This is a genomic window from Flagellimonas sp. L-11 (assembly GCF_056857735.1).
In genome coordinates this window covers 1-95638 of the sequence record NZ_JBSXNR010000036.1, presented here as the reverse complement: position 1 = coordinate 95638, position 95638 = coordinate 1, and the positions used below count along the sequence as shown (strand labels likewise).

Below are 95638 nucleotides of genomic sequence, written 5' to 3'. Positions count from 1 at the left end.
TTGGCCCACTGGTATAAGGATGTAGAACAAACAGGGTTTAAAGCCTTCAACACCATAGCAAATACAATAACCCTTAACTATAGATCCATCTTGAATTATTTTATCAATAGAAGTACAAATGCTTCAGCAGAGTCCTTCAATGCAAAAATAAAAGCCTTTAGGGCTCAGTTTAGAGGTGTCAAAAATGTAGAGTTCTTCCTATTTAGATTAACAACAATTTTTGCATAAACACAACAATTGGTCTTGATCCCAAAAGAAGACTTAGTGTGTACATTTTTTTCATGATAGCGTGTTTTTACTCCTGAAAGATGATGCTTTTGTGGAATTGTTACAGTTTGAAACAAAAAAACTATTTGCAACCCTGGAATTTAACCAAAGCCACAAATAGTTCTTCGACAATCCTGATTAAAAAAGTGATTGCCCGCAATCAATTAAAAAATCAAGCTAGGCGTTGATGATTTTTTCTTGGTGGTTAATAGATTCCTGATGGATCGCTTTGAACATCTTCAAAATAAATTCCTCGCTCAATCCGCGTTGTTCACCTTCCAAGATCATGTTGCCCAAAATGGCGTTCCAACGATTGCTTTGGAGCACGGCTACGTTCTTTTGCTTTTTCAGTTCGCCAATGCCATCGGAAACTTTCATTCTTTTCCCCAAAAGGTCGATCAATTGATTGTCCAATACATCAATCTGGGCTCTTAGGTTACTCAAACTGTTCTTGTATTCCGCTTCCTCGTCGGTTTCTTTCCTGATACGCAAATCTTTCATGATCTGAACCAATTTTTGGGGGGTTACCTGTTGTGCGGCATCGCTCCATGCATTGTCCGGGTCATAGTGTGTTTCAATCATTAAACCATCAAAGTTCAAGTCCAAAGCCGTTTGTGATACATCAAAGATCATATCACGCTTTCCTGTAATATGGCTTGGGTCGTTTATAATGGGTAGATCAGGGAATTTGGTCTGTAGCTCAATGGCCAACTGCCATTCCGGAATATTACGGTACTTGGTTTTTTCGTAGGTCGAGAATCCTCTGTGGATTACCCCCAATTTTTCAATATTGGCGGAGTGCAAACGCTCCACAGCACCCAACCAAAGGGATAAATCTGGATTTACAGGATTTTTCACCAAAACAATTTTATCGGTTCCTTCCAGGGCATCGGCAATTTCTTGAACGATGAACGGACTTACGGTAGAACGCGCTCCGATCCACAACAAATCCACATCGTGCTCCAAGGCAAGGTCAACGTGTGCCCTATTGGCAACTTCCGTAGCGGTTTTCAAACCGGTTTCCTCCTTTACTTTTTGCAACCACTTTAATCCAATGGCCCCGACTCCTTCAAAATTTCCCGGACGAGTTCTTGGTTTCCAGATTCCAGCACGGTAGTAGCTCACATCGGTATCTTTAAGATCGTGTGCAATTTTTAGCACTTGGTCTTCGGTTTCCGCACTGCACGGACCTGCAACTACCAAGGGATGACCCAAATTCATGTCATCCAACCATTTCCTCATTTCCTTTTTGTTTTCCATAATACGCTCTATTTTTTTGTAAGTGGTATTCCTTTTAGTATTTGTTTTATTTTATTGGTATTACTCATTTCTAGGTGGACATTTTCAAAATCGTTGTCCAATATCAGTTGTTTGAACGTGGTCAGGTTCTGAATGTACTCTTCCAGCGTTTCCACAACATTGTCTTTATTCTGTTCAAAAATCGGTGCCCACATATCGGGCGAACTTTTTGCCAAGCGAACGGTGCTCTCAAAACCACTCCCCGCCATGTCAAAAATATCACGCTCATTTTTTTCTTTCTCAATAACTGTCTTTCCCAACATAAAAGAGCTAATGTGTGATAAATGGGATACGTAGGCGATATGTTTGTCATGTGCTTCGGGGTTCATGTATCGAATCCGCATGCCGATGTCCTGAAAAATGGCCAACGCTTTTTCCTGAAGCTTGAAGGCTGTTTTTTCCACTTCGCAAATAATCATGGTCTTGCCTGTGTACAATCCTTCAAATGCCGCTGCCGGACCCGAAAATTCGGTACCCGCAATAGGGTGGCAGGCCATAAAATTCCTTCGTTTGGGATGGTTTTCAACCTGCTCGCATATCAAACGTTTGGTGGACCCTGCATCCATCACCACGGTTTCTTCTCCGGATGCATCCAGTATTTTGGGCAATTCGGTGACCAAAACGTTCACCGGAATACCCACGTAGACCATATCGGCCGTTTCCAGATCAGAGTAATCCCCTTTTCTGTCTATAATTTGAAGTTCCAGGGCTTCGTCCAGATGAACATCGCTTTTGTCCACACCAATAATCTCCACTTCGGGATGTAATTTTTTCACATCTTTGGCAAAGGAACCCCCAATCAATCCAACTCCTATGATGACTGTTTTCATAATCTAAAATCTTTCAATGGCTTCTTTTATTTTTTCTTCATTTACACAAAGGGAAAAACGAATGTAGCCTTCTCCATTGCTTCCAAAAATGGTTCCCGGGGCAATAAAAATATCTTTATCGTACAATACCTCATCTATAAATTCTTCGGATGGCCCAGCTCCTTCGGGCAATTTGCACCAAACAAACATCCCAACTGCATTTTTATCGTAAGTACATCCCAATTTGTCAGCCAACTTAAACATCGATTCACGTCTTTTGGTGTACACCTCGCCCAATGCTTCAAACCATTCTGGACCACTTTGCAAAGCTGCAATCGCCCCTTTTTGGATTCCGTAGAACATCCCGGAGTCCATATTGCTCTTCACTTTCAACACAGCATTGATGTGTTCCGAACTTCCAAGAACCATCCCCACACGCCAACCTGCCATATTAAAAGTCTTGCTCAAACTGTTCAGCTCCAAGGTGCAAATTTTTGCCCCAGCTATGGATAAGATACTGGTTGGATTGCTGGACAATACAAAACTGTAGGGGTTGTCATTCACCAAAAGAATCCCGTTGGCTTTTGCAAAATTGACCAATGACTCCAGTTGTTCCTTAGTCGCAGTCGCACCCGTGGGCATGTGCGGATAACTGATCCACATGAGTTTCACCTTGGACAAATCCTTTTTGGAGAGCTCCTCCAAATCGGGGAACCAACCGTTTTCTGCTTTTAAGTCGTAATTGACCGCTTTTCCACCCACCAAATTGGTGACCGATGCATAGGTGGGATAGCCCGGGTTCGGCAACAGCACTTCATCTCCTTCATTTAAAAAGGCCATACTAATGTGCATAATTCCTTCCTTGGAACCCATCAAGGGCAAAATTTCGGTGCTGGGGTCCACCGATACAGCAAACTTTTGCTGATAGAAATCCGCAATGGCCTCCCTTAATTGTGGCAATCCTTGGTAGCTTTGGTATTGATGCGCTCCCGCCTCGATAATGGAATCCCGAAGGGTTTCCAATACCTGTGGTGACGGTGCCAAATCCGGACTACCAATCCCCATATTTATGATGGGTTTGCCCTGGGCAATCAACCCCCTTACCTCTCTTAATTTTTTGGAAAAGTAGTATTCCTGTACGCTATTTAGCCTATCTGCTGTTACCATTACAACAATGCATTTTTATATTCCCCCAAAACCTTGAAATCTTCGGCCATGATCTGCATCAAAGACTTGGTCTTGGCAAAGTGCTCATATTTATCAAAAGTTACATCCACAAAAAACGCATACTTCCATGGGGTCTCGATTACGGGCAAGGACTGGATTTTGGTAAGGTTCATATTGCAATCGCTCATCACGTTCAACACAGTTGCCAAACTGCCCCTTTTGTGATCGGTTATAAATCGCAACGATGCCTTGTTGATTTCCTCCTCTGGAAGTACTTTGTTTTGCTTTTTAAGAATGATGAACCGCGTGGAATTATTCACGATGGTCTGTATGTTGTCCGCAATTATGTCCAGATCGTACAGATCGGCAGCCATTTTTGGGGCTATCGCCCCGATGTGTTCCAAGTTTTCATCTTTGATTCTTTTGGCCGTCTCCGCTGTATCCACACTTTCCACCAATTTAATTTGGGGATGCGCCTTAAAAAACTCCTTGCACTGCAACAGCGCCATAGGGTGCGAATGCACTTCTTGGACATCATCAAAAGATTTTCCCTTCATCACCATTAGGTTATGGTGGATGTTTAGATAATGCTCCCCGATTACATGAATGTTGTTGTGATACACCAAGTTGTAATTGGGTATAATCGAACCGGCGATGGAGTTTTCAATGGCCATTATACCTTTATCGGCGGTACCGATCAACAAATTGTCCACGACTGCATCAAAAGAGTTGCACTCTAGCAACTCAATATCATCTCCAAAAAAATCCGTGGCAACCTGATGGTGGTTGGATCCCTTTATTCCTTGTATGGCGACTTTTATTAATTCCATTGCAAAAAAAAAAGCCCCGATTGTATCGGGACTTTATAAATTGGTTATACTTTAAACGTATCTACAATAGTCCCGTTCCTCTTTGAAAAAAGAAGTAAAAATAAAAACGGTTCCAGAAATACGTGTTTGTCATCTCGTTGTTAATTGTCGGCTAATTTAGGTATTCAATTTGAAACACACAGACATTCCCAAATTTTTTTTGATTTTTTTCAAAAAAGAGATTTTCACTGCACATTATTTGACAGAAACCATGCTTTTTTAAGAATTCCTATTTCCGCGATTACCCCTGAGCATTTCCAAACCACATTTCCTAGATTTTGAAACCCAAGGATTAAACCATCTAAAAGTGTATTTTTGATTCGACTCTAAGGCTTCACAATGAAAAATGGAAGGTATACTTTAAGAGAAAAGCCAAAATTTGAAATTGATTTGTCCGATAATTCCATTAAAATAATTGATAAAAGCAAGGTTCAGTCAAACTCATCATTTATACTTGATAAGATTGAAACCTTTGAAACAAAAGAAAGAGGAACCAATTGGTTGATTACCATCCTTAGTTTTGTTGTGGAAATCTTTTCGGGTATTTCCGTTCCCGGAAAATATTCAGAAGGTTCACAATTGCTTATGGAATATCAAGGAAGTACATTTAAGTATTATCTGAATGATTGTGACCTGAATCTTTTGAGTGAAATTCAAGACAAACTACAAAACATAACCCAATAAATGTCCATCACCGTACAGAACATAACAAAAACCTTTGGTTCGCAAAAAGCATTGAACAATGTTTCGTTTACCATAAACAAGGGAGAAGTCGTAGGTTTTTTAGGCCCAAACGGTGCCGGAAAATCCACCATGATGCGAATTTTGACCACTTTTTATAAAGCGGACAATGGTAAAGCAGCTGTAAATGGTTTTGATGTGTTGGAGGCTGAAAAAGACGTTCAAAAAAGTATTGGGTACCTGCCAGAGCACAATCCGCTGTACTTGGAAATGTATGTAAAAGAGTATTTGGCCTTTAATGCGGATGTCCACAAGGTGGACAAATCCAAAATAAATGAGGTGATAGCGCAAACAGGACTCTCTCCTGAAGCCCACAAAAAAATCGGACAGCTATCCAAAGGATACCGCCAGCGTGTTGGGCTTGCCGCTGCGTTACTGCACGATCCCGAAGTTTTGATCTTGGATGAACCCACCACGGGACTCGACCCTAACCAATTGATCGAGATCCGAAAACTGATCCGGGAGATCGGCAAAGAGAAAACCATTTTACTTTCCACACATATTATGAAAGAGGTCGAAGCTGTTTGCGACCGGGTGATCATCATCAACAAAGGGGAACTGGTGGCCGACAAAAAACTGGAGGAACTTCGCGAAGCCGAGGAACAGATCATTGAAGTGGAGTTTGATTATCGTGTGGAAGAACAATTGCTACAGCAAATGCCGAATGTTTCCAAAGTGAAAAATACCGGTGGTTTCGTTTATGAAATTACCTTCAACACTTCAAAAGACATGCGACCCGTAGTGTTCGATTTTGCCCACGACAATACATTAAAAACACTACAACTCAGCAGAAAGAACAAAAATTTGGAGAGCTTGTTTACCGAACTTACTTCTTAACCTTTTCCGGTTCTGCTTGATTTGACCAAGGTTTGAAATTGTCGAAAAACCGTTGAAAATATGGTACTTTTGCGGTTCAGAAGAAAAAGGACCTATGAAGAAGAACAACGCCAAATTGGAACTTTCCAAAGAAGAAATGAAAAACTATGGCTATCAGATTGTGGATGCCATTGTGGAACATCACGCTACACAAGATCAAAAATTGCCCGTAGCCCTTGGCTCACGTGAAGAAATGGATTCTTTGTTCCTCGAAGAGGCTCCCGAAAAAGGTTCCGAACCATCTCAGGTGCTTAATTTTGTCCTGGAAAAAGTAATGACCAATAGTGCCAATATGGCGCACCCAAGGTCTTTTTCATTTGTTCCCGGCCCAAGTAATTATGTAAGCGTTATGGCCGATGCACTTGCAACGGGCTACAACATCTTCTCTGGAGGATGGGCCGCCAGTCCTGCAGCAGCTGAGCTGGAAATTGTTACCATTCAATGGTTATTGAAGATTTTTGGTTTTCCAAAGAAAAAGGGAGGCGGTATTTTTACCAGCGGCGGTTCTATGGCCAACCTTACCGCGGTGGTCACAGCTCGAAGAATAAAGTGTGGTGATGATTTCTCCAAAGCCGTGATTTATCTTTCCGACCAGGCACACTCATCCAATATTAAGGCCATTCGGGTGTTGGGCTTCAAAAAAGAACAGATCAGGGTAATTCCTACGGATAATGAATTGAAATTTTCCGTAAACAAATTGAAGAACTGTATTGCCAAAGACAGACTGGAAGGCCTTTATCCCTTCTGTTTGATAGCCACCGCGGGAACTACCAACACGGGAACGGTTGACCCATTGGTGGAATTGGGGAAAATATGCAAAAAAGAGGATATTTGGTTCCATATTGATGGTGCCTATGGCGGTGCGGCTATCTTGTCCAAAAAGGGCAAACAGGCTATGAAAGGTATCGAGAAAGCCGATTCCTTGACCGTGGACCCCCACAAATGGTTCTTCCAGCCTTATGAAATGGGCTGCCTTTTGGTTCGGAACCACAAAAACCTGAGCCATACCTTCACCGAAAAACCAGAATATTTAAGGGATATTGAAGGGAATACTTCTGAAATCAATTTTTATGACCACGGCATTCAATTGACCCGTAGGTTCAGGGCCCTAAAATTTTATATGTCCCTAAAAACCTTTGGTTTAAAGGAATTCCGAGATGCCATCACCTATAATATTGATTTGGCTGAAGAAGTGGAAACGATGTTACGGGGCAGCAAAAGTTGGGAAGTGGTTTTCCCGGCAACCTTGGCCGTCATCAACTTTAGGTACAACCCCATAAGCAAGAATTATTCAGAGAAGGAATTGGACAAAATCAACCAGTACATTTCTGAAAAAGTAGTGGAGTCACGCAAAGCATTGCTGGTCACCACTATTTTGAATGGACAAATTGTACTTCGGATGTGTCTCATCAACCCAAGAACCACCATGAAGGATGTGACCGATACGTTTGACCTCTGCAAAAAGTATGCTTTGGACATTGAGGCGAAATTGGCAAGTAAGGTTTAGACCGTACCATCAAAAATAGCATCAATGGCCAGGTCCAATTCTTTTTGCACCTTTGGATCGGTACAATTAATCAAAATGGAAACCACTTTTTGATCATTGGGATACACAAAAAGATTGGTATAAGTGCCAACACTGTTTCCCACATGACCATAAAAAGGCCTCCCCTTTGCATCTTGACTCACTTGAAATCCAAGACCGTAGTAGGTGGGTTTGCCATCTATAATTTGAGATGCCAATAATTCATCATAGATTGCTGCCTTTAGCAATTTTCGCTCTAAAATGGCTTGTCCTAGTTGTGCCACATCGTCACAGGTGGACAAATATCCGCCACCAGCCAGTTTGTATGTGTTATTTACCTCAACGGCCTCTTTAAACCCCAATGCTTTTTTGGTATAGAATTGTGCTATGTTCTCGACTGTACTCGAACTGACATCTTTTTGGGGAGGGAATGTAGTTTCCAATCCCAAAGGCATCAAAATAGTATCCTTTATATATTGTTGAAATGATATTCCGCTCGCTTCTTGCATAGCCAAGGACAGCAATACAAAATCGAAACTGTTGTATAGATAACTGGTTCCAGGCTCAAAAAACAAGGGGTCGTTTTTAAAGATTTCCATACCGTCTTTGATGGAGTAATTTTGGTTCAAAGCGTATTCCTTGCCCCGATACCCACGAATCCCTGCAGTATGACTCGCCAATTGCCGCAACGTAAAATCGTATTTCTTTTTGGGGTAATAGGGTACGTAGGTGTAAAAAGATTCATCCAAATCCACAATCCCATCCTCTACCATTTTGCCCAAGGCCAATCCAGTGATACATTTAGAAATACTAGCGATGCGAAAAACCGTACGTTTAGGATCTACCTTATCCCTGTTTTCCAAATCGGCAAATCCATATCCTTTTTGAAGTACCTTCCCACCATTATCCATAATGGTAATAGCCAAACCCGGCACTTTTTTGTCAGTGATCAAATTGTGGAGAATTATATCCACTTGCTCTAAACCTTTACCTCCGTTCATAAAACCGATCTTTAAAAATGACGAAAAGATATATTAACATCTGCAGGGTTTCCCAAGGATTTGGTTTAAATATCGAAAATAAAGAGAAATATAAAAGTTTCTGAAAACCAACTTCATTGTTAGAAGCTACATCAATCTTGGAAAATCAACTTCCCATTGTAGAGTTCCTCCACTTCTACTTCTGGTGGACGGTTAACGCTTATCACATCTCCTGTCCCTCGAATAACACCGCCTAACCGTTGTTGAGGGTTAACATAGACATCATTGGAGCCCCTGTGGCTGATACCAATTTTATCGGCGATCAAACCCTCCGCTTCAATCCTTGAATCCCCTGCGGCCACGGTAACATTAAAATTTTCGGTATTTCCTCTAAGCTTAAAGTAAGCTATGCCATTCACCACAATTCTTACCGTGGTCGAATTAAGGCTCAAATCAAAAGAGCCATCCGTTGTTCCGGTTTCAGGATTGCTAAAACTCTCGGAAATCAAGGACAAGTTGGGATAATCCAAAATACCATCACTGGAAATTAACAGGCCTGTACTACTTCGGACTTCCGTGATGTTTGGCGATGTAACATAAACGGTGGTCAGTCCATAATCGCGTATATAGTTGCAACTGTTCTCGTTTCGAAGGACAAGGCGACCATCCTCAACAACTGCTGAAACATCATTCATGAGATATTCCCCGGTCTGGATCTCTACCTGTTGTTCCTCGCCCTGTTTCAATACCACATTTAAGTTTTCAAAAACAGTAATGGCACTAAATTCAGGAACATCTACCGTGTGGCGTGCCAAATCGCCTGCATTTTGGAAACAGTCCGGCACATTATCGCCGTTGCAGGAGGCAAACAAAAAAGAAACCAGCATCAAAAACACCCCAAAAGTCCCCTCAAGGGGACGCTTTTCATTTTGAATGTTGTACTTCCTCATTTTCATAACCTGATTCCTATTCCAAATTCGATCGCCTCTGCTTTGGCCCCATGTGATTTTAATGTGATGGCACCAAAGACTTTGTCTCCAAAATACCGTTTCATCCCAATCCGGTTGTACATCCTTCCCTCAAAATCAAAAGGGTAATATACATAATATCCCAACTGGGCCACAACGCTCATTTTGTTTACGAAGAGTTCATGGCCAAGAAAAAGTCCCACTCTTTTATAGTCGGTATCCGCATCAACGTCCAACTCTGGGAATGCAATGGACTGATACCTGATCAACTCCTTTATAAAGTTGGAAAAGAAAATATCCGTTCCCAATTGAACAGCGTTTCGCTTGCCCAAACGTTTATCGGCGTAAGCAGATATAGTGGCAAAGCCATAACGCCCCATATTGATTACATCACTTTCGTTGGCTCCGCCGCGTAGCACCAGGTTATAACGGACAGGCTCAGTTATTGTCCCTTTTGGTTCGGTTGCCATGTATTCATAATTGGTTTCCTCATCAAGATTATAGGTCAATCCAAAATTTATGGCAAATGTATTGGTCGATGTATTGGGCGCTTTAAAGTTTGCATTGGAATAATGAATGAACGAAAGTCCGGCATTGACCCCCAATCCTGCAAAAAGATTTTCCCTATGATAGTTCAGCATTAATAAAGTACTGCTCAAAATATGGCTTCCGTAGGCATTGTTCCTAAAATTATCGTCTTTGTCATAAGGGTTGTTGGTGTATGCCAACCCTTGTGCCACCCGTAACTGAACGTTTCTTTTAAAGAAATAGAAATTATAGTGCCCGTACACCCCAAAATGTTCCCCAAGAGTTGGATTATTGGTGTTTTGATAGACAAATGTGTACCCTGTATCCGGATATCCAAAATCGGCCTCCCACTCTTTGTGCCCATAAGTTTTTCTGCTGATACCCAAAATCACCCCTCCAGGATGATTGGTGATCAAATGTGAAATATCTGGATTGTGCAGAAGAATGGAACCATAGAATTGGTTCACATCCAATACAAAATCCTTTGGGGCATCATCGGTTTGGCAAAACCCAAAAAATGAAGTCAAAAATACGAATAGGCTAAGTAGGCACCTCATGGGACGCTAATGTAGGAAAATTAAAAAACACCTGTATTCATAAGAAAAGAAAAGAAAGAAAAAACAAGCCTTACTTTACAGATCGGATTGTTCCGCTCCCCCGGACCCTTAACATCAACTTTTAAAAAAGTTCCTTGGCTATGGCCTCGATATTATCCGATTTTCCCATGGAGTAGTAATGCAGTACAGGAACCCCAGCTTCCCTCAATTCTTTGGATTGCTGAATGGCCCATTCCACTCCAACTTTACGCACTTCTTTATTGTTGTTGCAAGCTTCAACGGCATCAATCAGGTCTTGTGGCAGGTCTATACTGAATACTTGTGGCAATAACTGAAGGTGTCTTTTAACGGCAATGGGTTTTATTCCCGGTATAATCGGAACATCGATGCCCATTTCACGAGCGGCCTTTACAAAAGCGAAAAACTTTTGGTTATCAAAAAACATTTGTGTCACCACATAATCGGCTCCCAAATCCACCTTTTGTTTCAACCGCTTCAAATCGGACTGTAAGGATGGGGCTTCCATGTGCTTTTCGGGGTAGCCCGCCACACCAATGCAAAAGCTGTTCAGGTCAGTTGATTCAATCGAATCATGCAAATAATTGCCCTCATTAATATTTTGGATCTGTTCAACCAAATCCGTGGCATATTGGTGTCCACCTTTGGTGGGTGTAAAATATTTTTCCTCTTTTCGGGCATCGCCCCGCAACGCCATTACATTTTCTATCTCCAAATACTGGCAGTCCACTAAAAGGTACTCCGTTTCTTCTTTCGTGAAACCACCACAAAGTACATGGGGAACGGTATCCACATTGTACTTATGCTTTAATGAGGCACAAATGCCCAAAGTTCCCGGGCGTGTACGGGTCAATTTTTTGTCCAGCAACCCATCTTTCTCCTTATAAATGTACTCTTCCCTAGAGGTGGTCACATCAATAAAAGGAGGCTTAAACTCCATTAAGGGGTCGATATTCCTGTAGAGCTCTTGAATGCTTTTTCCTTTTACGGGTGGCACAATCTCAAAACTGAAAAGTGTCTCGCCGTTCGCCTTTTGTATATGGTCGGTGATTTTCATTGGTTATTGATCAACAATATTGGGAGCCAGCCATTTTTGGGCCTCCTCCAGTTTTATATCTTTTCGCTCAGCAAAATCCTTAACTTGGTCTTGCTTTATTTTTCCCAATCCAAAATATTTGGCCTGGGGATGTCCAAAATAATACCCACTGACACTTGCAGCGGGCCACATGGCCAGACTATCGGTAAGTTTCACACCTATTTTTTCTTCCACGTCCATCATCTCCCAAATGGTAAGTTTCTCCAAGTGGTCGGGACAGGCAGGGTAACCGGGTGCGGGTCGGATACCTCGATATTTTTCTTTGATCAGCTCCGTATTGTCGAGGTTTTCATCCACTGCATAGCCCCAATATTTGGTTCGGACTTCTTTGTGAAGATATTCTGCAAAAGCCTCTGCGAACCTGTCCGCCAAAGCTTTGATCATAATGGAATTGTAATCATCGTGATTTTTTTCAAACTCAGCGGCCAATTCTTGGGTACCAAAACCTGCACTCACGCAAAAACAACCTATGTAATCTTGAATTCCTGAATCCTTGGGGGCGATAAAATCAGCCAATGCGATATTGGGAACCCCTTCGCGTTTCTTCAATTGTTGACGAAGGGTTCTAAAAATGAAGGTTTCATCATCATTTTCAACTTCTATATCATCTTCATTGATTTGACTGGCAGGAAACAACCCGAAAATGGCCTTGGCCTTCAATAGTTTTTCATCCAACACTTGGTTCAAAAGCTCTTTGGCATCTTTAAAGAGTTCTTTAGCCTGTTCTCCAACAACCTCATCGGTCAAAATATCGGGGTATTTTCCGTGCAGGTCCCAGCTTCGAAAGAATGGGGACCAATCAATAAACTCTTCCAATTTGGTCAAATCAAAATCTTCCCAGACCTCAATGCCCAACTGGTTTGGTTTTTTAATGTCGGATGGATCCCACTCGATTTGAAGTTTGTTCTTCCTTGCTTGCTCCACGGTCAAATATTCCTTCTGCTTGCCACGTTTCAAAAACTTGTCCCTGAAGCTTTCATAATCCAGCTTGATGGCTTTTTTATAACCCGCAGAAGTCTCATCCTGAAGCAAATCGCCCACTACTGTCACGGCTCTTGAGGCATCGTTCACATGTACCACAGCTTGACTGTATTGAGGGTCGATCTTCACTGCCGTATGGGCTTTGCTCGTGGTAGCACCGCCAATCAACAGCGGAACCTCAAAGTTTTGGCGCTCCATTTCTTTGGCCAAAAATACCATTTCATCCAAGGATGGGGTAATCAACCCGCTCAAACCGATAATATCGACCTGTTTTTCCTTGGCCGCGTTTATAATTTTTTCCGGTGGCACCATCACTCCAAGATCCACGATTTCGTAGTTGTTGCAGGCAAGCACTACGCTCACTATATTTTTTCCAATATCGTGCACATCGCCCTTAACGGTGGCCATCAGTATTTTTCCGGCCGCCTTGGCATTTTTGTCTTTGGATGCTTCAATATATGGCGTCAAATAGGCAACAGCCTTCTTCATCACCCTAGCGGACTTTACCACCTGTGGCAGAAACATTTTCCCGCTTCCAAAGAGATCGCCCACCACGTTCATTCCGGTCATCAAATTGCCTTCTATAACATGTAAAGGTTTGGCAGCCTGCTGGCGGGCCTCTTCCACATCTTCAATAATATATTGGTCTATTCCCTTGACCAAGGCACGGGTAATACGGTCTTGTAGCGGTTCTTCCCTCCACGAAAGGTCTACTTTGCTTTCCTTTGTGGTTCCCACAACGGTTTCCGCAAATTCCAATAGGCGTTCGGTGGCATCGTCCCGCCTATCCAATAGTACATCTTCTACATGTTCGAGCAGGTCTTTGGGTATGTCATCATAGACCTCCAACATGGTAGGGTTTACGATCCCGATATTCATCCCGGCCTTAATGGCATGGAACAAAAAGGCTGAATTTATGGCCTCCCGCACTGGATTGTTTCCCCTAAAGGAGAACGAAACATTGCTCACTCCCCCACTGACGCTGCAATAGGGAAGGTTTGCCTTTACCCAACGGGTTGCTTCTATAAAATCTACGGCATTACGCCTGTGCTCCTCCATTCCCGTGGCCACAGGAAAAATGTTCAGGTCGAAAATGATGTCCTCTGGAGGGAATTTTACCTTATTGACCAGCACATCATAAGATCGTTTGGCAATTTCAATACGACGTTCCAAGTTATCGGCTTGCCCAACTTCATCAAAGGCCATAACAATAACTGCGGCACCATATCGCTTGATCAATTTGGCATGGCGGATAAATTCTTCTTCCCCTTCCTTGAGACTGATGGAATTCACCACACATTTACCTTGTACTACCTGAAGTCCGGCTTCGATGATTTCCCATTTGGAACTATCGATCATGATGGGCACTCGGGCAATATCGGGTTCGGAAACGATCAAGTTCAAAAACTTGACCATGGCTTTTTCACCATCTATCAGGCCATCATCCATGTTCACATCAATGATCTGGGCACCACCCTCCACTTGATCGCGGGCAATATCCAGGGCCTCATCAAACTTTTCTTCTTTAATGAGCCTTAAAAACCGTTTGGAACCCGCCACATTGGTGCGTTCCCCTACGTTAATGAAATTGCTTTCCGGGGTAATAATCAAGGGTTCGAGTCCGCTCAGCTTCAAATATCGTTGTTCGTTGTTCGTTGCCATAACTATGCTGGAGTCAGAAGTTTTCTCGGTTCATAATCCTTTACCACATTGGCAATGGCCTTTATATGCTCTGGAGTGGTTCCACAACATCCGCCAACTATGTTGACCAATCCTTTGTCCACATATTCTTTGACCTGTGCTGCCATTTGTTCGGGTGTTTCGTCGTATTCGCCAAAGGCATTGGGCAATCCTGCATTGGGGTGGGCGGAGGTAGCAAATTCCGATTTTGCCGAAATCACCTCCAAATGGGGCACCAATTGTTTGGCTCCCAAGGCACAATTGAATCCAATGGACAAAATGGGAATATGGGAAACCGAAATCAAAAAGGCCTCGGCCGTTTGCCCAGATAAGGTTCTTCCCGATGCATCGGTGATGGTGCCGCTGACCATCACGGGCACTTCTATATTGCGTTCGTCCTTTACTTCTTCAATGGCAAAAAGGGCTGCTTTGGCGTTGAGGGTATCAAAAATAGTCTCCACCAACAATATATCGGAACCACCATCCAGCAGGGCTTCTACTTGTTGTTTGTAGGCTATTCGGAGTTCATCAAAAGAGACGGCACGATAGCCCGGGTCGTTCACATCTGGGGACATACTGGCCGTTTTATTGGTCGGACCTATGCTTCCTGCCACAAATCGGGGTTTGTCCGGGTCCTTTTTGGTAAATTCCTCCGCTACTTGCTTTGCAAGCTTCGCGGATTCATAATTCAGTTCATACACCAATTCTTCCATACCGTAATCGGCCATGGCTATGGTTGTACCCGAAAATGTATTGGTTTCAATAATGTCCGCACCTGCTTCCAAAAACATTCGATGGATATCTTTGACGGCCTCTGGTCGGGTCAAGGACAACAAATCGTTGTTTCCCTGCAAATCACTGGGCCAATCCTTGAACCGTTCTCCCCTAAAATCTTCCTCCTTGAATTTATAGCGCTGCAACATGGTGCCCATGGCCCCATCCAACACCAAAATCCGTTTCTTCAATATATCTTCAATTTTTTCCATAATACATTATTCCTTCAAAAAGGGCTGTAATGGTATCAAGAAAAGTGCGGTAAATACTTTGATCATGTATTTTTTCGTTATCCTTCCCCAATGGCAGGATGTTGCTCCGTACTTTCCCGAGAATCGTTCAGGACAAGGGTAGAATGTAGCACCTTCTCGAAGTCGAGGGTTGCTAAGGTTTCAACGGGTCCAATCCCTCCACCTTTCTTGATAACACTTTCAACTTATAAATGAACTGAACTGCAAAGAAACGGTACTCCCCAGTGAAAAGCAAAAAATGTCCATGAATTTTTAGAAAACTAACAATAAGAGCTCGTCTTGAGTTCTAAAAAAACGGATTGATCGCTCAACCCGTTTTTATCAAAGTCAACTACCTTGGGACAAACCCACAAGGTATTCAAAAGAAAAAAGATTAATTTATTTCGATGTAGAACATCAGGGAGCAAAACCCTCAATGAGGGATTTATGTGATGTTTTTTAGACCATCATTCCGCCCGAGACCTCAATGCGCTGCGCATTGATCCATTTCGCGTCATCCGTACACAAGAAAGCCACCACTCCGCCTATGTCACTTGGGATTCCAACACGGCCCAAGGCTGTAAAATTGGATATAGCGGCCCTTTTGGCTTCATCATTTTTATTGGTTCCGCCACCAAAATCGGTCTCAATGGCCCCAGGGGCAACCACATTTGACCTTATTTGACGCGCTCCCAATTCCTTTGCCTGATATCGGGTCAATGCCTCGATGGCCGCTTTCATGGACCCATAGACCGAATAACCGGGAAAGGAGAACCGTGCCAATCCGCTGGAAACATTCACGATACCTCCACCATCAGCAAGGATGGGCAACAGTTTTTGGGTCAAGAAAAATGCTCCCTTGAAATGAATGTTCACGAGAGCATCGAACTGTTCTTCTGTGGTTTCACTGATCGGGGCATTGATTCCTATCCCGGCATTGTTGATCAAGAAATCAATCCCTGATGCCCCAAAATGGGAATCAACCCCTTTTTTGACCTCATCCGCGAAGGCATCAAAACTTTGGTTATCGGCAACATCCAATTGAAGCGCGTAGGCTTTTCGACCAATTTTTTCAACTTCGTTCACCGTTTTGTCCGCCTGATCCTTGTTACTGTGGTAGGTCAACAAAACATGCAATCCCTTCTTTGCCAAATTGATGGCCATATCCTCGCCTAGTCCACGGCTACCACCGGTTACCAATGCAATTTTTTCTTTGCTCATTTTATTTGATTTTTGATTTTAAAACAAAATTAGCCGGGCATGTCCCTGTGGGGTTGCGAGCATCAATCTGTTTTTTGTAAAAATCAAACTTTGACGGAGGACCTAAATTTTAAAGGGGATAGCTGCGCATGTTTTTTAAAGAAATTGGAAAAATGGGCCACTTCCTCAAAACCCAAACTGAACGCGATTTCGGAAATGTTCCAATCTGTGTTGTTGAGCAGTATTTTGGCTTCCTCGAATATTCTTGCATGGATTATCGCAGTTGTTGTGCTGCCCGTAGTCTCTTTGAGTACTTTATTGAGGTGATTGGCATGTACGGCCAAACGCTCGGCAAAGTCGTTGGCGGTTTTCAACAGCAATCTTTGGGCCGGGGTGTTTATAGGAAATTGCCGTTCCAATAGCTCCACAAACATATCGGTGATGCGGATGGCGGCATTTTTTCCGTTTTCCAGGGGTTGGACCGGATGTAGTTTTTGTCCCATGTGCAGCAATTCAATCACATAGGCCCGTATCAAATCAAATTTGAATGGGTAGTCGGAAGAAAGCTCCCCATCTATTTTTTTAAAGAGGTTTTCCAGTTCCGCATAATGTTCCTCCGAGATGTTGAGTATGGGATAACCTCCTGGTTGAAATAGGGGCAGTTTTTCCAAAATGATTCCACTTTTATCTTTAGATAAAAAGTTTTCGGTAAAAACGCAGAAATACCCTGATTGGTCTTCATCCTGTGGCACATAATTATAGGGAATCCGGGGCGAGGCAAACAAAAGGGCCTTGTCCTCAATATGAATCACCTTGTCGGCATACTCCGCACGGTTTTTTCCATTGATAAGGCTGATCTTGAAATAGGAACGCCTATCATACCGCATTTCACCTTTGCTCAACCTTGTACGGTACTCGGCGATATTAAAAACATTGAAATGGCCGATATCCTTCCCAATATTTTCGGGAATGGGCAAATGTAGCTTACCATAGAAATCGTGCAATGTAAAAAGACTGTCCATTCCCTGTAAAATTCAAATATACTTTAAAAACAAAAACACCCCCCAGAATTACTTCTGGGAGGCGTCCTCTCTTCTAAAACAAATAATTAATTAATGCTCTGTACTACTTCTTTTTTGGCCTCTTTTTTGGATCCGTCAAATCCTTGCACACCGCCAACGGTGGTATATTTCATTACAAATCGCTTATCCGGGTTGATGATTTGGTAAGCGTATTGACACATCACGGCCGCCTCGTGGAATCCGGATAGGATCAACTTCAGTTTCCCTGGATAGGTGTTGACATCGCCAATGGCAAATACCCCTGGAAGATTGGTCTGATAATCCTTCGCATTGTTCACTTTGATGGCATTTTTCTCAATTTCCAAGCCCCAGTTGCCCAAAGGACCCAATTTTGGGGACAATCCGAACAATGGGATAAAGAAATCTGTTTCCACATAGGTGGATTCCTTATCTTCATCGTTGTACTTGATCACTACGGCATGCAAATCCTCCTTGCCATGGATTTCCTTTACCTCGGCCTTGGTGAACAATTGTATTTTGCCCAATTTGGCAAGTTCCCGTGCTTTTTCCACAGAATCGAGCGCACCACGGAATTCGTTTCTACGGTGTACCAAGGAAACTTCGGAAGCCACATCGGCCAAAAAGATGGCCCAATCCAATGCAGAGTCCCCTCCACCGGAAATCACCACTTTCTTATCACGGAACTGCTCTGGATCCTTTACCATATATTCCACTCCCTTGCTTTCAAAGAGGCCAATATTTGGAATCATGGGTTTTCTGGGTTCAAAAGACCCTAATCCGCCAGCGATTACAACAACCGGGGCATGATGCTGCGTTCCCTTGTTGGTGGTAACGATATAGGAACCGTCTTCTTGCTTATCCAAGGTTTCTGCACGCTCTCCCAAGGTAAAACCTGGTTCAAATGGTTTGATTTGCTCCATAAGGTTATCTACCAAGGTTCCTGCCAAAATCTCTGGATAGGCAGGGATGTCGTAAATGGGTTTCTTGGGATAGATTTCCGAACATTGCCCTCCTGGTTGTGCCAATGCATCGATTAAATGACATTTTAGTTTGAGCAATCCTGCTTCAAATACGGTAAACAATCCTGTTGGCCCTGCTCCGATTATAACAATATCTGTTTTGATCATAATTCTCCTTTTAAATGCTCTTGAAGTCCCTTTCGGCTACGCTCAGGGTGACATACTTCGAGCTGACACTTGATTTAAATTTTCTCTAGCAATTTTTTTCCCTGATGTTCATATTTATTTTGAATATCCAATATTTTTTGACGGTGGTTGACCACTTCGCCAATAACTATAATGGCAGGATTGGACAGCTGCTGCTCCTTTGCCTTGTGCTCAATGGAAGCAACAGTGCCAATACCTATTTTTTCGTTTTCCATGGTTCCATTTTGAATGATGGCCACTGGGGTTTCCTTTTTCCCTTCTTCTTTGAAGCATTGCATGATTTCCCCCAGTTTGGACATTCCCATAAGGATAATTACCGTTGCATTGGATTTTGCCGCCAAGCTTACATCGCTGGACAACTTGTGTTCCTTGGTAGTTCCGGTTATCACCCAAAAACTTTCGGCAGCACCCCTTTTGGTCACGGGAATGTGTTGTGATGCCGGCACGGATACCGAGGACGAAATTCCCGGCACTACGGCCACTTCTATCCCAGATGCTGATGCGTGTTCCATTTCTTCGGCTCCCCTGCCAAACACAAAGGGGTCTCCTCCTTTCAATCGTACTACGTGCAATCCCTGGGTTGCCCGTTCCACAATCAAATCGTTGATTTGTTTTTGTTGATAGGCATAGCAACCTTTGCGCTTGCCCACAAATATTTTCTCCGCATGTGGGGCGTGCTCCAATAATCTGGAATCGACCAAGGCATCGTACAGCACCACATCTGCACCTTGCAGGGCCTTAACTCCCTTTAGGGTGATCAATTCCACATCTCCCGGGCCTGCGCCCACTACTGTCAACTTTCCGCTATGCATGTTCCAACTCTAATTTTCTGAACGTCTCCAATCTGTTCAAAACAGTTTTGGCATCTTCCAAATAACTTTTCGCAAAGGCTTCGGATGGTTTGTTCTTGTTTAATTGAAGGGCTATTTTATCAAACCCGCCCTCGAAGGCTATTTTCCCTTCTTCCACATACAGTTTATCAAAATCCCTGATAATGCTGGCATGGGTATTGACCTTGACTTTCTCTGCTGTCAACAATGCTTTTGCAGAGTTCACAATGGATTGATAGGAATAATAGATACTTGCCGCCCATTTTCCGTCATTGATGGCCTCTTCGGCATTTTCTATTTTTTCTTGGCTCTCAAAGAACAGTGTTGCCACTAGATCTACGATGACTCCGGCACACTCCCCGATTCCTATTTCCTTTTTATATTTTTCTTCATTGCCCCAATCGATAAAATCTTCTTGGGTAAGATTGTCCACATCCGTTAAAGGCTTAAGGAAATCATAGAAATAATGTTGTCCTTTTTCCTCGTAATAATCGGTAAACGATGCCCCGTTTCCATTGGCCTCAAAATCATCCAAGATAAGACGTAATGCCTGTGGCCCTCGTTTACTTGGAATCTTGGCCACTTTATCGGCAAATCTTGCATTGCCATCGCCAAAATTTCCTCCTCCCAACAAAACCTGAAGGGCAGGTGCCACCAATTTATCCTTGGTACGCACGGACATTCCCTGAAACCCGATGTGGGCCATATTGTGCTGTCCGCATGCGTTCATGCATCCACTGATCTTGATAACGACATCCGGATTTTTGATGTACTGTGGGTATTCTGCCTTGATTACACGTTCCAGCTCATCGGCAATACCGGTGCTACTGGCAATTCCAAGGTTACAAGTGTCTGTCCCAGGACAAGCTGTGATGTCCAAAGCTTTATTATAACCTGCTTCGGCAAAGCCCAATTTCTTCAGCTCTTGGTAAAAGAAAGGAAGCAATTCCTCTTTTACGTAGGGAATCAATATGTTTTGTCTGAGGGATAATCGAATCTCCCCAGCAGCATAGTCCTCTACCAATTTTGCCAGTTCACGGGCCTTATCGGTATAGAAGTCGCCCAAAAGCACTTTTATACCTATGGCCACATAGCCTTCTTGTTTTTGAGGTACCAAGTTGGTGGATTTCCAAGCTTCAAAAGCTCCTTGATCCTCAATGGTAACTTCCGGAGTTTCGACCTCAGCAACGTTTACTTTGGGGTAATCTTCAAAGTTAATGGGATAGGTTTTGTGCGGGATGGCCAATTGTTCTTCATCGAGCAATTTCCTGAAACCATCCAGACCAATATCCTTCAACAAGAATTTCATACGGGCTTTTGCCCTACTCTTACGTTCTCCGTATCTATCAAATACACGGATTACGCCTTCCATCAAAGGAATGATTTTATCCGTAGGCAAAAAGCTGTACAATTCATCGGCGTGGCGTGGTTGTGACCCCAATCCACCGGCCAACATGACTTTAAAGCCTCTTTCCCCATTTTTTTCTTTGGCGATAAAACCCAGGTCGTGCATGTAGGACAAGCCGGTATCTTCATCGCTGGCGGAAAAGGAAACTTTGAATTTTCTTCCCATTTCCTGACCTATTGGGTTTCTTAGGAAATACTCGAACACGGCATGGGCATAAGGCGAAACATCAAAAGGTTCGTTCACATCGATACCTGCCGTTTCACTTGCCGTAACGTTACGGACAGTATTCCCACAGGCTTCGCGAATGGTTACTTCGTCCCTTTCCAATTGGGCCCAAAGCTCTGGGGTCCGTTCCAAATCCACGTAGTGGATCTGGATATCTTGACGGGTGGTGATATGCAATCGCCCCCTAGAATATTCATCGGAAACATCGGAAATTCGAAGCAATTGATTGGAAGTGACCTTGCCGTAAGGTAATTTTATCCTAACCATTTGCACCCCTGGTTGGCGCTGTCCATAAACACCACGGGCCAAACGAAGACTTCGGAATTTTTCCTCATCTACATTCCCACCTTTGAACTCTTGAATCTTTTTCTCCAATTCAATGATGTCCTTTTGTACAACTGGGTTTTCTATTTCTGTTCTAAAGCTTTGCATAATCTATTTTTCCTATCTATTTTATAGAGTTATTTCGAAAAATCCCCCTTATCTTCCACTTAATGGAAGAAATTATTCAATAAATCCTACGCCTGCGGTGTTGTTTGTCCGACTATCGATAATGATAAAGGAACCATTTGTACGATGGTCCTTGAACCTATCATAAAAAATAGGCTTGTTCAATTTTAAGCGCACTTTGGCGATGTCGTTCATTTGAAGTGAAGTTACATTCTCTTCAATTCCTGAATAATCCGGATGGATTTTATGCTCAATGGCATCGACCTTGGCGAGTACTTTATTCACCCCATGCTGAAGCACATACTTTCCTCCCGGGGTAAAGTCGTCACTGTCCATCCAAGATACGGTAGCGGTCAATTGTTTGTCCACCGTGGGCAAATCACCGGCTTTTACCAACATATCCCCTCGACTTACATTCACCTCATCTTCCAAAGTAATGGTAACCGAGGATCGTCTTGGTGCTGTTTGGTATTCCTTATCATAAAAATAAATGGCCTTTATTTTGGATCGGGTCATGGATGGCAATACCACTACCTCGTCGCCTACGCTTAGCTCCCCACCATACACTTTCCCTGCGAATCCGCGAAAATCATGGAAGTCTTCGGTTTTTGGTCGAATTACATACTGTACTGGAAAACGAGGTGTTCCCGCATTGTAGATGTCTTTTTGATCAAGTTCTTCCAAGTGTTCCAATAAGGTTTGCCCTTGGTACCAAGGTGTATGCTCGGAACGGTTCACTACGTTATCACCTTTTAAGGCACTAACGGGTATGAAGGTTATATTTTGATCTTGGTAATCCCTTTTTCCCATCAATTCTGAAAAATCGGCCTTGATTTTGTTATAGGTTTCTTCCGAAAAATCCACCAAGTCCATTTTGTTGATGGCCACGATAACATCTTTCACCCGCAACAGGTTGTTGATGAAAAAGTGGCGGTGGGTCTGTTCGATCACTCCTTTTCGGGCATCGATCAAAATAATGGATGCCTGCGATGTGGAGGCTCCCGTAACCATGTTTCGAGTATACTCCACATGGCCTGGGGTATCGGCAATGATGTAACTTTTGGATGGGGTTGAAAAGTAGATATGGGCCACATCAATGGTGATTCCCTGCTCTCTTTCGGCTACCAATCCATCGGTTGCCAACGAAAAATCGAGATAATCGTATCCTTTTTGTTTACTGGTCCTTTCAATGGCCTCCAATTTATCGTCGGTCATTGATTTTGTATCGTACAGCAATCTTCCGATCAAGGTACTTTTACCGTCATCTACACTTCCTGCTGTTGCTATTTTTAATACTTCCAATGCTTTATCTTTTTAGATTTCCACCTTCGTGGAAATGACTTTTGTTTTTTTTTAGAAATAACCTTGTTGTTTCCTTTTTTCCATGGCGGCTTCGGAGCGTTTGTCATCAATCCGCGCACCTCTTTCCGAAATTCTGGAATCCCTGATTTCGGCCACTACCTTATCTATGGTATCGGCATGGGATTCAACCGCTGCGGTACAGCTCATATCCCCCACGGTTCTAAAGCGCACCATTCGTTCTTCCACTTGCTCATCGTCTGCCCTAAAAACCACATCATCTTCCGCGGACCAAATCAAGCCATCCCGTAGAAAGGTATTTCTTTTGTGTGCAAAATAGATGGATGGAATTTCTATGTTTTCTTTTTGGATATAGCTCCAAACATCCAATTCTGTCCAGTTACTTATGGGGAACACCCGCACATTTTGCCCTATTTCGATTTCACCGTTGAGCATATCGAACAATTCGGGGCGTTGGTTCTTTTCGTCCCATTGTCCAAAATCGTCACGCACTGAAAAAATACGCTCTTTGGCCCTTGCCTTTTCCTCATCTCTTCGAGCCCCTCCAATACAGGCGTCGAATTTAAATTCTTCGATGGCATCCAACAGGGTTGTGGTCTGCAACATATTCCTACTGGCATATTTACCGGTCTCTTCAACCACTTTTCCCTCATCAATGGAGTCCTGAACGTTGCGCACGATCAGTTCCACTCCCAGCTCTTCGACCAATCTGTCCCTAAACTCGATGGTTTCGGGGAAGTTGTGGCCTGTATCAATATGCATTAAGGGAAAAGGTATTTTGGCGGGCCAAAATGCTTTTTGGGCCAAACGTACCAATGTGATGGAATCTTTTCCTCCGGAAAACAACAGTACAGGTTTTTCAAACTGTGCCGCTACTTCGCGCATAATATAAATTGCCTCATGTTCCAGAGCATTTGCGTTTGGCCTTTCCAAGCCGTTCAAGGTCTCTGGTCTATTTATTTCTTCTGTAAGTGTACTCAAAGTTCAATTTTGTTTTTACCTCTCGCTTATGCTCAAGGGGACAATTACTATTTTATTAGGTATGCAAACCACATTCGCGGTTGGCCAATACTTTGGTCGGATCAAAATATTTGTGCTCGTTCGGCAATCCCTGTGCTTTTAAATAAGCATCCAATTGGGTGTCGCTCCAATGGTAAAACGGGCTCACTTTAAGTACGCCGTCTTTGCTCAAACTCAAAACATCCAAGGAATCTCTGTGCGCGGTCTGCCCTTTGCGCAGGTTGGTGAACCAAACATCTGGTTTGTGCTCGGCCATTGCCCTACGGAAAGGCTCCAACTTCACCTGCTCGGTAAACTTTTTGTGCAGGGGGTCATCTATTTGTGGAATCCCCATAACTGCATCGCGATGGGAACTTGTCTGTTTTGGCACATATAATTTTATGTTGAGTCCCAATCTGGAAATCAACTCTTCGGCATGTTTATAGGTTTGGGGTGTATTATAGCCCGTATCGCACCAAATTACCGGAATGCTTTTGTCCACTTCGGTAACTGCATGCAGGATGGCCACCTCATAAGGTCTAAAATTAGTGGTGACCACGGATTTTTTACCGTGACCTATTGCCCATGATATGATTTCCTCTGGCGGAATGCCCTTAAACTGGCGGTTCAAATTATGTATTTCTTCTTGCGTCAATGCCATTGCCATTAGTTTTATTTACCCCATTTGATGGAGTTCCATATTCTCTCGTGAAAAAAATAAAGCACCATTTTGGTGACCAGTTCCACCAATCCAATTGAAAAAGCCATACTTAAGGTCCCTGTTACAACCCAAGATATCAATATAGTATCCAGGGTGCCCACAATTCTCCAACTTATGGATTTTACGATACTTCTTTTAGGGCTTTCCGAAGTGCTGTCCTTTGTATAAGTACTTTGCTCCTTATTACGTTTTATTATCAATTGATCAGTAATCATTTTATCAACTTTAATTACCCTATCGGATTAGTAGGGATTTCAAAAGTAAAATTATTTTTTGGAAGTAAAAGTAAAATCAACCATAAATTTACTTTTAACCTATAGTTTTAGTAGATTATCTAAAAAAAGCACTATAATTTGACAAATCAAATTGGATAAATACTGTTTTTTGAGGCTTTTACAGCAAATCGGCAAGCGTATTGTTGCGGTACACATCTAAGGCACTGTCTCTTACTTGAAGCATTAATTTATGAACGGAGCATTCCACCTCATCCGGACAGTCATCACATTTTTCGTAGAAATTTAAGCTCACACAGGGAACCATTGCAATTGGTCCTTCCAAAACCCGCATTACGGTGGTCATGAGTATGTCTTCTGGATCCTTAATTAGATAGTATCCCCCACCCTTACCTTTTTTGGAGCCCAAAAGTCCATTTCTGCGGAGCGTGAGCAAAATACTTTCCAAAAACTTTTGGGAAATATTCTCTTGCTTGGCTATTTCGGCGATTTGAACAGGTTCCCGTCCCTCGACTTTTGCAAGATAGGTAAGTGCTTTGAGTCCGTATTTTGTCTTCTTGGAGAGCATCGCACGAATATAGGGAAAATTAACAATCTACCTCTAAAACCGATTTTCGGAAGGGTTATCCTAAAGCCTGCTCAATGTCAGCAATAATATCATCGATATGCTCTAGGCCCACGGAGACCCGAACCATTCCATCGGAGATTCCCACGGCCTCACGTTCTTCTGTGGAGAGCTTACTGTGGGTGGTAGATGCGGGGTGGGTAACAATGCTTCGGGCATCACCCAAATTGGCAGATAAGGATAATAGTTCAATACCATTAAAGAATTCCCTGCCTGCGTCCAGACCTCCTTTCACCTCAAAAGCAACAACACAACCACCAGCTTTCATTTGTTTTTTGGCGATTTCATGTTTTGGATGGGATTTTAAAAATGGATATTTCACCCATTCAATTTGATTATGATCTTCCAAATAGGTGGCCAGTTTCAAGGCGTTTTCACAATGCCTATCTACCCGGACAGCCAAGGTTTCCAAACTGCGGGACAATACCCACGCGTTGAACGGTGACAATGCAGGGCCAGTGATACGGGAAAAACGATATACTTTATCCATCAACTCGCCGCTACCTACGGTGATTCCTGCCAGTACCCTTCCTTGACCGTCCATTAACTTGGTTCCGGAGTGAATCACTAAATCGGCACCAAATTTTATAGGTTGTTGTAAGTATGGGGTCGCAAAGCAGTTGTCGATAATAAATATGAGCCCGTGTTTTTTGGCAATCTTGGCCAACTCTTCCAAATCCAACACATCTACCCCCGGGTTGGTAGGTGTTTCAGCATAAAGAATCTTGGTATTGGGTTTGATCAATCCCTCAATCTCCGATAAATCATTGGCATCAAAATAACTGGTGCCAACATTCCACTTTGGAAAAAACTGAGTGAACAGGGTATGTGTGGAACCAAAAATACTCTTGGATGATATTACATGATCACCGGCATCCAGCAAGGCCGCCAAGGTGGAAAAAACTGCCGACATGCCCGAAGCATAGGCAAAACCACTCTCGGCACCTTCCATCTTGCATACTTTTTCGATGAGTTCGTTCGAATTTGGGTTGGAATATCTGGAATAAATATTCCGGGCCTTTTCCTCCGCAAAGGATGCGCGCATATCTTCCGCATCCTCAAAAACAAAGCTCGATGTCATGTAAATTGGACTGGAATGTTCCAAATTTTGACTGCGCTCCATTTGCGTTCTTATCGCTTCCGTTTCGAATTGCTTGCCTTTATTGCTCATATCTTCTCTGCTATTCTTAATATGTCACCAAATACGCCTCTTGCCGTTACGGCCGCTCCAGCTCCAGCTCCTTGAATCACCAAGGGGTGTTCCCCATAGGACTCCGTATAAATCTCAATAATGGAATCGGAACCTTTTACCTGCCCCAAGGCACTTTCTTTGGGTGCGGAAATCAATTTTACCTCCAAAACACCCTTATCTTGTTGCAAATCGCCATGTAAATCACCTACATAGCGCAACACATGTCCTTGGTCTTGGCTCTCTTTAATTTTCTTGTACATATTATCCATCTCCCCGATGCGTTCCATGAATTTTTCAAAATCCAAGGTTTGGAGCTCTTCGGGAATCAGGTTTTGCACATCAATATCGGAAAACTCATTTTGAAGATCTAGCTCCCTGGCCAGAATCAACAGCTTCCGTCCTACATCGTTCCCGGACAAATCTTCCCTTGGGTCGGGTTCGGTGAACCCACTTTCCATAGCTTCCCTTACAATTTCCGAAAAGGAAACATCTTTCTCCGAAAAAGTATTGAAAATATAACTCAACGACCCAGAGAACACCCCTTTGATCCGCGTAATGTTCTCTCCGGAAAGGTGTAACAATTTAATGGTATCAATTAGGGGCAATCCTGCCCCTACATTGGTCTCGTAGAGATATTGTTTTTGATTTTTATCCAAACACTTCCTAATGGATTTATATTTCTCAAAACCCAGCGTATTTGCTATTTTGTTTGATGAAACCAAATCGAAGCCGTGTGCTATTAAGGGTTCGTACTGCTCCACAAACGTTTTGCTCGCCGTATTGTCAACCGCTATCAGGTTCTCTAAATGATGCTGTTTGGCAAAGGCCATTATATCACCAATCTGATAGGGTTGCCCCTCTTTTTCCAAACGTTCTTTCCAATCGGCACCAACCCCTGAAGCATCCAAAAGCACTTTTTTGGAATTTGCTACGGCAAACACTTTTAAGTCAATGCTTTTTCTTTCCTCAATACTGTTTTTGGAATCCAAAATCTGACTGATCAGCGTGCCCCCTACATTGCCATGTCCAAACAATGCCAGATTGATTTTCTTGGCAATCCCGAAGATTTGCCCATGAATCACATTGATGGCCTTGTTCAAATCGGATTTCCTCACCACCATACTCACATTCTTCCCGGTAACCGTATTGTTGAAAAGCAAGGGCGTGATTTGGTTTTTGGCCAATGCATTGAACGGCTTGTGGAAGCTGCTCAAATCCATCCCAACAATGGAGATGACGGAGACATCCTTCACCACCGAAATCTGGTTGATGTCCTGGGAAGAATAATCCGTCTCGAATTCTTGGTCCAGCACTTTTTTGGCCTTATCGGCTTTGGATTCGTCCACAACAAGGCCAATGCCCCGTTCCGATGACCCTTGGGAAACAATCCCGACACTGATGCCATTTTGGCCCAAGGCTCTAAAAATCCGCATGTCCACACCCACTTTTCCGAGCAGTCCCCTCCCCTCTAAATTGATAAGGGCCATGTTATCGAGCACCGAAAGGGATTTAATTCCACCATTGTCGGTTTTCGGCCCGATCAAGGTTCCTTCGTTGTCATCGTTGAAGGTATTGCAGATACGCAGCGGAATATTTTTCTCGATCAATGGAATTATGGTTTTCGCATGGAGAATGTTTGCCCCGAAATTAGCAAGTTCATTGGCTTCACCATAGGATATCACATCAATCAACTTGGCATCTTGTACCAAATCTGGATTGGCGGTAAAAATACCGTCCACGTGGGTGTAGTTGATCAGTTCGCCCGCGTCCAAAAAGTTGGCCAACAAGGCTGCTGAGTAATTGGTCCCATTTCTTCCCAAAGTAGTGGTCGCCCCTTCTTTGTTGGAAGCGATAAAACCGGTGACAACAGGAATGGTACCCGCTTTCAGGTTGTGGAAATATCGAATCACGTTTTCTTTGGAAAGTCCCTCATCTACCTCCGCATTGCTAAAACTATCATCGGTTTTGATGAGTTTACGGGAATCCAACAGCTCTGCTTTGATTCCCTTTGCGTTCAAAGCGGCAGTCACATATTTCCCCGATATCAGTTCGCCGAAGGACAATACTTCATCCTTGGTTTTTAGACTGTAATCACCTGTTAGTGAAACCCCGTTCAATATTTTTTCGATGGCGGCCAGCTCCCGATCAATATCGAGACCATCAAAATTATTTTTCTGATAGTCGGCAAACTTTTTTAGATCTGTCTGAAAATCGACTCCCTTGGCTGCCTTTTCGAGCAAGTTTTCCAATTGGTCCGTGGCCTTTCCACGAGCGGAAACCACGACGGCAAAGTGTTCCTTCTCTTCAAATCTTTGAGTGATAATTTTCAATACGCGCTGAATACCTTCACCGTTGGCCAAGGATTTTCCACCAAACTTTAAAATTTTGATGCGTTCCGTATTTTTCCGAAAAACGGTTTCCAACAATTTTTCCAATTGCCCAAACTCCATCAAAAAGGCATCGTGACCATGTACCGATTGCACTTCACCATAGGTGACATTGGTGTTGGCTTGGGCCAATCTTTTGAAAGTCTCCTTGTTCTCCTCAGCCGTAAAGAACAAATCGGAATTGACCCCGATGATATGGATTTTGGTATCACTTTCCTGCAATGCCCTGAAAGCCCCTTCCCCATTACGGGTAATGTCGATGGACTTTAGCAATTGATTCATCAACTTATAGGCGGACAACTGAAAACGCTCCTGCAATTTTTTACCGTGGTGCATCAACCAAGATTCCACATTAAAAACCTGTAGCTCTTCGTTGGTACTTCTTTTGAATCGCTCTTTGAAAGATTCTGGAGTGCGGTAGCACAACATCGCATGCATACGGGCATCGTGCACGGGCTGTTTGGAATTCACCAAAAACTGCTCTTGAATCTGACAGTTGGCAATCAACCAATCCGTGGATTTCCAATCGGATGCCACGGGAATTAAGTGTTCCGTAATATTTGGGTTGATGGCTGTCATTTCCCAAGCAATTCCACCTCCCAATGAACCACCGATAATGGCGAACAATTTATCGATTTTCAATTGCTCCAATCCCCAGAGAAACATTCCGGCAATATCCCCGGCCACAAAATCCTTGTAGTTTTCGATAATAAAACCATCGAAACCATTTCCTGGGATATTGAATGCCAAAATGGTGTACTTCTCCGTATCGATACATTTGCCATCCCCTATCAAATCGGACCACCACCCATCTTTGCCTGCTACGTTGGAATTACCGGTGAGCGCGTGGTTTACCAAGATTATGGGTGCCGAATGCAAGGGTTTCCCAAATATCTGATAGGATAACCCAATATCCTGCTCGATGCCACTCAGCGTTTTAAAATTTTCTATTTTCAGATAATTCAACATAGCTATTCCATCACATTATTAACTCGATTAAATACTTGCAAAGGCATTTTTTAAATCTGCCTTTAGATCGGACAAATCTTCCAAGCCTACGGACAATCGGATCAAATCTTGGGTTACCCCTGCGGACTCTTGATCTTCTGCGCCCAACTGTTGGTGCGTTGTACTTGCAGGGTGGATAATCAAGGATTTTGTATCGCCAATATTGGCCAACAACGAAAATAGTTTGGTCTGGTCCGCAATTTTCTTGGCGGCCTCATATCCTCCCCTAACACCAAAGGTAACAATACCACTTTGTCCATTGGGCAAGTACTCATCCGCCAAGGCTTTATAGGTATTGGAATCCAACCCTGGATAGTTTACCCACTCAACTTCCTCCCTGGTTTCCAGCCATTGTGCCAATGCCAGAGCATTCTCACTGTGTTTTTTCATGCGAATTTCCAAGGTTTCCAATCCTTGAATAATCTGAAAGGCATTAAAAGGGCTCAAGCATGCCCCGTGATCCCGTAATCCTTCCACCCGAACCTTGGCAATATATGCTGCCGGTCCAAGTGCATCGTGATAGACCAATCCGTGATATCCTGGAGAAGGTTCAGTGAATTCCGGGAACTTACCATTGGCCCAATCAAAATTACCTGCGTCGATTATAACGCCGCCCAGAGCCGTCCCGTTGCCATTAATGTATTTGGTAAGGGAATGAATGACGATATTGGCCCCGTGTTCAATTGGGTTCAATAGTGCTGGTGAAGCAACGGTATTATCCACAATAAATGGCACTTGTGCCGCTTTAGCTTCTTTGGAAATTGCTTTTAAATCCAGTACATCCAACTTTGGATTGCCCAAGGATTCCACAAAAAAAGCCCTGGTATTCTCTTTTACGGCTTTACCAAAATTGGATGGATCCGATGGGTCTACAAATGTTGTGGTGATGCCCAAACGGGGCAGGGTAACGCTAAATAGGTTATAGGTACCACCATACAAGCTGTTGGAAGCTACGATATGGTCCCCGGCTTTGAGCAAGACCAGCAATGCGGTGTTTATCGCTCCAGTTCCCGAAGCTGTGACCACTGAGGCAATTCCGCCTTCCAAAGCGGCAAGTCGCTGCTCCAGAATATCGTTTGTCGGGTTATTGATCCTTGTGTAAATATTTCCAAACTCTGCCAAGGAAAAAAGATTGGCCGCATTATCGGAATCGTTGAACACATAGGCTGAACTCTGATAAATGGGCACCGCTCTTGTTCCTCCGTTTGCTGTTACATCGTGTCCTGCATGCAGGGCATTGGTAGAAAATTTCTGATCGCTCATGACTTTGCTTTTTTTTAATTGTTAAAACGAAACATTAAAAAGTCAAACCCTTAGCCCGTGGGCGTAAGAAAAATCAAAAAGTTATAAGAAAATGAAATCGAAAATGGTCGATTGTCGTTATCTATACCCAACCGGGATAGAATGTAGCACCTTCTCGGCACTGGGGGCCAAGGGTTGCTAAGGCTTCAAAGGGTCTACTCCCTCCACCTTTCTTGATAACTAATCAATACTTGTTTGAACTTCGAACGACAAATATACTGATGGAAAATTTGATTTTCCTAATCTTTTGGAGAAATTTTACCAAATGAGCCTGTCCACGAACCTCTAATATTTATTTCAACACCGTAAACTCAATATTGGAATCGGTAAAAACAGTGTGCGTCTGTGTTTTGAAATCGGATTCGTCCGCTTTAAAGATATTCTCCACATAAGTCTGCGGGTTTAGGTCAATAAGCGGGAACCAAGTGCTTTGCACCTGAATCTGTAATTTGTGCCCCTTTTTAATAGTATGGAACACATCCTGAAGCTTGATGTTCACATCGGTTTTTTTATTTGGCGTGAACGGTTCCGGGTCGGAAAAACTGTTCCTGAAACGACCGCGGAGCACCTCGCTCCTCACCATTAAATGGTAATTGCTCATTTTAAGGTGGTCTTGCATTTCCTCATTGGTCTCGGCATCCGCCGGGTGCACATCGATTACTTTAACAATCCAATCGGCTGCCGTGCCCGTGGTTGCCACTTTTAGTTTAGCCAGGATATCTCCTGCCAAAGTCAGGTCTTCCTCCATCACATCGGTTTCAAACACCAAAACATCGGAACGGCGAGCGGCGAAACGCTGGTCGTCCGTCATGTATTTTCTTGGAGTGAAAACGGTCTTCACATCTTCGGAATAGGGAACAGGTTTCTTCACATTGCTGATAAACTGAATTCCCGTAGTTCCCTTCCGCTCGGAAGTGAGTTCTTGATCTTCGGACAAGTACATGGTTTGTTTGGTGGCATTCTCCGGTGGCCATGCATCATACTTTTTCCACTCTTTTCTACCGGTATCAAACACATAGGCTTCGGGCAAGCCTGAATCCATATCGCCTCCCCCTTTTAGGAAGTGGTTGAAGAACTTCGTCTCAATTTCTTTTTGAAAAAACAAGGAAATGGAATCACCGAAATAGTAGTTTCCCACCGTGTTTCGTTGCTTTGTCCTAGCCCAAGCTCCATGGTCCCAAGGTCCAAAAACCATGGTATTATAGTTGCCCTCGTTATATTTTTCAATGTTTTTATAGGTTTCCAAAGGCCCATAAAGGTCTTCGGCATCAAACCAACCTCCCACTACCATCGTGGCCACACTGCTCTTCACATTTTTCAAATGTTGGATAAGTCCCCTACTTTGCCACATGGCATCATAATTCGGGTGTTCCTTCAACTCGTTCCAAAAGAAATCATCCGTAACACCTTCGGGACGCATTGTAGGGGTGTCGGCTGTTTCATATTCAAAAAAGTAATCCAAGTTTTTGAGCGGCCCCGCATCCAAAAAGAACTGGTACTGATCTTCTGTTGGAAGTTCTGGCAAGGTATACCAAGCTGTATCAATGGGCTGGTCACCATTGGGACGCGGTGTTCCAAACAAGGAAGTTGCCCTGAAATAACTCAACAAATAAGCACCATTGTGGTGAAAGTCATCAAAAAAGAAGTCCCCTATACTTGCCTGTGGCGAAGCGGCTTTCAATGCTGGATGCGCATCCACGGTGGCATAAGTAGCATAAAATCCGGGATACGATATTCCCCAAACACCCACATTGCCATTGTTGTTTTCCACATTGTTCACCAACCATTCAATGGTGTCGTAGGTATCCGAACTTTCGTCCACTTGGCCATCGGAGGTTTTATTGGGAATATAAGCTCTCATATTTTCGTAATGCCCCTCGCTGAGCCATCTTCCCCTAACATCTTGGTAAACGATGATGTTCCCTTCTTTCATCAAGTGCTCGTTGGGACCAATTTTGGTCCTAAAATTACCCTCCCCATATGGTCTGGAACTATACGGAGTGCGCTGCATGATGATGGGGTACGCTTTGGAGGTATCCTTCGGGGAATAAATGGTGGTATGCAGTTTTACCCCGTCCCGCATTTCAATGTCCACTTCTTTTTTGGTGTAATTGTCGGCGACATAGGTGTCGACCGCTTTTGTTTCGGTCTTGGTTGTTTTTTTACAACTGACGGTCACCGTCAACATTAAAATACTTAGAAACAGGATGCTAACTGAACTTCTCATTTTTATTTTTTTGATATGCTAAAACTACTAAAGTTCGCTGGAGTATACCAATAAAAAAAGGAGCCTCATTGAAGCTCCTTTATATGTATTTGTACTGATGGTTTACAGACCAAAGCTTTCTTTCACCTTGTCCACCATATCCAATTTTTCCCAAGTAAACAGCTCCACTTCCTTTTCGATTCTTCCATTGTAGGGAGATTCAAAAACCTTGGTCACGGTTTTGGGCGCTTTCCCCAAATGGCCATAAGCAGCGGTTTCCAAATAAATGGGATTCCGAAGTTTTAAACGCTCTTCAATGGCAAACGGTCGCATATCGAACAGTTCGGATGCTTTTTGGGCAATTTCACCATCCGTCATATCCACATGGGAAGAGTTATAGGTATCCACAAAAATGGATGTGGGTTCCACTACGCCAATGGCATAGCTTACCTGCACCAAAATCTCGCCTGCAACACCCGCGGCGACCAAATTTTTGGCCATGTGCCGGGCAGCGTAGGCCGCACTTCGGTCCACCTTGCTCGGGTCCTTTCCGCTAAAAGCACCACCTCCGTGGGCTCCTTTACCGCCGTAGGTATCCACAACAATTTTTCTTCCGGTAAGGCCAGCATCACCGTGTGGCCCTCCGATCACGAACTTTCCTGTTGGGTTGATGTGGTATTTAATGTCCTCCGTGAACAATTTTTGGATGCTCTCAGGCAATAATTTTTTTACTTCAGGAATCAAGATGTTGATAATATCATCCTTGATCTTGGCCAACATCGCTTCGTCCGAATCAAATTCATCATGCTGAGTGGAAACAACAATGGTATCTATCCGCTGTGGGACGTTGTCATCCGAATATTCAATCGTTACCTGGGCCTTGGCATCAGGACGTAGGTATGGAATGCGTGTTCCCTCTCTTCTTAAATTGGCCAACACCTCCAAAATCTTGTGCGAGATATCCAATGCCAAAGGCATGTAATTCCCAGTCTCCGTGGTAGCATAACCGAACATCATTCCTTGGTCGCCCGCTCCCTGCTCTTCCTTGGTGCCGCGATCCACTCCTTGGTTGATGTCCTGAGATTGCTCGTGGATCAATGAAATCACCCCACAAGAGTCCCCGCTAAATTTATATTCACCCTTGGTATAGCCGATTTTGTTGATAACCTCACGGGCTATACTTTGCAAATCCACATAGGTATGGCTCTTCACCTCGCCGGCCAAAACCACCTGACCCGTGGTCACCAAGGTTTCGCATGCCACTTTGCTCTCGGGGTCAAAGGCCAAAAAATTATCCAGCAATGCATCACTTATCTGATCCGCAATCTTATCTGGATGTCCCTCACTAACGGATTCTGATGTAAACAAATACGCCATTTCTCTTTTTTAAAATTGAAGATTCGACAAAAAAGTGCGAAGAAGTTCCAAACCCTTGGTGAAGAGATGCCAACGGGGTTGGCACGAACTGCTTTAGCATTTTTCGTGTACCCGATTAAAGATACCGAGGTTGCAATCAGTCAAATCTTTCCTCGTTTTCAAGCGCAAAAGTACGTATTTGGAACATATTATAAAACTTTGTTTGCAGCCAATGCAAGATCATCCATTTGAACCGGTTTTTTTTCTTCAAGCGGATATACTTTGTATATTGCGATGATTAAAAACTCCCTAATCCATAAACACCAACTTAAAACACTTACACCCCATGCATATTGCTGTAGCAGGAAATATTGGCGCTGGAAAAACCACTTTAACAAACTTACTTGCAAAACATTACAAATGGGAAGCCCATTTTGAGGATGTGGTGGACAATCCCTATTTGGATGATTTTTACAACCAGATGGAACGTTGGAGCTTTAACCTCCAGATTTACTTTTTGAACAGTAGATACCGTCAAATTTTAAAAATCAGGGAAAGCGGCAAGAGTGTGATCCAAGACCGGACCATTTACGAGGATGCCCACATTTTTGCACCCAACCTGCACGCCATGGGCTTGATGACCAATCGTGATTTCGAAAACTACAAAGGTCTTTTTGAGTTAATGGAGAGCTTGGTGCAACCCCCAGACCTTTTGATTTACTTGCGAAGCACCATCCCCAATTTGGTAAACCAGATTCACAAACGTGGTCGTGATTACGAAAATTCCATTTCCATTGATTACCTCAGCCGCTTGAACGAACGCTACGAAGCATGGGTAAACACTTACCAAAAAGGAAAGCTGCTCATTTTTGATGTGGACAATTTGGATTTTGTGGATAAACCAGAAGATTTAGGAGAAGTCATCAATCGTATTGACGGGGAGATACATGGATTGTTTTAGAATATGGTTTTAACATGAGACTTAAAAAAGCTTTTTTAGACTTTATAGTTTTATCCATCCTTTTTTGTTCGTTCATCAATAATGCTCAAGAATTAATTCTGAATGTAGATGCCAATCAGATAATCACTGGAATTGACACAGCTAAAAACCGCTATCTGGTTCTAGAAAACCACCAACGTCACTATTACCAAAAACATTTTGATTCAACAAGATGGGAAAAGGTAGTTCTAAAGAAAAACGAACTTCCTCCGACAAACGATTTCCCTTACAAATATATGCAAGCTAGAGGAAAAAACTATTTGGTACACAAAGGATGTGGTGAAGTTTATGTGCTATCAAATGATTCGATAATCCGTATTGACAATTCATTTCAACATAAAAATCAATACTTCGCCAGCACTTTTGTTTATAAAGATGACATTTATTTTTGGGGAGGTTATGGTTTGTTTACATACAAAAATATTTTAACCAAATTCAATTTCACTACCAAAGAATGGGATATTATAAAATACTCTGATTATAATACGGTACCCGAACCAAGAAAAATGGCCATGTCTTACTTAAGGGATGATGAACTTTTCATTATTGGCGGTGTGGCCGAAGACTATTCAACAACAAATGAAAATAGCAATAAGAATATTTTAAATGATATTTGGAAATTAAACCTTACTACAAAGAGTTGGCAACATGTTGGAGATATAAAAAATAAATCAATTCCAAAACTTATTCCTTTTCACCATGCTTATTTCAATATTAGAGACACTTTATTCTTTAATTCAAATCAACTATCGGGCTTGCATATCCCAGACAACAAAGTTTTCAGCTACTCAAATGACAAAAAAACAGCCAATGAAAAATACAATCCAAAACGAGGTCAAATCATCTATTCTTTAACAAGCTCAGATCAAAGCCAGCGCAGCACAATGGTTATTGTCGAAAAAATGGATTTATATAGAGGGAAAATCATGGCATCTTCCAATCTCTATAAAGACGAAAGTAATTGGGTTTTTATACTGGCAGGAGTCTTGGGTTTTATTGTGGTTTTCTTCTTGGGCAAACAAAAACTTTCCATTTTCCTGCTACGATATAAATCTGTAGTGCTATACAAGAACAAAAAAATTAGCTTCAAAGGAAAACAACTTCACACTCTAGACTCCCAAGAACTAAAACTATTGGCCTTCTTATTTGAGAACATAGACAATTCATTGAAAGTTAGTGAAATTACTGGTTTTTTGGGGCAAGATTATAGCCAAACACAGACATACGCCACCTTGGTTAAAAGAAAAGACACGCTTTTCAATTCATTGATATCCAAATTAGCTTTTATACTGGAAATAGATGATAGCGAAATTTTATTGACCACCAAAAGTAAAACCGACAAACGCATTAAGAAAGTTAGGCTTAACAGTAACTATTTCATCAATCTTGAGAACACGACTCCTCCTCTTTCACAATCGATTTAATCATCTTATCACACATTTCTCTTGTATTTAACGAGGTCTTTCTATTTGATTCCATATCTGATATACCAAATTCTCTAGCAACACTTTTGCTTTTAACTAATTTATAGGTCTGATATTCATAATTCTGATTTTTATCATCAAAATATCGGTATATCAAAAAATTATTTCCTTTCGGTGATTCTGCTTGGTATACCTCTAGTTTAGCCCTTTTATGCATTTTAGTATTTTTTTAGTTCACATTCGGTTTCCAATATCTGACCCCCTCCTGTTTTTATAGTACATGTATACCCTCTATTTCTACTGTTATCAAATCCATTCACAATAAACACAAATTCACATTCCTCTATGTCATATTTTTTTTTGTTCAATAAACTTAAACCATATATGTCCTTGGACAAGTCTTGAAATCTTTTGCGTATAATTGACTCATTGTAAGATAAACTACAGTATTTATCTGACTTCATGCTATCTTTTGAATCAGTCATTAATCCTTTGTTTATTGCAACCTGATTCTCATAATTCTGAATTTTTATTGTCAATTTTTCTCGCATCCTTGCCGTTTTCTTTTTGAAGTTTTGGTCAACAGAATCAGGAAACTTTTCTATATATATTTCTCTTGCTAATAAATCTATGTACTCTTCATTAAGGTCTTCGGGCAGCCTAAAATCAGTAGAGGTTGTTTTTGATTCATTGCAAGCCAGTGCCGATAAACAAAAAATTAACATCAAACTTACCCTTTTGACAATATTGTTAGAACTGTTCATATATCTTGATATTTTAATCTACAAAAATCATTTTATTATGTTTTATTCAAATATTAATTATTAGAAACAATGCTTTCCATAATTATTTATAGGAGTGGTCGCATTCTAATTTGTCCAATGGATTCTTACAGTAAGTTAGATAATCTTGTAAAACTACTAGTATTGATTTGTCAAGTGTATATAAAGCATAAAAGTCCCATTCTCTTCCCTCACCAAACCACCTTTCCCTCCCTTTCCCAATGATAGACCAAATAATTAGGTATATTTAGATGCTTTTGCACGCTAAACAAACCAATATTAAGTCACATGAAAACAATGCAACCTACCAAATATGCAACTTTACTGTTTGCATTCCTCCTCTTTTTTACCGCTAATGCCCAAGAACTCACCAAAGTTTCACCCGAAGAAGTTGGCATGTCTTCCGAACGTTTGGGAATTTTATCCCAAACCTTTCAGGATTATATTGATGGGGATGAATTATCGGGGGCCACAATTCTTGTAGCTCGAAAAGGCAAGATTGCCTATTTTGAATCCTTCGGAAAGAATGATCTCGAGAACAATATACCCATGACCAATAGTTCCATGTTCAGAATAGCCTCCCAAACAAAGGCCATTGTAAGTGTTGGCATCATGATGCTGCAAGAGCAAGGCAAACTATTGATCACCGACCCGGTTGGCAAGTACATTCCCGCCTTTATGGAGACAACGGTTGCCGTAAGCAAGGATGATGGTTCTTACGACATTGTAAAAGCGAACAGACCCATTACCATCCGCGATTTACTGACACACACTTCCGGGGTTTCGTATGGAGAGGGAACCGCGGCCGATCTTTGGGAAAAAGCAAAAATACAAGGATGGTATTTCGCCGACCGGGAAGAGCCCATATTGGCCACGGTTACCCGAATGGCCGGATTGCCTTTTGAGTCACAGCCCGGGGAACGATTTGTTTATGGTTATAATACCGATATTCTTGGTGCTTTGATCGAGGTGGTCTCGGGAAAGACCTTGGATGTTTTTTTACAAGAAAATATTCTTGGTCCATTGGGCATGGACGATACTCATTTTTACCTACCCGAAGCCAAAAAAGAACGTTTGGCCGTAGTGTATTCCCCTTCGGAAAATGGTTTGGAACCTGCGCCCAATCCCGGGGGCATGGTTGGGCAAGGTGCTTACGTAGAAGGCCCTCGAAAGAGTTTTTCCGGTGGAGCTGGATTGTTGAGTACCTCGATGGACTACGCCAAATTCCTGCAAATGATGCTCAACAAAGGAACTTTTAACGGAAAACGTATTATTTCTCCCAAAACAGTTGAACTCATGACGGTAAACCATCTGGGAAAAGCCACCTTTCCTTGGGTTGGGGGTACTGGGTTTGGCTTGGGCTTTTCCGTAGTTGAGGATTTGGGAGATAGGGGCACACTGGGTTCCGTTGGTGAATATGGATGGGGCGGTGCCTACCATTCCTCCTATTGGGTAGACCCAAAAGAAGAATTGGTTGTGGTTTATTTCACCCAATTGATTCCCTCGGGAGATATTGATGATCATGGAAAATTAAGGGCTTTAATCTATCAGGCATTGGTGGACTAAAAGAACTTTTTTTCCGGTTCCCTCGTTCAAAAGCCCCATTGACTCATTGGTGGTTTACTTCGGTTCTTTTTCAAAGTAGTTTAGAGTTGGGATGAGCCCACTACTATTAACTATGCCTTTTTAGGCCAAAACTTTGAAATTATGGAACCAAAAAAAAATCCACAACTTGATGTAAGACGAAACAGCCTACTCTACTTTTTTGTAGGGATGACCTTGGTACTTTTGATGGCTTATTTAGCCCTGGAATGGAAAACATATTATCCAGATGATGCTTGGGAGGTAAGTGATCTAAAAGTCGATGAGGATTTGATTGAAGACGCAACCATCCTCAAACTTAAAATTCCGGAGCCTCCCAAACCCAAGATCAAAACACCACCTGTAATTGATATTGTAGAGGATGATAAAGATATAGAGGAAACAGTAATTGAGGCCATAGAACCTGACCAGAATACAGAGATTACAGCTATTGAAAGCATTGATGTTGCAGAGGAAGAAATCACAGAAGAAATTCCGATTGTTTTGGTAGAAAACGCACCTATTTTCCCAGGTTGCGAGAATGAGAAAACTGAAGAAAACAAAAGAGAATGTTTTCAAGAAATGGTTCAAAGGCACATTAGAAAGAACTTCCGTTACCCTGATCCTGCTAAAGAAATGGGGTTACAAGGCCGTGTAAGTATTATGTTCACCATTGAAAAGGATGGAAGTATTGATAATGTTCGACTTCGTGGACCCCATAAATCTCTGGAAGAAGAAGCTGCCCGAATTATTTCAAAATTACCAACTATGAAGCCAGGACAACAGAGGGGTATCCCTGTTAAGGTTTCATACTCTCTTCCCATTACCTTTAAATTAAACTAATCCATCTCGACTGCGTTCAATGGTGACAGCATAAAAAAACCACGCCGATGGCGTGGTTTTTCCAGCTTTGCTATAAAGCGCGAGCTAATCCTTTGCCTAGGCACTCTTATATGCTTGTATCTTTTTTTCCAGTTCTTCCTTACTGTCGGCCACAAGCTCTTTGGTTTCTTCCACCACTTCCCCATTTACATTTGAGGAGGAAGTCACAACAGCTTTGTAAGCTCCGTCTTCAGTATTGCTTACCTCTATTCGGATTTGTTTTTCAACAGCCTTTGTTTCTTTCATTCCCTCTTCCGTAATGGCAATCATAGTACCATCTTCTTTAAGAAAGCCTACCTCGTCCGCAGGTGCAGGGTTTACCAAACTAGGTGCGATCACCAAGGCCACGACTGACATCAATTTGAGTAGAATATTTAAGGAAGGACCCGAAGTATCCTTAAAAGGATCTCCGACGGTATCCCCTACAACGGCTGCCTTATGTGCATCGCTACCCTTTCGGCCTTCACTTTCTATGGTTTTTTTGGCATTGTCCCAAGCACCTCCGGCATTGGATTGGAATATGGCCATTAAAACTCCAGCGGTGGTTACACCTGCCAAAAGGCCTCCCAACATCTCTGCCCCACCGATAAAACCTACGGCAACCGGTACGGCGATCGCCAACAATCCCGGCAATACCATTTCTTTAATGGATGCCTGTGTTGAAATGGCCACACACTTTTGATATTCTGCTTTACCATCGGCCGCTTCAAAAATCTCCATATCCTCTTTACTGGCTTTGGAAAGGTCAGAATCATATTTGCGCATTACTGCCAAGGCAGCTTTCAATTCAGGTATATCCTTAAACTGACGGCGCACTTCCTCGATCATGGACATGGCAGCTCTACCTACCGCATTCATGGAAAGTGCGGAGAACACAAACGGAAGCATACCTCCCACCAAGAGTCCCGCCATAATATCAGGCTGTGACACATCAATGGATGTAACACCGGCTGTTTTCATAAAGGCTGCGAAAAGTGCAAGTGCTGTCAATGCAGCAGACGCTATGGCAAAACCTTTACCAATGGCAGCCGTTGTATTTCCAACTGCGTCCAATTTATCGGTCCTTTCACGGACTTCCCCAGGTAGTTCTGCCATTTCCGCAATACCTCCTGCATTATCCGAGATAGGTCCATAAGCATCAACTGCAAGCTGAATACCCGTGTTGGCCAACATCCCTACGGCCGCAATCGCAATTCCGTAAAGGCCAGCGAAGTAGTGAGATACCAAAATCGCTGCGGCAATCAAAATAATTGGGATGGCCGTGGACATCATTCCCACACCAAGACCTGCAATAATATTCGTTGCAGACCCTGTTTCGGATTGACGCACTATGGAGTTAACGGGTTTTTTGCCTGTTCCTGTATAGTATTCGGTAACCTTACCTACCAAAAGTCCGGCAACAAGTCCAGCGATGGTCGCCCAGAAAACGCCCATAGCCGTAAACTCTTTCCCGCCTTCTACCCAAGATTCGGGCAACATGGCGTTGATGATAAAATAAGAGGCAATCAACATTAAACCAGCTGATCCAAATTCTCCCACATTTAATGCGGTTTGCGGGTTTCCGCCATCTTTCACCCGAACAAAGAATGTCCCAATGATCGACATTATAATTCCTACGGCAGCCAAAGCCAACGGCAAATACACCGCGCCAAGGCCATCAAAAGCAGCTTGAAATTCCGGCAATCCAGCAAAAACAGCACCCAAAACCATAGTACCGATTATGGAACCCACGTAAGACTCAAAAAGGTCGGCACCCATTCCGGCCACATCCCCAACATTATCCCCTACGTTATCCGCAATGGTTGCAGGGTTCAATGGGTGATCTTCAGGTATTCCTGCTTCCACTTTACCTACCAAATCGGCCCCAACATCGGCAGCTTTGGTGTAAATACCCCCGCCTACACGGGCAAAAAGTGCTATGGAAGATGCGCCAAGGGAGAAACCGGAGAGTACATTTAAAATCTCGGCAAGTTCCCAGCCTTGTCCGCTGTAAATCATAAACAGACCGCTCAATCCCAAAACACCAAGTCCTACCACACCAAGCCCCATAACAGCTCCACCGGCAAACGCCACTTCAAGGGCCTTGCCAAGGGAGGTTCTTGCAGCATTGGTGGTTCTTACATTGGCCTTGGTCGCGACTTTCATACCGATAAATCCGGCCAAAGCGGAACAGATGGCCCCTACAATAAAGGAAACGGCCACCATGCCGTTGGAGCCTGTTTCGTTGCTTCCCTTGAAGAAGAGCAAAACGGCCACACAGACCACAAAGATGCTCAGTATTTTATACTCGGCCTTTAAGAATGACATTGCTCCATCGGCAATGTTCTTTGCAATCCTTGCCATTTTCTCGTCCCCGACCTCTTGTTTAGAAATCCATACATTCTTGATGAATACATACAGAAGGGCCAAGACACCGAATACAGGCAAAAATTTTACGATTAAATCCATAGGTTAGATTATTTAGAAATTTTTAATGCCAGCTAATGTAGTAAAATACGAAGTAATAAAAAAAATGCGCCTTTAATTATTAAAAGCGCATTTTTTTAAAGTTATATTTAGGTAATTTATATTGTGTAAGCCCGTCTTTTTTTGTGGTCGCTATCTTCGTAGCGTTGTACGCACTCATGGTAGATTTTAACGGCCTCGTCGACGTCTCCCCATCCTCCGGTGTCTACCTTCTTCTCTTCCAAATCTTTATACACTTGGAAGAAGTGCTCAATCTCCTTTAATCGATGTGGGTTCAATTCACTTATGTCGTCCCTTTTGCTCCAAATCGGGTCGGAAACCGGAACACAGATAATTTTTTCATCCGGACCTTTTTCATCGGTCATGTGAAAAACCCCGACAGGTTTCACCTCGATCACCACCATCGGGTAGGTAGGCTCGGTACACAGGACCAATACATCCAAGGGATCACCATCCAAGGCCAAGGTTTCTGGAATAAACCCGTAATCGCCCGGATACATCATTGAGGAAAAAAGGGTTCTATCAAATCGAATTTTGTTGAGGGTAAAATCGTATTCGTACTTGTTTCTGCTACCTTTGGGTATTTCTACCAGTACATCAAAGGTAATACGTGGTTTTTTTGACATGTTAGTGATAAATTTATTGTGCAAAAATAACCAGTATAACTGGAATAGGGCGTATAAATTGGCTGTTTCGTATTAAATAAAAGAATTTAACAATCAAAGAGGCAGAGCCGAAGATGTATTTTACTTGCTTATTTTCACCCCTTAGATCAAAAGCCAAAATTCCGCTATTTTGGATTCCTGTTTTCAAGGGAATGAAAATTTCAGTAAAACCCAAAGGGCCGCATTTGATCAAAAGCTAAATCCGAAGGTTCCGGTTATCCCAAATGCCCTTGCATCTGGATTATCGAGGTAGTTTCCTCTAAAATTAAAGTCAATCCGAAGTATTTTAAAAATGTTTCCCACACCAAGTGAATATTCCCAATACACTTGGTCCTCCGGTGCCATTAAGGGAATATTGGTCGGGGCACTCAAAGCTATGTTTTCTTGGGACAATTGCCCCCAAGCACCTCGAACCCCTACAATTTCCCTAAGGTTGAGTTTACGCAATAACGGAATACGCGAGAACAACCTACCATTGAAGTTGTGTTCCAGGTGCACCGTGGCATAGGTATCGGTAACAAACTCGTAGAAATCCAGATTGGGGAATACATTGTACAGTGAAAATAGCGTCTGGTTGCCCGGGATTACACTCAACAGCCCCAAAGGCACTTCCCCAAAAGTCTTTCCCAGTTCCACACTACTGGTCAACCTGCCAAAACCTCCTATCTGCCATGGCTGTTGGTAAGAGAATTGGATTTTCCCATAATCAAAATCACTTTCCAAAAATCCATCCACACCCTTGGTGTATTTAAGGACCAAGGTACTGTAATCATCATTGATGCTGGAGCGTTCCACTCCGTAACCAATGGTACGCTTGCCCGGTGTATAGATCAAGGTGGTGTTAAGATCGAACTGTTTTATTTCGGATGAAATGCCCGTGGGTGAAGCCTGGTCCACATAATCCAGACTAAATGCGTCGGGTAAAGCGGATCTCAAGGTCCTAAAGGAACCGCCCACATTGATCTTGAAGTTTTTAACGGGCTCCATCTCCACGTTCAGGGTAGATAGGTTAATGTTCGTTAAACGGTCGTTGGAACCTACGGTAACCAAAGAGGATGAGGCTATACTTCTTCCCATTACATCATTGGTACTAGTAAGACTAAGCCCCAATTGCTCAATGTCCCTTCGATTTCCCCCAGATACAATCAGCCGATTTTTTCTATCGAGCAAAAACTTGCCCGAAAACCCGTGCTTAATTTTTTTATCATCAAAACCATAGGCCATGTACCCTTCCAAACGCCACATATCATTCTGTCCAAAATAGGTCCGTGCACCGGCCCGCATACGAATACCTTCGGCATCATTATAACCAAAGGTGCTGTAGATATCCCCAATATCGATGTTCCATTTATCTATTTCGATATATCCAGAACCCAAAATACTTACGATATCGTAGTATGTTCTGAACTTGGGAACGGTTTTTAAGGTATCCAGCAGTTTAAAGATTCCCGACTCGTCCTCGTTCAAACTTTCCAAACGGGCATTTTTCCAGAAAATACTGTCCTGCGAGAAAACCCTTGGATCGTAGGGGTCGGCAACTGCCTTGTAAAAATCTCCGGAACGTGGGTTATCAAAGTTATAATTATCAAAAACCGTGGTACGCTTGCCGTACACCCCCCGTGATTCCTCTTTTTTTGAAAAGCTAAAATCGCTCAGCATGTAATCCCGCTTCAAGAGAAAAACCGAATCGCTGACCACCTCAAAATCCTGCTCTATATAAATTTCCTTTACCCAGTTGATGTTGGCACTTTTGGTGACCTGCATGTTAATTTTTTTGATGGCAAAGGTGGTATCGTTCACCCAAAAGTCTCCTTTAAAGGTGAGTTCGTTCTTACGCCTCGGGTAATAAATAATATTATAGCACCATTTATTGTCAATAAAGGTACTGTCGGACAACACGTAATTGTACACATCAACTCCGGTTTTGGACAATGGGCTGGTAAAGCTTTTATCAAAAAATTTGAGATAGTTATCGTAAATGTCGTAGTCGGAGTATAAATCCTCCACAAAGGCGGTTATGGCCTGATTACCACTAAAACCTGAGCTTTTGTTTCCCAGAACATCTTCTTTCTCCCTATCCATTACATTGTCGCCATAGACTTTGGAAAAAGTTTCGTTGAGAAACATGGGCAAATAGGTTTTTCCCGTGATTCGGGATGTATCCAAATCCTCGAACATAAACTCCAGCCCTTTGAAGAGTTTACTTTTGATCAAGGCACTGTCGATGGTATTGAGGTCAAACTCAATTTTTTCATATTTATCGTACTGGTACTGTTTGAACTTGCGCACCCCGTTCTCCCGTTTTTTGGACCAGATCTTTCTTAAAATATCGATTGCCGGATTATTCTTTTTGGATTGTTTCCCTGTATACACGATCACTTCCCGAAGCTGCTCCGCAGATTCAGTGAGTATGATCTCCATGCCGTAGTTCACCTTTTGTTCCAAGGGAATCTCCTTGGTCTCATAACCAATAAAAGATACTTTGATGGACTCATACGTTTCGTCAGACTCCATATAAAAGCGCCCGTTATCGTTGGTTATGGTTCCTTCAGAAGAATTGGTGAATATAATATTGGCAAAGGCAATGGGTATACCTGCATCGTCAGTAACAACGCCTTCAATCTTGGTTTGTGCGGTAACGCAAGTGATAAAAATCAGAAAAAAGACGGAAAGGAATCTTTTCATAGGCAGATATAAGGGACAATGGAGAAAAGCATTAGAGCATATCCCCAATTAACTTAGGTCAAATTTGGTTCAAAGTAATTTGTAATCAAAAAATATTCCCTAAAAAAAAGCCCCGTCAACAAAGTTGACAGGGCTAATATACCTTAAAATATGATTCTACAGCTTATATAGCACTTTCTTAACAGCCTTTATGACATCTTCGTGATTGGGCAACCACTCGGCCAAAAGCACTGGAGAATAAGGTGCTGGGGTATCTGCTGTGTTCAGTTTTACGATGGGGGCATCCAAATAATCGAATGCTTTGTCCTGAACGTGATAGATAATTTCGGTAGCCACATTGCCAAAGGGCCATGCTTCTTCCAAGATTACCATTCTGTTGGTTTTCTTTACGGATTTAAGAATGGTATCGTGGTCCATGGGACGCACTGTCCTTAAATCTATGATTTCACAACTGATACCTTCCTTTTCCAATTCATCAGCAGCTTTGTAAGCTTCTTTGATGATTTTTCCAAAGGAAACAATAGTCACGTCGGTACCTTCCCTTTTAATATCCGCAACACCTAAAGGAGTTGTATACTCCCCTTCGGGCACCTCTCCTTTATCGCCATACATTTGTTCGGATTCCATAAAAATCACGGGGTCGTCATCGCGAATGGCAGCCTTCAACAATCCCTTCGCATCGGCTGGGTTCGAAGGAACCACAACCTTAAGCCCGGGAGTATTGGCATACCAACTTTCAAAAGCTTGGGAGTGTGTGGCTCCCAACTGTCCCGCAGAAGCCGTTGGCCCCCTAAATACGATCGGGCAATTGAACTGACCTCCGGACATTTGTCGGATTTTGGCAGCATTGTTTATTATTTGATCAATTCCCACCAAGGAGAAATTGAAGGTCATAAATTCTATAATGGGCCTGTTGCCGTTCATTGCAGAACCTACGCCGATTCCGGCAAAACCAAGTTCTGAAATCGGGGTATCGATTACCCGCTCCGGTCCGAATTCATCCAACATGCCTTTGGAAGCTTTGTAAGCACCATTGTACTCGGCTACTTCCTCGCCCATTAAATAAATGGTATCATCCCTTCTCATTTCCTCGGACATAGCCTCGGCTATTGCCTCCCTAAACTGTAATGTTTTCATTAAATCGTACTAAATATTTATAGTCTGCTTAAAAACGCAAGCAAAAATAGCAAAAACTACCCGAAATTTGCTTGGGGAGAATCCAAAAAAAGAACAAAATTTATTATGCATGCATAATAAATTTAAGATTTTATACCTATATTTGAATCGATAAACCTTAAGTATATATGAAGATTTTAGTTTGCATAAGCAACGTACCGGATACAACTTCCAAAATCAATTTTACGGAAGGCGATACCAAGTTTGACACAAACGGGGTTCAATTTGTTATTAATCCAAATGATGAGTTTGGACTTACCCGAGCCATGTGGTTCAAGGAAAAGCAAGGTGCAACGGTTCATGTGGCCAATGTTGGCGGGGCCCAAACCGAGCCTACCATTAGAAAAGCTTTGGCCATTGGTGCCGACGAAGCCATTCGGGTCAATGCCGAACCAACCGATGGCTTTTTTGTGGCCCAGCAGTTGGCCGAAGTGGTCAAAAATGGAGAATACGACCTAATTATTGCCGGTAGGGAATCCATTGACTATAACGGGGGCATGGTCCCTGGAATACTAGCCACTTTGTTGGATATAAACTTTGTGAACACATGTATAGGTTTGGAAATTGAAGGAAATACCGCAACCGCAATTCGCGAAATTGATGGAGGTAAGGAAAAAATAAGCACTTCCCTCCCATTGGTTATCGGTGGACAAAAAGGACTGGTTGGGGAAAGTGACCTTCGTATTCCCAATATGAGAGGTATTATGATGGCACGCAAAAAAGCATTGAAGGTGGTTGAACCCATTGATGCCTCACAACCTACACAAGACCAAAAATTTGAAAAACCCGCTGCCAAAGGACCCGTTAAATTGGTCGATGCAGGCAACGTAGGGGAATTGGTCGAATTGCTGCACAACGAAGCTAAAGTGATTTAAATAAAATCCGAAAAACCCTGCCTGCCGCTGGCGGGCCAGTTCCAAAAATATCTTGGGATTTGGGGTTTGAATATTGAAATTTTAAAAAAATTATGTCAGTACTAGTATATACAGAATCCCTCAAGGGAAAATTCAAAAAAAATGCCTTCGAAGTAGCTTCTTATGCACATAAAGTGGCCCAGGACTTGGGCACAACCGTCACAGCGGTCTCTTTTAATGCCGAGGACGATGCCTCATTGGGAGCCTACGGAGTTTCCAAGGTTTTAAAAGTCAGCGATGATTCATTGGCAACCTTCAATGCCAAAGCCTACGCTGATGTATTGGCCCAAGCTGCTAAAGCAGAAGATGCCAAGGTAATTATATTGGGTTCCAGCGCGGACAGCAAATTCTTGGCACCCATCCTAACAGCAAAATTATCTGCCGGTTATGTGCCCAATGTAGTGGCCGCACCCGAGAGCACTTCGCCATTTGTGGTAAAGCGAACCGCTTTCAGTAACAAAGGGTTTGCCATGACGGAGGTTTCTTCCGATATCAAGGTAATCGGGGTTTCCAGCAACGCTTTTGGAGTGGTGGAAAATAATGTTTCCGCCTCCGTTGAAGATTTTGCACCAACCTTGGGCGACAACGCCTTTGCTGTTAAATCCGTAGAAGTGGATAGGATAGTTGGAAAAGCAACCATTGCCGATGCCGATATTGTGGTCTCAGGGGGTCGTGGGCTCAAAGGACCTGAAAATTGGGGCATGATCGAAGAATTGGCCGATGTTTTGGGAGCTGCCACAGCATGCTCCAAACCGGTTTCCGATATGGGGTGGCGTCCGCACAGCGAGCACGTGGGACAAACAGGAAAACCGGTAGCAAGTAATCTTTACATTGCCATCGGTATCTCTGGAGCTATCCAGCATTTGGCAGGAGTAAGTGCTTCAAAAGTAAAAGTAGTCATCAACAACGACCCCGAGGCACCCTTCTTCAAGGCCGCGGATTATGGAATAGTTGGGGATGCCTTCGAGGTAGTGCCCGAACTCGTCGAAAAATTAAAGGAATTTAAAGCCCAAAACGCTTAATTTTTGTTAATTTGCCCATTGCAAGGGGCTGTTCAGATAACTGGTAAAGCCACTTATTTGAGCGGCCCTTTTGCTTTAGGAGGAGATATATGAGTTTAGTACGATTAAAGATCAAGGGAATATCATACAGCCAAACACAGAATGGCGCGTACGCCCTTATTTTAAATGAAGAAGAGGGAGACCGAAAACTCCCCATTGTTATAGGCGCATTTGAAGCACAGTCCATTGCCATTGCATTGGAGAAAGAGATAAAACCGCCCAGACCCTTGACCCACGATTTGTTCAAGAACTTTGCGGACAGGTTTCAAATTGTGATTAAGCAGGTAATCATCCACAAATTGGTGGACGGGGTATTTTATTCCAGTATTATTTGCGAGCGCGACGACAATGAGGAGATTATCGATGCACGAACCAGTGATGCCATTGCGCTTGCACTCAGGTTCAACGCTCCTATTTTTACTTACAAGACCATTTTGGACAAGGCAGGAATCTTCCTAAAATTCTCTTCCAAAGAAAAAGAGGAGGGTGAGGACGATAGCATTATGGTCGATGAAATCCTTCAAGAAGGGGAAGCCGTAGAGATCGAATCTGGTTCCGACACCCATGGATACAGAGAAATGTCCCTTCAAGAACTCCATAAAGAATTAGATAAGGCAGTAGCCAGCGAAGACTACGAAAAGGCTGCCAAATTGAGGGATGAAATTTCCAAGCGCAAATAAACCACCAACGTACATGGCGAAAAAGACCCAAAGTTTACTGATACTTTTATTCCTTTGTTCGGTCGCTTTCGGCCAAAATTCGTTGCCAGCAGATTCACTTAACATTGCCATTGGCTCCACTATTACAGATAGCGTAGCCCAACAGGAAGCCTCAGAAATCATACCCAACCAAGGGTTTACCATTACCACTTTGTTGCGTGGTGCTTTGGGTATGGCAGCGCTCATCTTTATTTCATTTTTGTTCAGTTCCAACCGAAAAGCCATTAATTGGAAAACGGTGGGTATAGGCCTATCCCTTCAAATATTGATAGCCATTGGGGTATTAAAGGTTCGCTTTATACAATACCTATTTGATCAAGTCGGTAACATTTTTGTAAACATTTTGGACTTTACCCGCGCAGGAAGCCAGTTCCTGTTCGAAGGGCTCGTCGTGGACATGGACACCTTCGGTTATATTTTTGCCTTTCAAGTATTGCCCACCATCATATTCTTCTCAGCCCTAACATCTGTCCTATATTACTTGGGAGTGATTCAGGTAGTGGTAAAATGGATGGCATGGCTGCTTTCAAAAAGTTTGGGCATTTCTGGAGCGGAAAGCCTTTCCGTGGCAGGTAACATTTTTTTGGGTCAGACCGAGGCCCCGTTGCTCATCAAGGCCTACTTGGAAAAAATGAACAAGTCCGAAATCCTTTTGGTGATGATCGGCGGCATGGCCACCGTGGCCGGAGCCGTTTTGGCCGCTTATATTGGGTTTTTAGGGGGCGACGACCCCGAACTTCGCCTGGTATTCGCCAAGCACCTTTTGGCCGCATCGGTAATGGCTGCACCCGGCGCCATTGTCATTTCAAAAATATTATATCCCCAAACGGAAAAAGTAAATACCGATGTTGAGGTTTCCTCCGAAAAGATTGGCGCAAACATCTTGGATGCCATTGCCAACGGAACTACCGAAGGCTTAAAGCTGGCTTTGAACGTTGGGGCCATGCTCTTGGTTTTTGTGGCCTTTATCGCCATGATCAACGGTATTTTGGGTTGGGTCGGTGACATAACCACCTTTAATAATTGGATTGCCGCCAATTCCCCCTATACAGAATTTTCATTGGAGGCCATTCTAGGAACCGTCTTTGCACCGCTTATGTGGTTGATTGGAGTCGCCAACGAAGATATTATGCTCATGGGACAGTTGCTTGGAATAAAATTGGCCGCAAGCGAATTTGTCGGATACATTCAACTGGCCGATCTTAAAAATGTGGCGAGCGGTGTACACTTCACTTACAACAAATCCGTGATCATGGCCACGTATATGCTCTGTGGTTTTGCGAACTTCGCATCCATCGGCATTCAAATTGGTGGTATTGGTTCTTTGGCCCCGGGTCAGCGCAAGGTACTGTCCTCTTTTGGGATGAAAGCTGTTTTGGGCGGCTCCCTAGCTTCCTTGCTTTCCGCTACCATTGCCGGGATGATTTTGGGATAATTTGATTGAAGAATAGAGCGTCAGTTCGAGTTTTTTCAAAGAAAAAGCACCTACCTACCGGAAGGCAGGTCGAGAACAAGCGTTAGATAAATGGAAAACCGGCTCTCGATACAATTTTTCTACGTTTGCACTCGAAAAATCACTCGAGTTGACATATTTCGCACCAACTGCTTTACACACATCCTTCATATTTTATCATCAACCACCCCATCTCAATGACCTCAAACCAGTTAATAAACTTTTCATAAGTCTTTTGGGTTTTAGTTTCAAAAACCTACCCATTAGCGTAATTTCGATGGATTGATTTTTTGTCACATCAGGGCTGTCACCCTGAGCGCAGTCGAAGGGGTAGTCGAGATATCTTGGATTTCTCCTCATTTCATTCGTTCGAAATGACATAAGAAAACAGTCAAAAAATATAAAAAGACGTCAGTTTGAGTGAAATTCTGAAAATGGATTTTGTACCGAAAACTGATTTCTCGATACAATTTTCCGCTAGCGGAAAACCACTCGAAATGACATTATTAACGGAACAGACAGCATGAAACAATACCACGACCTTCTTAAATACGTATTGGAGCACGGGAACCAAAAAGGCGACCGTACTGGAACAGGAACCTTGAGCGTTTTTGGCTACCAGATGCGGTTTGACCTCTCCGAGGGCTTTCCCATGGTGACCACCAAAAAATTGCACCTCAAATCCATTATTCACGAACTTTTGTGGTTTTTAAAGGGGGATACCAATGTCGCCTATCTGCAAGAGAACGGCGTGCGTATTTGGAACGAGTGGGCCGATGAAAACGGTGATTTGGGCCCTGTCTACGGGCACCAATGGCGCAATTGGAACAGCGAGGAAATTGACCAGATCAAGGAAGTGGTCGAGACTTTGAAGAACAATCCCAATAGCCGCAGAATGTTGGTTTCCGCCTGGAACCCCAGCGTTATGCCCGATACTTCGGTCTCGTTTGCGGAAAATGTGGCCAACGGTAAAGCTGCCCTCCCTCCTTGCCATGCTTTTTTCCAGTTTTATGTGGCCGATGGCAAACTTTCTTGCCAATTGTACCAGCGTAGTGCGGACATTTTTTTGGGCGTACCCTTTAATATTGCCTCCTACGCCCTGTTTACTTTAATGATGGCCCAAGTTTGTGGTTACCAGCCCGGGGAGTTTATCCACACCTTTGGTGATGCGCATATTTACAACAACCACATGGAACAGGTGGAATTGCAGTTGAGCCGAGACCCACGCCCCTTGCCCACTATGCAACTGAACCCTGAAGTAAAGGACATTTTCTCTTTTACCTTTGACGATTTTGAACTGCAGAACTACGACCCGCATCCACATATTAAGGGGGTTGTGGCGGTATAGAATTTATATGTTTTCAGAAGTCAACTTTGAACTACTCAGTGATATACAGCCCATAATGGCAAAGAAGAAACCTGTAAAACCAAAAGTTACCACTCGACCAAAAACCACTTCTAGTTTAGTGGCATTAAAAGAACAAAAAGGAATAGACAAAAAGAAAAACAAGAATAAAGGCTAACAATACTCTAAAAGACCAAATATATCCATTAGACATTCCTAAGACTAAAACCTTGTTAAGCTCTATTGATTTCTGATAACTTTCAATTTGAACTGCAAGCAATTCTTTTTCTAATTCCTCATCTTGGAAATAGTCAAAATAAGACACCAATATATCAGAAGGACTAGAACCCTTAATTTCAATTATTGTTGGCGATATGTTCTTCAACAAGAATAATACTGAGATTACACATCCACCTAAAAGGATTAAATACACATATTTTGAATCCACAACTTCTAAGTATGAAAACGAAGCTATGGACATGTAAAAACCAAAAAGGAAAATGAACGATTGGAATTTGACCTTACTGCATCAATTACATCAGCAAGATGTTTATCTGCTTCACTAAAAATAAAGCTCAATGACTCTTTGGTGTAATGCCCTGTGTTTATGTGCTCCATATTTGTAAATTTAGAGAATTGTATCTAACAATAACATTACGCAAAAACATAAACTTTTATGAAACCCACCATCATCACTTTATTTACCGCACTATTATTTGCCAGCTGTGGCGAAGAGCCCAAAAAACAAAACCACGCTAGCGCGAGCCTCTTGGCTCGTACCGGGCACAAGTAATCAATATGTTAAGTAAATGGAACGACGTGACGCCTGCCTGCCGACAAAGGCAGGCCCGCAACAACAATAGGGAACCGATTAAAATTGTATCTTTGAGATAAACCATAATGTTATGGATTTAAAAGCTTCTAAGTTAGAATTGATTCAGGCTATATTGAAAATTGATAATGAAAGTATTATCGAAAAAATGACCAATATGCTCCGAAAAGAGCAAGGGGATTTTTGGAATGAACTGTCCACAGAACAACAACAAGAGATAAAAAAAGGGTTAGCGGAACTCGATGAAGGAAAAAGAGTTTCATACAATTCCTTTGTAAAGAAAATCTCTTGATGGAAGTATTTTTATCCGAGCTTGCTGAATCAAAACTTTTAAAACTAAATGATTATCTTATTGAAAAGTGGGGAGTCAAAGCAAGAGATAGATTCTTTCAAAAACTCGATCAAAAGATTTCCCAAATCTAGTCACAACCTGAAAGCTGCCCACAATCAACCGAATTGAAGGGACTTTACAAATGTGTAGTCACAAAACAATCTACATTTTTCTATCGCATCCTATCGAAAACAAATGAAATTGAAATTGTTACCGTTTTTGACACCAGACAAAACCCTGACTCTTTAAAAGCAGACATTAAACAATAACCCCTAGCTAGCGCGAGCCTCATGGCTCGTACCAATCACTACTTTTCAAAACCCCACTTACCTCCTGCAACGCCGCTGCCACATCTTGAATTTCCCTTCGGGAAAAGGTGTCCTCCTCCAAATAAAACAGCATGACCATACCTAAGTCCAAAACTTCAGCCAGTTCAGCAGGAGAAGCATAGGCATCTTTAAACAATTCCAAAAAATTTCTGCCATTTTGGGTCATGACTCAAAAGTAAACATCCAGAACAGGTGAAGCGTCATAATAAATTATGACCGTGGCATCTTTAATATTTCAGTATAAAGCACAGGTTCTAAAATATCAATATCATAAATTTGTAACATGTAATCCAGTTAACAGACACCTCACTATGGCAAGCTATAAATTAATTTCTAAAATCATTCACATGAAAACCACCGCTATCACCCTATTTGCCGCATTGTTATTTGCCAGTTGCGGCGAGCAACCCAAAAAAGAAACCACCGAAAAACAGGAAGAAGAAACTGTGAAAGAAACCGAAAAAGCAGCAGCACCGCAATTACGCCACGTAGTATTGTTCAAATTTAAAGAGACTTCGTCCGAGGAGGATGTTAGACAAGTGGAAGAGGCATTCAATGCCCTACCTTCAAAAATTTCGGAAATAAAAGGATACGAATGGGGCACCAACAACAGCCCAGAGAATTTAAACAAAGGACTTACGCACTGTTTCTTTTTAACTTTTGATAGCGAAGCGGACCGAGACACCTATCTCACCCACCCCGACCATGTAGCGTTTGGCGATATTGCAGGCCCACATATTGCTGATGTAACCGTTGTGGATTATTGGGCGAAGTAATTTAAAAGATACTGGATTTGAGTCAGCACAGCCATGGCGATGACATTTCGTCCTTTAATTGATGTAGCAACAATGAAATATTTCTTCGCCTACCTTTTTTGTGTTCTTCTCGGTCCAACCCAACTCTTATTTGGTCAAGACGGAAACACTATTGAACTTGGCAACACTTTATCGATACATTCACAGATCCTCAATGAAGATCGCAAACTCTTAGTAAGTTTACCCGATTCTTATCAAGACCCATCCAAAGCCAATTCAACTTATCCGATAATTATTTTATTGGATGGGTTTGTTCACTTTAAAACCACTTCCGCCATTGTAGGTTTTATGGGTTCACGTACCAATCGAAACTATTTGATGCCAGAAACTATTGTGGTTGCTATAGAAAATGTAGACCGCGAAAGGGATTTTACAGTTACCAAACTAAAGACCAAACGGCCAAACACGATGGGCGGAGGCAAAAATTTCCTCAATTTTATTGAAAAAGAATTGATTCCGTTCTTGGATGACAAATACCGAACAACTTCACACCGAACCTTAATCGGCCATTCCCTTGGAGGTTTGTTGACCATTAACGCCTATTTGGACGAAAACAAGCTGTTTGACACCTATTTAGCCATAGACCCCAGCATTTGGTGGGACCAAACTGTTATGCTTGAAAAAGTAAGGACAACAACACAGACCTCTATCGGCAAAAAATTGTATTTAGCGACCGCAAACCAAGGAAAAGCCAATTATGAGCGAAACAAAAAGCGACATGATAGCTTCATAGCGTTTTTGCAGGAGCGTTGGGGTGAAAAACTAAAGATAAAGCAGGACTATTTTGAAAAAGAGGACCATCGTTCTGTTCCACTTCCAGCAATTTACGAAGGGTTAAAATATTTAAACAAAATAGTTGGGCAATAAGAGAAGTCCTATACATGCAATTATAAGCAACCCATGTACCACGTGACAGTCTTATAAAAAAACGGTTATGCTATGAAAAAGCTATTTTCCATATTGTCCGTGCTGGTTATTGGATGTTCTTCAGAAGATAGTGATGCCGAGGTATACATTCGACAATCCAATGTCAGTGCCTACCATTATCAAAATATAACCGTGAACACTTAGACTGGGCCTTTGGACTATGACAACCTAGATTCTGGAGAGATTTCGAAATACAAAGTGGTCACAAAAGCCTATGGTCATGCCTTTGTTGAACTGGAAATAGCTGAAGAAACATACACGATTCAACCTATAGACTATGTTGGTGAATCAACCTTAAGCAGCGGTTATTATACCTATCAAATCGATACCAATGATACTACAGAATAATATGGCCGACTCAGTATTTCTTTGGTAGAGGATTGATTACAGAGTAACATCGAATTCCAAAAACGGTCAATTCGAAATTCCGTAGGAGTTTTATCTTTCTGCCGGCAAAGGCAGGTATCGAGAATCGGTTTTGTTGGGTTAGATATTCCAGTTCCCTATACTATTTTCTTTGGTTTCGACTTCGTTCAAGCACTGAAATTTCTTTAACCAACGAATGCAACCCACAAAGTTTGACGGGTAAGTTGAGGGAAAATCACCATCAGTTTTGGGGCTAACCGATGGTGCACCCAATGTTTTATACTTCCAAAACAGCATTTTCGGTTCCAGCGTAGTCGTTCCACTGAAAACGATCGGCCTCGGAGTCGTTGGCGTAATTGCCATCGATCAAATATCTGAATTCGTAGCTATTCTCCACAGGTAGCTCAAACGTACCTTTAAAGGTTCCGTTCTTTAATTTCTTTAAGCTGCTTTTTTGGGGGTTCCACTTGTTGAAATCCCCAACTACCGCAACTGTTTTTGCCTCTTCCGCAGGAACTGAAAAAGTTACCTTGCAAACAGGCTTGCTCTTTAGGTATTGTTTCTTGATCGCCATGGTATCACTAATTTAAATTAAGGACAAAGCAACAGATAAAACCGCTTACTTACAATAAGTTACGTACGATTTATCAAATTGATAAAATGCCCCTAACAATAGGGTTACTTTTACAAAAATAAGCACTGATATTTCCTGAAAAATGATTCAGATCATTGAGGACCGCAATATTTTTGCAATGGCCTCGATTTCTTCTTCAGTATTGTAAAAATGAAAGCTTAAACGGATACCTCCTCCCCTCGCCGATGCCACTATGTTTTCTTCCTTTAATCTATTGAAGCGTTTTTCATCCCCCTTAATGTTGAAAATGGTACTGTGCTGCTTTCTTTTGGTGATGGCCGGTTCCAAAAGATCAAGATCGGAAAAGACGGACATGGCCTTTTTGGACAGTTTTTGCAATTGTACCTGCACATCTTCCTGACCAATTTCGTCCAAAAATTTAACGGCGAATTCCAAACTTCCGAAATTGAGTGAATCCAAATGGCCTGGCTCCAAAAATTTACAGAAGGTTATGCTGTTGCGTTTGGATGCATCGTTATCCACGGAACCGTTTCCTATTCCACGAAGCTCAAACTGATCCATCACTTCGTCTTTCACTAGGAAAAAGCCATTGCCATAACCGGCCAACATCCATTTATAGGCACTGGTTCCCAAGATATCGACCCCGGAATCTTTAAAATCAAAAGGTTCTGTTCCACAATATTGGGTGCCGTCGGCCAAAATCATCAGGTTGGGAAACTCTTTTTTTAGATCTTTCAGAAAATCAAAATCAATACGAACGCCATCCACCCATTGTACCAAACTGAGCGCCAGAATATCCACATCGCCCTTTTGGACCTTGGCATATATGTTTTCCTCCATGTACTCGTCCGCATCCACATAATCCCGCTTAAAATTTCGGGTCTCGAAGGGCCAATTAACGCTTGGGTAGTCTTTATTTACGAGCAATGCTTTTTTATCCTTGGGCAACCCTTCCAATAACATATTGAACCCCAAACTAAAATTGGGGACCAAGGCCACATTTTCGGGCTTGCACTTAAAAAACTTTCCGACTGTTTTCTTGATTTCGGGCATGTGGGCAAAGCCCTGCATTTTCATTTCGCTGCCACCGATCAGGTAATCGAGGTCGTGCCCTTGGCGCCATTCCATCAAATCTTCGCTCAACAGGCCTGCGGAGGCGGTATTGGCATAAACACATTGGTTAAGAACAGGGAATTTTTTTCTTAAGTTTTGCATGACGGGATTTTTGGATACAATTCAGTTATCTTTGTTGATAAAGATAGCCATTCCATGTTGTCATTTGGTAAAAAGAAGAAGTCTGAAATAGATTTGGAGCAACACGAACTTTTGGAGTATGCCCATAAACGCATCAAACAAAAGAAAAGGTTGTTCATCCACTGTGTTATTTTTTTGATCGGCAGTATTTTTATGATTCTAGCCAATAAGATCCTCAAATACGGTGGGCCTTACGATTGGTCCATTTGGATTGTTTGCGCATGGTCTTTTCTACTCACCTTGCACACCTTCAATGTTTTTGTAACCTACAAGTTTATGGGCCAAAATTGGGAACGCCAACAACGGGAACGATTGGTCAATCTTCAAAAAAAGCGCATTGGCGAAATCCAGAAAGAAATAGAAACGGACTTTCCGCTATCCAAAATCAATAAAAAAAAAGATCAATGAAGCGATTGATCATTATTGCGGCGGCGGCCGAAAACAATGCCCTGGGCAAGGACAACGACCTGGTTTGGCACTTACCGGACGATTTTAAGCGTTTTAAAAGTATGACCTCCGGGCACAAAATAATCATGGGCAGAAAGACCTTGGAGAGCTTTCCCAAACCTTTGCCCAACCGAACGCACATTGCCATTACCCGGGATGAAGATTATACACCCAAGTTCCCCTGCACCATTGTGCATTCCATTGGTGAGGCCATTGGTTTGGTGGGTGACAATGAAACGGCTTTTATTATTGGTGGTGGTAAAATTTACAAACAATCCATGGCCATTGCCACGGACATAGAGCTCACACGGGTACACGGCACTTTTGAGGCCGATGCTTTTTTTCCCGAAATTGATGGGGACCAATGGGAATTGATAAACGAGGAATATCATCCACAGGATGATAGGCACAAATATGATTTCACCTATATCACTTACACCAGAAAATAGGTTTTAAAAATCCAGATAGGAAACTTGGGCAGTCGGCCGATCAATCAAATCTTTTAGAATGTCAACATCGGCATTGGTGTAAAAGACATGTTCTGGTTCAGCCACACCGGAAAGCAGCTTATTGCGCTCCAAAACAGCTTTGGTTTGACGAGCCACTGCCTCGCCCGAATCTATAATATTGATGTGTTCCGGCAATATATCCTTAAGTACGGGCATCAAATACGGGTAATGGGTGCAACCAAGCACCAAACAATCTATGTTTTGATCGAGCATGGGCTGCAAAAAGCCCTGCAGGAGGGTTCTTATCTCTTCGGATTGAATTTTACCTGCTTCAATGAGCTCCACAAGTCCTTTGCCCTCTTGTTCCAGCACGGTAATTCCTTCGGCGAAGAGTTTGGAGGTATTATGGAACAAACTACTGGAGAGCGTTCCCTTGGTGGCCAAAACCCCCACTTTTTTGGTTTTGGTATGAAGGGCCGCAGGTTTTATCGCGGGCTCTATTCCAATAAAGGGAACATTGTAGTGGGAACGAAGATAATCTATGGCGTTTGTTGTGGCGGTATTACAGGCCACCAGAACAATTTTACAGCCTTGGCCCAGTAAATACTCGGTGTTCTTGATGCTGAGCCTTAGAATCTCTTCTTTTGACTTTTCACCATAGGGAGCATTGGCGCTATCGGCCAAGTAAATGGTTTTTTCGTTGGGAAGCATCTTCGCCACCTCTTTCCAAATGGATGTACCTCCCACTCCTGAGTCAAATATTCCTATTGGTTTTGCCATACCTAAAAATAGTCCCTAAAATTATTATCGCATAAAAAAACCGCTTTTAATAAAAGCGGTTTTTTAAATATTGTAAAATCACGGTTTAGAAACCCAATTCTTGTTTTACTTCCTGCAAAAGGTCTGGACCTTTGGCTACGATCAAGCTCAAACCTGGGCTGGCATCGATTACGTAATCATACCCTTTGGCCGCTGCCACTTTTTCGATAGCCGCTTTTGCCTTTTCAGAAATTGGAGCAAACAATTCTTGTTGCTTTTTCTGCATTTCTTGCATGGCCGCTTGCTCAGCTTCTTGAATGTTTTTTTCGAACCCTTGAAGCTCTACCGCCCTTTGCTCGTTTTCTTCCCTTGTTTTGGAAGTGGCTTCGTTCTGGTACTGGGTATACTTGTTTTGAAGCTCTGTCATGGAGCTTTGAATGTCCGCTCTGTAGGTTTCTTGTAATTTCTTCAATTCAGCTTGTGCAGCCTTCATCTCCGGCATTTCAGACAATAGTTGCTGTACATTGATGTGTGCAACCTTGCTCTGTGCATTTACAAAACCTGTAGCCGTAACAAACAATACTAGGGCTACAGCAATCCTTTTTACATTTCTCATGATTCTCAACGTTACTTTTTTGACTTTAAATTTAGTGTTTCAATATAAATTATCCTATTGAATCCTGTTGTTGTTCTTGCGCTTTTTTTCGCTCTTCCAATTTGGCTTTCCGCTGGGCTTCACGCTCTTCCAATAATTTTTTTCTTCGTGCTTCGTATGCTTTCTTTCGCTCTTCGCGTTCCTTCAATTTTTCGGCCCTTCTTTCCTCTGCTGCCTTCTCTCTTTCGTTTTGGGCCTCGGCGGCTTGCTCTTGTCTTTCCTTTAGGGCATCACTGATCTGGTCTTCCTCTTCCTGGAACTGCTCCAAGCGGCTTTGCTGCTCTTGTTTTTTGTTGGATGCACTGATTTTCCTGGTGCGCCCTATCTCCCTTAAAACCAAGTCACTGATATCGTGTCTTTTTTCGGAGTACAACATTACAACATCTGCGGATTTATCAAAAATAAAATCGTATCTTTTATTGGCGCCGATTTTTTGAACTTCGTTGAAAACCTGATCTTGAATCGGCTGTATTAAAAGTTGTTTTTGCAATACCAAATCCCCTTGCGGTCCAAAACGGTCTTGTTGGTAGTCCAACATTTCCTTTTCAAGAATTTGGATTTCCTCTTCCCGCTCTAGGATCAGTTCATCGGTCAAAAGCACTTTTTCCGCCATCAAATCTTTTTTCATTTGATCAATAACGCTTTGCTTCAGCTCAATTTCCTGTTTCCATTTTCGGGCTTTGGCGTTTAGCTGTTCGGTAGCATCCCTATACTCTTCCACATTTTCGAGGATATATTCCATATCCACGTACCCTATTCGAACTCCCCTCTGGGAGAACCCATAAAGGGAAGACATCAAAACAACTAATGACAAAAGAACTTTGGTATTCATCTTTGATTCCGCATATTACATAGAAAATATCGTGCCAAAATCACTAATTAATTTATAATGAATCATTTACAAATTAGCAATACACGATTTTCCATTGATTAAAACTGCTGCCCGATGATGAAGTGCGTTTGCCAACCACTTGGCCCAACTGATCCTGGACGGGCATCGGTATCGAAGCCGTAACCAAAATCAATCCCCAAGAGTCCGAATGCCGGCATAAATATACGTAGCCCCACTCCGGCAGATCTTTTTAACTCAAACGGATTATACTCATTAAAATTGTTGAAGGCGTTACCAGCCTCTAAAAATGAAAGGGCATAAATAGATGCTGAAGGTTTTAAGGTCAATGGGTAACGCAATTCCAATGAGAATTTATTGTAAATGGTTCCCCCATCCTGTTCCAACCTATTGGTAATGGCATTGGTACTGTACGGTGTAAGCGATTGGTTTTCGTAACCACGTAACTGCACCACGTCCCTACCATCCAAAGTAAAGTTTCCTAAACCATCTCCTCCCACATAAAAACGTTCAAAGGGAACATTTCCAATATCGTGGTTATAGGCTCCCAAAAATCCAAATTCGGCATTGGTTCGTAAAGTAAGCTTACCGACTATGGCTTGATACCAATCCCCTTTGAATTTTATCTTATAGTACTCTAACAATTTGAATCTTTCCTCTTCCATTCGCTCCAATTCCTCACGAAGTTGGTTAAACTCAAGCTGCTCTTCTGTTGTTGATGGCTCCCCAATTTCACGAAGCCTTACGTTTACATTGTCAATATCCTCTTTTAACGCTCCAAAATCCTTTCCACTGAACAGGGAATATGGAGGAGTGAACTTGGCCGTCAACTCAAAGTTGGAACCCGAAGTGGGGAAAATTCTACTGGGCCCTTGGGAACTTCTGGAAATGCCAAAGGTGTAACTTAAGGAGTTGGAGCTGCCATTACCAAAATTGAAGAGTCCACTATTGTAATCGTTAAAATCGTACAATTGATAGCTCAACGAGTGTGAAATGGTAAAGAAATCGTCCGGCCACTGTACTCTTTTGGCCAAACCGGCAGAAACACCAGTAATAGCGAAACCTCTAGATTTATCTACATCGAACCTTCCATTTTGGTTGTATTGTGTTCTAAACTGTTGTGTTCTGGAAACAGACAAATTAAACCTCACGGGTTTTTTGCCCCCCAACCACGGCTCGGAGAAATTTAAACTGTACACCCTAAAAGTCCTACTGGCCTGCAAACGCAAAGCAAATGTTTGCCCATCTCCCATGGGAACGGGTTTATAGGCTTCCTTGTTAAAAATATTCTTTAAAGAGAAGTTACTAAAGGAAAGCCCTAAGGTACCAATGAAACCACCACCACCAAAACCACCTTGAAGCTCAATTTGGCTGGAACCTGATTCCACCAGGCTATAATTTACATCAACAGTACCTGCATTGGGATCTGGATTTATAATATCCGGAACAATTTGTTCGGCATCAAAAAATCCGAGCTGGCCCAATTCCCTAATGGTCCTTACAATATTGGATTTACTATATTTTTGCCCTGGCCTTGTACGAATCTCCCTGTAGATTACGTGGTCGTTGGTCTTATCGTTACCTGAAACGGTAACGTGGTCCAAAAAGGTCTCTTTTCCCTCTATGATCCGTATTTCAAAATCGATGGTATCGTTTACAGCGGAAACCTCGACCGGGTTAATGCTTGAGAACAAATACCCATTGTTTTGGTAGAGGTTGGTCAAATCCTGTGCATCTGGGTCGGAATCGTCCGCAACGCGCTCCTTGAGCAGTACTCCATTATAGGTGTCCCCTTTTTTGATACCCAATACTTGGCTCAACATTCTATCGGTGTACACCGAGTTCCCCACGAAGTCAATATCACCAAAATAGTACTTATCGCCTTCTTCCACTTTAATGGTCAACTCAATGTTTTTCTCATCCAGTTTCACAAAAGTATCAGAGAGTACCCTTGCATCCCTATACCCTCTTTCGGCGTATGTGTCGATCAAGTTGTCAAGATCCTCCTCATAGTCCGCTTCAATGTATTTGGACTTTTTCCAAAACCGATAAAACTTTTTCTTCTTGGTGTTTTTAAGCGATTTCCTCAGCTTTTTGTTGGACAGCTTTTCGTTACCAACAAAGTTGATGTCCTTTATCTTTACCTTATCGCCCTTGTTCACATTGATGACCATGTTCTGCACATTGGTCCCTGTGGTATCGGCAGTTGTGGCAATGCTTACCTTGGCGTTTAAAAAACCTTGCTTTTTATACTTGTTCTGAAGGTAATTCTTGGTATTGGCAATTAAGCTTTCGGTGATTTTTTTCCCTTTCTTAAGGTCGGTATCGTCGATGATATCTTCCACCTTTCTTTTTTTAACACCATAGACCGTAACGTTGTTCAAAGTAGGCCGTTCGGTAATGCTAAGTTCCAAAAATATCTTGTCGTCTTCGATTTTGGTGTAGAACATTTCCACATTGCTGAACAAATCCAGGCTCCACAACTTTTTGATCACTGCGCTTATTTCATCGCCAGGTACCTTAATGGGTTGCCCAACACGTAAACCGGTATAACTCTTAACCGTTTGTTCGTTGTAGCTTTGTAAACCCGTTACGGTTAAACCTCCCAAAATGTATTGTTTGCCCTCTTCGAAGTCGGTCTCCTGGGCAATACCGTGGGCTGAAAATAAAAATAATGGGATAATAAGGGTTGAAAGGATGAAATTTGTGATACCCTTAGTTAAGTTGTTCGCTCGTTTTTCCAAATCGTCGTTCTCTATTTTGGTAACTTAATATGGCCTCTACCAAATGGTTTTCTCTAAAGTCGGGCCAAAATACATCAATAAAATATAATTCGGCGTATGCTATCTGCCAAAGTAAAAAATTACTTATCCTGCATTCGCCACTTGTGCGGATAAGCAGGTCTACATCAGGCAAAAAGTGCGCGTAAAGATGTGTATTTATAACTGTTTCATCAATATTTTCGGGGGAAATTATGTTATTTTTAACTTTGACCGCAATCTGCTGAACCGCAGTTTTTATCTCTTCACGAGAGCCATAGCTCAATGCCAGCGTTAGGGTCATTCCCGAATTATTTTCGGTTTTGGACATTACCTCGGCCAGTTCTTTATGGACTTTTGGGGGCAATGTTTCAATTTTTCCAATGGCCCTTAACCTAATATTATGCTTTTTCAAGGTCTTTAGCTCCCTTTTTAGGGCATTGACCAAAAGCTTCATCAAGGTATCTATTTCGGTTTTGGGGCGGTTCCAATTTTCGGTGGAAAAGGCATAAAGCGTTAAAAATGGTATCTGGAGCTTTGCACAGCTCTCAACGGTTTGGTTTACCGATTCCACTCCGTTTTCATGTCCGAACATACGTATTTTACCACGCTGCTTGGCCCATCTGCCATTGCCATCCATGATAATGGCCACGTGCTGCGGTAGTTTTTCTTTATCTACGTCCTCTAGTGTGTGCATTTTATTGAAAACAATCCTGGCAGGGTTTACGTCCAAAGGTATAGGTTAACGTTATACCTGAAAAAACGTACCAGTCGTCGCTCAATATGTTCCCGAATCGGAATTGCTCAAAATTGGAACCTTCTGGGTTACTTGCGTCCAAATTGTCCGTAAAAGTATATCTGGCCCCAATCTCGGCACCAAGAATCAAGAATTGATTTAAACGATACTTAGCCCCAACCGTCATTGGAATTGCAAAACTACCTTCTTTTTGGTTAATATCCTGCATCTGAAGGGCATCAATATAATTAAAATCGTATCTAAAGTAGGTTACACCCGTGTATAAGTAAGGCGTGAAGGCGGGTCCGAGCTTATGAAGATTATATTCCACAAAGTTAATTTCCAGTCCTGCGGAGAGCTCCAAAATGGAATTATCCACCACATACCCCCTTTGTTGCCTGGACTGCATATGCGATTTGGTATCGTCAGCGGTAACCTCCCCATAAAGTACGCTGGCCCTCCACGCATAGCGTTTTCCCTTGTTCCATTTAAATATTCCGCCGAAGGCAGGGCCCGAGGGCAATATGTAATTGGTTCTTCCCACATCACCTATCATATTGGCGCCACCGGCAAACACCCCTATCTCGTAAGTTTGTGCACTCACCTTGATCACACAGCATAGAAAAACTGCCAAAACTATCCGCATACTATCCAAAAAGTTTCAAGAATTAAGAGTAAAGGAAGGTCAATAGATTTATATTTAAGGTTGCATTCCCTTGTTAAACAGTTTTTCGCCCCTTTTATTGCTTTTGATTTTATCAATTCCGCCTATCTTCTCCCCAAAGTAATTTATTGCGCAATGTTTTCAAAAAGCTTTCGGATTTATACTCGATCATTTTGATGGTAAAGTCCGCTTTTTTGATTCGGATTTCCTTTCCATTGGGAATATCGGCAATGCGCGAATCCAAGGATACCAAATGGGTCTGTTCCCGACCTGAAACCTTCAATCTAATCTGTGTTTTATCGGAAATCACCAGGGGTCTCGCATTAAGGTTGTGCGGTGCAATGGGCGTCAGCACCAAGGATTCCGCCGAGGGTGCAATAACCGGACCGCCACAGCTCAACGAATAACCCGTTGAACCCGTTGGGGTGGAAACAATCAGTCCATCGGACCAATAAGAGGTCAAATACTCATCATCAAGCCAGGTTTCCACGGTGATCATGGAGGTGGTATCCTTTCGGCTTACCGTAATTTCGTTAAGGGCAAAATTGATCCCATGGAACTCGCCCAAATCAGAGTTGAGTTCCACTTCCACCAAGGTTCGTTCCTCAATGGTATAGTGGCCGGCTTCAAATTCGGTGACGAGCTTGCGTACATTTTCTTTTTTAAAGGTGGACAAAAAACCCAATCGACCCGTGTTGACCCCAACAATGGGAATTCCGTAATCCTTTATATAGGTAACGGCCCGCAACATGGTGCCGTCGCCGCCAAAGCTCACGAACATATCAAAGGAGGAGTCCAATCCTACGGATTGGGTAAATGTTCCCTTTACTTGTTCTTTGGTAATAGTGGCCACCAGTTTATTAAAGTTCTCTTCAACATAGATAGAGGCATCCAACTTCTTCAATTCGTCCAAAAGCTCCATTACGCAAAGCTGGTCCTCTTTTTGAAAAGACTGACCGTATATGGCTACCTTCATACTTAAACGTTAAGATATTTTTCTAGATAATCGGAACGCTGCTTCAAATCTTCCAAGAACTGGTCGTCGCTGTTCCCGTAGACAATGGTGTAGTTATATCTTCTAAAAGTCTGCGCCACTTCGTTTAAACTTTGTGTGCCAACTTTTAAGGTAATCTCTATAATATCGTTCTCGGACGCTGTAATAAAGGCTCCCAACAATCGGGCATTGTTGCCCTCCACGATTTGGGCTATCTCACTGAAAGAATAATCCTTGATTCCAATGGACACCACCAAAATGGCACCTGGTTCCCTAAAAAAAGGCGTGTCGATAAACATATCCACCACATCTTCAAGATCGTAATACCCAATAATCAAACGGTCTGCATCCAAAACGGGCAATACATTGGCCTCGTTTCTCGAGAACATTTCCAGCACATCCAACCAAGCGGTTTCCTTGGTCACAAAAAAGCTCTCCATTTCCAACCGAAAGTCATCAATCTTCTTTTTAGGTTCAAAACAAGCAAGGTCGTTCTCCGAGAGCAATCCCAAATATGTACCATTTTCGGTAACCCCAACATGGGAAAATGTAGTCTCTTCGAAAAACTTGATTACATCCTTCAAAGTTTCCGACACTTCAAAAACGGGAACTGTATTGATTATTTTATCTTGAATGTTCATAACACTTCTATTAGGTGCAAAATACTAATTTAAAATGGCAAAAGGCATGCCGAATTCTTATTTTTGACAATCTAAAAAAGAAGCACATGACAAAGTTGAGTGTCAATATAAATAAACTGGCTACATTACGAAATTCCAGAGGAGGCAACGTGCCCAACCTGATCACTTCCACCAAAGACATCGAATCTTTTGGCGCCCAGGGCATCACCATACATCCGCGACCCGATGAACGCCACATTCGCTACCAAGATGCCCGGGATTTAAAAAAGGTGGTGACCACGGAATTTAATATCGAGGGCAACCCTATTCCAAAGTTTATTGATTTAGTCCTCGAAGTAAAGCCCACACAGGTTACCTTGGTACCCGATGCCGAAGATGCGATCACCTCCAACGCTGGCTGGGACACCATAAAGCACAAAGATTTTTTGGTAGACGTGATCAAGACTTTTAAAGAGAACGGTATCCGGACCTCCATTTTTGTGGATCCCGATGCAGCCATGGTAAAAGCAGCTGCGGAAACCGGTACCGACCGAGTGGAACTCTACACAGAAAGTTTTGCCCACGAATTTACCAAAGGTAATAAGGAAAAAAGCGTCGCTCACTTTGTAAAAGCTGCCGAAATGGCCCAACAGGTTGGCCTTGGTCTCAACGCAGGGCACGATCTTAGTTTGGACAATATCAAATTTTTCAAGGAACACATCCCACACCTTTTGGAGGTTTCCATTGGGCACGCTTTAATCTGCGAGTCCATATATTTGGGGCTCGAAAATGTAGTGAACATGTACTTACACCGATTAAAATAATGGAGATACTGCATTCGAAAATATTGGGCAAAGGACAACCTTTCATCATTTTACATGGATTCTTGGGCATGTCCGACAATTGGAAGACACTTGGTTCCCAATATTCCGAAAATGGCCTCGAAGTCCATTTGATAGATCAACGGAACCACGGAAAAAGTTTTCATTCCGAAGCGTTCAATTACGATCTATTGAGTGATGATGTCATCAACTACATGGATCATCACAATTTGGAATCCGCATACCTGATGGGCCATTCCATGGGTGGCAAAACCGCCATGCAACTGGCCACTTCGCATCCAGAAAGGGTGACTAAATTAATTGTTGCCGATATTGCCCCAAAATATTATCCTCCACATCACGATTTTATTTTCAACGGGCTCTCCCATTTGGATTTTGATACAATATCCGATCGTAGGGAAGCGGATGATGAGCTATCAAAATATATTAAGGAAAAAGGCATTCGACTGTTTTTGCTCAAAAACCTGCATTGGGTCGAAAAGGAAAAACTAGGGTTCCGTTTCAATTTTGATGTGCTTAAAGAACGTATGGAGGAAATTGGCGAAAACATAACCCCCAATGCCATTTATGACGGTCCAACCCTGTTTTTGCGCGGCGACCGTTCGGAGTACATCCAACCCAACGACTTTGCCGAAATCAAAAGACACTTCCCCAATGCCCAAATTGAAACCATTGATAAGGCTGGACATTGGCTGCATGCAGAAAACCCAAAACAGTTTTACGAAAAGAGTTTCAAGTTTCTGAATTCTTAAAATCCATCCCTTTTTATTATGCATGCATAATTTTTTCACCCATTTAATTGCCTGTATGACAAATTTGATATAGATTTGGTTAGTTCTGGTCTTACCATTACAATTAACATAAACTAACTATTACAGATTATTTGATATGAAAAAGTTTTATGCCCTACTCCCATTTCTAGGCTTATTCTTGATTGCATGCGAAGATGACACCCCTATAAACGAAACACCGGGTCCAGAACCCGTGGAATATACTTCAGGAACTGCAGATTTCTCCAATTACGTAGCCGTGGGAAACTCATTGACCGCCGGTTTCTCGGACAATGCTTTGTTTGAGGATGGACAAAAAGCGTCTTTCCCCAATATGCTGGCAGCCAACTTTGCCTTAGCGGGAGGCGGGAGTTTTGAAATCCCTTTTATGGCGGATAATTTAGGTGGAATGACACTTGGGGGCACACCAATAGCAGGCAATAGATTGATTCTATCCTTTTTGGGCGAAAGTCCGAGCCCCGTTCCCGTTGAAGGACAAGGCTCTACTGATGTAGCCGTTAAATTGCCTGGCACATACAACAACATGGGGGTTCCCGGCGCCAAAAGTTACGAACTGTTGGCCCCAGGATACGGCAGCGTAACAGGCGTGGCCAATGGAACAGCAAATCCATACTTTGCGCGGTTCTCATCTTCAGAATCGGCAACGGTAATCGGGGATGCCGCAGCACAGGGCGCAACATTTTTCACACTTTGGACAGGCTCCAACGATATTTTATTGTATGCCACAGGAGGGGGTACAGGAATTGACCAAACTGGCAACCTTGACCCAAGTACCTATTCCAGAAACGATATTACAGACCCTAATGTTTTTGCAGGCGCACTTGATGCTATGTTGCAAGCAATGACAGCAAATGGTGCTGATGGTGCCATTGCCAATTTGCCCAATGTAACAGACATACCTTACTTTACCACCGTACCTCACAACCCTATTCCCTTGGATGAGGCCACAGCTGCCTTTTTGAACAGTGCAGAAGCCTATGGCGCCTATAATGCCGGCTTGGCCCAATTGCAACAATTAAATATTATAACTGAGGATGAGTTGGCAGAAAGAACCATCTCTTTTGCTCCTGGTGAAGGAAATGCAGTAGTAATCATTGATGAAGACTTAACGGATTTAACAGCATACAATCCTGCACTGACCAATATGAGGCAAGCCACTGAAGAAGACCTTTTGGTGCTTACCGCAAGAACACATATCGGCACACTTGCAGACCCGAACAACCCAACATCAATCAATGGAGTTGCCGTTCCTTTGGCAGATAAATGGGTATTGACGACCGATGAGCAAGATCTTGTGGAAACAGCACTTGAATCATACAACCAAACCATTGCAGGTTTGGCCGCAGCCTACGACCTTGCCCTTGTGGATGCCAATGCATTGTTGAACGAGTTAAAAGAAAATGGATTCCAACAGGCCGATGGAAGCATTGTGGATGCAACATTTGCAACAGGGGGTGGGTTTTCCTTGGATGGTGTTCATCCGGCACCAAGAGGTTACGCCATTGTGGCCAATGCCTTTATAGAGGCCATCAACGCAAAATACAATTCTAATCTCCCCGGTGTTAATCCTTTGGATTACACTGGTTTGTATATTGACTAAACAAACATTATTTTCTTTATCTTAAAGGCACCGAAACTCGGTGCCTTTTTTTATTTACAAAATCAATTGAACCCATGAAACTAATCCTAAGACTTTTACTGAATGCCCTAGCAGTTGTAATACTAAGCTACGTATTGCCCGGAGTGGGCGTAGATTCCATGGTGACCGCAATTATCGTAGCCGTTGTGCTCAGTCTGCTCAATTTTTTGGTGAAACCCATATTGATTATTCTTACCCTGCCCATCACCATACTCACTTTAGGGCTCTTCCTCTTGGTGATCAATGCCATAATCATACTCTTGGCAGCCAATTTAATTGACGGCTTCCATGTGGCCAGTTTTTGGTGGGCCATTCTATTTAGTCTGCTGCTCGCATTTTTACAAGCCATTTTGCAATCCATTTTAAAGGAAGACCAATAGAAATCATTTTGTTTGAAAGTCAACGGTTTAAAAAGTTGTCAGCATCACAAAAAAGCATTAGTTTTGCATCCCATTTTTAGAAAGCAAATTAGGTAGGAAATGAATATAACCAAAGAGCAGATTGACGATCTTAATGCAGTTGTAAAGGTTGCCATAAGCAAAGAAGACTATCAAGACAAAGTAGAAAAAATCCTAAAGGATTATAGAAAACAAGCCAATATCCCAGGCTTTAGAAAAGGCCAGGTTCCGATGGGGCTTATCAAAAAGCAGTACGGCAAGGCTGTTTTGGTGGATGAAGTGAACAAACTGCTTCAAGACAATCTGAACAAATACCTTACCGAAGAAAAGTTGGATGTTTTGGGCAATCCTCTTCCAAAACAACAGGACAATTTTGATTGGGACAGGGACAATCTCGATTTTGAATTTGAATTGGGATTGGCACCGAGCTTTGATGTCAATTTAAAGACAAAAAAAGCGGTGACCCAATATAAAATCGTGGCCGACAAAAAAATGATCGAGGAGCAAGTGGAACGTATTCAAAAGCAATACGGAAAATTGATTTCCAAGACCGAAGTGGGCAAAACCGATGAAGTAACCGGTTTCTTTGCCAACGAAGAAGAGGAAATCGATCACAAGGCCACCATCGAAATGGATAAGATCAAGAGCAAAAAAGCTGTTGATGCACTCGTTGGAAAAAAAGTTGGTGACACCGTTACCCTTTCCACAAAAGGGCTTTTCAAGGAAGACTACCTCCTATCCGGCGCCTTGGGCATTGCCCGTGACAAGGCGGACGGCCTAAAAGTCGACGTTACCTTCACCATTGAAGAAATAAACGAGAGAGAACCAGCTGCTTTGGACCAAGAGCTTTTTGATAAATTGTTCGGAGAAGGAAAAGTAACCTCCGAAAAAGAGTTGAAGGATAAAATCAAAGAAGATTCAGAAAAACAATTCGAACAACAATCCGACCAAAAATTGTTGAACGACATTACCGAAAAATTGATCGACGAAACCAAATTTGAACTTCCTTCCGAGTTCTTGAAAAAATGGATCCAGATCAGTGGGGAAAATCCATTGACCGAAGATGAGGCCAAAGAGGAGTTCGAAAAATCGGAAAAAGGACTTCGCTACCAATTGATCGAGGGTAAGATCATACAAGAAAACGAACTTCAGGTCCAGTTTGATGAATTGAAGGAATTCGCCAAAGGATTCATTAAATCGCAAATGGCCCAATACGGCCACATGGATCCCAAAGAAGAGGAATTGGAGAGTGTGGCAGCCAGAGTGATGAGCAATCAAGACGAGGTGAAAAGACTATCCGAACAATTGATGAGCCAAAAACTTTTGGACCTTTATAAGGAAAAGGCCAACCTTAAGGTGAAGGAAGTATCTTATGACGACTTCATCAAGGAAGCATACAGCTAAGGCTTCGCTAAAAGAAAATTAAGTATCTTTACGGTGCCGGAAAGCTAATTTTTCGGCACCTTTTTTTTAAGATAAATCGAGTCAAATCCTATGGATTACGGAAAAGAATTTAAAAAATACGCCACCCAGCATCATGGCATAAACAGCATGTACTATGACAAGCTCATGAGTACCATGTACCCCATGAACATGACGCCAAACATCATCGAAGAAAGGCAAATGAACGCAGTTGCCATGGATGTTTTCTCCAGATTGATGATGGACAGGATCATTTTTATGGGCACGGGCATCAACGATCAGGTGGCCAATATTGTACAGGCACAGTTGCTTTTCTTGGAAAGCGCTGACGCCTCTAAGGATATTCAAATCTATATCAACTCCCCGGGCGGAAGTGTGTATGCAGGTTTGGGCATTTATGACACCATGCAGTTTATAAAGCCGGATGTAGCCACCATTTGTACCGGTATTGCGGCATCCATGGCAGCCGTGCTGCTTTGTGCGGGACACGAAGGCAAACGCAGTGGATTGCCCCATTCCAGGGTAATGATCCACCAACCGCTTTCCGGAGCGCAGGGTCAGGCCAGTGATATCGAAATTGCAGCCCAAGAAGTGCTTAAGATCAAAAATGAGCTTTACGAGATCATTTCCAAGCATTCGGGCCAATCCTTCGATAAGGTATATGAAGACAGCGACCGCGATTTCTGGATGAAGGCTCCAGAGGCCAAAGCCTATGGAATGATCGACGAAATATTAGTGAGAGAAAAGTAGGAATCCCTACAATTGATTAAAAAACAAACTGATTGTCCGCAATCAATCATTTAAACAAAAGTTGTCAGGTCAATCGCAGTAGAGAACTCATTTTCAGTGCGTTGAGTCAAATAACTTCTCGACTGCGTTCGAAGTGACAGGGCAACATGATTGATTATGGATGTTCAATAAAAACAGCCACTTAACGTAGAACAAATCCATTTTTTTTTCGTTATTGTTGGTTGAAGATTAAAATTATATGGCAAAGGAAAATTTGGAATGTTCTTTCTGTGGTAGAAAAAAGCCGGAGACCAATTTATTGATCGCCGGACTCGATGCGCATATTTGCGATAGATGTATTGAGCAAGCCCATAGTATTGTAGCCGAAGAATCCAAGCAATCAAAAAACCAAGATCTATCCTCCGAACTGGTCTTAAAAAAACCTATGGAGATCCATGATTTCTTGGATACATTCGTAATAGGACAAGAAAGAACCAAGAAGGTAATGTCCGTAGCAGTTTATAACCACTACAAAAGATTGTTGCAGCCCAAGGGCAAGGATGATGATATCGAAATCCAAAAAAGCAATATTATTATGGTGGGGCAAACCGGAACCGGTAAAACCCTTATAGCCAAGACCATTGCCAAAATGCTCAATGTACCCCTTGCCATTGTAGATGCTACAGTTTTAACGGAGGCCGGTTACGTTGGTGAAGATGTGGAAAGTATTTTGACCCGCTTGCTACAAGCTGCAGACTACAATTTGGAAAAAGCGGAACGCGGTATTGTTTTTATTGATGAAATAGACAAGATTGCCAGGAAAAGCGATAACCCGTCCATTACCCGCGATGTGTCCGGGGAAGGGGTTCAACAAGGGCTTTTAAAACTTTTGGAAGGCACCACTGTCAACGTTCCACCTAAAGGTGGCCGTAAACACCCCGACCAAAAATTCATAGAGGTAAACACCGAAAACATCCTTTTTGTTGCAGGTGGCGCCTTTGATGGTATAGAGCGTATCATTACCAAACGTTTGAACATGCAAGCTGTTGGGTATAGTGCTTCCAAAGCAGATGAAAACTTGGACCAAGAAAATATCCTTCAGTATATAATACCTAAAGACTTGAAGGAGTTTGGTCTTATTCCTGAAATTATCGGAAGGCTCCCTGTGCTCACCCACATGAACCCATTGGACTCCAAAACGCTTCGTGCCATTTTAACAGAGCCGAAAAATGCCATCATAAAGCAGTACGAAAAACTGTTTGCCATGGATGACATCAAGTTTACCATTACCGATCACGCCTTGGACTATATTGTTGAAAAAGCCGTGGAGTACAAGCTTGGTGCCCGGGGCTTGCGCTCTCTTTGCGAAGCCGTGTTCACCGATGCCATGTTCTCCCTACCCAGTAGTGAGGAAACGGAGTTTAAGGTAACAAAAGGGTATGCCGAGAAAAAGCTCTCTTACGAAACAGTGAAAAAATTAAAAGCAGTCTCTTAATTTAGACTGCTTTTTTAGTAACATTCTCCAATAGTTCCAAACTAATTTCCGAGATAATTTTCTCATCGGAATAAAGGGTGTGCCCAAAATTGGGAACAATCCTTAGATTGGCACCAACACTTTTGGCCCACTTTAACCCGGGCTTGGATTTATCGCACTCTCCGTAAATCAATTGTACATCGGTGGATGCTGTTTGTTCTTCTGCTTCAATGCCAACAGCGGAAATAGCGGTAATCGTTTTTGTTGGCAAGCCCATTAACGAAGCTTTGTAAATAACCGTTGCTCCCATACCAAAAGCTAAATAATGCGCTGGTTGGGTTTCCTTTTTGATCAGGTTGTATACCGCCCTTTGAATTCCATTTTCCTTGAAGGCCCTGTCTATATTTTCCTCTGAGGAAATAGAAACATCAATATTGCCCAATTGTTGACAATCGTAAAAGACAATATCGTAGTACTGTTGAAGATAACCAAAATAAGAGGCTATCCAAAGTCCCTTTTTGGATCCCCATTTGTCTGAAATTATAACAAGCTTTTCTTCTGCCATGATTTTTAATGGTTTTGTGTTTACAAAATGATTTGATAGGGGGAATTTCATCAATAAACGTTGCAAATCCTCTTTTATTTGTTCAAAAGAAAAAATTCCACGGTGAACGGTCCAAATTTACGAAAACGTTTTCGTAAGCCTTGGATGAACGTCATTTTTTTACGGTAAACTGCTCTTATTGCACATTCATTTGGAGAAGCTCCTCGATACAGTTCCTCTCATTGGACAATCTTGGAATTTTGTGTTGGCCACCCAGCTTGTTCTGGGACTTGAGCCACTGATGGAACAAATTCTTACGCGCTACATGTACTTTCGGCATCTTTAAGGTGATGTTGTTATAGCGCTTGGCCTCATAGTCCGAGTTCAGGGATTTAAGGGCATTGTCCAGCATTTCGGTAAAATAGGCAATACTCTTCGGTGGTTTTCTAAACTCTATCATCCACTCATGTGCGCCTTTTTCCTTGCCCGTCATAAAAATGGGGGCGGCGGTATAATCCACTATCTCTGCCGCTGTCTTTAAACAAACCTGCTTTAAGGCTTCCTCTGCATTTTCTATGATCAACTCTTCGCCAAATACATTGATATGGTGTTTGGTACGGCCTGTGATCTTGATGCGGTACGGGTTTTTGGAAGTAAATCGTATGGTGTCGCCGATTTTATAGCGCCATAAGCCTGCATTGGTGGTGATGACCATGGCATAATTAACCCCCTGTTGAACGTCCCAAAGCGGAATGGCCTCTTCTCCTTCCCCATTGGAATCCATCGGTATAAACTCATAGAAAATCCCATAATCCAACATCAGCAAAAGCTCATCGGAGTTGTTTTGATCTTGGATACCGAAGAACCCTTCGGATGCATTATAGGTTTCGTAATAATTGAACCTTTTTCTGGGCAAGAGTTTTTTATACTGGTTCTTATAGGGCGTAAAACTTACCCCTCCGTGAAAATACACCTCCAAATTTTCCCAAATCTCGAACAAGTGGTTTTTTCCTGTTTTCTCCAAAACCTGATTGAGCAATACCAACATCCAAGACGGCACGCCGACCAAACTGGTCACATTCTCACGGATGCTTTCCTCGATAATGGCCTCCAGTTTGGATTCCCATTCGGTCATAAGGGAAACCTTGTTGCTCGGCGTACTACTGTATTCCGCCCAAAGGGGCATATTATCGATCAATATGGCAGAGAGATCGCCAAAAAAAGTCCCGTTATCCTCGTAAAGTTCCTTGCTGCCGCCCAATCTTAAACTTTTCCCTGTAAATAATTGAGAGTTTTCATTGTTGTTGAGGTACAGGCACAACAAGTCCTTGCTCGATTTGTAATGGCAATCCTCCAAGGCCTCGGTACTTACGGGAATAAACTTGCTCTTTGCATTGGTGGTCCCGCTGCTTTTGGCAAACCATTTAATGGAAGTGGGCCAAAACAGGTTCTGCTCGCCCCTACGTGTACGCTCAATAAGCGGGGCAACATCTTCGTAGGTTACAATAGGTACCCTATTCCGGAATTCATCATACTTGGGAAGGTCTTGAAACCCATATTGTTTGCCGATCACCGTATCTTTGGAAAAGTCCAAAAGCTGGTGCAGCACCTCATTCTGAACATCCAAAGGGTACTTTAAAAAAAGCTCTATTTGATGGTAGCGCTTTCTCAATAACCAAGAAGCAATGGAATTGAATAATGGTATTGGCATTTTAGGTATCTTTAACCAAAGAAACTAAGGTTGGTCCAACCGCTAAAATAGCTTTTCTAACACTCATTTTCAAATAAGATAAATACATTCATTTTAATATGGTATACGAAGGAGTACTGAGAAAGATGCGAACGGAAATTGGAAATCCCATTCAATATTTTTTGGTTTTTGAGAACGACTTTATCAATATGAATCAAGGTTTGAACAAGGAACTTCAGATAGATTTTATCAAATTTCAATGTTTAAACTGTGGTGAGGACAAACCTATTTATCGACAGGGGTTTTGTAAGTCCTGTTTTTTTGAAACGCCCCGTGCCGGCGATTGGATCATGAAACCTGAACTGAGTACGGCCCATTTGGACAAAGAGGACCGAGACCTTGAGTTTGAAAAAAAGATGCAGCTACAGCCACACATTGTGTATTTGGCCAATTCCAGTAACATTAAGGTTGGGGTTACCCGTAAATCGCAGGTGCCAACCCGATGGATAGACCAAGGGGCTCACGAGGCCATCGAAATTGTAGAGGTTCCCAACCGTTATTTGGCAGGGATTACCGAGGTTGCCCTCAAAGACCATGTGAGCGACAAGACCAGCTGGCAAAAAATGCTCAAAAATGATATTGAGGATGTGGATTTGGTAGCGTGGCGCAACAAGTTAAAGGCAAGCATCCCAGATGAGGCCATTGCTTATTTTTTGGATGATAAAGAAGAGACCCATTTGGAGTTTCCCGTGCTGCAATATCCTGAAAAGGTAAAAAGCCTTAATTTGGACAAAACCCCAAGCTATAAAGGCGTGCTTAAGGGCATTAAGGGGCAATACCTCATTTTTGAGGACAATACAGTATTCAATGTTAGGGGTAGCGAGGGTTATTATGTAGGGATCGCCTTCAAATAATCCCAGACTTTCCAATTTGAATCCTTAATGTTCGGGGGATATACTTTCCCATTAAAAATAAATCCCTGATTATGGGTGTTTTACGATAAAAACACCTATTTTAAAGAAATATTTCGCTCCCACGTTGTTGATCATGGTTAGGTTTTTAGGGCGTCAACAATATGCCTTTACCATTCTAACCAACACCACCAACATGAAAAACTTTCCCAACGCCTTTGTTATCCTCCTAGGTGTAATTCTCCTGGTTTGGATACTCACTTACACCATACCGCAAGGGACTTACGAAAGAATAGTTGATTCGGAAACCGGTATTACTCGTGTGGTCAATGACTCGTACCAACAAATAGACACAGATAGCCCATCCTTTTTTGACCTTATAGTTTCCATACCTAAGGGAATAGCGGACCGTGCCGAACTAATTGTTCTCATTCTCTTGATCGGAGGCTGTTTTTATATTATTGAAAAAACAGAAACCTTTAATCAAGGATTGGCAAAACTGGTTTCATCCCTAAAGGGAAAAGAAAATTTGGCCCTTGTAATGCTTGCCGGGCTATTTACAGCAGGCGGAGCAACCATTGGTTTACAAGAAGAAGTAGTGGCCCTAGTCCCAATTTTGCTTTTGTTCGGTAAAAGTTTGGGCCACAACGCTTTTACCATGATTTTTGTCAGCTATGGTTCCACTGTAGTTGGTAGTTCCTTTGGTCCCTCTAACCCCTTTGGGATTATCATTGCACAAAAAGAAGCTGCCTTACCTCTTTTGTCGGGGAGTTCTTTACGGCTCGTAGCACTCTTTATCGCCTTTGCCGTATGGTCGGCTTACCTTCTCTATTACGCCAAAAGAAATAGGGTTGAAAAAGTAAAAATGGCCACGGAAAACACCTCGATGAATCTTCGCAACAAAATAATTCTATCGTTGTTGACCCTTACGTTTACCCTTGTTGTTTTTGGGATAATCCGATTTGATTGGGGCTTTAGCGAAATGTCGGGCTGCTTTTTTGCACTAGGTATACTCTCTGGGCTTATTGCGAAAATGGGGTGGAACAAAACTGGCGAAACCTATGTCGCAGGGATGAAAGAAATGGTTTTTGCATGTATCATTATAGGATTGGCCAACAGCATTTCTATCCTGTTGAAAGATGGAATGATCATGGATACCATTGTTTATGGTTTATTTGGACCTTTACAATACCTTCCTCCAGCGGCTTCTGGAGTTCTTATGATGGTTTCACACTCCCTTTTACATTTTCCCGTTCCCAGCTATTCCGGGCAAGCGGTTTTAACCATGCCCATATTGGTACCGCTTTCGGATTTAATAGGGTTATCTAGACAAGTTTGCGTGTTGGCCTTTCAATATGGGGCCATTATGTCCGATATGATCGTACCCACCAATGGCGCATTAATGGCCATAATCGCGATTGCCAAAATCCCATACGACAAATGGTTGAAATTTGCACTTAAACCCACTTTGCTCATGCTTTTGATTGGGGTATTGACCATAATATTTGCTGTAGCCACAGGCTATAATTAGCCCCATTAAATTTACACCGAAGCTGAACATCCTACTCAACTGCCATCAGAGAACAATATGCTCATGTTCATCCTAACAGGTATAAAAACGGAGACAACCCATTACAATCCTTTAATGCAAAGTATAGATGGGATTCTGAAAACCATAGATACCAAAATAAAGGAATAAAAAAGAGGCCGTTCTTGGCTTTGTCAGGTTGACCCCTTCGACTACGCTCAGGATAAATTAAAGTCGAAACCCAATGATTATCAATACATTTTAAATTTCCGACTGCACTTAAACTGACAAATAACTGTCTTATTGGTTTACCGTATCCTTTTTCTTTTTGCCGAGCAGTCCGCCCAAAATGGATTTCGCGGCATCTTTTACTTCGTCCTCCTTTTTGGCCTTTGTGCTATCCGTTGCAGATGTGTCCTTTTTGCCTCCCAATATATTCCCAATGGCTTCCTTAACCCCACCGGACTTGGTCGAAGTCGTATCGGTTTCATCTTTTTTAAAGGCATCGGATAAAAGGTCTTTTGCCTTGTCCTTGCCTTTGTTGATCAATTTTTGTTTTTGCATTTCCACCAACTTGGCAGTCAATGTTTTTACGCTCGACGTTAAATCGGTACTTACAGATGGATTGGTGAAATTACCTCCAATATTTGCGGTTACGGGGACCGTTACCTCTCCCACACTGTCATCGTTAAATTGGGCGATGAGCTTGTTCACTTCGGATCCCAAGTATTTGGCAGGTACATTCAAAGTGGCCGAGTAATTCATTTGCTTGTCGAACGAGTGGCTTCCATTTACATCAATGGCAATATCCTTGTAATTTAAGGTAAAGGGTTTCACTTTAACCGAACCATTGTCAAAAGTCAACGCAGTTTTAAGCCCGTCCAAATTAATTTCCTTGGTATTTAAAAAACTAAGCTTACTGTCCAAAGCCGATACCAAGGGTGCTTTTTGGGTGTCTACCGTTGGATTTAGGAGCTCTGCCAAAAGGTTACCGGAGATGGTGGCCAAGTTCGGCGTAAAATCATCTTGTAAGTTACCCGATATTTTTATGTCCGAATTGAGCTTCCCGTTCAATGCACTGGCCAAAGGCGTCAATACTTTAAAAAGTTCCAATCCTGCAAAAGATTCTCCAATATTGAAATTGTTCATTCCAAGACTCATATCAAATGTTGAGGCCTCTTGCTTGGTTGATACAGACCCCGATAAGCCCAATGTGCCCCCGAATAAGTCCGAAGTAAGGTTTTTTACCGTGGCCGTTTCATCTTTGATGACCAAGGTACCTTTAACGTTTTTCAGGTTAAGGTTATCGTACACCACCGTATTGGCAACAGCCTCGATGGTACAATCCAAAAACGAGGGTATTTTGATGCGTTCCTCCCCCGTTGGGGCCGATTTTTCTTCTTCTGAACCTTCCGTTTCCACCGCTTCGGTTTCCTCTACCATAAAATCGTTCAGGGCAAACTGATTGGAAGCCAATGTAAAGTTTCCTTCAATATTTTCATTGTTGAACATAAAGCCCAACAGATTGGTCAATGTTCCTTTGGCATCAAAATCCGTACTTCCTGTTTTTCCTTTAAAAGAATTAAGGGTTACCGTATTCGGGTTGAAGGTGACCGCGGCAGTGTTGATAGTCACCGGATTTTTAAGTTCTTCCGAAGCATATTCAAAACCAGATACCGATGCTTTTCCGCTGGTCTTGGTATTCTGGTACTGCTTTTTTTCCAAAGAAGCCATGTCAAAGGCCGTGGTGACGTCGGCACTCAATATTCCTTTAAGATTATAATCATCCGGCACGGGATAGGCTTTGGAAATATTCGCCAAGTTGATTTTACCATCCATGTGGGCATTTACCTTGGTATTGCCCATTAATTCGCGGATTTTTGCGTTCAAGTTGAATTTATCCTCATCAATAAGAAAGGACAACCTGTTAATGTTCACATAAGTGTCTTCGGTGATTCCCGTTTCGTTGTTGATTTCGGTATCGATATACACATTGCGCACTGATTTGGGCAAATCTGGATATTTGAACGATGCATTGTCCGAGTTGATCGCAATTTTGAAGGTTGGAATATGCTTATCATCCACCACACCCTTAAATTCACCCCTCACCTCAAAATTTCCAGTGGTCTGTACGTTTTCAATATTTGAAGCATAGGCTTCAGGAATTACGGCCAAAAAGTTTTTGAAGTCCGATGATGGTGTCTCAAAAGTTATATCCACTTCTTGATTGTCTTCGTTGACCTTCACAAAACCATCAAACACCAAGGGCAATTGGTTGATCATGGCCTTGTTTTCCAAAAAAGTGTATTTGTTCTCGCTCAAATCGATCCCGATCAGTGCATCCAAATTGATTTTGTTCTTGTTCAGGTAACGGGTACTGTCCATTTCAAAGGACACCAAAGCATCGGTAAGGGTCTTCAGTTCCGATTTTCGCAAGGAAAGATCGCCCGTTCCCGAATGGTTCATCTCGGAAATGTCCAAGATCATTCCGCTGGCCAAATCCTCATAAATAATTTCGGAATTGGTTATGGCGTAGGAATCCATGTTCAGCGTAAAGTTATTGCTGGATGCCTCGGAAGTTGTTGAGGCTGTTTCTTCACTTTCTTTGGCAATATCGTAGTTTGCGTTGCCTTCGGCATCCGCTTTGATGTGCAGCTTGGCGCCATCAATATTCAGCGTTTTAATCACAATAGGTTCATCGGCAGATTTGAACAGTTCTTTGATGGACATGGCCAGCGCAATCTCCGAAGAGGAGAACAAGGTATCGCCCTCAAAAGGAGCCTTGTTGACCAAAGAGAGCTTGGTCAGTTCAACATTCGCATTTGGAAAACTTCTGAGAAGACTAAGGTCTGCCTTTTCGAAATCCAAGGTCGCGTTTATGCTGTTGTTTACTTTTGTTTTGATGATTTCTTCAATTTTACCTTGAAGAAATAACGGGACGGCAATGATTATTGCTAGTAGGACAAGTAGGGTTATTGCGGTAATTTTTAGGACTTTTTTCTTCATACTTGTATGTTTTACAACAAATTAAAGGAGAAGTTGTCAATCCAAAGAAATTTCTTCCCCTATTTTTAAGTTAAATCTTTTTCGCATAAGATATACGAAAAAATAGAGCAAAGGGGTGTCGAGCAGGGCAATCATCATCTTAAAAATAACACCGCTGATCAACAATCCGTAGAATTTATCCCAAGGAAGCACACCAAAAATGCACAATAGCCCTACAACCGTAAAAGTATCTATAAACTGGGATGAAAAGGTTGAAAAATTGTTCCTGAGCCATAACATCCTACCATTTGTGATCCGTTTCCAAAAGTGATAAATGGTAATATCGATGTATTGAGCCCCTAAATAAGCCAACATCGAAGCCAATACACCAAGGGGCGACAAACCAAATACAGCAGTAAAAGTCGCATCATCCACAGGTGATGTTGGTATAGCGCTGGAATAATTGGCCAACAAAATGATGCCCATGGAGAAAATCGAGGCAAAAATACCTGCCGTTACCACCTGATTGGCTTTTTTTTGCCCGTAAATCTCGGAGACCAAATCGGTGATCAAAAAAGTGATTGGATAGGGTAAAATTCCCACCGAAAGTTCAAAAAGCGGTGCCCCGAAAACGGTAACATCCCCAAAGGGGTTCCAAGAGAAAAACTTTTGGAAGATAAGGTTGGACACCACCAAAGAGGTGATGAACAATGCTCCTAGGTACAGATATATGGAAAATGCTAACTTCTTGTCCTTTTGCGTCATAAATAGTTTAAAAGTTCAATAAAGAACTATTGTAATCGACTTATTTAATTTTTAGACTGAACGGCATCTTGGCCTGGACACCTTCTTGTTTGGTAAATTGCTTGAACTCCTTCAAAACTTCGTAGGCTTCCGTACCTATTTCCTCTTGTATGATGGACTCTCCCAATTTGGCCTTAACCGACCCAAAATCTTCCATAAACCGCTCAAAATCCGATTTGTACTTGGGGTATTTACGGACGCCATAATCTTTTAAGCCGACCATATCGGCAGCGGCGGCAATAGCATCGTCCAAACTACCGAGTTCGTCCACCAAGCCCAGTGCTTGGGCATCTACCCCGCTCCAAATCCTGCCTTGGGCGATTTCGTTTACGCGTTCCACAGGCATATTTCGGCCTTTGGATACGCGGTCCAAAAAGGTATCGTAGGTTTCCTCAATACTTTCTTGCATAACATTGCGAAAGGAATCGGTCATGGGTTCAAAAAAGGAATAATCCACAGAGTTTTTATTGGTGCCCACTTGCTCCGCATTTATCCCCATATTTTTTGCTAGCCCGTGAACGTTGGGAATGGTACCAAAAACACCTATAGATCCTGTAATCGTAGTAGGTTCGGCAAAAATCTTATCGCCCCCCACGCCGATATAATACCCACCGGAAGCCGCTACATTTCCAAAGGAAACCACCAAAGGCTTTTCTTTTTTGGCCAACTGTATTTCCCTCCAAATAATATCGGAGACCAAGGCACTGCCTCCCGGCGAATTTACACGCAGTACAATGGCCTTAACACGCTCATTGTCCACTGCTTTATGCAAAGCATCCACAATAAGGTCTTGCCCTATGTAATCTTTTCCACCTTCGCCACCCAGAATCTCTCCTTGGGCATAGATAACGGCTATCTTGTCCGCCCCTGTTCTGATGCTCTTTTTGTTGGCTTTCTGCACATAATCCCTAAGCCCCACGTAGTTTAGTTCGTCATCTTCCGACACCTCCATTTTTTCCTTGAGCAGCTCCTCGTACTCATCGTAATGCAAGGCTCCGTCCAAAAGTCCCGAAGCTACCGCATACTCCGGTGTTCTTCCTCCAAGGGTATCGGCGATGATGTTCAAGTTTTGGTGGGTAATGTTCCTTGATGCTGAAATATCGTCCACGATAACGTTCCAAATAGAAGTGATCAGTTCCTTGATCTGGGTACGGTTTTCTTCGCTCATGGTATCGGAAAGAAAGGGCTCCACGGCACTTTTGTACTTTCCGTGGCGGATGACCTCCATTTTAATCCCGGATTTTTCCTGGAGCTCTTTATAAAAAAGCACTTCGGTGGCCAGTCCCTTAAAGTCCAAAACACCAACAGGGTTAATGTACACCTCATCGGCTGCACTTGCCAGATAATAATCCCGCTGCGCATACACATCGGAATGTGCCATTACAAATTTTCCGCTCGATTTAAAATCCAACAGCGCTTTCCTAATTTCTTGGGTTTGGGCGACCCCTGCCATCAAATAACCTGTGGTGATGCTAATACCCTCTATGTTATCATCGTTTTTGGCGACTTTGATGGCGTGCAAAATTTCATCCAAACCGAGTTCTTCACCACTAAAGGCTGCAAAGGGGTCGGTCTCATCTTTTCCTGTGTAATCCAAAATAGGCCCCACAAAACTGAGTTCCAGAACAGAGTTCTCCTTTACCACAACACCATCGTCCACACTTCCCATTAGGGCCAAAAAGATGAAGAACATCCCCGTCAATATTCCAAATGCCACCAAGCTCCCCAAAATTGAGGCCAGTAGGTTTCTTAAAAACTTCATTCGATAAAATTTAATACGCCTCAAATATAACCAATGTAGTATTGTTTTGTTTACTTTGTTTATTCGATTATGGGCAGAAAGCAAAAGGTATATCTTTCATTGGGCAGTAATTTGGGAAATCGCCTTGCGAACCTCCAAAAAGCCATTTTTCGCATTGAAAAGGGAGTGGGAAAAATCTTGGATATATCCTCGGTTTATGAAAATCCTGCAATGGGCTTCGAGGGCGATCAATTCCTAAACATTGTAATATCGCTATTAACACCGTTCAACCCCAAGGAGTTGTTAAATGTTTTGTTGCAGATTGAAAAAGAGTTCGGCAGAATCCGTTCCGCAGAAGGAGGATATAGTTCGCGAACTTTGGATATCGATATTATTTATTTTGGATCAGAGGTCATAAATAATGATGATTTGGTGGTTCCACATCCGCAAATGCAGCACAGAAACTTTGTTTTGAAGCCTTTGGGAGATATAGCACCACAATTTTACCATCCTGTGCTGTACAAGGACACCCGAAATCTTTTACAGGAATGTAAGGACAAAAGCAGGCTCGCCAAAACCAAGCACAAGCTTTTTAAAGATCGGTCAGGACTTTTTTCCCAATTGCAGCTTATTGCCATTGAAGGAAACATTGGCGCAGGAAAAACCACCTTGTCCAAAATGATCGCCAATGATTTTAATGCCAAATTGGTATTGGAACGTTTTGCGGACAACCCATTTCTCCCCAAGTTTTATGAAGACCAAGCACGCTATGCATTTCCTTTGGAAATGTCCTTTTTGGCAGACAGGTACCAGCAATTTATGGATGATACCTCACAGTTTGACCTCTTCAAAAATTTTATGGTGAGCGATTATGACATTTTTAAATCGTTGATCTTTGCCAAGATTACCTTGCAAAAAGAGGAGTACAATCTATACCGAAAGGTCTTTAGCTTTATGTACAAAGAAGTAAGAAAGCCAGAAATATATCTCTACCTCTACCAAAATACCGAACGGTTGTTGGCCAACATAAAAAAAAGGGGGCGTGATTATGAACAGAACATAGACCCTGTTTACCTAGAAAAAATCAACCGAGGGTACCTTGATTTCATTAAGGGAAACCCCAATCAAAACAGTGTGATTGTGGACATGGGCGAGTTGGATTTTGTGCATAACCCAGTCGATTACGAATTCATTTTAAAAAAGCTGGAGGACAATATACTTTCGTTAAACATTTAAGAGAATTTTTGGAAAATGTTTGGATATAACGAATGGTTTTATTTTATTAGCACCCTCAATTCGGGAAACTAACTAACTCAGACTTTATATATGGCCCTGTTTTTTCAGGGCCTCTTTATTTTTGGGCATTTAGTTTGGACCAAATGTCCCATACCACTACCCCCGTGCTTACCGAGATGTTCAAAGAATGTTTAGTGCCGAACTGGGGGATTTCCAAAACTGTATCACTGGCATTCACTACTTCCTGTGACACCCCTTTCACTTCATTTCCAAAAATCAAAGCTATTGTTTCATCTGGTTTAACTTGGTAATCGTTGAGCATCACGGCATTTTGGGCCTGTTCCACCGAAACTATCTTTACACCCCTCTGCCTCAAGGCCCCAACAAGCTCCAATGTATCTTCTTTATATTCCCATTCCACACTTTCGGTAGCGCCCAAAGCTGTTTTACGAATATCTTTATGGGGTGGTGTGGCCGTAATGCCACAGAGATAGATTTTCTGTACCAAAAAAGCATCTGCAGTACGGAAGACGGAACCGATATTGTTCAAGCTACGGACATTGTCCAAAATGATGATGATATGCGATTTTTTCGCTTCCTTGAAACTGGCCACATCCAATCGGTCCAGCTCGCTATTTTCCAGTTTTCGACTCATTTTTTAAACATTGGGGCAAAAATATCAACAAAAATTTTTGATGGGTTATGAAAACAATATATTCGTTTCAACAACATATAGAGTTAAGGTGTTTGACAAAACACTTGGCAATAGTTTTTGTCACCTTGAGCGCAGTCGAAAGATTCACAAAAAACATCGCGACTGCCCGTACAGGGCAAAAATAAGAGAATAATTCGCCTAAGGCTTGTCTTTCCTGTGAAAACAGGAATCCATCAAACTAAGATTCTATAGATTCCACATCGTGCTTTGACTACCTGCGCGCCCGACAGGCGGGCGCTCAGCAACCGTGCGGAATAACAAAATGTCAATTAAGAGTTTGTACAGTCCTAAAATGGATTTAAAATGTTTTATCAATAGATAACTGATCGCTTTGGCACCCAAGAAAAAAATAAAGAAAGTAACCCCGTTGATGCAACAGTACAACGCCATTAAGGTAAAACACCCTGATGCCCTGCTACTGTTCCGTGTTGGGGATTTTTACGAAACCTTTGGAGAAGATGCGGTAAAGGCCGCCAAAATACTGGGCATTATACTTACACACAGGAACAATGGCGGCGACAAGACAGAATTGGCAGGCTTTCCGCACCATTCACTGAACACCTATTTACCAAAATTGGTGAAGGCTGGACAGCGCGTTGCCATTTGCGACCAATTGGAAGACCCAAAACAGACCAAAAGCATTGTAAAACGAGGGGTTACCGAGCTGGTTACGCCCGGGGTTGCGTTAAATGACGATATTTTGACCGCGAAGAGCAACAACTTTTTGAGCGCCGTTCACTTTGGAAGAAACAAATTGGGGGTCTCCTTTTTGGATATTTCCACAGGGGAATATCTAACGTCCGAAGGGTCGGTGGAACAGGTGGACAAACTGCTTCAGAATTTTTCGCCGAACGAAGTATTGGTCTCCAAAAACCATAGAAAGGATTTTGTGGAATGCTTTGGCAACCAATTCCACAGCTTCTTTTTGGAAGATTGGATTTTTCAGGAAGATTACGCCAAGGAGAGCCTAAACCATCATTTTGGTACAAAAACCCTAAAGGGTTTCGGTATTGACCACCTTAACCATGGCATTGTTGCATCAGGAGCGGTACTGCACTATCTCTCCGAAACCCAGCATAGCCGATTACAGCACATCAATAAAATACAGCGTATTGCCGAGGAGGAATATGTTTGGATGGACCGGTTTACCATCAGAAACCTGGAACTCTACCATTCCTCGCATCAAAATGCAGTGACCTTGTTGGACATTATCGATAGGACCATTTCCCCAATGGGCGGGCGACTGCTGAAAAGATGGTTGGCTCTCCCCTTAAAGAATGTTGAAAAAATCCAGCAGCGGCATCAGGTTGTCTCTTATTTGAAGAATGAAGATGAACAACTGAACAAAATTCAAGGCTACATTAAACAAATGGGGGATTTGGAGCGATTGATCTCCAAATTGGCCACAGGGAAAATCAACCCAAAAGAGGTGGTTCAGCTTAAAAACTCACTGGAAGCAGTCGTTCCCATCAAGCAATTGGCCCAAAACAGCACCAACGATTCCCTCAAAAATATCGGTGGGCGTCTGAACGACTGTGATGTCCTCCGCTCCAAAATCAAAGAAGTGCTCAACGAAGAGGCTCCTGTAAACATTGTCAAGGGCAACACCATTGCCCAAGGCTATTCCGAAGAGTTGGACGAATTACGTGGACTGGCTTTCTCCAGCAAAGATTACTTGGACAAAATGCTGGAGCGCGAAACCAAGGAAACAGGCATTACGTCCTTAAAAATTGCTTCCAACAACGTATTTGGTTACTACATCGAGGTTAGAAACACCCATAAGGACAAAGTACCTGAAAGTTGGATACGCAAACAAACCTTGGTAAACGCGGAACGCTACATTACCGAAGAGCTAAAGGAGTACGAATCCAAGATTTTGGGTGCCGAGGAACGCATCTACCAACTGGAGCAACAACTTTTTGAGCAATTGCTCGTCTGGATGCAGGAATATATTGCTCCTGTGCAGCTGAACGCTCAACTTATCGCCCAACTGGATTGCCTTTGCGGATTTGCCCAATTGGCCAAGGAAAACAACTATGTGGCACCGGTCGTCAACGACTCCACCGACATCGATATCAAAGAAGGAAGGCATCCTGTTATCGAAAAGCAACTACCGATAGGCGATGCCTACGTGACCAATGATGTACTCCTGAACCGTGAAGAGCAACAGATTATTATGATCACGGGGCCGAACATGAGTGGTAAATCGGCTCTGCTTCGACAAACCGCACTTATTGTCCTTTTGGCACAAATGGGAAGTTTTGTCCCTGCCACCGAGGCCAATTTGGGGGTGGTGGACAAAATATTTACGCGTGTGGGAGCTAGCGACAACATTTCGATGGGTGAATCGACCTTTATGGTGGAAATGAACGAGACAGCTTCGATTTTGAACAACCTTTCGGAGCGTAGTTTGGTGCTTTTGGACGAGATAGGTCGGGGAACGAGCACTTATGATGGTATTTCGATTGCTTGGGCCATTTCCGAATACTTGCACGAGCACCCTGCCAAGGCAAAGACCCTGTTCGCCACGCATTATCACGAACTTAACGAGATGACCACTACGTTTTCCCGGATCAAAAACTACAATGTATCGGTAAAGGAATTAGAGAACAATGTACTTTTCCTTCGAAAATTGGTACCGGGCGGAAGCGAGCACAGCTTTGGAATCCATGTGGCAAAAATGGCGGGAATGCCCCAGCAAGTAATCCAAAAAGCGAACAAAATCCTTAAAAAACTGGAAAAATCGCACTCCAGCGAAGAGATGACGGATAAACTGCAAGCATCCCAGAGCGAGATGCAGCTCAGCTTTTTCAATTTGGACGACCCACTGTTGGAAGAGATTAAAGAAGAAATATTGCACTTGGACATTGATACACTGACACCTGTGGAGGCTTTGATGAAATTAAACGAGATCAAACGACTCTTGGGCAAAAATAAAAAGGCTTCTTCCTGAAAAAATTCTTTCATTTTAAAAGAAATATTATAAATTTGCATCCGCGCTTGGGAAAAGTGCATCGTTCATTAAAATGCGAAAATAGCTCAGCTGGTAGAGCATCACCTTGCCAAGGTGGAGGTCGCGGGTTCGAATCCCGTTTTTCGCTCGACTTCGACTCCGCTCAGTCACCACGGGTGGAGTTTTTTTTTTACATAAAAGTCCTGCTCGAGTGGTGGAATTGGTAGACACGCCGGACTTAAAATCCTGTGGGCATTATTGCCCGTGCGGGTTCAAGTCCCGCCTCGAGTACTTTTAACCCTGTTAATCAATTGATTTTCAGGGTTTTTTAATGTATTCTTGCCGACCATTTGCCAACAATTCTAAATTTAACACGGATTCCAGAAATCCTTGATAATTACTACACCTTTAAAATAGGATGAAAATAAGATAGGGGGCTTGAAATCAAAATATGCACCAAAACTCATAGATAATAAGCCCGCCTTTTAGAAGATTAGACAGGAGATCACTTGTATTGAATACCATATAAAAAAGAAAAATGGTGAACTTTCCTCCCCTGACCTCACGCCTAAAAACGTTCTCGGTGGTTAACAGAGCGACCAGATGCCGAAAAGAACACCATCGTTTTCAAATATATTAAAATTCAAAGAACAAGTAGAAAGCTGGAAAGTCCCCAAAATAAATTTTACTGCTTTTTGCCTAGAGAACACTTTATGAAAATAAAAATGGCCTTCTAAGCTTTGACCTTGGGTAATCTAGGGTGGGTGTTATTCACATATCTTTTCAATAGTGGTGTATATATAAGACCTGTAGTTGGGACCTCTACAAAATAATAATTGAAAAGATAGGTGTCACGCTTTTCCTTTGGGCGACTTATCCAATAATCATAATCAATGTACTTTGGGAAGACCTCGAGAATGAACTTCGACGAGTACCGCTTCCGTTTTGCAAACTCATCATCATACTTTTTTAAATTAGCATCTTTAACGTAAGGTCGAAAACCCTTAATCAAAATCAATGCTATATCCTGCTGCGTTGGCATACTCAAATTATTACTTATTAACAATAAATACGAAAACTATCAAAACTCAAACACCTGTCCACATAAGACCTTTCCCGATTTTAAATTAGACACAACTAGTTGCCAAACAGCATCTTATGTCAACAACTGAATCCAGCCATAAATGGTCATATTCAAAAATAGACATATATTCGTTGTGATGTTATGTACAGCTGATAATAATTCTTAGGCTTTCTACATCCTATTATTTGAACGGGAAAATCAAATAAACTTTAAGGTAAGCAAGAGGTTATTGCTCCGCAGATAGACTGCGGGAGCCAATTAACCTTAATCTTATTAAAATGGAAGTTAGATTTGAGTTCCCAAAAAGTGAGCTAAAATAGTTCATCAATGAAAGCATAACGGAAGCCGTCCGAAATGCTCTTTCCAAACAACAAACTGAAAAGTCCAGCACCTCCGTAATGACACCAAAGGAAGTCTGCGCCTTTTTCAACATCTCACTGTCAACGTTACACGAATGGCGCAAGCAAGGTAAAATACAAGCCTATTATAAAGGCCGAAGGGTTTACTTTAAGCGTGCTGAAGTTGAGGCCAGCCTTGTTCAAGCAAAACAATAATAGTTATGAACAAGGCCAACATTCCGTCCACTTATAGATTTATATTGGCCAAATCAAATAAAACCATCAAGGAATATCATTTTGAGCAAATCGAACATGGTAAACTTCTGGTTCCCTTAAAGCTTAGGATAAAAAAACCCCATAAAAATTCAAAGGAAATTACGGTTCAATTTTTTGATAGTCCAAATTGGAGAAATTGCAGTAGGCATAAACTATCCAAAAAGCCCTTTACTAACTCTTACTCAGGCAAACGTGAATTTAAAAAGTAGAGCATCCCTATAGCAATTAGAATGGATGACAATGGCGGGTCTTTGGAACTTAGGATATTGGATAGGACGGCTAAGTCAAAAGTATATAATCATGTTTGACAATATGCCTTTTGAGACCAGAGATCAGCAAAACTTAAAACGCATATATAAAAGTCCATCATTACTGTTTTTGGAACAGTTTGCACGAGTAAATTCCATAGGCAAAGCGTACATCATCGAAAAATTTAGACATAAGAGTTTAATATTTCAGTTTGTGCGAAACTCTGAAGGTGAATTGATCAAGCCTAAAGTTAGTGGTAGCATTCACAAGTACTGGAATAATGGTTTTCCCGGGAAGGGCAATCCTAAGCTTACCGATGAACAAAGGGAGGTAGCCGATATTTGTCGGTTTCCTTGTACAACAAAAAGCCCTTTTTTTACGGGCTTTTTTCTTTCTATCCACCAATTTAATTCCGTTTTCCTTCCACAACAATGCCTTTCCAACCCATCAATGCATCGTAAGTGCCTGATTCATTTTTAATGAACTCAAAAGATTCGGCAGCTTTTGGATCCTCAAAAAACACGGTCGGGGTTTCTGCTTGTAGCTCCCCTATTTCTTCTCCTTCTTGAAATATGACAAGATGATTGTCTTTGGCCTTCACCTCCAACACCAATCCATCAAAATCGGCAAAAGTATAGTAACCCTCATACTGTTGAAGCACTTCTGCATCCAAGGCTATAGCTTTTCTGTTAATTTCCTTCGGATATTCCACAGGTTTGGCCTTTAAAAGCCGTACCATATCATCAATCGTATCAAAAAAGGGCATCTCATCATAATTGGCTAAGAGCACAAAATCAAAGTCACTCCCCAAATCACTGTAAACTTGGGCGCGTATGCCTTTAGACCCTCCGTCTTTGGCTATAATTCCATTCTCGTTTTTCAAAAACGAAGCATAGGGTTCCTGTTTTATACCGTCGAGAAACTTTTTTAAATCATCAACGGTTGAAAACAGCCGCGCCGTCCGAAACTCATCTTGCTGAATATTGTCCACATTCACCAGCGCACTATCTTTGAGTGTATGGTTTTGGGCCATATTTTTAATCCTATTTTCTTGGGTAAAAAAATGAGCACCGCTTGCATCCATCCCTAGCGGTATGAAAATTTCGTCCATTATACATTGCGCAAAGGGTTTATCATAGGCTTTGGAAACAATGTTGTACAAAATCTCATAGCCTACGTTGGAATACTGGGCATCTGTACCTGGTGCAAACAAAAGATTCTCCTTTTTGGCCAGTTCAACAATTTCATCTGAAGTTAATTGGTATTCCTGCCCCTCTAAACCCGACAATTCCCTGGGCAGTCCGGAACGATGTTCCAGCAACATTTGCAGTGTAATCTCTTTCCCTTTGGGAAAGTCTTTAAAAAAAATGTCCAAGGTCTGGTCTATGGAAAGCTTCCTTTCCTCTTCCAATTTAGCCAACAAATAATAGGTCATCAATTTGGAAACGGAATGGATATCAAACTGTGTGCTATCGGTAATGTAAGTTGAACTTTGGGGGTCATCATTCAAATTATAGGCTTTTTTTAGGAGCAAGGTATCCTTTTGATAGACCAATACCACGCCATTAAATTTTTGCAACTCCGTAAGTTTGGTAAAATAGGTATCCACAGCTTCCTTTACTGCTTCCATTTTTGATGAAAGCTGTACATCCCTTTTCCTGTCCTCAAGGCAACTTATGCATAGAAGCACCATCAAAACGATCAAATAATTCCTCATAATCAATTGGTTTGTGCAAAGAAGGCTCAACCCTCGTGAAAATAATTGTAAAAATGGAAACCTACGGGTGCCGCAACAAAAACTCAGGTAAATTTTTAAAGAACTGTAAGGGTGCAACCCCACAAACTTTTTTAAAGTCGTTGATAAAATGGGCTTGATCAAAATACCCGTAATCGTAGCTGAGCTGCGTAAGTGATATATCAGGGTTTTTGGCCTTAAACTTGACCAAATCCAATATGCGAACGGTGATGATGAATTTTTTTAAGGTATACATCACTTCCTTTTTAAAAACCTTGCCCAAATATTGCCTCGATTTGTCAAAATGTTCACTCAGTTGGTTCACCGTTACTTTTCCCCGTTTTTCATAAATATAATTGCAGAGTTCGCGCACTAGTTCAATCGAGGATGTAAATTCAAATACATTATCGCACATGAATTGCTCTGCCAACGAAAACTTATCCGATACCCCTTCGGTTTCAAAAACGGTTTGATGAAGAGACAGCAACTGCACATCTGCAATATCAACAACACCCGATTCTTGTAACGATGCAAAAAAATGAGCGTTTACCCAAGGTTGCAACTTTATCGTAAAAAAAGTAAGTGAACCCGCTGCTTCAATTCGATACGGTGGCGTTACATCGTGAATGGTAAAGACCTTGCTGCGAATTACAACTTTTTGTGGGTCCTCACCATAATAAAAAGCACCCGAAGCCTCCTTGAAAAATACAAAGTCATAACAGCAATCATCGATTACGGGAATCTGCCCCGTGCCATGATCACCCGCAAGATGGATATAGTAACATTCCCTAAAAATTTGATAGCGGGATCCTTTGGGGTGATGGGCAGTTATCGTCATTGTCAATTAAACTATGTACAAAGTCTTTATATTCCAATATATGAACTTTTTCAATTTTCCTATATCCATCCAAACCCCACATCCGTCAATTCAAACAAGACATACATCGATTACCTCTCTTTTAAGCAAATAGCAAAACTACCTTTGTCTTAAACAATTTATATTCTATGAAACCAATCAAGCTTTTTAGCATTTCCATTCTTGCACTTGGCATAAGCATGGTCTCTTGTTCTAGTGAAGATGGTACGGATGGCAAAGATGGACTAGATGGAGAAAATGGAGTAGGCTTTGATGAATTAACCAGATATGGATACATTACTCTTGAAATGGAGGGAATAAGAGTGGATGATGTACTTTTCCAAGACTCCACAGCTTTTAAATTTATACCTATTGACCCTGCTGAATTACCAATCAACAATAATGCTGACTTTGGTGGCAACACTTATTTTTTCGATATAAGGCGTTTCCTTAGTGTCCCGGATAAAAACCAAGATGACACAAATTCTTTTGTAAAGATCACATTAGAGGTTACCAATCCAGGGGAGGATTCCCAAAGCATTGACCTTTTCAATATTCAAATCAACGAATATGCAGTCGTGGGGGAACGACAACAAATATTTTGTTGTGGACGATGCTTGGCCTTTTCTCACCCCCTGAAGATGATGACATAATTAAGGATATTACCTACGACACCACCGCCAAACACCTGACCTTTTCATTCGCGTTCACCATTCCCGGAGCGGACAATGTTACAGGCAACGACCTACATATATCAGGGGAAGTGGACATCACAGCTTTGAAAGCTATATAACAATACCATAAACTACATTGAAAAAGCCCCGACCTCAAGATCGGGGCTTTAATGTTTAACTAATAGCTTTTCTTATGTCAACAAATTTCCATCCTCGTCCCATTCGGCGATGATGCCCCGCTTGCTCTGGTCCACACATTTGGCGAGCCATTCCTCGTCGTACGATACCCCGTGCTGTTCCAGCACATCCTCAGGGACACCGTCCCATACATTGGGCTGGTTCCCCTTGTAACCGATCTCCTCGATCCCGATCTTGCTCGTATAAAAGCCCGTCATGGTCAGGTTCCTTATCAAAGAGAAGAAGTTCACCTCGAAGGGGCGCTCGTTGCCCGGG

85 protein-coding genes, 2 tRNA genes and 2 riboswitches are annotated in these 95638 nt (G+C 42.4%); of the genes, 37 read left to right on the top strand and 50 right to left on the bottom strand.

What is annotated here, in order from left to right:
* A partial coding sequence (locus AC13CC_RS05250) for a transposase (RefSeq protein ID WP_482876628.1) occupies positions 1-228 on the top strand: 228 nt, incomplete at its 5' end.
* Between the two features lie 216 nt (positions 229-444).
* Here AC13CC_RS05250 and AC13CC_RS05245 read toward each other — a convergent pair.
* From AC13CC_RS05245 to AC13CC_RS05230, 4 genes are read right to left on the bottom strand one after another with little or no spacing between them, the layout of a single operon-like run.
* Positions 445-1527, bottom strand: coding sequence for a bifunctional 3-deoxy-7-phosphoheptulonate synthase/chorismate mutase type II (locus tag AC13CC_RS05245; RefSeq protein WP_326278340.1), 1083 nt, complete (start codon positions 1525-1527; stop codon positions 445-447).
* Positions 1528-1535: 8 nt separating this feature from the next.
* Positions 1536-2396 carry a prephenate dehydrogenase gene (locus tag AC13CC_RS05240; RefSeq protein ID WP_326278341.1) on the bottom strand — a complete coding sequence of 287 codons (861 nt, stop codon included), beginning with the start codon at positions 2394-2396 and terminating at the stop codon, positions 1536-1538.
* 3 nt (positions 2397-2399) lie between these two features.
* Positions 2400-3542 (bottom strand): pyridoxal phosphate-dependent aminotransferase, encoded by a 1143-nt coding sequence (locus AC13CC_RS05235; RefSeq protein WP_326278342.1) that lies wholly within the window; start codon positions 3540-3542, stop codon positions 2400-2402.
* Positions 3542-4372 carry a prephenate dehydratase gene (locus tag AC13CC_RS05230; protein WP_326278343.1) on the bottom strand — a complete coding sequence of 277 codons (831 nt, stop codon included), beginning with the start codon at positions 4370-4372 and terminating at the stop codon, positions 3542-3544. Before AC13CC_RS05230 ends, AC13CC_RS05235 begins: the two co-directional genes overlap by 1 nt.
* 378 nt (positions 4373-4750) lie before the next feature.
* Between AC13CC_RS05230 and AC13CC_RS05225 the strand changes: the two genes are divergently transcribed.
* The 3 genes from AC13CC_RS05225 (at position 4751) to AC13CC_RS05215 (ending at position 7535) form a co-directional block, all read left to right on the top strand.
* Positions 4751-5095: a hypothetical protein gene (locus AC13CC_RS05225; RefSeq protein WP_482876626.1), complete on the top strand. Its 345-nt coding sequence runs from the start codon at positions 4751-4753 to the stop codon at positions 5093-5095.
* Positions 5096-5989 carry a gliding motility-associated ABC transporter ATP-binding subunit GldA gene (gene gldA / locus AC13CC_RS05220; RefSeq protein ID WP_482876625.1) on the top strand — a complete coding sequence of 298 codons (894 nt, stop codon included), beginning with the start codon at positions 5096-5098 and terminating at the stop codon, positions 5987-5989.
* 94 nt (positions 5990-6083) lie between these two features.
* A complete protein-coding gene (locus AC13CC_RS05215) occupies positions 6084-7535 on the top strand; it encodes a pyridoxal phosphate-dependent decarboxylase family protein (protein ID WP_326278346.1) in 1452 nt (483 codons plus the stop codon).
* Here the strand turns inward: AC13CC_RS05215 and AC13CC_RS05210 are convergent.
* From AC13CC_RS05210 to metK, 21 genes are all read right to left on the bottom strand, one after another.
* Positions 7532-8554 carry a serine hydrolase domain-containing protein gene (locus tag AC13CC_RS05210; RefSeq protein ID WP_326278347.1) on the bottom strand — a complete coding sequence of 341 codons (1023 nt, stop codon included), beginning with the start codon at positions 8552-8554 and terminating at the stop codon, positions 7532-7534. The two genes, AC13CC_RS05215 and AC13CC_RS05210, sit on opposite strands and share 4 nt — an antisense overlap.
* Positions 8555-8685: 131 nt before the next feature.
* Positions 8686-9483: a head GIN domain-containing protein gene (locus AC13CC_RS05205; RefSeq protein WP_326278348.1), complete on the bottom strand. Its 798-nt coding sequence runs from the start codon at positions 9481-9483 to the stop codon at positions 8686-8688.
* Positions 9484-9485: 2 nt separating this feature from the next.
* Entirely contained in the window at positions 9486-10586 is a 1101-nt protein-coding gene (locus AC13CC_RS05200) for an acyloxyacyl hydrolase (protein ID WP_326278349.1), read from the bottom strand.
* Between the two features lie 121 nt (positions 10587-10707).
* Positions 10708-11661: a methylenetetrahydrofolate reductase [NAD(P)H] gene (metF, locus tag AC13CC_RS05195; protein WP_326278350.1), complete on the bottom strand. Its 954-nt coding sequence runs from the start codon at positions 11659-11661 to the stop codon at positions 10708-10710.
* 3 nt (positions 11662-11664) lie between these two features.
* Positions 11665-14343 (bottom strand): methionine synthase, encoded by a 2679-nt coding sequence (gene metH / locus AC13CC_RS05190; protein WP_326278351.1) that lies wholly within the window; start codon positions 14341-14343, stop codon positions 11665-11667.
* 2 nt (positions 14344-14345) lie between these two features.
* On the bottom strand, positions 14346-15347 hold the full coding sequence (locus AC13CC_RS05185; protein ID WP_326278352.1) for a homocysteine S-methyltransferase family protein: 1002 nt from the start codon (positions 15345-15347) through the stop codon (positions 14346-14348).
* Between the two features lie 108 nt (positions 15348-15455).
* Positions 15456-15564, bottom strand: a riboswitch (SAM riboswitch).
* Between the two features lie 260 nt (positions 15565-15824).
* Positions 15825-16586 carry an SDR family NAD(P)-dependent oxidoreductase gene (locus tag AC13CC_RS05180; protein WP_482876622.1) on the bottom strand — a complete coding sequence of 254 codons (762 nt, stop codon included), beginning with the start codon at positions 16584-16586 and terminating at the stop codon, positions 15825-15827.
* Between the two features lie 83 nt (positions 16587-16669).
* Positions 16670-17587 carry a helix-turn-helix domain-containing protein gene (locus AC13CC_RS05175; RefSeq protein ID WP_482876620.1) on the bottom strand — a complete coding sequence of 306 codons (918 nt, stop codon included), beginning with the start codon at positions 17585-17587 and terminating at the stop codon, positions 16670-16672.
* 86 nt (positions 17588-17673) lie between these two features.
* Positions 17674-18735: an NAD(P)/FAD-dependent oxidoreductase gene (locus AC13CC_RS05170; protein WP_326278357.1), complete on the bottom strand. Its 1062-nt coding sequence runs from the start codon at positions 18733-18735 to the stop codon at positions 17674-17676.
* Positions 18736-18809: 74 nt separating this feature from the next.
* Entirely contained in the window at positions 18810-19586 is a 777-nt protein-coding gene (cobA, locus tag AC13CC_RS05165) for a uroporphyrinogen-III C-methyltransferase (RefSeq protein WP_482876618.1), read from the bottom strand.
* Positions 19579-21669 (bottom strand): HEPN domain-containing protein, encoded by a 2091-nt coding sequence (locus AC13CC_RS05160; RefSeq protein WP_326278359.1) that lies wholly within the window; start codon positions 21667-21669, stop codon positions 19579-19581. Before AC13CC_RS05160 ends, cobA begins: the two co-directional genes overlap by 8 nt.
* Positions 21670-21741: 72 nt before the next feature.
* Positions 21742-22989 (bottom strand): sulfate adenylyltransferase subunit 1, encoded by a 1248-nt coding sequence (locus AC13CC_RS05155; RefSeq protein WP_326278360.1) that lies wholly within the window; start codon positions 22987-22989, stop codon positions 21742-21744.
* A gap of 51 nt (positions 22990-23040) precedes the next feature.
* Complete coding sequence (gene cysD / locus AC13CC_RS05150; protein WP_326278379.1) at positions 23041-23940, bottom strand: sulfate adenylyltransferase subunit CysD; 900 nt, start codon at positions 23938-23940, stop codon at positions 23041-23043.
* A 103-nt stretch (positions 23941-24043) separates the two neighbouring features.
* Positions 24044-24667, bottom strand: coding sequence for a phosphoadenosine phosphosulfate reductase domain-containing protein (locus AC13CC_RS05145; protein WP_482876616.1), 624 nt, complete (start codon positions 24665-24667; stop codon positions 24044-24046).
* A gap of 11 nt (positions 24668-24678) precedes the next feature.
* Positions 24679-24942, bottom strand: a complete 264-nt coding sequence (locus AC13CC_RS05140; protein WP_326278363.1) for a DUF2061 domain-containing protein — start codon at positions 24940-24942, stop codon at positions 24679-24681.
* A gap of 178 nt (positions 24943-25120) precedes the next feature.
* Complete coding sequence (locus AC13CC_RS05135; protein ID WP_014033276.1) at positions 25121-25528, bottom strand: RrF2 family transcriptional regulator; 408 nt, start codon at positions 25526-25528, stop codon at positions 25121-25123.
* A 55-nt stretch (positions 25529-25583) separates the two neighbouring features.
* Positions 25584-26756, bottom strand: coding sequence for a trans-sulfuration enzyme family protein (locus AC13CC_RS05130; protein ID WP_326278365.1), 1173 nt, complete (start codon positions 26754-26756; stop codon positions 25584-25586).
* Positions 26753-30133: a bifunctional aspartate kinase/homoserine dehydrogenase I gene (gene thrA / locus AC13CC_RS05125; protein WP_482876613.1), complete on the bottom strand. Its 3381-nt coding sequence runs from the start codon at positions 30131-30133 to the stop codon at positions 26753-26755. Before thrA ends, AC13CC_RS05130 begins: the two co-directional genes overlap by 4 nt.
* A gap of 27 nt (positions 30134-30160) precedes the next feature.
* Positions 30161-31435, bottom strand: coding sequence for an O-acetylhomoserine aminocarboxypropyltransferase/cysteine synthase family protein (locus AC13CC_RS05120; protein WP_482876611.1), 1275 nt, complete (start codon positions 31433-31435; stop codon positions 30161-30163).
* A gap of 114 nt (positions 31436-31549) precedes the next feature.
* Positions 31550-31657: riboswitch (SAM riboswitch) on the bottom strand.
* Between the two features lie 109 nt (positions 31658-31766).
* Positions 31767-33701 (bottom strand): CocE/NonD family hydrolase, encoded by a 1935-nt coding sequence (locus AC13CC_RS05115; RefSeq protein WP_482876609.1) that lies wholly within the window; start codon positions 33699-33701, stop codon positions 31767-31769.
* A 102-nt stretch (positions 33702-33803) separates the two neighbouring features.
* Positions 33804-35057: a methionine adenosyltransferase gene (gene metK / locus AC13CC_RS05110; RefSeq protein WP_482876607.1), complete on the bottom strand. Its 1254-nt coding sequence runs from the start codon at positions 35055-35057 to the stop codon at positions 33804-33806.
* A 325-nt stretch (positions 35058-35382) separates the two neighbouring features.
* Here metK and AC13CC_RS05105 point away from each other — a divergent pair, with 325 nt between their 5' ends.
* Positions 35383-35997 (top strand): deoxynucleoside kinase, encoded by a 615-nt coding sequence (locus tag AC13CC_RS05105; RefSeq protein WP_482876605.1) that lies wholly within the window; start codon positions 35383-35385, stop codon positions 35995-35997.
* 14 nt (positions 35998-36011) lie between these two features.
* On the top strand, positions 36012-37460 hold the full coding sequence (locus tag AC13CC_RS05100) for a Kelch repeat-containing protein (RefSeq protein WP_482876604.1): 1449 nt from the start codon (positions 36012-36014) through the stop codon (positions 37458-37460).
* Positions 37461-37678: 218 nt separating this feature from the next.
* Here AC13CC_RS05100 and AC13CC_RS05095 read toward each other — a convergent pair whose 3' ends face one another.
* On the bottom strand, positions 37679-38224 hold the full coding sequence (locus AC13CC_RS05095; RefSeq protein WP_482876603.1) for a hypothetical protein: 546 nt from the start codon (positions 38222-38224) through the stop codon (positions 37679-37681).
* Between the two features lie 306 nt (positions 38225-38530).
* Here AC13CC_RS05095 and AC13CC_RS05090 point away from each other — a divergent pair, with 306 nt between their 5' ends.
* Both AC13CC_RS05090 and AC13CC_RS05085 read left to right on the top strand, forming a co-directional pair.
* Positions 38531-39808 carry a serine hydrolase domain-containing protein gene (locus AC13CC_RS05090; protein ID WP_482876602.1) on the top strand — a complete coding sequence of 426 codons (1278 nt, stop codon included), beginning with the start codon at positions 38531-38533 and terminating at the stop codon, positions 39806-39808.
* A gap of 141 nt (positions 39809-39949) precedes the next feature.
* Positions 39950-40666, top strand: a complete 717-nt coding sequence (locus AC13CC_RS05085) for an energy transducer TonB (RefSeq protein ID WP_482876600.1) — start codon at positions 39950-39952, stop codon at positions 40664-40666.
* Positions 40667-40762: 96 nt separating this feature from the next.
* Here AC13CC_RS05085 and AC13CC_RS05080 read toward each other — a convergent pair whose 3' ends face one another.
* The 4 genes from AC13CC_RS05080 to AC13CC_RS05065 all read right to left on the bottom strand — a co-directional run bounded on the left by AC13CC_RS05080 (position 40763) and on the right by AC13CC_RS05065 (position 47658).
* Entirely contained in the window at positions 40763-43153 is a 2391-nt protein-coding gene (locus AC13CC_RS05080; RefSeq protein WP_326279894.1) for a sodium-translocating pyrophosphatase, read from the bottom strand.
* A 116-nt stretch (positions 43154-43269) separates the two neighbouring features.
* The gene (locus AC13CC_RS05075; RefSeq protein WP_482876598.1) at positions 43270-43797 is read right to left on the bottom strand and encodes an inorganic diphosphatase; all 528 of its coding nucleotides are present in this window, start codon (positions 43795-43797) and stop codon (positions 43270-43272) included.
* Between the two features lie 228 nt (positions 43798-44025).
* Positions 44026-46521: a DUF5686 family protein gene (locus tag AC13CC_RS05070; RefSeq protein WP_482876597.1), complete on the bottom strand. Its 2496-nt coding sequence runs from the start codon at positions 46519-46521 to the stop codon at positions 44026-44028.
* A 156-nt stretch (positions 46522-46677) separates the two neighbouring features.
* The gene (locus AC13CC_RS05065; RefSeq protein WP_163625259.1) at positions 46678-47658 is read right to left on the bottom strand and encodes a pyruvate dehydrogenase complex E1 component subunit beta; all 981 of its coding nucleotides are present in this window, start codon (positions 47656-47658) and stop codon (positions 46678-46680) included.
* A gap of 167 nt (positions 47659-47825) precedes the next feature.
* On the opposite strand from AC13CC_RS05065, the gene AC13CC_RS05060 reads away from it, so the two are divergent.
* The 6 genes from AC13CC_RS05060 to AC13CC_RS05035 all read left to right on the top strand — a co-directional run bounded on the left by AC13CC_RS05060 (position 47826) and on the right by AC13CC_RS05035 (position 54313).
* Entirely contained in the window at positions 47826-48572 is a 747-nt protein-coding gene (locus AC13CC_RS05060; RefSeq protein ID WP_482876596.1) for an electron transfer flavoprotein subunit beta/FixA family protein, read from the top strand.
* Between the two features lie 92 nt (positions 48573-48664).
* Positions 48665-49633, top strand: coding sequence for an electron transfer flavoprotein subunit alpha/FixB family protein (locus AC13CC_RS05055; protein WP_482876595.1), 969 nt, complete (start codon positions 48665-48667; stop codon positions 49631-49633).
* Positions 49634-49722: 89 nt separating this feature from the next.
* Positions 49723-50352 carry a bifunctional nuclease family protein gene (locus AC13CC_RS05050; protein WP_326279884.1) on the top strand — a complete coding sequence of 210 codons (630 nt, stop codon included), beginning with the start codon at positions 49723-49725 and terminating at the stop codon, positions 50350-50352.
* 13 nt (positions 50353-50365) lie between these two features.
* Positions 50366-51826, top strand: a complete 1461-nt coding sequence (locus AC13CC_RS05045; protein WP_326279882.1) for a NupC/NupG family nucleoside CNT transporter — start codon at positions 50366-50368, stop codon at positions 51824-51826.
* A gap of 541 nt (positions 51827-52367) precedes the next feature.
* A complete protein-coding gene (locus AC13CC_RS05040; RefSeq protein ID WP_482876592.1) occupies positions 52368-53192 on the top strand; it encodes a thymidylate synthase in 825 nt (274 codons plus the stop codon).
* Between the two features lie 902 nt (positions 53193-54094).
* Positions 54095-54313, top strand: coding sequence for a hypothetical protein (locus AC13CC_RS05035; protein ID WP_326279878.1), 219 nt, complete (start codon positions 54095-54097; stop codon positions 54311-54313).
* 327 nt (positions 54314-54640) lie between these two features.
* On the opposite strand, the gene AC13CC_RS05030 is transcribed toward AC13CC_RS05035, so the two are convergent.
* A complete protein-coding gene (locus tag AC13CC_RS05030) occupies positions 54641-54823 on the bottom strand; it encodes a hypothetical protein (protein WP_482876591.1) in 183 nt (60 codons plus the stop codon).
* A gap of 205 nt (positions 54824-55028) precedes the next feature.
* On the opposite strand from AC13CC_RS05030, the gene AC13CC_RS05025 reads away from it, so the two are divergent.
* The 4 genes from AC13CC_RS05025 (at position 55029) to AC13CC_RS05010 (ending at position 56771) form a co-directional block, all read left to right on the top strand.
* Positions 55029-55457, top strand: a complete 429-nt coding sequence (locus AC13CC_RS05025; protein ID WP_326279873.1) for a Dabb family protein — start codon at positions 55029-55031, stop codon at positions 55455-55457.
* A gap of 72 nt (positions 55458-55529) precedes the next feature.
* Entirely contained in the window at positions 55530-56363 is an 834-nt protein-coding gene (locus tag AC13CC_RS05020) for an alpha/beta hydrolase (protein ID WP_482876590.1), read from the top strand.
* A gap of 72 nt (positions 56364-56435) precedes the next feature.
* The gene (locus tag AC13CC_RS05015) at positions 56436-56567 is read left to right on the top strand and encodes a hypothetical protein (RefSeq protein ID WP_482876589.1); all 132 of its coding nucleotides are present in this window, start codon (positions 56436-56438) and stop codon (positions 56565-56567) included.
* A 9-nt stretch (positions 56568-56576) separates the two neighbouring features.
* Positions 56577-56771 (top strand): hypothetical protein, encoded by a 195-nt coding sequence (locus tag AC13CC_RS05010; protein WP_482876588.1) that lies wholly within the window; start codon positions 56577-56579, stop codon positions 56769-56771.
* Between the two features lie 295 nt (positions 56772-57066).
* Here the strand turns inward: AC13CC_RS05010 and AC13CC_RS05005 are convergent, their stop codons facing one another.
* A complete protein-coding gene (locus AC13CC_RS05005; RefSeq protein ID WP_326279868.1) occupies positions 57067-57363 on the bottom strand; it encodes an isoamylase early set domain-containing protein in 297 nt (98 codons plus the stop codon).
* A 147-nt stretch (positions 57364-57510) separates the two neighbouring features.
* Positions 57511-58599 (bottom strand): aminotransferase class V-fold PLP-dependent enzyme, encoded by a 1089-nt coding sequence (locus AC13CC_RS05000; RefSeq protein ID WP_482876587.1) that lies wholly within the window; start codon positions 58597-58599, stop codon positions 57511-57513.
* 54 nt (positions 58600-58653) lie between these two features.
* Here AC13CC_RS05000 and AC13CC_RS04995 point away from each other — a divergent pair, with 54 nt between their 5' ends.
* Both AC13CC_RS04995 and AC13CC_RS04990 read left to right on the top strand, forming a co-directional pair.
* Positions 58654-59046: a 2TM domain-containing protein gene (locus AC13CC_RS04995; protein WP_482876586.1), complete on the top strand. Its 393-nt coding sequence runs from the start codon at positions 58654-58656 to the stop codon at positions 59044-59046.
* Positions 59043-59534 (top strand): dihydrofolate reductase, encoded by a 492-nt coding sequence (locus tag AC13CC_RS04990; RefSeq protein WP_482876585.1) that lies wholly within the window; start codon positions 59043-59045, stop codon positions 59532-59534. Before AC13CC_RS04995 ends, AC13CC_RS04990 begins: the two co-directional genes overlap by 4 nt.
* 3 nt (positions 59535-59537) lie before the next feature.
* Here AC13CC_RS04990 and murI read toward each other — a convergent pair whose 3' ends face one another.
* From murI to AC13CC_RS04950, 8 genes are all read right to left on the bottom strand, one after another.
* Positions 59538-60314 (bottom strand): glutamate racemase, encoded by a 777-nt coding sequence (murI, locus tag AC13CC_RS04985; protein WP_482876584.1) that lies wholly within the window; start codon positions 60312-60314, stop codon positions 59538-59540.
* A gap of 85 nt (positions 60315-60399) precedes the next feature.
* Positions 60400-60909, bottom strand: a complete 510-nt coding sequence (locus tag AC13CC_RS04980; RefSeq protein ID WP_482876583.1) for an OmpH/Skp family outer membrane protein — start codon at positions 60907-60909, stop codon at positions 60400-60402.
* Between the two features lie 49 nt (positions 60910-60958).
* Positions 60959-61780, bottom strand: a complete 822-nt coding sequence (locus AC13CC_RS04975) for an OmpH/Skp family outer membrane protein (RefSeq protein ID WP_482876582.1) — start codon at positions 61778-61780, stop codon at positions 60959-60961.
* 98 nt (positions 61781-61878) lie between these two features.
* Complete coding sequence (bamA, locus tag AC13CC_RS04970; RefSeq protein ID WP_482876581.1) at positions 61879-64542, bottom strand: outer membrane protein assembly factor BamA; 2664 nt, start codon at positions 64540-64542, stop codon at positions 61879-61881.
* Positions 64514-65254 carry an isoprenyl transferase gene (locus AC13CC_RS04965; RefSeq protein WP_326279853.1) on the bottom strand — a complete coding sequence of 247 codons (741 nt, stop codon included), beginning with the start codon at positions 65252-65254 and terminating at the stop codon, positions 64514-64516. Before AC13CC_RS04965 ends, bamA begins: the two co-directional genes overlap by 29 nt.
* A gap of 1 nt (position 65255) precedes the next feature.
* Positions 65256-65939, bottom strand: coding sequence for a type IX secretion system protein PorG (gene porG / locus AC13CC_RS04960; RefSeq protein WP_326279851.1), 684 nt, complete (start codon positions 65937-65939; stop codon positions 65256-65258).
* A 112-nt stretch (positions 65940-66051) separates the two neighbouring features.
* Positions 66052-66933 (bottom strand): NAD kinase, encoded by an 882-nt coding sequence (locus AC13CC_RS04955; RefSeq protein WP_326279850.1) that lies wholly within the window; start codon positions 66931-66933, stop codon positions 66052-66054.
* Between the two features lie 2 nt (positions 66934-66935).
* A complete protein-coding gene (locus tag AC13CC_RS04950; protein ID WP_482876580.1) occupies positions 66936-67592 on the bottom strand; it encodes a CBS domain-containing protein in 657 nt (218 codons plus the stop codon).
* 86 nt (positions 67593-67678) lie between these two features.
* Here AC13CC_RS04950 and AC13CC_RS04945 point away from each other — a divergent pair, with 86 nt between their 5' ends.
* From AC13CC_RS04945 to clpX, 7 genes are all read left to right on the top strand, one after another.
* Positions 67679-68395, top strand: coding sequence for a pyridoxine 5'-phosphate synthase (locus AC13CC_RS04945; RefSeq protein ID WP_326279846.1), 717 nt, complete (start codon positions 67679-67681; stop codon positions 68393-68395).
* Complete coding sequence (locus AC13CC_RS04940) at positions 68395-69165, top strand: alpha/beta fold hydrolase (RefSeq protein WP_326279845.1); 771 nt, start codon at positions 68395-68397, stop codon at positions 69163-69165. The genes AC13CC_RS04945 and AC13CC_RS04940 overlap by 1 nt, the downstream gene beginning before the upstream one ends.
* Before the next feature lie 136 nt (positions 69166-69301).
* A complete protein-coding gene (locus AC13CC_RS04935) occupies positions 69302-70804 on the top strand; it encodes a G-D-S-L family lipolytic protein (protein WP_326279843.1) in 1503 nt (500 codons plus the stop codon).
* Positions 70805-70878: 74 nt separating this feature from the next.
* The gene (locus AC13CC_RS04930) at positions 70879-71223 is read left to right on the top strand and encodes a phage holin family protein (RefSeq protein WP_326279841.1); all 345 of its coding nucleotides are present in this window, start codon (positions 70879-70881) and stop codon (positions 71221-71223) included.
* A gap of 99 nt (positions 71224-71322) precedes the next feature.
* Complete coding sequence (gene tig, locus AC13CC_RS04925) at positions 71323-72645, top strand: trigger factor (protein ID WP_326279839.1); 1323 nt, start codon at positions 71323-71325, stop codon at positions 72643-72645.
* A gap of 90 nt (positions 72646-72735) precedes the next feature.
* Positions 72736-73413, top strand: a complete 678-nt coding sequence (clpP, locus tag AC13CC_RS04920) for an ATP-dependent Clp endopeptidase proteolytic subunit ClpP (protein ID WP_014033236.1) — start codon at positions 72736-72738, stop codon at positions 73411-73413.
* A gap of 238 nt (positions 73414-73651) precedes the next feature.
* Positions 73652-74887 (top strand): ATP-dependent Clp protease ATP-binding subunit ClpX, encoded by a 1236-nt coding sequence (gene clpX / locus AC13CC_RS04915; protein ID WP_326279837.1) that lies wholly within the window; start codon positions 73652-73654, stop codon positions 74885-74887.
* Between the two features lies 1 nt (position 74888).
* Here the strand turns inward: clpX and AC13CC_RS04910 are convergent, their stop codons facing one another.
* Both AC13CC_RS04910 and AC13CC_RS04905 read right to left on the bottom strand, forming a co-directional pair.
* Entirely contained in the window at positions 74889-75431 is a 543-nt protein-coding gene (locus tag AC13CC_RS04910) for a hypothetical protein (protein WP_482876578.1), read from the bottom strand.
* Between the two features lie 175 nt (positions 75432-75606).
* Positions 75607-77121 (bottom strand): GH3 auxin-responsive promoter family protein, encoded by a 1515-nt coding sequence (locus AC13CC_RS04905; protein ID WP_326279833.1) that lies wholly within the window; start codon positions 77119-77121, stop codon positions 75607-75609.
* A 98-nt stretch (positions 77122-77219) separates the two neighbouring features.
* Between AC13CC_RS04905 and AC13CC_RS04900 the strand changes: the two genes are divergently transcribed.
* Positions 77220-78014, top strand: coding sequence for a DUF2797 domain-containing protein (locus AC13CC_RS04900; protein WP_326279832.1), 795 nt, complete (start codon positions 77220-77222; stop codon positions 78012-78014).
* A gap of 193 nt (positions 78015-78207) precedes the next feature.
* Positions 78208-79542, top strand: a complete 1335-nt coding sequence (locus AC13CC_RS04895; RefSeq protein ID WP_482876577.1) for a YfcC family protein — start codon at positions 78208-78210, stop codon at positions 79540-79542.
* Positions 79543-79839: 297 nt separating this feature from the next.
* On the opposite strand, the gene AC13CC_RS04890 is transcribed toward AC13CC_RS04895, so the two are convergent.
* Genes AC13CC_RS04890 through sppA form a run of 3 tightly spaced genes read right to left on the bottom strand, consistent with a single transcriptional unit; the run spans position 79840 to position 85090 of the window.
* A complete protein-coding gene (locus AC13CC_RS04890; protein ID WP_482876576.1) occupies positions 79840-82545 on the bottom strand; it encodes an AsmA family protein in 2706 nt (901 codons plus the stop codon).
* Positions 82546-82581: 36 nt separating this feature from the next.
* Positions 82582-83289, bottom strand: coding sequence for a queuosine precursor transporter (locus tag AC13CC_RS04885; protein WP_326279826.1), 708 nt, complete (start codon positions 83287-83289; stop codon positions 82582-82584).
* 40 nt (positions 83290-83329) lie between these two features.
* Entirely contained in the window at positions 83330-85090 is a 1761-nt protein-coding gene (gene sppA / locus AC13CC_RS04880) for a signal peptide peptidase SppA (RefSeq protein WP_482876575.1), read from the bottom strand.
* Between the two features lie 69 nt (positions 85091-85159).
* Between sppA and folK the strand changes: the two genes are divergently transcribed.
* Positions 85160-86305: a 2-amino-4-hydroxy-6-hydroxymethyldihydropteridine diphosphokinase gene (folK, locus tag AC13CC_RS04875; protein ID WP_482876574.1), complete on the top strand. Its 1146-nt coding sequence runs from the start codon at positions 85160-85162 to the stop codon at positions 86303-86305.
* 115 nt (positions 86306-86420) lie between these two features.
* Here the strand turns inward: folK and AC13CC_RS04870 are convergent, their stop codons facing one another.
* Positions 86421-86960, bottom strand: a complete 540-nt coding sequence (locus AC13CC_RS04870; protein ID WP_326279819.1) for an RNA methyltransferase — start codon at positions 86958-86960, stop codon at positions 86421-86423.
* A 430-nt stretch (positions 86961-87390) separates the two neighbouring features.
* Here AC13CC_RS04870 and mutS point away from each other — a divergent pair, with 430 nt between their 5' ends.
* The 5 genes from mutS (at position 87391) to AC13CC_RS04845 (ending at position 91880) form a co-directional block, all read left to right on the top strand.
* The gene (gene mutS, locus AC13CC_RS04865; RefSeq protein ID WP_482876629.1) at positions 87391-89973 is read left to right on the top strand and encodes a DNA mismatch repair protein MutS; all 2583 of its coding nucleotides are present in this window, start codon (positions 87391-87393) and stop codon (positions 89971-89973) included.
* 75 nt (positions 89974-90048) lie between these two features.
* Positions 90049-90121 (top strand) — tRNA-Gly (locus AC13CC_RS04860).
* Between the two features lie 57 nt (positions 90122-90178).
* Positions 90179-90264, top strand: a tRNA-Leu gene (locus AC13CC_RS04855).
* 1191 nt (positions 90265-91455) lie between these two features.
* A complete protein-coding gene (locus AC13CC_RS04850; RefSeq protein WP_428979752.1) occupies positions 91456-91611 on the top strand; it encodes a helix-turn-helix domain-containing protein in 156 nt (51 codons plus the stop codon).
* A gap of 5 nt (positions 91612-91616) precedes the next feature.
* Positions 91617-91880 carry a hypothetical protein gene (locus tag AC13CC_RS04845; protein ID WP_482876572.1) on the top strand — a complete coding sequence of 88 codons (264 nt, stop codon included), beginning with the start codon at positions 91617-91619 and terminating at the stop codon, positions 91878-91880.
* Between the two features lie 446 nt (positions 91881-92326).
* Here the strand turns inward: AC13CC_RS04845 and AC13CC_RS04840 are convergent, their stop codons facing one another.
* On the bottom strand, positions 92327-93637 hold the full coding sequence (locus AC13CC_RS04840; protein WP_482876571.1) for a serine hydrolase domain-containing protein: 1311 nt from the start codon (positions 93635-93637) through the stop codon (positions 92327-92329).
* A 61-nt stretch (positions 93638-93698) separates the two neighbouring features.
* Positions 93699-94493: a helix-turn-helix transcriptional regulator gene (locus AC13CC_RS04835; protein ID WP_482876569.1), complete on the bottom strand. Its 795-nt coding sequence runs from the start codon at positions 94491-94493 to the stop codon at positions 93699-93701.
* 167 nt (positions 94494-94660) lie between these two features.
* Between AC13CC_RS04835 and AC13CC_RS04830 the strand changes: the two genes are divergently transcribed.
* Both AC13CC_RS04830 and AC13CC_RS04825 read left to right on the top strand, forming a co-directional pair.
* Positions 94661-95164: a hypothetical protein gene (locus AC13CC_RS04830; RefSeq protein WP_326279792.1), complete on the top strand. Its 504-nt coding sequence runs from the start codon at positions 94661-94663 to the stop codon at positions 95162-95164.
* Complete coding sequence (locus AC13CC_RS04825) at positions 95125-95304, top strand: hypothetical protein (protein ID WP_326279790.1); 180 nt, start codon at positions 95125-95127, stop codon at positions 95302-95304. Before AC13CC_RS04830 ends, AC13CC_RS04825 begins: the two co-directional genes overlap by 40 nt.
* Before the next feature lie 72 nt (positions 95305-95376).
* Here the strand turns inward: AC13CC_RS04825 and AC13CC_RS04820 are convergent.
* On the bottom strand, positions 95377-95638 hold a 262-nt coding region (locus AC13CC_RS04820; RefSeq protein ID WP_482876567.1), incomplete at its 5' end, for a gluconate 2-dehydrogenase subunit 3 family protein.

What these genes read in the sequence shown, in the direction of transcription:
- AC13CC_RS05245 (WP_326278340.1), bottom strand. Translation starts at nt 1,527, where the DNA reads ATGGAAAACAAAAAGGAAATGAGGAAATGGTTGGATGACATGAATTTG.
- AC13CC_RS05240 (WP_326278341.1), bottom strand. Translation starts at nt 2,396, where the DNA reads ATGAAAACAGTCATCATAGGAGTTGGATTGATTGGGGGTTCCTTTGCC.
- AC13CC_RS05235 (WP_326278342.1), bottom strand. Translation starts at nt 3,542, where the DNA reads ATGGTAACAGCAGATAGGCTAAATAGCGTACAGGAATACTACTTTTCC.
- AC13CC_RS05230 (WP_326278343.1), bottom strand. Translation starts at nt 4,372, where the DNA reads ATGGAATTAATAAAAGTCGCCATACAAGGAATAAAGGGATCCAACCAC.
- AC13CC_RS05225 (WP_482876626.1), top strand. Translation starts at nt 4,751, where the DNA reads ATGAAAAATGGAAGGTATACTTTAAGAGAAAAGCCAAAATTTGAAATT.
- gldA (WP_482876625.1), top strand. Translation starts at nt 5,096, where the DNA reads ATGTCCATCACCGTACAGAACATAACAAAAACCTTTGGTTCGCAAAAA.
- AC13CC_RS05215 (WP_326278346.1), top strand. Translation starts at nt 6,084, where the DNA reads ATGAAGAAGAACAACGCCAAATTGGAACTTTCCAAAGAAGAAATGAAA.
- AC13CC_RS05210 (WP_326278347.1), bottom strand. Translation starts at nt 8,554, where the DNA reads ATGAACGGAGGTAAAGGTTTAGAGCAAGTGGATATAATTCTCCACAAT.
- AC13CC_RS05205 (WP_326278348.1), bottom strand. Translation starts at nt 9,483, where the DNA reads ATGAGGAAGTACAACATTCAAAATGAAAAGCGTCCCCTTGAGGGGACT.
- AC13CC_RS05200 (WP_326278349.1), bottom strand. Translation starts at nt 10,586, where the DNA reads ATGAGGTGCCTACTTAGCCTATTCGTATTTTTGACTTCATTTTTTGGG.
- metF (WP_326278350.1), bottom strand. Translation starts at nt 11,661, where the DNA reads ATGAAAATCACCGACCATATACAAAAGGCGAACGGCGAGACACTTTTC.
- metH (WP_326278351.1), bottom strand. Translation starts at nt 14,343, where the DNA reads ATGGCAACGAACAACGAACAACGATATTTGAAGCTGAGCGGACTCGAA.
- AC13CC_RS05185 (WP_326278352.1), bottom strand. Translation starts at nt 15,347, where the DNA reads ATGGAAAAAATTGAAGATATATTGAAGAAACGGATTTTGGTGTTGGAT.
- AC13CC_RS05180 (WP_482876622.1), bottom strand. Translation starts at nt 16,586, where the DNA reads ATGAGCAAAGAAAAAATTGCATTGGTAACCGGTGGTAGCCGTGGACTA.
- AC13CC_RS05175 (WP_482876620.1), bottom strand. Translation starts at nt 17,587, where the DNA reads ATGGACAGTCTTTTTACATTGCACGATTTCTATGGTAAGCTACATTTG.
- AC13CC_RS05170 (WP_326278357.1), bottom strand. Translation starts at nt 18,735, where the DNA reads ATGATCAAAACAGATATTGTTATAATCGGAGCAGGGCCAACAGGATTG.
- cobA (WP_482876618.1), bottom strand. Translation starts at nt 19,586, where the DNA reads ATGCATAGCGGAAAGTTGACAGTAGTGGGCGCAGGCCCGGGAGATGTG.
- AC13CC_RS05160 (WP_326278359.1), bottom strand. Translation starts at nt 21,669, where the DNA reads ATGCAAAGCTTTAGAACAGAAATAGAAAACCCAGTTGTACAAAAGGAC.
- AC13CC_RS05145 (WP_482876616.1), bottom strand. Translation starts at nt 24,667, where the DNA reads ATGGCATTGACGCAAGAAGAAATACATAATTTGAACCGCCAGTTTAAG.
- AC13CC_RS05140 (WP_326278363.1), bottom strand. Translation starts at nt 24,942, where the DNA reads ATGATTACTGATCAATTGATAATAAAACGTAATAAGGAGCAAAGTACT.
- AC13CC_RS05135 (WP_014033276.1), bottom strand. Translation starts at nt 25,528, where the DNA reads ATGCTCTCCAAGAAGACAAAATACGGACTCAAAGCACTTACCTATCTT.
- AC13CC_RS05130 (WP_326278365.1), bottom strand. Translation starts at nt 26,756, where the DNA reads ATGAGCAATAAAGGCAAGCAATTCGAAACGGAAGCGATAAGAACGCAA.
- thrA (WP_482876613.1), bottom strand. Translation starts at nt 30,133, where the DNA reads ATGTTGAATTATCTGAAAATAGAAAATTTTAAAACGCTGAGTGGCATC.
- AC13CC_RS05120 (WP_482876611.1), bottom strand. Translation starts at nt 31,435, where the DNA reads ATGAGCGATCAGAAATTTTCTACCAATGCCCTGCATGCAGGACACGAT.
- AC13CC_RS05115 (WP_482876609.1), bottom strand. Translation starts at nt 33,701, where the DNA reads ATGAGAAGTTCAGTTAGCATCCTGTTTCTAAGTATTTTAATGTTGACG.
- metK (WP_482876607.1), bottom strand. Translation starts at nt 35,057, where the DNA reads ATGGCGTATTTGTTTACATCAGAATCCGTTAGTGAGGGACATCCAGAT.
- AC13CC_RS05105 (WP_482876605.1), top strand. Translation starts at nt 35,383, where the DNA reads ATGCATATTGCTGTAGCAGGAAATATTGGCGCTGGAAAAACCACTTTA.
- AC13CC_RS05100 (WP_482876604.1), top strand. Translation starts at nt 36,012, where the DNA reads ATGAGACTTAAAAAAGCTTTTTTAGACTTTATAGTTTTATCCATCCTT.
- AC13CC_RS05095 (WP_482876603.1), bottom strand. Translation starts at nt 38,224, where the DNA reads ATGAACAGTTCTAACAATATTGTCAAAAGGGTAAGTTTGATGTTAATT.
- AC13CC_RS05090 (WP_482876602.1), top strand. Translation starts at nt 38,531, where the DNA reads ATGAAAACAATGCAACCTACCAAATATGCAACTTTACTGTTTGCATTC.
- AC13CC_RS05085 (WP_482876600.1), top strand. Translation starts at nt 39,950, where the DNA reads ATGGAACCAAAAAAAAATCCACAACTTGATGTAAGACGAAACAGCCTA.
- AC13CC_RS05080 (WP_326279894.1), bottom strand. Translation starts at nt 43,153, where the DNA reads ATGGATTTAATCGTAAAATTTTTGCCTGTATTCGGTGTCTTGGCCCTT.
- AC13CC_RS05075 (WP_482876598.1), bottom strand. Translation starts at nt 43,797, where the DNA reads ATGTCAAAAAAACCACGTATTACCTTTGATGTACTGGTAGAAATACCC.
- AC13CC_RS05070 (WP_482876597.1), bottom strand. Translation starts at nt 46,521, where the DNA reads ATGAAAAGATTCCTTTCCGTCTTTTTTCTGATTTTTATCACTTGCGTT.
- AC13CC_RS05065 (WP_163625259.1), bottom strand. Translation starts at nt 47,658, where the DNA reads ATGAAAACATTACAGTTTAGGGAGGCAATAGCCGAGGCTATGTCCGAG.
- AC13CC_RS05060 (WP_482876596.1), top strand. Translation starts at nt 47,826, where the DNA reads ATGAAGATTTTAGTTTGCATAAGCAACGTACCGGATACAACTTCCAAA.
- AC13CC_RS05055 (WP_482876595.1), top strand. Translation starts at nt 48,665, where the DNA reads ATGTCAGTACTAGTATATACAGAATCCCTCAAGGGAAAATTCAAAAAA.
- AC13CC_RS05050 (WP_326279884.1), top strand. Translation starts at nt 49,723, where the DNA reads ATGAGTTTAGTACGATTAAAGATCAAGGGAATATCATACAGCCAAACA.
- AC13CC_RS05045 (WP_326279882.1), top strand. Translation starts at nt 50,366, where the DNA reads ATGGCGAAAAAGACCCAAAGTTTACTGATACTTTTATTCCTTTGTTCG.
- AC13CC_RS05040 (WP_482876592.1), top strand. Translation starts at nt 52,368, where the DNA reads ATGAAACAATACCACGACCTTCTTAAATACGTATTGGAGCACGGGAAC.
- AC13CC_RS05035 (WP_326279878.1), top strand. Translation starts at nt 54,095, where the DNA reads ATGGATTTAAAAGCTTCTAAGTTAGAATTGATTCAGGCTATATTGAAA.
- AC13CC_RS05025 (WP_326279873.1), top strand. Translation starts at nt 55,029, where the DNA reads ATGAAAACCACCGCTATCACCCTATTTGCCGCATTGTTATTTGCCAGT.
- AC13CC_RS05020 (WP_482876590.1), top strand. Translation starts at nt 55,530, where the DNA reads ATGAAATATTTCTTCGCCTACCTTTTTTGTGTTCTTCTCGGTCCAACC.
- AC13CC_RS05015 (WP_482876589.1), top strand. Translation starts at nt 56,436, where the DNA reads ATGAAAAAGCTATTTTCCATATTGTCCGTGCTGGTTATTGGATGTTCT.
- AC13CC_RS05005 (WP_326279868.1), bottom strand. Translation starts at nt 57,363, where the DNA reads ATGGCGATCAAGAAACAATACCTAAAGAGCAAGCCTGTTTGCAAGGTA.
- AC13CC_RS05000 (WP_482876587.1), bottom strand. Translation starts at nt 58,599, where the DNA reads ATGCAAAACTTAAGAAAAAAATTCCCTGTTCTTAACCAATGTGTTTAT.
- AC13CC_RS04995 (WP_482876586.1), top strand. Translation starts at nt 58,654, where the DNA reads ATGTTGTCATTTGGTAAAAAGAAGAAGTCTGAAATAGATTTGGAGCAA.
- AC13CC_RS04990 (WP_482876585.1), top strand. Translation starts at nt 59,043, where the DNA reads ATGAAGCGATTGATCATTATTGCGGCGGCGGCCGAAAACAATGCCCTG.
- murI (WP_482876584.1), bottom strand. Translation starts at nt 60,314, where the DNA reads ATGGCAAAACCAATAGGAATATTTGACTCAGGAGTGGGAGGTACATCC.
- AC13CC_RS04980 (WP_482876583.1), bottom strand. Translation starts at nt 60,909, where the DNA reads ATGAGAAATGTAAAAAGGATTGCTGTAGCCCTAGTATTGTTTGTTACG.
- AC13CC_RS04975 (WP_482876582.1), bottom strand. Translation starts at nt 61,780, where the DNA reads ATGAATACCAAAGTTCTTTTGTCATTAGTTGTTTTGATGTCTTCCCTT.
- AC13CC_RS04965 (WP_326279853.1), bottom strand. Translation starts at nt 65,254, where the DNA reads ATGCACACACTAGAGGACGTAGATAAAGAAAAACTACCGCAGCACGTG.
- porG (WP_326279851.1), bottom strand. Translation starts at nt 65,939, where the DNA reads ATGCGGATAGTTTTGGCAGTTTTTCTATGCTGTGTGATCAAGGTGAGT.
- AC13CC_RS04955 (WP_326279850.1), bottom strand. Translation starts at nt 66,933, where the DNA reads ATGAAGGTAGCCATATACGGTCAGTCTTTTCAAAAAGAGGACCAGCTT.
- AC13CC_RS04950 (WP_482876580.1), bottom strand. Translation starts at nt 67,592, where the DNA reads ATGAACATTCAAGATAAAATAATCAATACAGTTCCCGTTTTTGAAGTG.
- AC13CC_RS04945 (WP_326279846.1), top strand. Translation starts at nt 67,679, where the DNA reads ATGACAAAGTTGAGTGTCAATATAAATAAACTGGCTACATTACGAAAT.
- AC13CC_RS04940 (WP_326279845.1), top strand. Translation starts at nt 68,395, where the DNA reads ATGGAGATACTGCATTCGAAAATATTGGGCAAAGGACAACCTTTCATC.
- AC13CC_RS04935 (WP_326279843.1), top strand. Translation starts at nt 69,302, where the DNA reads ATGAAAAAGTTTTATGCCCTACTCCCATTTCTAGGCTTATTCTTGATT.
- AC13CC_RS04930 (WP_326279841.1), top strand. Translation starts at nt 70,879, where the DNA reads ATGAAACTAATCCTAAGACTTTTACTGAATGCCCTAGCAGTTGTAATA.
- tig (WP_326279839.1), top strand. Translation starts at nt 71,323, where the DNA reads ATGAATATAACCAAAGAGCAGATTGACGATCTTAATGCAGTTGTAAAG.
- clpP (WP_014033236.1), top strand. Translation starts at nt 72,736, where the DNA reads ATGGATTACGGAAAAGAATTTAAAAAATACGCCACCCAGCATCATGGC.
- clpX (WP_326279837.1), top strand. Translation starts at nt 73,652, where the DNA reads ATGGCAAAGGAAAATTTGGAATGTTCTTTCTGTGGTAGAAAAAAGCCG.
- AC13CC_RS04910 (WP_482876578.1), bottom strand. Translation starts at nt 75,431, where the DNA reads ATGGCAGAAGAAAAGCTTGTTATAATTTCAGACAAATGGGGATCCAAA.
- AC13CC_RS04905 (WP_326279833.1), bottom strand. Translation starts at nt 77,121, where the DNA reads ATGCCAATACCATTATTCAATTCCATTGCTTCTTGGTTATTGAGAAAG.
- AC13CC_RS04900 (WP_326279832.1), top strand. Translation starts at nt 77,220, where the DNA reads ATGGTATACGAAGGAGTACTGAGAAAGATGCGAACGGAAATTGGAAAT.
- AC13CC_RS04895 (WP_482876577.1), top strand. Translation starts at nt 78,208, where the DNA reads ATGAAAAACTTTCCCAACGCCTTTGTTATCCTCCTAGGTGTAATTCTC.
- AC13CC_RS04890 (WP_482876576.1), bottom strand. Translation starts at nt 82,545, where the DNA reads ATGAAGAAAAAAGTCCTAAAAATTACCGCAATAACCCTACTTGTCCTA.
- AC13CC_RS04885 (WP_326279826.1), bottom strand. Translation starts at nt 83,289, where the DNA reads ATGACGCAAAAGGACAAGAAGTTAGCATTTTCCATATATCTGTACCTA.
- sppA (WP_482876575.1), bottom strand. Translation starts at nt 85,090, where the DNA reads ATGAAGTTTTTAAGAAACCTACTGGCCTCAATTTTGGGGAGCTTGGTG.
- folK (WP_482876574.1), top strand. Translation starts at nt 85,160, where the DNA reads ATGGGCAGAAAGCAAAAGGTATATCTTTCATTGGGCAGTAATTTGGGA.
- AC13CC_RS04870 (WP_326279819.1), bottom strand. Translation starts at nt 86,960, where the DNA reads ATGAGTCGAAAACTGGAAAATAGCGAGCTGGACCGATTGGATGTGGCC.
- mutS (WP_482876629.1), top strand. Translation starts at nt 87,391, where the DNA reads ATGCAACAGTACAACGCCATTAAGGTAAAACACCCTGATGCCCTGCTA.
- AC13CC_RS04850 (WP_428979752.1), top strand. Translation starts at nt 91,456, where the DNA reads ATGACACCAAAGGAAGTCTGCGCCTTTTTCAACATCTCACTGTCAACG.
- AC13CC_RS04845 (WP_482876572.1), top strand. Translation starts at nt 91,617, where the DNA reads ATGAACAAGGCCAACATTCCGTCCACTTATAGATTTATATTGGCCAAA.
- AC13CC_RS04840 (WP_482876571.1), bottom strand. Translation starts at nt 93,637, where the DNA reads ATGAGGAATTATTTGATCGTTTTGATGGTGCTTCTATGCATAAGTTGC.
- AC13CC_RS04835 (WP_482876569.1), bottom strand. Translation starts at nt 94,493, where the DNA reads ATGACGATAACTGCCCATCACCCCAAAGGATCCCGCTATCAAATTTTT.
- AC13CC_RS04830 (WP_326279792.1), top strand. Translation starts at nt 94,661, where the DNA reads ATGAAACCAATCAAGCTTTTTAGCATTTCCATTCTTGCACTTGGCATA.
- AC13CC_RS04825 (WP_326279790.1), top strand. Translation starts at nt 95,125, where the DNA reads ATGCTTGGCCTTTTCTCACCCCCTGAAGATGATGACATAATTAAGGAT.